Source organism: Chryseobacterium sp. FR048, assembly GCF_056844665.1.
Genome location: NZ_JBXDSE010000010.1, coordinates 1 through 115,343, shown reverse-complemented (window position 1 = coordinate 115,343; position 115,343 = coordinate 1). Strand labels below are relative to the sequence as shown.

Below are 115,343 nucleotides of genomic sequence, written 5' to 3'. Positions count from 1 at the left end.
AAAATAGCAGAGGTTGCTCGCTGTCCTTTTCCTTCAAGTTCTTTTTTGAAAGTATCAGTTAGAATATCGGGATGAAATTTTTTCTGAAATTCCCAAACCCTATCCAGCTCATTCTGAAGATCTGATCTATAAAAATCAGGAACCTGTTTTTTACCTTTTTTCAACAGATCATGTACATATTGTCCCGGGGTATAGTTTTTCTCGTACAGTTCTTTTGCTATTGTCATTCCGTCAATTGCTTTCCCTTCGTCATCATTCTGAACCTTTCTACTGCTTCTGTATCCCCTTTTTTTATTGATCAGAAAAAGAACTCTTGCCAATTCATCAAACTCAATTTTATCCTTGGCAGCTTTTGCCCTAAGGTATTGTGTCTGAAAAGTGGAGTCTGAACCTGTTTCAGCCAAAATTGTATCGCGTGTTATAATCTTATAATGAATCAGAATATCCAGCAAGTTTTTTCTTCTCAGTTTAAAACGCTGAAGATTTCTGCGGGCACTTCTTGCCAAAGTTCTCACCGCATTTGTTGTAATAGACTTTCCTTTCTCAAAATTAGTCTTCTCATCTATCGTTAAGGGATTAACTCTTACTCCTAATTTTACAATTCTATTATTTTCCGGATTCTCGGTATCCTCTTCCACCAGAGCCCATCCGATAGAAGAAACTCCTAAATCCAAACCTAAAATTCTTTTCACCATAGCAGTTTGTTATTAGTATTTCATAAATGTAAGAAGAAATAAAGAATATCATTTACGGATTCCCGTATTGTATTTCAATTTCGATTTTATATCTTTGACTTAATAAATTTTGAAAGCACTTCACAATAAGGATTATTCCGTTGTGAAAACATTCAAGGCGGGGAAACTCGCCTTTTTTCGTTTTAAAAACCCTATTTTAGCTATCCGAAAAACAAATAATGACGACCGTAGCATTTATACAGAAGCAGCTCAATATTTCTGAGAAGAGCATCAACAATACTTTACAATTATTAGCAGAAGACTGCACCATCCCTTTTATTGCCCGTTACCGAAAGGATAAAACCGGAAACCTGGATGAAACCCAGATCGAACAGATTGCGAAAATCAGCAAACAGTTTGAGGAGATTGTAAAGAGAAAGGAATCTATTTTAAAATCTATAGAGGAACAGGATGCGTTAACTCCTGAACTTCAACAAAGAATTGAAGACAGTTTTGATCTTCAGGAGCTGGAGGACCTCTACCTGCCTTTCAAAAAGCGTAAGAAAACCAAAGCGGATGCCGCTAAAGAAAAAGGACTGGAACCTTTAGCCAAGATCATCATGAGCCAGAAGAATAATGATCTTATGTTTCTGGCTTCAAAGTACCTGAACAATGAAGTGGCCTCTGAGGAAGAAGCACTTCAGGGAGCCAGAGACATCATGGCAGAATGGATCAATGAAAATATGTATGTCCGTAAAAACCTCCGTCGGATATTTCAGCGTAAGGCCGTAGTGACTTCTAAGGTTGTAAAGGCTAAAAAAGACGAGGAAGATGCCCAAAAGTTCTCTCAATACTTCGAATGGGAAGAAAACCTGAGCCGAACTCCTTCTCACAGGCTTCTGGCGATGTTGAGAGCAGAAGCTGAAGGTTTTGTGAAGACGAATGTAGGGATTGACAAAGATGAAGCGATCGATTTCATAGAAAAAGCAATCATTAAATCGAATAATGAAAGTTCTGAGCAGATAGCGATTGCCATCAAAGACAGTTATAAAAGACTTTTGGAACCTGCCATTTCTAATGAAGCATTGCAGGAAGCTAAGGAAAAAGCAGATCAGAAAGCGATTGAGATCTTTTCTGAAAACCTGGGCCAGCTGCTATTAGCCCCACCTTTGGGCGAAAAAAGAATTCTGGCCATAGATCCGGGATATAGAAGTGGTTGTAAAGTGGTGTGTTTGGATGAAAAAGGGGATCTGCTCCATAATGAAACCCTCTACCCTCACGCTCCCCAAAATGAAAGCGGAATGGCGATGAAAAAGATCCGTTCGATGGTGAATGCCTATAATATTGAAGCTATTTCTATCGGAAACGGAACGGCGAGCCGTGAAACGGAATTCTTTATTAAAAAGATCGCTTTTGATAAGCCATTGCAGGTCTTTGTAGTTTCAGAAGCGGGAGCCTCTGTTTATTCTGCAAGTAAGATTGCCAGAGATGAATTTCCAACATATGATGTAACGGTGCGTGGTGCGGTTTCAATTGGGAGAAGACTTTCTGATCCGCTGGCAGAGCTTGTAAAAATTGATCCGAAATCTATCGGAGTGGGACAATATCAACATGATGTGGACCAGACTCAACTGAAAAACGAACTGGATTCTACCGTGATGAAATGTGTAAACTCGGTAGGAATCAATTTAAATACAGGCAGTAAGTCTCTGTTGAGCTATGTTTCCGGAATCGGAGAGAAAATGGCGGAGAATATTGTGAATTACCGTGCTGAAAATGGGGCTTTTGAAGACCGAAAGCAACTGAAGAAAGTGCCAAGACTTGGCGAGAAAGCATTCCAGCAGGCAGCAGCTTTTGTAAGGATTTCAAATGCTAAAAACCCACTCGATAATTCGGCAGTACATCCCGAAGCTTACGGAATTGTAGAAAAAATGGCCAAAGATCTTGGCATTAAAACGAATGAACTGATTGCCAATAAAGAAAAAATTGCTTCGATAAAACCGGAGTCTTATATAACAGGAGAAATCGGAATTCTGGGGATCAAAGATATTCTGAAGGAGCTTGAAAAACCAGGACTGGATCCCCGAAAAGCGGCGAAAGTATTCGAGTTTGATCCGAATGTAAAAAGCATTAAGGATTTAAAAGCAGGAATGATTCTTCCGGGAATTGTCAACAATATTACCGCTTTCGGATGTTTTGTAGATCTGGGAATTAAAGAAAGCGGACTGGTTCATATTTCTCAGCTGAAAGACGGCTTTGTATCTGACGTCAACGAAGTGGTAAAGCTTCACCAGCATGTAAGGGTAAAAGTAACGGAAGTGGATGAAGCAAGAAAAAGGGTTCAGCTAAGCATGATTCTATAGTTGATTGGACTAGGAAGCCAAAAGAAGGAAGAAGGAAGCTATTTAAGTCGTAAATACCACTGTCTGGCTTTTCTATATTTTGAAAATGACAGTTTTATTCATGATCAACTGTAATAAGACGGACAGTGACTTCCAACTTCCTGCTTCCAGCCTAACTAACCAATAATATAAATATCACATTTTGAAATATAAAAACTTAATTTTCGATCTGGACGGGACATTATGGGATCCCAGAGCAACCATCATAGGGATATGGAATGACATTCTGCATCAGCATCAATTCATTGAAAGGGAATTAAAGCCTGAAGATATGGATCAGTATATGGGACTTCTGGCTAAAGATATTCTGAAAGACATTGTACCGGGCATTTCTGATCAGCAGGTGAAAGAAACCCTTTCTGAAATTATAAAAAAAGAGAATACCGTTCTCCGTACTCAGGGTGGAATTTTATATGAAAAGGTGGAAGAAACCCTGAAAGCGCTTACCCATGACCATCGTCTTTTTATTGTAAGCAATTGTCAGGATGGATATATTGAGGCATTTTTAGACTATTATAAACTCCATGATCTTTTCACCGATTTTGAATCTCACGGGCGGACCACAAAGCCTAAATCAGAGAATATTAAACTCATTATGGAAAGAAATCATTTATCAGCTGAAGACACGGTGTATATTGGCGATACTCAAACCGATTATGATTCTTCAGCATCCAATAATCTTCCTTTTATCTTCTGTAAATATGGCTTCGGGAAACTGAATACGGATCATTATGAGCCTGCAGTTTCAATTTTTTCAGATTTGGCACTGTATGTGTAAGCTTTTACTGGTTTTGATCTGAAAATAAAGAACCACTATAACCATTATGAAAATATCTGAACTTAAAGAGAAAAGGATTATCCGCAGGGCTACCCGTGAGTTTGATCGTGAAGGAAACAGAATATACAAACAGCTTGAATATGAATTTCCATGCAACCCCTGGTATAAGAACTACCAATGGGAAAGACTGTTGGCCAAAATGATCGACTTTCTCCCATTTTTAGTTATTTTCTTATATGTATTTTCTTATACAGCTTTTATGGGATTTTTATATTCCATTCCTCTTGTCATTATTTCAGGAGCTCTATGGGAAACTTACCACGGGGCAAGTCTTGGCAAAAAGCTTTTCAAAATAAGGGTTATTGATGATTTTGGAAATACGCCGGGCTTCTTAAAATCTTTACAGAGGAATGTATTGTCTCTCTTTAATTTCTGGCCTGTTTTGACAGAATATTATCCACCCATCAATGAAACCTGGGAGGATGAATCTATCGAAAAAAATTTCAGCATGAACCTCAACAATAAGATCTGCAAAACGTATATTGTCAAGGAAAAGAAAATGCCTGAAATAAGAGAACTTCTTAAGGAGAAAAGTTTAAAGATGGTTTGATACTCTTTTCAAATCAGGAAAATCAATAGCTTCTGTGGAGGCAGTTGCCTGAAAAAGAATGCCTTTATTTATTTTTCTTTTTTTAATGGGTAGGTCTTATTAAGTTTAACCAATTCTATTTTTTTATGTACATAATATCTAACTGATTATTTTGATTTTTCAATCGGCATTTCAATAACTCCATTATGAGGAGGGGAAGTAATCAAACTATGTATAAAATATTCTTTATTATTTTTTGTCAGTGTCAATAAGGGTGATAAACCTTTATTTCCTCCTACTATTATCCTTTTCGTGAAAAACTCAATTGAATCTTTATTAGTTGTCGCATAAATCCCTCCTATATATTCCTGATAATTATCATTCTTATTATACCTTTTTCCATTACTATCTGCCAGCCAACTTTTAAATATACAACTATCAGGTTTTATCATATTTAGCTCTGCATAAAAAATGGATTCTCTTCCCCAACCATCTATTATATCATCATTTTCCATACTATATAAACCTTTCCATGCTTGAAATAATTTAAGAGAAATAAATTCGTCTTCTCCTTCCAGTTCATCGCCAACATCCACTGCATTTCTATTTTCTTGCTTTATATTATTAGCTATCTTGTTTGTTAATGATACAGAATCTTTCTGGCTTTCGTTTATGGTTCTATATTTTGTACATGAAAGCATTCCTAAAATCAACAATATATACAGGTACTTTATCATTTTTTATTACTTTCTTGTTTATTTTTATTAGGTGCTATAAGCCTTACATAAAATGCAGGATTTTCTCTATTATTTAATCCCTCACCAGCAATTTTTGCATCGGTAATTTCAAAATGCAGATGCCTTGCTTTTATGCTTTGCTTAGAGGCATTTCCACTATTACCACTTTTGCCAATCACAACCCCAGCTTCTACCTCTTGTTTTTCAGCTACATTTATTTCACTAAGATGCCCATACCTTAAGAAACGTTTATCAGAATCTCCAAAACCTGATCCTTTCTCTATTTCCCCTTGGTATTGTAATTTGTAATCTATTCTTGCCTGATCAAGGTCCCTCTTATCCACTTCTATTACAACTAGTTTTCCAAATGCTCCTGCATTTTCAGAAACCAAAACGACCATACCTTTTAAACAAGCTTTTACAGGAGTTCCTTTTGGTGCAAAAATATCTAAGCCCTGATGATTTTTTGGAGTTCCATCTGGATGTGTTCTAACTAGTCCAAAAGAAGAGCCTTTGGGTTTTTCATTTCCACCGAAATTGAACAGTGCTATCTCTGGATAGTCTATGGGATCATGCCATTTGGAATATTTCTTATTTCTACTCTTATTTTGAACATCTTTTTGGCACGAAAAAACAGAGGCTTTATTGGCTTCTCCCTTTTTATACCACTTTTCAATCTCTTTTGATATTTCCCACACATAAGTCTTTCCATCTTCATTGTCAAATTCTTTATGAAAAACAGGATTTTTCGCATAACCATTTTTCCTCACCCATTTGGTGTTTTTAATGACCTCACCTTTAGAATTATAATCTAATGTTAAGTTTTTATTGAATACAATATGATTTTCTTGATTTCCTTTCCCGCAATCAATCGGCATTAAGATAGCTAGATAAAAATCAACAAGGGTATTTAATTTACCCCTAAAGGATTCCAGATAATACTCTACATAAGTCAGCTGTTCCAACTTAGTCATGTTTTTTAAATTTCCACTCTTACCTGCTTTTATATTTGTTCCCTTCCTTCTATTGATGTCATTTGCGGCATCACTGCCAATCTGAATTAACCCCGTGTATCCGGAACCATTAACCAAACTTGGGTCAAACTTACCTCCTGTCTCCAATGCCATTGCTGAAGTCAAATGATTGGGATTACATAACAATCGTTGTGAAATTTCTATAATCTTTTTACGTTCCTGACATGTAAAGTATTTTCCCCAATACAGTTTATTTTCTTCACAAACACATACTTTCTCCCTTTTCGGCTCCTTAATCATCACAGGAGAATCATTAGGATCTACTTTCACAGGTTCAGCATCCGGACTTATTGGGATCACTCTGGAAGTTACAGAAGTATTGAGATGCTCAACTTCAATGAAATATTCCTGTGAAGATCCTTCTCCCCACCCGTTCCCTTTGGTATACATTTCTTTGGTAAGAATAATCCCATTGATAAAGTTAGTGGTATCATAGGCCAACTTTACAGATCTTTCGTACAAAAGATCATTGCTGTAACGGGACAGATCTTCTTCCCAGATCCTTACCTTTACATTTTTCCCTTTCATATTTTGGGAAGTTATTTTAATGGAAACGATATTTCCGGTTTTTGCATTCTTCAAAGGTTTTCCCGTACCATTTGTAAATTCTGCGCTCAGGACCTTTCCTTCAGGGTCAACCTGTTGCCTGGCTTCAAGGGTTTGTGGAAATTTGGCTGTATTTTCTTTCGGTTTCGGCTGATCCTGTTTTGATCCGTTATTTCCGGGAGGAATATGCTTCGGTGGATTGGGTTTTTCAGATGCCGGAGGGATATAGGTAGGATTAGCTACATTTACGTTCGGACTGGTCTTTAGAATATGTTTGGAGACCATTTCGGCAGTCACATAATATTCGTGGGTTTTACCTTCGTTTTTATCTCCTTTTGCAACTCCTGCATTGGCGATCTGAACAGCCATTGTGTAAGATGACAATCTGAAAACAACCCTGGCAACCCCTTCATGATCCACCTCACCGATGACAGGAATCTGATTGATCTTATTCATCATATTCACCAACGGGTCATGCCCTTTTCCTATAGCATCATCTTCCCACAGAGTAAACGAAACTTTTTGCCCAAACATCCCTACACAATAGGCTTTAGCTATTATTGTATCCGTATAATGCAGAAGCTTTCCTTTGGGAATCCGCCTGGAATTAATATCCAGCAATTCTACACTGACTATTTTTGGGCTTTCGGCAGCCTGTGGCCTGATATACAAATCTCCCCTATCCTTTCCTCTGACAACTTCAATCTTCAGAGCCTTGTATTTGAGACTCTTATTCGTAAATGTATAGGAAACCATTTTGCCTTCCTTCAAATTTCCATTCGTTATCCGCCATCCTTTTTTATCCTGTACATGGATGTTCCAGCGTATCTTTGTCAACGGAAAAGACACAGGATTCGACAACGTAAGACTATCCGCTGCAGAAAGGGAATATATCTCTGTATTTCCGACTCTGGGCTCGGTATTCCCTGTAATAGTTAGCTTTGCCATGCCTCTTAATTTTTCAAAATTATTCATAAACCGGATCAGGATCTTCCAGCTTCTTTTGTGACTCCTTCAGGTCTAAGAATGGATTAATCATCTGATAAGTTCCCGGATCTGCCTGTGTTATATTCTGCCGGTTCATCACAGAAGTCTGGCCATGTTCCTTTATCGTGATTTTCCCACCGGTACTGCACATCAGTTCAGAAATCTCAGAAAGACAGCTCTTATCCATGACCTTGGTTTTTTCATATGCTTTTTGCCACTTTCCTGCAGGAGCAAAATTGCATGGCAGATAGCCTCCTGATGTAGGTTTTAATCTACAGGTTCCAAAACTTGGCCCGGGAGGATCAAACTGTACATCATCTTCGGTTACGGCAAGATGATCAGCTATGGCATCCTGGGTATTCCAATAGTGTTTTTGATGGGAGGTTACTCTGAAGTGGGGAAACTTATTTCCCTGATTACATTGAGCTTTGCCCTTTTGAATGACAAAGTGTTTGCCATCATGAGCTGATAAATTTTCTGACATCATCGTGTTTGTATTGGTATCAAGGTTGTTTTTCTAACTCAAAAGTCATTTTTTTCTTATAATCAGGCATCTGAAGATCAAACTCTGCTTTAATTTTGTGTATAGAAAAGTCCTTACCATCTAAAATATATTTTGCCTGATGTTTGGCCTTTACAGAATCTGAATGAGGACTGATGCTTTCATCATACCCGAAATCTGTATAAAATAATTCCTGAGCAGTACGATAATCTACGGACTTTCCGGTCTGCAAAAGTTCAACAAACTGGTGATCTGTCTGCAACAAGGTCTTATGAATCATTTCAAGTTGAATGGGAGAAGCTGGAGCAAGCCATGAAAACTCATCCCGATAAGGCCATGTGGTATCTTCTGAACGATATTCTGCCTGATAAAACCTATTGAAAACAAACTGCAGTGCCAGTATCTTCTTTAAGCCCCTATACATATTCTGTGGATCTGATATATTTTGTTTCATCTGGTCAATATGGGAAGCGGCATAAGCTCCGGCATGATAAGCTTTCAAAGCCTCTATTTCACGGATCATTTCTTTTACTTCTTTATAAGATTCTGCTGCTACAAAGTTCCCGGAGCTATCCAGGATCAAGGTTACCGGATACATTATTTTCACCAGATCTGCCGCCAGATGATTGATTTTCTCTTCCGGTTCTTCACCGTCTTTTTGGAAACTGCTCATGGAGAAATGGATATAATGTCTGTCCTGTATTGTTTTGAGATAACTGAAATGCAGCTTATAAGCATACTCATATTTTTGTATCGCATCATCACTTTCGGTCTGCCTTACAAAATAATCTCCATTGATCAGGCTAATATTCAATGGAATTTTCCCATTAGGAAGAAGATAACATAGGCTTTCTCCATTCTCCCGGATCTGTCTGTTAATCCTTAGTATTTCATCAGATACAGGAATGTGAAGCTTTTGCAGAAGTCTTAATGTTCCGTTTTCCGGAACTATATCTAAAGGGCTGCATCGTGCATTATGATATTCACGGAGATAATTAGGGTTTTCGAGATGTAAATCCCATGAAATACTTTCCAGAGTCTCTCCCGATTTCACAAAATAGACATTCAGATTCACAGGAGGACGGCTTGTACCCAGAACAGGGTCCTCCCGATTCGAGATATTTTTTTTCATAATTTGATGTGTTTTTTATTCCTATAAGGTTTTTAAAATTAAAAATCTCTATCCTACATTATTTTGCATTCACATGTATTTTTATTGCAATTTATATGAGTAAATATGTACAATAAGAAGAAGTTCAAAAGCAGATCAAAAGTTGGGAAGCAGATTATTTACGTTGATAGAAAATGATGCGAAATAAACCTAACAGGTTTTAAAAACCTGTTAGGTTTGGTTATTTGTAAAAAATTATTCCCTATTGTATAATGCAAAAAGAGACAGCTCAAAGCGAGGCTGTCTCTTATTTTTGTTTAGTCATATGTACACAAATTGTACAAATGACCAGAAAAAGAAGTATTGTATAAAAAGAAGCTGAAATGAAAACAGTTTCTTTTTACTGAAATCTATGAAACTTTATTTTATTATTTATCCAAATGTAGTGATTTATTTAAAATAGTTCATATTAAATTTTAGGTATTTTCTTCCATGCCCCATTTTCATAAACAGCTGTATAAGGAGTATAGCCAATCGTACCCTGAAGGCCGGCACCATCATCACCCGGATAGCCTGAATTGGCAAATGTGGTGATCATCCCATTCTCAGCTCCGGTCACCGCATTATACTGATATGGAGATACTGTATTCAGATTCGTAAGGAAGGTTCCTGCCAACTCGTGCCCGGAAGGATAAACAATCTGTATCCTTCCTTTTCCTTTTTTAAGTGATGAAGAAGTAATGGAGGTATAAGAAGAGCCTGCCATCAAATCGTTTTTATAATTATCCCCTGAAATGTCAACAGTATACTGTTCAAAATTAGTGGCTTCAAATTTATACGTTGAAACGTACGATCCGGCTACATATTCAAAGTAGTTATTTTTAGAATAAATATGAGCCGAAGCTACAACAGGTAAAGCATGAACGAATGAACTTGCACTCTCATTTTTTAGATAAGCATGGCAACTTATGGTAGTTGATCTGCAATCATTATTCATGAATCTGATACATGATGTTTTGTCGTTCCCATATTCTGCTTCAAAATACACCCCAAGACAAGAAACTCTTGACGAATAAAGACTAATACCCGCTTCAGTAAAGCTTTCTACACTTCCTCCATACATGGTCAGATTGGTCTCATTATATAAAACGATTCCCTTATCATTTAAAGTCGGTTTTTTATCATACCCTGCCCTGATTGACAATGATGAGGCAAAGGCATTATAACATTTATCCAGCACAAGGCATGTACGACAATGTCCGATATAAGAATTTACGAATCTGTTATAATAACCTTCCGTTATTTTTACTCCAATTTCAAAATTCTGTACTATTGATGAATCCAGGGTAAGAGTGTTGTCAGGTTTTGCACTAATATTGGTCACATTCACCCCAATTTTTCCAGGAAGCTCATTTCCATAAATGACAAGATTTTTGATACATAAACTCGCAGAAGCTTCAATACAGGAATTAATGGTATGATTGGTAAAGTCGTTAAAGACAAGTCGTGAATTTTGGTTACCTCCTACGTCATTACCATTGATATAATTCTGCCCTAAAAGCATTAAAGCTTTATCAATTATAATCTGTTCAGAGCATCTGTATTGTCCTCTTATAAGAATGGTGTCATTTCTCGTTGCTGCATTAATGGCTTTCTGAAGTTCAACATGTGTTTTTCCCATACCAAACCATTCGGGGTTCATCACTCCGTTATAAGCTCTTTCAAACACAATTCCATCTTTCTGTAAGTACATGACTCCATCTACCGTTGGTGTTCCCGATGTAACTTTTGTAAAGTTGGCAAGTTCTTTTGTTGAGCTGTCAAGTAAAGTAACTGTTGTTACCTGGTTAACATTAATATTTGATGTAGGAAAATCATTGGTTTCCAATAAATTCAGTGTATTCATAATGGTAAAAAAATTAAAGTTTAATCTGTATTATTTCTTGCAAGAATTTTATTGAAACAAATATAAAAGCGGGCAGCGACAAAACTTGACGTGTATTTTTTAAAATAAAAAAGTCGCCTTTTCGGCGACTTATAGTTGATTTATAGGAACAATATAAACTTTTATTTATAATCCTTAGAGCTTCTTCTCGGTTCTTTCAATTCAGGCCATTTCATCGTTTCGCCTTTGTCATCCTGCGGCATTACTCTTTTTTCTCTGTTTGAGAATTCAGGATCTTCAGAAGCCATATATGCTAATGCTGCGGTCAGAATAACATTATTCTTCACCTCATCAAAAACGATTTTGTCATAAGTATCTTTTGTAGTGTGCCATGTATACCCAAAATATCCCCAGTTCAGAGAACCTAATGAAATTCCCGGTACTCCGGCCGCCACAAATGAAGCATGGTCAGAACCGCCACCGCCAGGCATGCCCGGGAAGTCTGTTTTGATATGCCCTCTTACCGCTTTCGGAACTCCTTCAAGCCATCTTCCTACATAATCATAAGCTTTTACAAACCCCTGACCGCTGATATTCACCACTCGACCTGTTCCGTTATCCTGGTTGAAAGCAGCCTGTACTCCTTTTATGATCTGAGGATTATCAGCCACAAAACCTCTGGAACCGTTCAATCCCTGTTCTTCACTTCCCCAAAGTCCTATGACGATGGTTCTTTTGTTGTTTGGATAATACTTTTTCAGGATTCTCATAGCTTCAAGCATCGTAAGAGTTCCCGTTCCGTTATCTGTAGCTCCCTGAGCTCCGTCCCATGAATCAAGGTGAGCAGAAAGAATTACATATTCATCCGGTTTTTCCTTCCCTTTGATCATCCCAATGGTATTGAAACTTTTTGCTTCAGGAAGTATTTTTGACTGCGCATCGATCTTAATTTTCGGCTGTGCTCCTTTTTCGGCCATTCTGTAAAGCATCCCATAGTCTTCTACATCAATATCAATCATTGGAATTTTTGAAGTTTTTGCTCCAAATATTCTGTTAGCCCCCATGATTCCCGTCCAGTTCGAAATAGCAATCCCTGCAGCTCCGGCTTTTTCCAGGGCTTCAGGAAGGGTATTATTGTCATAACCGATATTTTTTACATAGGCCGTAAAATCTTTTGTAGCCTGTTCTTTTTCTGCTTTCAGTTTTTCATATAATTCAGGAGTAGCAAATTCTTTAATTTGCTCATCAGAACGTCCTATTTTCTGATATTGTGCCATAAGAACAATCTTTCCTTTTGCAGAAGGAAGCCAGCTCTCAAACTCTGCTTTGGAAGATACTTTAGGAAGAATGATCACTTCCGCTTCAATCGCTTTTTTAGTTGCCGGGCTCCATGCCAGCTGTGTGGCTGATAATGATTTTACCCGTGGATAGGTCATATCGACATGGGTAGTCCCTCTCTGCCACCCTTTCCACGTTCCGAATTGCTGAAGATTGGCATCTACTCCCCATGAACGAAGCTTTCCTGCACTCCATTCATTGGCAGCCAGCATTTCCGGAGTTCCCACAAGACGTGGTCCGATACCATCCAACAGTTCATAAGCCATATTCTCCAATTGAGAATTGTTATTTACTTCATCTACAAAACTTTTTACGATAGGGTTCAGCCTCTCTTTCGGGTCTACTTTTACCTGAGCCCATGAAAATTGGGCAGCCAGCATTACGGCAGGCACTGCAAAAAATCTATTTATCCTCATAATTTTATTGATTGGTTTAAAGATAAAGGAAATTAGGGAGATGATGAAGGAATGGAGGCAAAAAAGTTCCTGTACAACGATATTGTGAACGTTTTTTCTGTTTATGAGATTAATTGATAATAAATTTCAAAATGAGATGACTCTGATTTTTTTTAACCTGCTTAATCAACTACTATTCTTCAATATTTTTTAGCCACTAATATTATTCGTGCATTAGTGGCCATTAAAAAAGCTTTTAGCATTAAAGAAATTCATAAGGGATATTGGAATGAAGTGGCTCTAATCTATTGAACCCACTACCCTGCTTTAATATTATTTAGCCACTAATGCACGAATAAAAGGGAGTCATGCATTAGTGGCTATTATAAATGCTTTTATCGTTAAAGAATCAGTTTGTGAAAGGGTTATTTTCCATTCACAAACGCTTTTTCTTCTTGAGAGAGCAATGTGGTGTTTACTTTATCTTCTTTCACCGCCATGTTTTTCCAGATATTGATATTGAAATCTATCTTTGGATTAAGACCTTTCTTATCGGATGGGGTAAATGTATTGTATACAATCTCACGGCTGAACTTTCTCACATGGGACTCTTCTTTATAATAAGTGGTAAATTTATCTCCTTCCAGCCTGCTCATTGCAGGAACATAGGAACCGTTTTTTTTATAAAAATCAAAGATCAGCGAAGCATCACCCAGCTTATAGTCAAATTCTCTTCCATCCGTGGTTTTCTTTTTCAAAATTGGGTAATTTTCCTGGAAATAATGGGTTTCAAGATAGGTAATCACCTTATCTGCGGTATTATATTTAAACTCACCATTCATCTGAACTCCATTGCCAGAAGTAATTTTAAAGGTGATCAGCTGCTCGTTTCCTTCTTCAAAAATCAGTCTTCCAACACATTTGGTTGTTTTCATATTCAGATGTTGAAGCTCTCTGTATAGTTCAAAATTCATGAAAAAATTCCCCAGATATTCATGAGAAAACTCATCGGTTTTACCTTTGAAAATACTGTCTGACTGAATGTTTTTAAAATACTTTACATTGTTCAGCTGCATCTGAAGAATTTCATCATAGTCTTTGCGGAATCCCTGTTTGAAGTTATACATATTATCCCTGGTCCACCATTTCGCCTCAGCGATCACCAGGAAATGCAGTTTATTGTTATCAAAACTTTTCTCTTTGTAAACCACATCATACAGAGATGGATCATCATAATATCTTTTATGATAATTTTTGAAGACATCTTCAAAGATCTTTTTGACATCCACATTGACAATCTTGATTTCCCCAATATCTTTATAGAGAGGTTTAAGCCTGATCAGTGAACTGAAATTTGAAACTTTTGTCTTTTGATAGCCCGAAGCCGAAATTTCAAAGGCCGCCGTATTTTGACTGACAGGAGCCACGCCGTCTTCATTGGTATAAACGATCTGATCTGGAAGAAGAATTCTTGCATTAGCAATGGGACTTCCACTCTCAGCATCCACCACTTTAAGCTGCTGGCTGTGAAATAATCCAAAAAACAGGATGAAGAATAAATAAATGTGTTTCACGGTCATTGATGCATTAGTTTTAAAATTAGCTGCACAAATATATAAGCTGAAACATCAAAGAAAATACTTATTTAGCAGAATTTAATAGTATTTAACTTTTGGAATTTAATTTTAGGAAGGCGGGATGAAAACTGGGAAAATTTAACCTGTAAAACGGACGGGATGTACAGATCCGGACATAAAAAAACCGGTTCAGAATGAACCGGTTCAGGGAACGAATTATTTTTTAGCTTCTTCTACAGAAACTTTTCTAAATTCTTTGAACAGTTTGCTAAGTTCTAAAGCTGATTTACGAGCTCTTGTACCTGCTGCTTTGTTTCCTTTTTCTGCCTGTTGGTTAGCTTCAGTTGCGAACGCTTCAAATTCCGCGTTGATTTTTTCAATTAGTTCTTTCATTTATTTAAAAATTTAGGCTGCAAATATAGGTTTTATGGTGATTCCAGCCTAGCTGGAGCGAAAAAAGTTTGGATAAAATGACTAAAATCTTCACTTCCAAATCCATAAAAGAGGTTTTTTGATCAATTTAAACCCTAAAACCAGTCACACAGCCTCTTTTAAGGCTTATCATGATGTATTGTTTCCGGGATCTCAACCGATGAGATCGCACATTGATTTTCCTTCCAGATTTCTATTTTTGTAATATATCCTTTTTTACATGAACAACCTGTTTCTAAAAGTTTTGAAGGCTTTAAATAGGGGTTTCCTTTTTCATCCAGCTGATAAGAATTGTTCACAATATACTCCCGGATCTTTTGAGTGTAGGTATTTTTATAGTCTTCATAAGAGTATTTTTCAAAAAGGGCTTTATTTTTATAGACTGTCGAAATCATTTGTAAATTGTAAAGCGTAGTATATTCATACCGGTATTCATCAAATTGATTTCCCCGCTGATGGAAAGAATAGCTGAGAGTTCCGTCATTATTATATATGAAATATTCCGCTTCATAATTTCCGTCTGTTTCTTTTTCCTTATTATAAAAAAGCGGATACTTTTCTGCCCGATATGAAGCTACTTTATAGGAAACACTTTTGTCATAAGGAACCGTTCCTTTATAAAAGACTTTCGATTCATAGAACCGGAAATAAAATTTTCTGTCATCATTAATATCCTGAGCGTAATAATATTTGAATTGTTTATCGTAAGGAATTCCTTCATATACTTCATCAGCTTCATATTTTATATTTTCATTACATTTTTTCTCCACTGTATTTTTCTCAAAAAAGCCCTCAGATCTGATTTTACTAAGATCTTTAAACCTTCCGTATACCCGAACTTTATCAGCCAACTGTATTTCTGAGATCACTTCTTTGCTTCCTGCACATGTTGTCCTGAATGATTTATAATGACATCCTACAGCAGCAAGGTCTTTTTGCCCTGAAACAAAGGAGAAAAATGAAACAGCGAAAAAAACATAAAATTTCATAAAACCAAAATATAAAAAAATAAATGATCCTCTATTATTCCTGTTTTTTTATTTTAAATTTGAAAAAACGACTTATCCATGGTACAGAAATTATTCATTCTGGCTTTACTTTTACCCCTACTCGGCTATTCTCAGAATACGGTAAGGTATAAGGTATATTATGATAAAAATCTTGAGCAAAACGGATTAAAAGTTCAGGTTGATTACACCCTTAAAAAGCCATCAGATACCATTTCCTTTTATTTCGCCAATGAAGACTGGGGAGAATCGAATCTATTCAATGCTCTTTCTATTCTGAAAAAGGATAACCCTGACCTCAGTTTTGAAACCCAACCCGAACGCAACAAGATAAAAGTCGGCATGAAAAAAGGGAAAAAAGTTTCTCTTACCTATCATATCAGGCAGGATTTTAAAGATCCGAATTATCAAATATTCAACCGTCCCAGAATGAACAATACGTACTTTCATGTTTTGGGTAAGAATCTGTTTATTGTTCCCCAATTACTGACCAAGCTTCCGGACGACAAAGAAATTGATTTTTTCATTGAATGGATCGATTTTCCGGCTCAGTTCAAGCTTCACAATACCTTTATGACGCAGGTTCAGAAACAGCACATCAAAGCAACTCTCTGGAATGGGTTTTACAACTCATTATTTATTGGTGGCGATTACAGGTTTTATTCTTTTACGGTACAAAACAAACCCGTTTACTTTGCCCTTAGAGACCAATGGCTGAACGGATTTACGGATGACTTTCTATTTTCCAACCTTAAAAAAGCGGTACAGTCTCAAAGGGACTTCTGGAAAGATTATGACCAGGATTATTTCACAGTCGTTATGACACCTACTGTTTCGCAAAAAGACAGTCTTTTCAAAGGATACAGCACAACGGGCTCTGCCCTTAAAGGTGCATTTATGATGCAGGGGACCAACAATCCTTTCAACAATAAGAATGCTTATTTCAATCTTATTCATCATGAGCTGATGCATGAGTGGATTGGAAATAAGATTCAATGTAAACATGAAGAATTCAATTACTGGTTCAGTGAAGGTTTTACTGAATATTATGCTTTTAAGAACAGACTTAGAATCAAAGATATTTCTTCAGACGAATGGCTTCGGTTATTCAATAATGAGATCATCAAAAGGCACTGGAAAAACCCACAGCGAAATATCCCGAATTATAAAATCAAAGACGGTTTCTGGAAAAGCCGTGAGGTGGAAAAAATTCCCTACAGACGGGGAGCACTTTTTGCTTTCTGGCTGGACAATCAGATTCTCTTGAAGACCCATTACAAAAAATCTCTGGATGACCTGATGCGGGAACTATTGAAGACCTGTACGGAAAAGAAACTCAAATTTACGGATGAGCTCTTCCTTGATCTGGTACAGCAATATCTGGATGAAGATATTACCTACTTCTTTCAAAAACATATCTTGTCAGGGGAAGATATTGAGCTTACCAAAGAAAAATGGATAGATGGCTTTAGTTTTAAAGTCACTGATACGATTCCACAACTGGAAATGGATAAAAGTAAGCAGGTACCATATGGTCTCAACTGAAGATTATACAACTCCTGTGGAAAAGCAATATAAGTTCTGCCCTTTCTATAGGAGTTGATCCAATATAAAGTTTCAGTTCTTCTGACTTTTATGCTCCGGAAAGCAGTTTCTGAGCTTGTTCGCCAACATCTTTTATCAATGCAATACTTTCCTGCGTAATTCTTTCTGCAAAGATGATCCTGAAATAATGGCTGTATTTCTCTGAAAAAGAAAACGTCGCCCCAGGAGTAAATAAAATCTGCTGCTTTTCACAATATTGGTAAAATTTACCCATATCTACCTTTTCCGGCAGTCTTACCCAGATGCTGTAACCTCCCTCCGGTCTCTGAAAACAGGAATCTTCCGGAAAATATTTTATTAATGCTTCTGACAACTGAGCCTCCTGTCCGTTTAATTTTTTCCTGAATGAACGCAGATGTCTTTGGTAACTGCTGCTTTGCAAAAGTTTGAGAACCAACTCCTGATAAACGGGAGAAACCGATCTTCCCAAAACAAACTTTGCTCTTTCCGCCTTTGAATAAAAATTCCCGGCATACAGCCACCCTAAGCGGATACCGGGTGCCAGGGTCTTTGAAAATGAAGAATAGGTCATTACCAGCCCTTTCGTATCAAAGCTTTTGATGCAACGGGGTCTTTCTTCTCCAAAATAAAGATCAGAATACATATCATTCTCTATGATACATATCTTTCGCTCTTCTGCAATCTCCAGAAGTTCTTTTTTAGACTGCTCACTCATTACCGTCCCTGTAGGATTATGAAAATTAGGAGTGATAACCAGTGTACGGATATTGTGCTCTGCACTGGCTTTTCTGAAATACACCCCATCAAAACCTGTTTTTGGGTCTGCGGGAATTTCAATAACCTTAAGATCCAGATTGGTGATTACCTCCAATACGGAAAATACACATGGACTGTCTACTGCAACTACATCTCCTGCCTTTGTCACAGACCTTAGTGCAATGGTAAGGGCCTGCAATGCTCCATCAGTAATGATCAGTTCATCAGGATTCAGCTCACAGCCGTATGCATTCATCTGCCTGGCGATATGCTGTCTTAAAAGTTCAAGTCCGTTTGAAGGATAATAACGGAGAAGGGCAACTCCTTTTTCACGGATCACCTCCTGCATCGTTCTGAGAATTAATTTCTGAGGAATCAGCAGATCCCCCGGTACCGCTGTATTGAAAGAACTGACTTCTGATATTCTTTTGGAGGTCAGCATCATATTTTTCATAAATAGCTCATCTCTGACTACCGGTGAAGTTTTTTTTCTTTTCTCTCTACGATCTTCGTCCTTGGTATCAGCAACAAAATAACCTGATCGTGGGCTGCTTTTGATCAATCCTTTGATCATTAAATGCTCAAACCCGCTCTGAACGGAACTTGTACTCAAAGTATATTTTCGTCTGATCTCCCTCACTGACGGAAGACGGTCATTTTTCTGTAAAATACCGCTTCGGATCTGCTCTTCGATGACCGTTGTAAAAATTTCGTATTTATAGGACTTCATATTAACCCTTCAACTGTGTTAAACAAATTTACATGTATTTTTATAAGTAAAGAAAATAGATTTCAATCTGTACCGATCACATTTTCACAAACTGTATCCTTTTTCAATGCATTAATCTTCTAATTTTGAATAAAAAAAGACTCATGGAGATCATTTCAAAATTTACAGTTGGTTCTGAGGAGGGAATTTCTGATCTTATAGCCATTATCGATTCTTCCGTTTATACGCTTCACAAAGACTTCGTTTCTGAGGAAGACATCCAAAAATACCGTAACCAAATAGATCCCAGAAAAATGATTAATGATCTGAACGATCTGTCGAATCAACTGATCATGACCTATGCGGATCAACGGCCTGTAGGCTACAGCATCATCAAAAGCGGCTCTCTCTATCCGGGAATTGGGGAAGGAAAAAGAGCTACGGAAATCAGCTTTGCCATTATCTCTGAGTTCAACACTCCGGAAATCAGGCAGTCGCTCTGGAAAAAATGCAGATCTGCGGTGAGCTTTACAGACGTGATATGGATCAATATACTCGCTCATGATCCACTTCTGGAATTTTTAAAAGAATCCGGTTTTGTTGCGGTTGCAGATTCCCAATCCGGGCCTTTTCAGCTTCCTTCTCATATTTTAGCAATGGAAGTCGGGAAGAATTAATTGCATCCGAGGCAAACAACTTTTGTCAACAGCAAGGTAAAAACAGATCAGGTAAATCTGAATACAAAAGATTTACCTATCTTTGATTTTTATAATTTACATGTCATGAGTGATCAACTGGAGACCATAGCAGATTATTACAACCGCATCCGCAAAGATCAGATCAAAATATTTGATACTGAGGATTTTGAAACAGGAAAGTCTCACTTTAATATTTCTATGCGAAGATATTGCAGTTTCAAAAGTCCTTATAACCGTCGTGATTATTATAAGATCAGCTTTATTATTGGAAAAGGCACCATCCATTACGGAACACATCAGCTGTATATCGACCGGCCGGCACTATTCTTCCCCTCCCCCAGCATTCCCTATTCCTGGGAGTGTGAAAGTGATTTTCAGGAAGGCTACTTCTGTCTTTTCAATCAGGAATTTTTTAACGGAAACTCTGAGTTTAATCTGTTTAAAAAGACTTCTCTGTTCAAAGAATGGAGCAAACCTGTCGTATTTCTGACAGAAGAACAGACCCAGCTGGCAACGTTGTATTTTGAACAGATCTATAAGCTGAACCATTCTACCTATCCGTTCCGTTGCAGCAGCATCAAAAGCCATCTGGCCTCGGTACTGCATCTGGCGCTTGAACACCGTGTAGAAGATATTCATCCAAACGAACTTCCGGCCAACATCCGGCTGTATAAGCTATTTGACGAACTGCTCAACAAGCAGTTTCCGCTGGATTCTCCTGCCTATCCTCTGGCCCTAAGATCTCCTTCTGATTTTGCCAGCCATCTGAATGTACATGTCAATCATTTAAATTCATCGGTAAAATCTGTTACCAATCTTACGACCACGCAGATCATCAAAGAAAGAATGTTTGAAGAATCCAAAAACCTTTTGAAGTATACCAATTGGGATATTGCACAAATAGGCTATACACTGGGATTTGAACAGCCTTCCCATTTTAATAATTTCTTTAAAAAACATGCCCAAACTTCACCTCTGAAATTTAAGAGCAGTTTTTAAATATTTGAATTTTGTAATTTTTACTTTGTCTTTTAAAACTAACCTCAGTATTTCTTATCTTATTTTTGCATGGTAAAAAAAGAATGAATATGTTGAGAGAAGCATCTGAAAAACGAATCAGATTAATTACCATTATGGCCTTTGTGTCTATCCCGCTTTCGGGTTTTGTCACAGATATTTATCTACCCTCATTCCCTTCTATGGCAAAGGAAATGATGGTTTCTGAAAAAGATATACAGATCACATTAACGTCTTATCTGCTGAGCTATGGAATTTCCCAATTATTCGTAGGAGGAATTCTGGACAGCATCGGACGCTACCGCCCTAAGCTGATTGCCTTGTTTCTTCTGGTCCTAAGCAGTATTCTGATTACCATGACGAACAGTATTTTATTGATCTGCCTGCTCCGTGTTCTTCAGGGGATTGCGGTCTCAGTACTTGTAGTGGCCACAAGAGCTATTTTTGTAGACCTCTATGATTCTGAAAGGGTAAAGCATTACTTAAGTTATTTTACCATTACGTGGTCTTGCGGACCTATTCTGGCTCCTTTCCTGGGTGGGTATCTTGAAAAGCTTTTTAACTGGCATGCTAATTTTTATTTTTTAGCGGCCTATGCCGGATTTTTATTTCTTTTTGAATGGTTCTTCAGTGGGGAAAGTTTGCCTCAGAAAAAGAAACTTGATCTTTCGGAAAACATAAGCCTGTATACCATGATGCTGAAAAACAAGATCTTTATGCTGGGGATCTTTATTTTAGGATTAAGCTATTCTATAGTAATGCTGTTCAATATTACCGGACCTTTCATCATTGAAAATACGTTTCACTTCACTCCGGTAGTCATTGGATACTGTACCCTGATCCTGGGCTTTTCATGGATGATAGGTGGTTTTATCGGGAAGCGCAGACTTACCCTGGACTTTCAGCCAAGGATTTTACAGCCCATCATGCTGCAATTGTTCCTGATCGTCAGTCTGATTATTACCAGCTATTTTGCAGAAAGTCTTTTCATTATGATTCCTTTTGCCTTTTTTATTCATATCTGCTCCGGGATTTTATTTACCTCATTCTTTACCACAAGTATGCTGTATTTCCCTAAAAATGCAGGAACTGCGGGAGGGCTGATGGGAGGATTGGTATATGTGATCACCTCTGTTACCAGTTTTATTATTTCTGTAAGCGGAACAGTGACTGAACAAAAAGGTTTATCCTGGCGCTATCTGATCATCGCCTGTCTGCTTCTGGGGATCATCCTCATTATGCATCAGGCCGTAAAAAAAGAAAAAGCAGAGAATTGATCTCTGCTTTTTTTAATGTAGTCTATTCATTTTCAAATTTACATTTTAATAGAATAATCGTACACTGTATCTTCGTTGAGATATAAATGTAACTTCAGTTTAATCATTCCAAAAAGGTATTTCTTCAATACATAAATACGTTCAGTAGGGTGTAATCGATCTACCTGATAGGTGGAAAAAAAACCTTCTATCTCATCCATCTCTTTCCCTACCAGGTCATGTTCTGAAATACTGATGCTTTGATTTCTATCGTAGAAATAATATCCTTTGTCATCCATAGTAAAAAGTGTTTTTTTGAATCTGTTAAATTACGCAATTTGACAACATGTTTGTCTTTAATTACTCTAATTTTTCACTTATTTTTTTGTACCGGTTTATCATTATTTTTTATTCTTAATCCCTCTCGCAGTATCCCAATGAAAATCAATCACATATACGTATAACGTTTATTTTTTTCAACATAAGTGCATGATCATATTTTCATTTTCTTTCCATCAATACACAAATAAAAAAATTCGTGCATTCTAAGACATATGCAAATTATATCTTGTTAAATTGACAAAAGGTTCCTCTCTTTTTACCACGACGAAGATTCTATAGACGAGTTTACAGCATATCGCATCCGTGGCAATATTCAGCGGTATACAATTTTATCGAAGATAAAATCCTTACGTCTTCCAACACTTTGTATGTAAAAGAACTTGCGCCTTTGCGATTTCCAACCTTTCATACTTTCAGCACTTTTGCAAATGATGTAGATTTTTGGAAATCGCAAAGGCGCAAAGGATTATATACATTATGGGGTATTTTAAGGCGCAAGAAGATCTAAGATCTTCAGCAAATGTTACACTTATTTTTTTGCCACGAATCCACGAATAAAATATCTGCTGTAGAGTTTCTAATTATAACAATATAATTCGTGCATTTGTGGCCATTAAAGACTTCAAATTAAGCTGAAAATTCAAAATAAAAATACTGCTCCTCTGCATTGAAGCTATAATTCCTATTGTTCAGCTGATCAATATTTTCTGATCTGTACAGAAGATATGCCATGCATCTTTACTTTACCTCTTAGTCTTTTCAGCAGACCTGTTTCAGCATTCCGTTTGAATACAGTGGCCGTTCCGCTTACCGAATTGGTTGTAATCACAAATTTTCCGGTACTGTCAATAGCAAAAACTCTCGGATGCTTTCCTCCTGTTGGTTGGTATCCAATGGCTTTCAGTGTTCCATCATTCTGAATGGCAAATATGGCAATATTATTCTCCACGCCCCGGTTTGATGCATATAAATACCGCCCGTCAGGAGAAATATGAATGTCTGAGCTTTCAAAATCTTCTTTCAACTTCTCGGGATGGGTATCAATCCTTTGAATACTTCTTAATGTTCCGTTTTCGTATGCATAAGCACTCACAGCACCGCCCATTTCTTCAATGCAATAAGCAAATTTACCGTTAGGATGAAACGTGAGATGCCTGGGACCGCTTCCTAAAGTAGCCTGTGTTGCCGGGACTTTTGCCGGCTGTAATGGTTCATTTCTATCGCTTTCAAATTTGTAGGCCCGTATCTTATCAGCTCCAAGGTCAGGTAAAAAGACATAATCAAAATTCGGTGAAAAGACTGTTGAATGAATATGTGCTCTATCCTGTCTGCCCGGATTTACACTGCCTTCCGTAAATTGAAAGTTCTGTACTGCCGGCTCTATCCTGCCCTTCTCTGAAAGCGGATAAACAGAGGTACTGCCTTCAGTGTAGTTTCCTACGACAAGCCATTTCCCGTTTTGATGGGCTGATACATAGACCGGATTTTCGCCACCGCTTTTCTGGCTATTGATAAAGTTTAAAGTCTTTTTTTCAGGATTAAATTCAAAGCTGCTTACACTTCCACCGTTTTTTGTCTTACTTTCGGTACAGGCATAAACATATTTTCCGTTGGGAGATAAGGTCAGAAATGACGGGTTCAGAATGCCTTTGAAAGAAGTAACCTTTGAGAGCTTACCTTTGATGGTATCCAACTGATAGACGTAAATTCCTTCTGTTTCTTTATCCCGGTTGAAGGAGCCAAAAAATACATAGGTATCCTGCGCCAATAGTTTTACACCTGACAAAGTCAGAAGCACCATCATGCTTAGAGTTTTCTTCAATTTTTTATTAGTTTTAAATATTGGGGAAAAATTCAGTAATTGAAATGCAAATATAGGGAGCTGCTTTTATTTGTGGTGTTAAATATTTTATAAATTATTGATCTGGCAAGCAGTATTTTCACATACAATTAGTTTTAATTAAAACTAATTTTGCGTATATTTGTTAGAGAAGTGATGAAGTAAATTTTTCTTTGGATCTGTATTGTAAATGATCTTATTTATATTAAAAAAATATGTCTGCAGAACAACATACGATTTCGGTACTGGCTCTGGAACTTGGCCTGGCAATGAGTGAAATGAAAAGTCGTTTGCGGCAGAAGATTCAGACCACCATCAATGACTATGATCCGGATCTTTCTTTTGAACTGATTGAGATTCTGGGGTTACTCTCACGCCATGACGGAATCAACCAACAGGAAATCGGAAATAAAGTAAGTAAAGACAAATCAAGCATTACTTACCTGATCAATAATCTTGTTAAGCGTGACCTTGTAGAACGGGTCGCTTATCAGAATGACAGAAGAAACAAGCAGATCTTCCTCACCTTAAAAGGCAAACAGGTTGTAGAAACTGTTTATCCATGGGCGCTGGATCTTTATAAAAAGGCAGCCGGAGACCTTCATGAAGCAGAAATCAGCCAAATGCTTCTCTTAGTAAAAAAAATGACTGCCAATCTGGAATAATCAGGCTTTAAAATGAATACAATATGAGAACAATCCTTGTACCTATTGATTTTACATCAACCACAGAGAATGCTGTAAAAACTGCAGCAGATTGGGCAAAGCAGTATGAATATCAACATATCATTCTTCTAAAAACGGCAGGAGAATCTGAATTCGATTACCTGCACATTGCAGAAGGCCATTCATTTGCCAATGAAGAAAGTATCAATGCCCTGCTGCAAAGAACGGAATTACTGTTTGATCAGATGACTCAGATTATTGCAGAAAAAGCCCCTGATATAAAAGTTTCAACGGTACTAAGTGACTGGGCCATTACCAGAAGTATCAATGAAATTTTAAAAAATCAACCGTCCATAGAGCTCATTATCCTGGGAAGTGATGATGAAACCTCAACGCATGAAAGTTTTGTCTCAGATCATATTATCAGTATTGCAAGAACCAGCCCTGTAAAGACTTTGATCGTTCCCAACAGCTATCACTACACTCCTGTTAAAAACATATTTATCCCCTGTGATCTGAAAGGAATCAAAAGACTGGAAAGACTGTTTCATCATAAGTATCTCATTCATAAACAGGATGTACATCTTTTGTTTTTAAATATCAATACCCGTGAAAAAACGGAGATCAACGAGGATAAAAAAAGAGAACTGGAAGATTATATCCAACAGCATTTAACTGAAATTCCGAGCAGTATCTATTATTCTTATGATGAAGACATCATCAATGGAATTCTGAATTTCGCAGCCGGGCATGAAACAGATCTTATCATTGCTTTGCCGGGCAGACACAGTTTTCTGTATTATCTGGCCAGCAGAAGCATTTCTGAAGGCATTTATCAAAATACCAGCCAGCCGGTTCTGATATTGAAATAATATTATTCTGAATATTTAATAATAAATTTTAGTACTTTCCAGCCTGACGAGCTTTTGCTCCTGCATTTTTTTTACATATCGGATCACGGTTTCCACTCGAAGACCGGTTAAAGCGGCTATTTGCTGTCTTGTATAAGGAATCAGAAAAGAATAGACCTCTTCAAATCCAAAGTATTTTTTGAGATGGTCAAAAAGTTTCTGAAGTTTTATAATAGGGTCTGAAATGGCCAGAAAACTGGAGATCATATACCGGAAATGCAGTCTATCAGCGGTATATTTATTTAACGCCAGCATCAATTCAGGGTTTTCCAGCAGGATCTTCAAAAATTTATTTTTGGGGATTTTAATGATTTCACAAGGGGTGACAGCAATGGCATTAACGGCATAGTGATGCCCGGTAAATAAGTAGCTTTCACCAATACAATGCCCGTCAAACGGAAGTCCGTGTACAAATTCTTTTCCGTCTTCCAAAAGGGTATTCAGCTTTATGGTTCCAAACCTTATCTGAAAATAATATTTGGCCGCTGTTCCCTCTTCAAAAATAGAGTCTCCCACATTATATTTTTTTGCCTTAGCTCCATGGGAAAATAACAAGTCTTCGCATATAATCATCATTCCATTATTAATTGCAGTAAAAATACTTAAAGTATTATGAATATTGCAAATTACTAGATACCACAGGTAAATATACTGGATTAACTGAGGATTTATTATGTATTCTACATGAAGCCAGTTTTTTTCATAATTCACTTCTACCCCAATACATAGACAATCTGTTAAATTCAATTTCATTATTTAAATTAATTCTAAACTAAGTGAATACATAATTCCTCACATCCCTTTATTGAAAGCCTTTTCCAAAATATTGAAAAGAAACCAGAATAAAAATTACGTAGAAATACGTAATCTTATCTGCCCGGATCTGCCTAATTTCGGATAAACAAAAATTGATAACAATGGATCACTCAAAAAACAAGAAGCCATTTCTGAAAAAGGAGATCGGTTCGTTCTGCAAGGGTATCCCGGAAGATCTGAACGTTATAGACCGCTCTTTCATGATGGAGAGCCCAAGATAGATTAAACCCTCAAATTTTTACGAAATGGTTATTAACAAAATCCTCAACGTCGATGATTATTATTTCGATGTCTTTATGTCGATCTCGGAAGCGCTCACCGGCTTTTCTGTGAACGAATTGCAGGCTACCGGCCTGGCAGAAACCTATTACACTTATATTCTGGGAAATTTGCAGGCTGCTACTTTTGTAGAATTCCTGACGGTTTCCAAAAATATACTTGAAAATTCTCTTACCGGAGATCAGCTAAAGAATGGCATTATTTCCGAAATCATGGCCGATCCCGGATTGAGCTACATTTCAGATAAGGTGATTACCCTCTGGTATTTAGGAACCTGGGAAGGGGCTTATATCAATGATCTGTCGTATAAAGAAGGACTTGTCTGGAACGTAATGCATTCGCATCCACCGGGAGCCAAGCAGCCTGGTTATAAATCCTGGGGCATTAAACCTGTAAACAGCAACTCATGAGCAAAATCAACAACAAAAAAGATGTGATCATCGTAGGAACGGGGATCGCCGGATCACTGATCGCAAAGCTTCTGACTGATCACGTATTCGACAGCAAACAAGGGAAAATGATTCACCGTGCAGATGCAAAAAAATCTGACGATACTCGTGAATTGTCTGTATTAATGTTTGAAGCAGGTCTTGAAGCCGGACTAGAACTGGATTCTGTATCCTCTATGACCGCTTACAATGAGTACATCCGTACTTTTTATATGCAGGAAGCTAAAGTTCCGAACTCACCTTACCCTAATTTAAAACAGGCCCCTTCTCCTAATGTACTGGATATGGAACCAATCACACCTCCTTTTCCTGATAAAAAAGGTTACCTGGTGCAGTTTGGTCCTATGCCGTTTGCCAGTGATGCGATCAGAGTAGGAGGTGGAACAACCCTCCACTGGCTGGGAACAACTCCGAGAATGCTGCCTAATGATTTCAGACTTTCCGAAAAATACGGTATTACTATAGATCATCCTCAGTCTAAAGAAAAGACACCTATCAACTGGCCTATAGACTATGATACCTTAAGGCCGTATTATGAAATGGCAGAATTTGAAATCGGTGTTTCAGGAGATGTTTCAAAACAGGAATACCCTATTTCTGAAAGCATGGAAAAATATTACGGCGACTACGTTTTCCCAATGGAAGAAATTCCTCAGAGTTATATGGATCATAAGATCATCAAAGGGCTTAAAGGAACAAGTGTTCGGTTAAACTTTGAGGAAATCCCTTTGCTTCTTGTGCCTTCACCACAGGGAAGAAATTCTATCCCCAATCCTAAATACGGAAAAACAAAGATCATCAAAGCAGAGACCGGGCCTTCAGGCTATCAACTGGTATTGGACGGTTCAGGAAAAGAAGAATATAAAGCACTTGGCTCGGTTTGGAATCCTTATATGGGTGAACGATGCGAAGGAAACGCTTCTTGTGTTCCTATCTGCCCGGTGCAGGCAAAATATAATGCTTTGAAGACCCTGAAGAAAGCTTTGTATAAAATCAATGACAATGATAATCTTTCCCGCAATCCATATATGGAAGTTCAGGCTCAGAGCGTTGTATACCGACTAAGCGTAGATCAGAACGATAAAGATAAGATCTCAAAAGTGCATTTGAGAAGGTATATTTCAAAAGAAAAAACAGACTTTGTAGAGGAAGTTATTGATACTTCAGACTCTATTGTCATTCTGGCGGCCAATGCTTTTGAAAATCCAAAGATTTTATTGAATTCAAAATATACGGTAACAGAGAACGGGAAAAAGGTTGAAAAAACCGTTGCCAACCGCAGTGATCAGGTAGGGCGAAATCTGATGGATCATATGGTGATGCTTACCTGGGGATTGTTTCCGGAGGCTGTATATCCTTACAGAGGGCCTGGTTCTACGACCAATATCTCGTCTTTCCGTGACGGAAGTTTCAGAAGTGATTTCTCGGCATGGATTTCTCCACTCGACAACTGGGGATGGGGATGGCCGGCATTTTCTCCCGGATCTGACGTTTCGGAATTCTTAGCAGATGGGCTTTTCGGAGCTGAATTGAAGGAAGCACTTACCGACAGACTTTCAAGACAGGTTTTATTTCATTTTGAAATCGAACAGCTTCCTAATCCCAATAACCGGGTGACGATCAATGATCAATATACTGATGCATTGGGTATTCCGCGCCCTGTTATTCATTACGAACTTACCGATTATGAGAAAAAGGCAATGGAACAGGCAAAACTGGCCTCAGATCAAATGTTTGAAAGGCTGGGAATTCAGGACTTTACGTCTTATAATGCAACAGACAACAACACTTTTATCTATAACAACGTAAGGTATTCTTACAATGGTGCAGGCCACATTGTAGGAACTCACAGAATGGGTTCTTCTCCTGATGATTCTGTGACAGACAGCTATTGTAAATCCTGGGATCACCCGAATTTATACATCGTGGGAGCCGGAAATATGACCACACTGGGAACTTCGAATCCTACCCTTACTTTATCAGCATTTACCATCCGTTCGGTAGAATCTATCTTAAAAGACCTGGAAACACAATTTAAAAACTGAAAACATGAGACAAAGACTTATCAATAAATCAGCTCCACAAGAAACTTTACAGACTAAAGCAGCATCAAAAGGAGCTAAAACACTAAGCAGAAGTGCAGTGGTAGACGAAGCTCTTTCATTGCAGTCCTTATTATTTGATTCAAGCATCAGTAAAGAAGACTGGACTGAGGGATTGAAATACCACATTAAAGCACTGACGAACTATCTACTGAACGATCAGACCAAAGGTTTTAATCAATATCTGAGTGCTCAGTTGGCAACAGGAATTCCGGAATTATCAGATCAGGTCAAAAAAAGATTGAGCGCCATCGATTACCGCCCTGTTTTGCAGGACCTTTTACAAACGGCCATCCTTATTGAGCATTCTACGATTCCGCCTTATCTTACGGCATTATACTCCATTAAAGACGGGACCAACACATTGGCTTCCCAAATCATCAGAAGTGTTGCTGTAGAAGAAATGCTTCACCTGATCATGGTGTGCAATGTACTGAACGCAATCAACATCCAGCCTTCCGTCAACAAGCCTCAAAACTACCCCACCTACCCGATGAAATTACCGATGAATGTAGATTTCTATGTAGGACTTGAAACCTTCTCTACCAACAGCATTGCTACTTTCATCGCCATCGAGAGCCCAAGTAAGCCTTTGGTAAAAGCCCCGACATTCACCATCGAATCTGAACCTGTCTCTTCATTTACCCAAAGAGCTGCTATCCAGGAAAACAATTTCTGGACTCTTGAGAATATGAAAGGCTTTATCATGGAAAATGTACATACTATCGGTGAATACTATGATGTATTATTTTTCTATATCGTGGTATTTCAAATCATTGCTTACTATCAAGAACATGGAAGTCTTCCTCAGAATTTCAAAGAACTGAATATAGGAGGAATCTTTACAGGAGATCCGTCTAAACAGATCCGTCCTGAGCAATACTACGGAAGTGGCGGAAAGCTTCATTCTGTGGAATCTCTTGAAGGGGTAATTGCTGTTTTCCAGGAAATCAAAGGCCAGGGAGAGGGAGCGGACGATTCTATTTTTGATGTAGATCCTTCCCAGTTTGAAGAAGGGGTTGAACTTGCCCATTATTTCAGATTTAAAGAAGTTTTCCATGAACATTTCTATGTGGGCGGCGATTACGGTCCTTTCACGGATGAAGACGGAATGATGCCTGTAACCACCCCTCCAACCGGGAAACCTCTTCCTGTAGACTGGAATGCTGCATATCCTATGAAAGCCAATCCCAAATTAAGCGATTATACAGAAAACAGGGAGCTTTATGAACAGGGGCTTGAATTTAATAAAACCTACAGAAGATTACTGGATGCCATTCAGCATGCGGTGGAAGGAAATCAAAAGGAACTAGAAAAATCAATTATGTATATGTATGCATTGAAAGAACAGGCTGTAGGTCTAATGAAGCAGCCACTGGATTCTCAGAGCAATGCTGGACCTACTTTCGAATATACCAGCTTATAACCATAAAAACTATATATCATGCTTAAACGTAAAAAAGAAGGCCTCGAAACGGGAGGTCAGTTATTCCGCAAAAGCCCGGGAGCTGATCAGAAATCTCTGGCTCAGATAATGGATGGATATTCAAAACTGCTTATCGATGATCCGGTAAGGCCATTCAGAGAAGAAAATCTGAGTGAGATAGAAAACAATGTAGACTATGGTGTTCTGGCAGCACTGAACGGAACATGGGTGAGTTATAATGTCAATTATAATAAGAACATTACCAAACCTTCATTAGCCAGTGGCATACATACTACCATCATGCCTTCTCCCGGAGGCAATCCAGGAACGATTCCCGGAAAGTTCAGTTTCGATTGTGAAGAATACATTGAAAAGCTGACATTTGAGATTGTTCCCGGCGGTGTCCGCAACCGTGGTGGAGCAAGTGAATTGTTCTGTGGTGCTGTGAAATATGAGCAGTCCATTAAAAGCGTCAATGCGGTAAGAGGACAGGATACTTTGAAATACACTCCTATTCATGAGGAAAACGGAATGTATCTGTGGCTAAGTGATGTTTACAACCATGCTGCGACTGAAGAATCAATTAAAAGAGATCGCGGTATTCATGCTGTTTCAGAATCGGATGAAATAAAATACGGATATAAGGGAAAATACAGAGACGAGCCTCTTCTAAGGGTATCTCCGGACGGACAGGAAAAGAAGTATATTCTTCAAAGTGAATTGCAGCCGGGGCAGCCTTATTATGAGATCATCCCGGCTCAGGAATTCAAACCCGGTGCGGGGCTTGATGGTCCTTATTTTATTCCTGACTACTCTATTTCCCGAAGCGGCGTTATCCCTCACGGCAGCACCATTACTTTATTAGGAGATATTGTGCCTCAGAATACGGCTGATACTACGAATTATTTAATTCAGGGTTCTCCTAAATTCCCTTATGGTAAAGAAGCATGGGAGTCTGATCATCTTTCGATTTCCCGTACAATGGGTAACGCCGGAGTAACTCCGGATAATATTATCGATCTTGACGAGCCGGCACCAGCTTGGGTACACGAAGAACTGACCGACCAAAATGATAAAGGATCAAACAAAATTTATACGCAACGTATACTGGCTAATGATCTGTATCCTTATTCTGTACGGCCTGATCTGAGACTTCGGGATACCTTAAGAGGTCAGGAAGTCAGCAACTATGTACATATCAAAATGTCATCCAAAATGAAGACAGGAGCTCAGGGAGGAATTCTTAATGTTCCGTTTGTGAACCGTTTTGTTCCTACTGTTGAAGTGGATATGCATATGTGGATCGAAACGATTAAGGAAAATGGAAAAGAAATCCTGCAGCTGCAATATGAACAGATTGTATTTTTTGAATTTGATTTCGGTAATGACGGTGGTACGACAAGCTGGCCCCATATTCAGACCAATACGCTGCGTAAGCTGGAAGATATTCCTGAAGATCAGAGGAAAGTGATTATGGAACAGTTCTTTAACAAAACCGGAGAAACTGCCGGTACTGCAACGGGCTGTCCGTATCATCAGGGATAAAGTTACTGATTCACCAAGTATACTATTGAAGGGGCAAATTATTGCCTCTTTTTTATTTTTGCAACTTCTTATAGGTCTGTTTTACTAAAAAAGAGATTGCTCTTTTGATATATTCCCGCCCTTTAGGGGTATTGAGATCCAGCCCGCAAAAGATACTGCCGTTCATTGAGGCATACAGATTCACATAATACATCCCTGAAACCATAATGGCCATTACTGCACGAAATTCATCTAAACGTTCCCCAAAAGTATCCTTCATCAGTTTAAAAAGACGTTCTCCATTTTCCTCCCGTGCATCAGATAGTTTTTTTAATGCCTTCCGAGGCTCAGACAGGCCCCAGATCAATAGTTTCTGGGCTTCTTTATTATTGTAAACATACTCCAATTGTGAAAGCAGCATATCTTCCACAAATGATTGCCCGTCGATATTTATTTGCGGTTTATATTTTTCAGCTTCTTCAGCGGTTGCCTGCATCCAAAAATCCTGTGAACTGATATATTCGTCTATAAGGCCATCCATTCCGCCAAAATATATGTAGATCATTTTCTTATCCACCCCTGCTTTTGCTGCGATGTCATTTACCTTTAACCCTGTAAAACCTTTTGTTTTGAGAATTTTTCCAACAGCATCCAAAAAATTTTTTTTACTGCGTTCCTTGTTCCTGAGGCTGCCTGCGGCTGGTTTTCTTTCCATAATTAAACATTCAAAGTACAAGTTTATCATTTTTTTTCATACTAGACACTAACAAGTGTCTTATTTTTATATATTTGCACCAACTAAAAAACCATTCTATATATTTTCAAACACAATCCGGGTGGAAAAAAATTTCGGACACTAAGGTAAAAACACTAAAAATGAACGGCACATTAGGAAACCTAATGATGCTGTTTTTATTTTTTATCCCTTTGGTAACGGAGTATCCCGGAAATTCAAGAAGATTCTCAGGATTTAAAAACGGTGTGAAGAAACCGAGATGATTTCTTTTGTTTTTCTAAACATCCGAAGTATAATTTTATGATTTTTTTCATACTAGACACTAAATAGTGTCTTATTTTTATATATTTGCACGAACTAAAAACCATTCTATATATTTTCAAACACAATCTGAGTGGAAAAAATTTCGAACACTAAGGTAAAAACACTAAAAACGAACAGCATCATTAGGAAATCTAATGATGCTGTTTATATTTTATGCCTTTTCTGGTTCAGGAGCATTTTAAAATTTGAAAGTACTGAGAAAGACTGAGATTATCTCTGATGATTTTTAGAACCTTACAGATTTTCATAAGTTTTTCCAACTAAAAAAGAAATTGCTTTCTTTATTCTGCCCCGGCCTTCAGCAGAGTTCATGTCTAGCCCGCAAAAGATACTTCCGTTGACAGAAGAAAATATGTTCAGATAATATAATCCTGCTACCATGATCGCCATGACTGCCCGGAGATCTTCTGACCGTTCTTTAAAATATGGTTTGAAAACGTTTTCAAAAACATACTCTCCGTTCTCTTCCTGAGTATCAATCAGTTTTCTTAATGACTTACGAGGTTCAGATATACTCCAAAGCAGTAGTTTTTGTGCCTCTTTGTTATCGTATACATAATCAAACTGTGATAATAACATTTCTCTGATAAATTGTTCTCCTCCATCATTGATGGTCGGGATAATCTTATCCATTTTATCTGTAGTCACTTTGATCCAGTAATCCTGCGAACGGATATATTCGTCTATAAGACCATCTATCCCGTCAAAATACGTATAGATCATTTTTTTATCTACCCCTGCCATACCCGCAATATCATTCACCTTTAGTCCTGCATAACCTTTTGTTTTCAGAATCTTCCCCACTGCATCCAAGAATTTCTTTTTACTGCGTTCCTTGTTCCTGACACTGCCTGCTACTGATTTTCTTTCCATAACTAAACATTCGAAGTACAAGTTTATAAATTTTTTTTCAAACTAGACACCTATCAGTGTCTTATTTTTATATATTTGCACAAACTAATAACCATTCTATATATTTCAAACACAATCTGGGTGGAAAAAACTTAGAACACTGAGGTAAAAACACTAAAAACGAACAGCACCATTAGAAAATCTAACGATGCTGTTTTTATTTTGTAACAATACTGGTTTCCATACTGTTGTAGAAAGCCCAGAAATATTCTCATCAAGATATGTGAGATTATATTTGAAGATTATGACTCTGAAATCTACAGAATACTATAGATTCTCATAGGTTTGTTCTACTAAAAAAGAGATGGCATTTTTAATTCTGCCCCGCCCTTCGTCAGTATTCATATCCAATCCGCAAAATATACTTCCATTCATATTTGAAAACATATTCAGGTAATACAGCCCGGATACCATGATGGCCATAACTGCCCGGAAATCCTGTGACCGCTCTTTAAAATGAGGTTCAAAAATATTATCAAAAATATACTCTCCGTTTTCTTCCTGCGTATCAATCAGCTTTCTTAATGACTTGCGGGGTTCGGATATACTCCAGAGCAAAAGCTTCTGGGCTTCTTTGTTGTCGTATACATAATCAAACTGTGATAACAACATTTCTTTGATAAACCCTACTCCTCCGTCATTAATGTTTGGAATTATTTTATCAATTTTATCGGTTGTCACTTTGATCCAGTAGTCCTGTGAACGGATATATTCATCGATCAGACCATCCATACCTCCAAAATAGGTATAGATCATTTTCTTGTCTACTCCTGCTGTTTTTGCTATATCATTCACTTTTAATCCTGCATAACCTTTTGTTTTCAGAATTTTTCCAACCGCATCCAAAAATTTCTTTTTACTGCGTTCCTTATTTCGGATACTGCCTGCTGCTGCTTTTCTTTCCATGATTAAACATTCAATGATACAAGTTTAAGAAATTTTTTTATCATTTTAGACACTACATAGTGTCTTAATTTGTATATTTGCACAAACTAAACCATTTTATATATACAAAACACGATCAAAAATGAAAATTTAAAACTGATTCTGATTGCATTATGATAAATTTTAGGACAAACCGCATTCAGGCACAAGGAAATCAGATTCTTGTTCAAGAATAAAAAAAAGTTAGTTCGCCGGAAATATGGCCGTTTCGCCATTTTCCACTTCCGAAGGCTTTTGAATGCGAAACTAAAAAAGAATGAATCAGTCAGAATTCCAAATTTCGGGCAAGAGCACTTATATAAGGCAATTCTCCCGTAAGATGGTTCCCTCAGTTTAATGGTAAAACTGCAAGGTGATTATTTGACACTATTGATGATGAATACTTGAAACAGCAAAAAACTGTGACAAAAAACAATTTTGTATACCAATCACTAAGGTAAAAACACTAAATGCAAACAGCATCATTAGATTTCTAATGATGTTGTTTTATTTTTCCGCCATAAATTTATGGGTATATTAATAATTTGAAGGATCTTCATAAGAAAAACAAAAGGATATAATGAAGCTTCCATATGATTTGGAAACTCCCCGGAAAACTAGTTTTTGCCGCAGCCCAGCTCTATTGGGTCAAAACCATGTAAGTACAACAGAAACAAGCTTTGTCTTTTCCTTTGAAACTTTTACCCAATATTGAAATTATTTATGAAATACTTTATGCCTGAAAAATAAATTAATCCCGTATATTTGGACTCAGATATAAAATTCAGATACATAATATAAAAATTATGCACACTATTGACTTGATAATCTATCTATTTCAATGTATACATATTCTTCAATATTCTGTATTATAACAGTTGAATGATACCACATAATTAAATTATGGGAATAATCTATCAAAATGAGCTGTGATTTGATATAATTAAACCTATATTTACCAAAATTTTAAATTAATGAACTATAAGCTTGAGCTCAATACTCAGGAGCCTAATTCTAAAATTGTTTTTAACAACATCATATTCGATTCATTTAAGATCAATATCATTGAAAGGTACATTGGATCAATGAAGGCCCGTCCTGTACTATGTGAGGTTTTATTTAAGGTAAGAACTTTAGATAATGTACTGATTCAAAGAAGGGATGGTAATATGAGAGTAAAAGTAAAAGGCGACCAGTTTGATACCTATCAGGAGTTGTCTAGAAAGCTGGGTTCTTATGAATATAAAAACAAACTGATCAACAGAAAAGAAGCTGATCAGGACTATGTTCACTTTATTCTGAGTCTGGTTATTTCCAATTATGACCTTAATTAATCTGTTTTTCCCGTATTGAATTTTCAATACACCATTGTTATACCCGCTGTATTTAAGCCATCCAATGATCAGCTTCAGCAAAACGGTATTTCAGGCCTCCATTGTGTAATACATTTCTAAGATAGAACAATTGATTCTATCCGGATATTAAAGCATACCTCTTGATCTCTCATTATTAATGGGAGATCATTGTTAATAACAGAACTGACTTCTACAGTCTCTGCACTCCCTATTTTTCAAATATTAATTATTTATAAAAACCACTTTTCAGATTTGATAAAAAATTTCTGAAAGCATTGCCATTGGTAGGTATTCTCTAAAGGACAAATCCTGTAATCAAATGGTTTTTAAATAATTTTAATTATTTTCGTTGCCAAAACAATAACCAAAACTTTATACTACTATACATGAGAAGAATTTTTCTTACGGCCATTCTTATTTTCGCAGGTAAAATATTGAATGCTCAACAGGCCCCGGCTATTGAATGGGCGGTCTGCCTGGGTGGCTCAGGAACCGAATCTGCTGCCACAAATGTAAAAAATGCAGGACTGTTTGGTTTACAGGTTCTGCGTACTCCTGATGGCGGATATGTAGTTGCTGGAAGCACGAATGCAAACAGCGGGTATGTAAGCGGCGTACATGGCAATAACCCGGATATGTGGGTTGTAAAAACAGACCAAACCGGAAATTTTCAATGGCAGAAAGCATTAGGAGGAAGTGGGTTTGAGGAAGCCGCAGCTATTACACTCACCAATGACGGCGGATACCTTATGGCAGGAAGCTCTATGGTAGATAATGGTGATGTACTTGATTATTTTGGAGGTGGAAGCGACCTATGGATAGCCAAAATAGATGGTTCAGGAAATAAAATGTGGACTAAAAATATGGGGTCTACAGGCACTGAAGCGGCATATTCGGTTCAGCAGACCTCAGACGGCGGATTCATTATTGCGGGAGCTTCCAATGGCAATGATATTGATGTGACAGGTCATCATGGAATCTGGACAACCTATGATATGTGGGTCATCAAAACCAATTCAACGGGAGATATAGAATGGCAAAAAAGTTTGGGTGGAACAGGTGATGATGTGGGATATTCGATTCAACAGACCTCAGATGGCGGGTATATCGTTGCAGGCTATTCTGACTCCGCAAACGGCGATGTCACAGGTAATCATTCTTACTGGGATGCCAATGACTGGGCCTATAAGCCATCAAGAGATGCCTGGGTGGTAAAATTAAATTCAACCGGGAGCATTCAATGGCAAAAGAGTCTGGGCGGCAGTGGCGAAGATTCAGCCAGCTCTATTCAGCAGACCTCAGACGGCGGCTATATTCTTGCAGGTTATTCCAATTCTGTGGACGGCCATGTTACAGGTAATCACGGAAGTCATGATTTCTGGATTGCCAAAATGGATGCCAACGGCTCATTGACCTGGCAAAAAAGCCTTGGAGGCAGCAAAACCGATAAAGCCTACTCTATCAAACAAACTCCGGACGGAGGCTACGTAGCTGCAGGATATTCATTTTCTATTGATGGAGACGTTGTAGGCCATCATGGATATGACACCGGCACAGATTATTGGGTAGTAAGATTAAATGCTACCGGTGATTTACAATGGAATAAATCTTTAGGGGGCACTTTTGGTGAGGCTGCTTTCTCTTTAGACCTCGCATCAGATGGAGGATATGTGATCGCCGGCTATACCAATTCGAGAGACGGTGATGTAGTGGGGCTTCATCAGAATGTTGATGCTACAGATTTTTGGCTCGTGAAATTGGGATCAGGAACTTTAAGTACTCTGGAAAATAAATATTCAACTGATATTTCAATTTACCCCAACCCAACAAAGAATACTGTAACCTTCTCTGAAAACCTGAATCATATTGAGGTTTCAACATTAGAAGGAAGAGTTGTACTGACCAAGCCAAGTGGCAATCAGGTGGATCTGCATCCATTACCAGCCTCTGCTTATATCTTAAAAGGTGTAAAGAAAGACGGAAGTACTTTTACGAAAAAAATTATAAAACAATAGTTTACCTTTACAGTACTATTATAAATATCAATCTCCGGCTTTCAGCCGGAGATTGATCGATTATAGATTAAAAGATATATGTTTAATGTCCCAATTTGTCCAGAATCAACTGCATCTTTTCTTCTGTCACTATTCCAATAACTTCTTTTACTTTACCATCTTTCCCAATAATAAGGGACATTGGGAATCTCTGTACCGTTAAATATTCTTTCAGTTCTTTTCCTGCATTGGTAATCTGCTCAAAATGATAAGGATGTTTCAGGATAAATGCCTTTACTTTCTGTGTATCATCGTGGGTAATACCAATAAAATTGGAATTAGGTAAAGATTGTTGCAGTTTATTTAAAACCGGGAGCTCCTCGATGCATGAGGCACATGTGGAAAACCAAAAATTAACAAGGCTTGTTTTTCCTTCTAAATAACTGACAGGATATGGTTTCCCATTCTGATCTTTAAAATGTTCAATCGGAAAATGAGTATCAAGCTTCGATTTCATATCGGGAAATGCACTGACCATTTTTTCCTGAGCTGATAGAGAAATTGCGCTGATCATCAGAGTACATACGGCTAGTTTCCTCATAATATTCTTTATTTTATATACCATTTGCTTTTGTTGTATAGGTGGTAACTTTATTATTTATGCAATTTGTGATGATGGGCATATACTATTTCTCCTTCTGTAGTTTCAGGGGAAGGAGCCGGTCCTCCTAAATAGATAATCTTTATATCATCATGATAAGCGACACGGGTAATATCAGGAGGCGTTACATATATTCCCCATTTTATATATCCGTGCTGTCCTCCAAGCCCGTCACCGGGATACGTCCGGTAGTTAGTTTTTTCATCTACCAAAGCATAGCTCCCCTGGTTTGGCAGTTTCATATAGGTTTTCATATATCCGGTATTCGTATCGGTCCATTTTACATCAATCCTGAAATGAATCCATTGGTTGACATAAGTTCTTATATCCGGGATAATATCTATAGGAGGAACATTGTTCTCTACGGCAAACCTCAACCGCATTGCATTTCGCTGTGTTCTGACCTGAAGGGGAACTCCTGCCCCGCCAGAGACCTTTAACTGGAAAATATTGGTTTCATTAGTAGGATCTCCGGCTTTCCAAGGGGTCCAGTCTTTCAAAAGGACACTGAATTCATAACGGCGTTCATCACCCGGTAAAAACCGAGCTGCTTTGAAACGGTCTGCATCACTCTCACTTCTCCAGTTCTCATTAGAATAGTATCCCTGATCTCCGTAAACTACTTTATGGGCAACAGCATAATTTCCCGTAGCTCCGGGCTGTACCATATAAACCGCATCGGAAGCGGTCGCATTGGTAGGATTTACTCCTGTGATACCGGAGTTGAGTGTTCCATTTTCATAATTAATATTCAGCAGCACATCTCCCGGAGATTGGGCATAGACATTGGCAGACAGAACCGTTAAAAAAAGCAGTCGTATACATTTGCTTTTGATCGGTAAAAATTGGAATTGAATTATTGTTTTGAACATTATTATTAGTTTAAAATATGAAGTAAAAAGGTGTTTTAATCATCGGTTTATTTTTATCAAATTTAATCTAATTTATGCTTAATAGGAAAATTTTCATTTTAGGACATCAATAAAAATCATACGCCTCACATCTCTAAAATATTCATTTTCACTACTGATACAGAGTCGTAGTTTTACTACAATTTTAAAAATATATCTACATTTCTATAAGGTGTATGATATATTTGTCTAATTTTAGTGAAATAACACAAAACGCAAAGCAACATGAAGAGAATTATTTCGAATTCTGAAAGAATATCGGAGAATGACATCGCAGGGATCAACCGGGTTGTCAGGCTGGATATTGTTGCTGATGGTAAAACAATCAGTAGATTTAAACATTTTCGTTTACAGCAGAGCGCAAGAAAGCATCATAGCTTTGAATTGATATTAGCTCATGATTCTTTGGAAGAAATCCAGGATCATAACCTTGAGAGCGCACAACAGTTTCTGGGAAAACGGCTCACCGTAACTTTCAGATATAAAGATCCTGAACACGAAAGCCCTGAGAGAACTTTTGTAGGGGTCATAACGAAAGTAGCCTTCAGTCAGGAAAAAATGAGTTTGGGAAATATTGTACTTAAGGGATACAGTCCTACTATTCTGATGGATTCAGCACCCCATACTCAAAGCTTCGGAGGCAGCCAATCCGTCAATACCCACATTATTGCAGATAGAATTTTCAAAGAAACTCTGGAATCAAGTCAATTTGATTTCCGGGTAGATACACAGAATAAAAGCTACATCAATTACAGTACACAGTATTGTGAGACGCATTACAATTATCTTGCGAGACTGGCAGCAGCTTATGGAGAACAGTTTTATTATGATGGCTACATCTTGCACTTCGGAAAGCTTCCTCCCAATGAAAAACCTATCAATCTTACATACGGAAGTAATGTTACAGATGTACAGGTAGAGTTAAAAGCCACTCACATAAAACCTGAATATTTTGGCTATAACAGCAGCAATCATGCTAAAATGCAAGGCTCGGATCATACTATAAAACATCTTGGAGACCTGTCAGCCAAAGCCTATCAACTGAATGCGGATATTTTCAGGACACGATCACTGACTCCCACCCCTATCAATGCCAATATGTTTATGGATGTGGATGATTCTCAGAAAAGTGCAAGGGGAAGTAAAGCGGTAGAAGTTTTTACGGTATCGGGGAATACATCACTTCCTTTTCTCTATATTGGCTGTGTTGCAAACCTCGATATGAGGAAACAAAACAACAATGAAACCTCACATTTTACCACGCTGATGATTACAGAGGCCAACCATGAAGTGGATGCCAGAGGATACTATACAGGAAGTTTTGAAGCCATCGCTGAAGGTACAGGATTCATGCCTAAGCCTGAATTTATTATTCCTAAAGCCGAACCTCAGATAGCCACCGTAATCTCCAATATCGACCCTCTGAATCAGGGAAGAATACAGGTACAATTCGATTGGCAGCTGAATGACACCACCCATTTTATCAGAATGATGAGTCCTGATGCCGGAGGAACAGACATTGTAAGTCAAAACAGAGGATTTGTTGCCATTCCTGAAATCGGAGACCAGGTGATGGTAGGATTCGAATACCATAATCCTGATTTTCCTTTCGCAATGGGCGGAATGTTTCATGGAGGCGTTGGATTGGGAGGTGGCATGGACAACCGTGTGAAATCTCTTCAGACAAGAAGCGGGCACCGTCTGGTATTTACAGAAGATGAAAGTATTTTGCTGACGGATAAAAGCGGCAATGTCCTTCAATTTGATACTGAAGGGAGCAATATCAATATTACGGCTCCTGAAACCATCACTATAAAATCAAAGAATCTGAAATTTGATATTGAAGAAAACATTGAGACCAGAGCTGGCAAAAACATGGAAACGAGTATCGGGCAGAACATCAAAATCATCGCAAAAGAAGAAATAAGCCAGGATAGTGGCAAAAAGACCATTATTTCAGCCGGAACCAATACTGAAATATCCGCCAAAGCGCATCTGGACCTATATGGAAAAGAAAAGTTCATCGGTTATACGGATGGACAAACTGAATTTGGCGCAAGAGACAGAATGCATGTGTATGGAGCCAATTCGTTATTGACCGCTAAAGATAAAATTGAGTATAAAGCTCCACAAATGAATAAGCTTCCTGCCAACGGAGAATTTGATTATACCAAAGAAAAACAGATTGTAAGCGCGAAATGGATGGATGCAGAGATGGAAAACAATATTGACAGCGCCTATTATGGCAGTAAAGTAAGTTTATTGGTACAAACCAGAAATTATGAAGAAGGAGAAGCCGTTGAAGTTATTGTTGAAAAAAATATAGATGGGAAACAAGAAGAGGTATCTTTTGCCGGAAATGTCAATAAAGAAGGATTTGCCGAATTAAAAGAAAAAATAGAGGTTAGTAAAAACATTTAATCAATCAATTTATGGCAGATAATAATACATATACCGTTAAAGACCCTTCCGGATCTCTTCTCAAAGAGGTTTTAACGGTCGAAGAATGTCCTTGTAATACTTGGGAAACAATAGCAGCTGTAATCCCTGCAGAAAAATTTGTAGGCTATACAACTGATTGTCATACTGCAACCAATAAGCAATTATCCAATGCAGGATACAGAGAAAGTGGCAAAAGACATTTAATAGCAACGGCAACTTATCCGAAGAAAAAGGAAGAAGCTTATACATTCAACTACCATAAAGCAGAATTTAATGCAGGAGTAGAATATATAAAAAAAGCATTGAAGAGTGGACACCCTGTAACGGTAGGAATCGATGATGTAGATGACAGAATAAAAAAGGCGAGAAAAGAATATATCAATCCTGATGGGATTACGGACCATTTTGTGGTGATTGTGGGAATGGGTTCAGACAGCAAAGGAAACTACTTCCACTTTTATGACAATGCAGTGGGAACCGCAAAAGCCGTATTAGAGGTTGGAACCTCTGCACACAATAAGCTTTACTGCCTATGTAATAAACCTGCACTCATTGGGCAGACGGATGTGCGAAGTTCCTATGGCAACGGACTTACCTATGTAGTATCCACCATAAGAGAGAGTGCGGCAATACCTAAAGCAATAAAACAGAAAAAATGATGACAAAAAAGATCATATTATTTTTATACCTTCTATTCCCTCTCGTGTTATTTTCTCAGAAAAGTGACAGCATTACCCTACTAAACAACAAGATTGTTCATCTATCCCCTCTCAATGAAGAAATACATGATAAAATAACCCGTGTAAAAGTATCAAAGGTCAGATTCAAAGGTAAAGTGGAGGGCTATGGCAGAGCTAATGCTATAAGAATTGTTGGATTAAATGATTTCTTGCGAAAAAACAAGTACAAGCCAATAGGGAAAATCTCATGCAGCAATTATGTAAAACAGGGAGATAATACCCAATATATAAGGGCTTATACCTGCTATAATGGGAAAAAAGAATCTGTGTTCAATGGGTGGCTATATGAGATCACAACAGAACAGACAAAATATACATTCATCATTATGAATTGAAAAAACAGCTATTCTGATGGAAGATAATTATTTGAAGATCAAAAAGATCAATGGAAATGAAAAATTCCAACACGTTGTTATAGATATATTAACGGAAGGAATATTTATGAATGACGGGGTTGCACTGTTGCCTTTGATGAATTCAAAGTATTACTTTGTTAAATTAGAAAAAGCAGAAAGCGGATTCAACACGGTAGAACCCGATTACGTAAAATTCTTTTATAAAATACGAAAAGCCAATAGAGCATCAAAAAAAGGGAATGAAAAAGGAAAATGGATCAATGCCAATTTCTTTTCTGATCGTGCCCCAGGCCAAATTGGTTTAATAGAAAGAATATTTATTGGTGGAAAAATATTTCCCAAAATGATGTTGGCTTATAACAACGGATTTGTTGGATTTTCCCGGGAATCTGCGGATACCGGTAAAATATCCATAAAAAAAATAAATCTTAATACGGCAACAGGAAAATTGGTCTCCGGCTCAGTACATTACGATGAATTCGACAGTCGTTTCATCAGTATTGATAACGAGAAAATATCCATCATACTTCCTAAGATCACTGCTTTAGGAATCGATTATGTAGCTTTGATGTATGATTTTCTCACCAATGGAAGCAAAACAATGGTAGCAGCATCTCATGGAGAGTTTCCCAGCCTGGAAATGTATGAGCTGGCTACAGATAGAAAACAGTTACAAAAAGGATGCTGGCTGACAAAGGATAGAAAAGAAGGCAAAGTTGGAAATCTCACCTTCCAGTTCGCCTGTAATTATATCATTGAAAATAAACTGCAGGGAGTGATTGCTCCTTTTGCCCAAATTCATACATTTTATGAATTTGTAGATCAGGCAATCCCTAAATTTAAACACAAATGCAGATGGACAAAAGGGGCAAAAAAGCTGGTCGGAAAACTGGCACAAAACCTGGAAGGCGGTTCTATGCTGATAAGCAATGATGTTGAAACCATATTGGCAGAACTCAATCTTGGCATATGCGATTATGCCATTACTCAGTTTTACGAGCTATTTAACGGGAAATATGCCACAGAGCCTTTAGACACCTATGAGAAAGCCTATCAGTTTGACAAACAATTCATCAACCATGAACAGGGAACGGTAGCTGTTCCTATCTATGAGAAAACTTCTGCAGCAACCATAGCCAAATTTCAGGCGATGGCAGACAAAAATATTTCTGACGGATACTATGGCCTTGGTGGTAAAACGAGCAGCGTTACCCCCCAGTTTGACGAACCATGGAAAGCTTCAGTGAAAGATGCAGGTTTTCGGATAGACCTACCACTACTGATGTTGTGGCTAGACAGGCATCAGCCTACCTCAAATGCTTTTAAAGGAAAGACCTATACCAGTGACACCTATGAAGTCATTAAAAGGAAATATAAACAGGGAAACAAAATCATTGAAAAACAGGAAAAGGAATTCAGACCCAAAGGAACTTTAAAAGAAGAATACCGTAAAATAATAAGAGCTTATGACCCACTCAAAAACTAACAAAATCTGGATCTTTATTTTAATATGGCTGGTACATATTATAGTCTATTACTTTATTTTTGGAAATATCGACAACCTGATTAACAATTATTATTCTGACTGGGATTTCTTTTTCGAAGAATCTATATCCCGATCTTTATCCTCTCCTATTACAGGCCTGTTTGGATGGTATGACGGTCTTCCTTTTTTTGTAATGATTCCTATTGGAGTTATGCTGATCCTGGTTTTGACAATGATGAGAAAGAACTGGTTTATAGCATACACTATATCATGCGTCAGCAGCTATCTGGGAATGTATCTTTATACGATTCTCATTGATAAAAGCTCTAATTTGTACCAATCGGGAATAAATGGTCTGGAAGATCTCACCTTACAGCATATTTTCCTGATCATACCTTCTCTTATCATTTCCATTTTAATTAATAAGTTGATTTTTAAGAATAAGTACAGAATTATAAAATCTGAATAAAACTATGCCCAATCACATCACCGACACCACCCAATTACAATGTGATAAAGGGACAATCCCATCACTGATCACTGTTACAAGCCAGACTTTTATGACCATTGAAGGTAAACTTCAGGCCACAGAAGAAGACAAACAGCCCAATACCAATATTAAACCCTTCGGGCAATGCAAACTGAAACCTTCTTCAGGAGGATTTTTACCCTGTATTCCTGCTCCTGTACAATGGCAGGATACTTCCGTTTTTGAGATTGATGGAAAAAAAGAGCTTTTAGACCACTCCACCTGCCCCTGTTCTGTGGGTGGTAAAATATCGGTTGTAAAATCAGCCCAGAGTTTTGTAAAGGAATAAAATGGATCAGCTTATATTGAATTTTACATAAGAAAGCCTCAATGAAGAGGCTTTTTTAATTTGTCTACAATTTCTTCAAAACGATCGGCAAAATATGGGATTGTTAATGGGAAATATTGAGGAACCGCATCGAAATAAAAACTTTGAGTTGGAAATCCATTTCAACAACTTTTCCAGAAAAAAGTAAAATGTTTAATTAAAATCTTTATTGATTTTTTACCAGCATCCATAGTTGAGGCCCATCAAGTATAATTAATCGCTTATATAAACGAAAAAAGCCCCTTAAAAAGGAGCTTTTGTGACCGCAGAAGGATTCGAACCCTCACTGTCGGAGCCGAAATCCGAAGTTCTATCCATTAAACTATGCAGCCGTATTCATGAGTAATGAGTAAATGATAAAATGAATGTCATATTACTCATTACTTATTGCCTATTACGTATGATTTAGAAAGTGATCTTCACCCCACCCAGAATCTGTGCACCTAAGACTTTATAACCTTTGTACGTCTGGTATTTTGAGCTTAGAAGATTATTTCCGAGTGCGAAAATACTGAAATTTTTGTGAATTTTATACTCTGCGGAAAGATTTAAATCAGCATACCCCCCAACTTTATCATTTGTGTTCTCTGTAGACTGGAAAATCATGCCCGGATTCGCTACACCTTCGATGGTATAAGAGTTTGTTGTTCTGTCACTTGCAAAGATTCCTTTGAACCCTAACAATAATTTCTTGTCCAGCATTGTATATTTTGCTCCAATGCTTGCATTTAGTAAAGGAACGTTATAAATATTCTCGTAATTCTTCAAATTGTACTTGGTAAACCTCAATTCTCCGTCGATGATCAGGTTTTCAAGAGGGAAATATTGTACACTTCCTTTGATGTCACTTACGTTTCCGTCATCATATACTGCAGAGAATGTATTGGCAAAATTGTAAGCAGAACGGTTCAGTGTATACACATCATCAAACAGGCTGTTTGCTTTAAAGAACATAATGTCTCTCATTTTTCCGAAACCTGCAGAGAAGTCGTATTTCAGCGTTTCATCAATATCTCCTCTCAATCCTACATAAAAATGATATTTGGTCTCTGTTGGCTTTAAATACTGGTCAGAAAGCACAAATGGATTAGCCTGTAAAAGGTCTCCGTAAGTGTTCAGCTTAAGACCGCCGTCTACCCCACCATAGAATTTGAATTCTTTAGCAGCAGCAAACTGGAACTCAGCTTGTGGAAACCAATACGTTTTGTTGTTCTTCAGCTGTTCTGCCATCATATCGTTAGAGTTCTTGGCATTCAGGAATGAGAATGAAGAACCTAGCATCAAATAAGAATCTCCTTTTCTGAACGTTACTTTAGGAGCAAGACTTGTATTGAAGAAGTTTGCCGTATTTTTGTCTCTGATTGCAAAATCTGTTTTTACAGCTTCCAATCCAACACCTAGATCAGCATTCAGGTTGATTCCTGATTTTCCTAATTCCACAGCATGTTTGGAGAAATTAGCCAGGATGGAAACCTGATTTTCCTGAGCATCGAAATGATCTTTAAGGAATGATGATTTCACCCTTACATCATTTAAAATTTCATTGGAATAAAAATCATAATATCCGTTTACTTTAAACTGATTTACCTTTTGTTTCAGATCCACATCAGCTGAAGGGGTCATCGCATAGATCCCATAGTAATTATAATTATTCAGCCCATATTCAGCATTAAGGTTGAATTTTCCTTTTTCTCCATAAGAATTAAGGAATGCTGCGAATGTAGCTGAGGTTTGCTTTGAGTTCCAGTCGTAGTCTTTTTTAAGCCCGTTTGTAGAAAGAACGTGTACATCACCTCCTACTTCAAGCTTATTTTCAAGGGTCTTGGAAATGTTTCCGTCAAGCAGGATCTTTCCATAGTTCCCCATTCCGAACTGAACGTAATTGTTTTGTGCCGTTCCATCAAATTTCGGTGCCACATCTTCTCCCTGAATGGTAGATGTTTTGAAGTCTGAAACCGCAGGTACATCTGTGATGGTATATTTCACAGGGTTCTGGGATTTCTCTTCCGGCGGGTAATTTTTAATAGTCTCCACTGAGGTTTTCTTCTTCTCAATCTTCTTCACCTCCGGCTCTCTTTTCTTATTAAGAACCAGTTTCTCCTCCTTGATCTGAGCAAACGCCACCGACGAAATTCCCAGAAATAATATAGATAATATTTGAATTTTCTTGTTCATACTCTTTAATTTTAATCACAAAGGATTTAAAAATCTATTGAATATTATTGTTTATTTTTTGTATTAACCCTCCTCCTAAAAAATCATGGAAGATGCCACTACTTTGATTCCGTTTGTATAAATATTCGTAAAAAGTACCTTCTGACTTCTTACCGTTACTTAAATAATACCCTATAAAATGATTAGGATTAAATCTAAAATCATTAATCACCATATAGGAAGTATAAAAATTAACCCCTGACCTGTTTAATGGGCCATAGAAATTACCTGCCCAACTGCCTCCGAATATTCTAAGAAGACTTTCTCCCACATAAGCTGTCAGAAATTCCTCTAAAATATTCAGTTCCTGATATTCAATTTTTGAATATTTTTCTAAAACCTTATCAATTTCAGTCTCCAGGCTTTTCAGTGAAAAATCCAGTGTATATCCTTTCTTACCCATTATATCTGCGAAATGCTCTGCACAAGATTTCGGATCTGCTGGTTCAGTAGCTGGATATTCGTGAATATTTTCTCCTAAAAAGATCATTTCTTGATTAATTTCTTCACTTCTTTAGCTTCAGCAACAATTTCAGGGAAATCCTTGTAATTGGTAATGATCTGATCACAAGTATAACTTGCCTGATAATTATCCTTCAGGCCGATATAGTTCTTCGCCATCAATACCAAAGCTTTTGCTCCCCAGAATTCTTCTGATGCATAATTATTCGCAAGCTTAAAGATCGTCTCATTGGAAGATTTGAAAGCTTTTCCTTTATTCTGATAATACGCTTTTGCATACAATGCTTCTGCAGCTACTGAGGTATTCGATGATTTTTCAAGAGAAGTGTAAGCCGCCTGAGCATCTTTATCCTTTCCTGAATTCATCAGACTTCTCGCCTTGATCACTTTTGCCGTTTCAATCACAGCAGCAGAATTCTTGGAATTGGCAATTACTGCATTCGCTAATTTTTCAGCTTCAGAGAAATTCTTTTCTTCTGCATACACTTTCATCAGCTCAACATTGGCGTAGTTCTTAATGCCGATATTTGAAGAGTTTTTAATGTCTTCCAAATACTTTTTAGCTTCAGAAGTATTCCCTTGTGCAATGAAGATTTGAGCTAAACGAGTTTTTGCATCATCCTGGTAATCATTCTGAATTCCAGCAACTTCCTGAAGCACAAGTAAAGCTTTTGTTGAATTATTAGTTTGATAATAACTTTCCCCTAATTCATACTTCGCCTGGTACAATCCTTCCCCTGTAGGATTCTGTGTCAGATACTTTTCATAATAAGAAATAGCGTTCTTATAATCTTTCTTCGCAAAATATTGTTTACCGGTAGACAGGTTGATTTCATCAATTTCTGAAGCCGCTACATTCACCCCGATATTTCTTGCAAAGTTTTCATATCCTGAAACATCTCCGTTTTTCGTAAAGAGAGGTTTTGCAGCCTGAACGATCTTTTGAGCATAGGCTGTATTTTTGTACTGCTCACCCAAAGATTTAAGCTCAGAAAGAGCTTTATCATTTTGGTTCTGATCAATATAATTCTGCGCTCTATAGATTGAAGCATTGGCAATCAGATCTCTGTCTGAAGAGGTCTTGATCACCTTTCCAAAATAATCGTTAGAGTTGGCAAAATCATCCTGAGCCGCATAAGCAGTTCCTATTTCATATTGTGCATCATCATAATATTCGGAATCCGGATATTTTGATAGTAAGTTTTTAAGATTGGTAATCTTGGCCTGGGTATCTCCCTTGAACCCTAAAGCCATTGCTTTTTGGTAAAGCGTATAATCCGTTGCATCCTGGTTTTTGTCGTAGATCGCAATCGCTTCGTTCAGATCATTATTTGCATAATGGATGTCTGCCAAACGTAGTTCTGCATCATTTTTAAACTCAGGTTTCGGATTGGCCAGATATTGTTTGAAGTAGGTAGCTGCCTGATCAAATTTTTTGGATTTGAAATAAGCATATCCTAAATCATATGGCAACTGTTGTTTCTCCGGGAAATTCTCGTTAAGAAGTTTTTCATAACGAACGATCGCAGATGGATAATTTCCTTTCTGGTAGTACACCTGTGCCAGCCAGTATAAAGCTCTGCTGTTAAATTCTTTATTGATGTTGAATCCAAGACTTCTTAAGAAATATTTCTCAGCTTCGTCATAATTTCCTTTGTTGAATTCCTCTGTTCCCAATAAATAAGAAACTTCCTGATCCACTTTATTGATGTCCGGAGTAGAACTCTGCAGTCTGTCGATGGCGTTCAGTGTTTCTTTGTAATTTCCTGAATACAGATATGATTTTACCAATAATGATCTCATTTCTGAAGCGTTGGTCGCATTCTGATTATCATTGATATAACTTTGAATTACTGCAGACGGGCTTTCAAATGGGTTTCCTATATCGTAACTTAACTTAGCGTACTGTTCGTGAGCCAGCTTTTTCACTTTCGCATCGTAATCCATCTGATAAGAGGAACGGAATGCAGAAAGTGCTTCCTGCTTTTTATCTACTGCCAGATACGCGTTTCCTAACTGGTAGTATGCATTCTGAGCCAGAGCAGAATTGCTGTTCAAAAGCTGGTTGTAATAAGAAACCGCTTCGTCGTATTTTTTCAGCTGAGCGGCAACAAATCCCATTTCATAAAGGTCATTTTCAGACGGGTTCTGCTGTACGTTCAGATAATCTTTCAAATGGGGATAGGCAGAAGTATAATCATTTTTCATGAAATAACTCTCCCCGATGATCTTATGAACCTCTGCTTTATAAGAATCAGAAATATTTTCATTCAGCAAAGCATTTCCTTCGGAGATTGCCTTGTCGTAATTCTTATCATTGTAGTACATCTGTACATAATAAGGACGAACTAATTTTGAAAATTTACCCTGATCTTTTATCGAATCAAAATATTGGAATGCTTTATCATTCTGCCTGTTGCTGTAGTACAGATGCCCCAGCATATAAGCAATATCTCCTTTCTGAGACTGATCTGCTGTTTTGTATGCCTCTTCCAGAGCATCAGTAGCTCCTTTAGAATCACCGGTCATGAATTTGGCATATCCCAATTTCAGAATATACTGTGTATTCTCTTCTTTTGAAAGTTGATATTGGTTAACCTTTTTCAGAGTTTCCAATGCTTTGTCAAAATCTTTCTTCGCCAGGTAATAATCCGCTAACGGTAGGTTGGCCTGAGCAAAATAAGCAGAGTTCGGATATTCTTTCATGAAAGCGGTAAGTCCTTCTTCTGCATGATTCTTCTGAAGGATAACACCAATCACATTATCAAAAAACTGCGCCGCCTCCTTTTTCGAACGGGACAAATTCTGGTTGTAGAAATATTGTCTTGCGTATTCGTATTGGGAGGCGTTGTATATCTTGGTCTGGTAAAGATTTTCAGCTAGATTGAATCTGTAATTTTCTTTCTGGGTAAAATATTGGGACTGTTGAGCCTCGGAGATTCCGAAATAGATCACTGCAGCCGCTAAAAGTATTTTTTTTGATTTCATTCTTCTCGATATAAGAAAATTAGTCTAAATAAGTTAACGAAAATATTAAAAACTTATTGTTTAAGCAAGTTTTAACAGATTTAATACCCTAAAATTATAAATCATGCAACAATGAAAACATTTCACCCTCACATGATAAAATTTCTTAATTTAGTCTGATAAAATGCAAACAATTTTTGTAAACAGTTATCAAAAATATATTTTGAACTGACACTTCTTCAACAGCAGCGAAAAACATACCATAAATCCAGTATTACATGAAATTTAAGATACTTTTAGCATTAATTTTTGTAAACCTGATGCAGGCTCAAAAGTTTTATTTACCGAAAACCGCTGTAACTGACTCTCTTATTTTAGAAAAACAGATGCCGGTTATCGCTTCACAGGTGATCCCCTATCTTCAATCGAAGAAATACAGACCCAAGGATGATATGCTCTATACAGATGCTCTTTTCCGGTTACAGATCCTTTCCAAAGATTATAAAAAATCATTTTTAACATTGGCTGATAACCGTAAACAGTTTGCAGATCACAATATGGCTGATTACCGGTTCCTGGGTTATGAATTGTACAGCATGGCTAAACAGGCTGAAACGGAAAATAAGATTTCTTTTTCGAATGCCCTTCAGACTTCATTTAACAAAAAGTATGAAAGCCTTCCTGAAAACCTGGTTCCCAGAATTGAACTTGCTGTAAACGGAAATGTCAACGAAGCCCGAAAGCTTTTGAAAAAAACATTGGATAAGCAGAAAGATAAAGACAGCATAGATTATAGTTCTGCATTGGCTTTATGCAGAAATTATCTGAACTATAAAGTGTATTCCGGCATTAAGCCTCAGGTGATGCAACTGCTAGCCACAAAAGATCAGCAAAGGTTCATCATTGAAACAAAAGATCTCAAAACAAAGAACGGCAATACCCTCACCATTACCATTGTCAGAAAAAGAGAGAACAAATCCCCGCTTCCCGTTATTCTTTCCAGTAATATTTATGCAGGGCCAGTTGATGCGTTCTTTGGAAAAAGAGCTGCTGCTTACAACTATGTGGGAGCAGTAGTTAATACCCGGGGCAAAAGGAACAGCAATGATGAGAACAATCCTTTCGAACATGAATCTAACGACATCTATGAGGTGATCGACTGGGTAAGCGAACAACCATGGAGTAATGGCAAAGTGGGAATGATTGGTGGCAGTTATTTAGGCTTCAGTCAATGGGCAGCAGTAAAAAAACTGCATCCGGCATTAAAAACCATCGTACCCCAGGTTGCCGTAGGAATCGGAATTGATTATCCTGCCCGGAATAATATTTTCATGAGCTATATGCTTCAGTGGATTCAATATGTCACTAATAATAAACTTACAGATGAAGTTGATTTTGCTAATGCTGCAAAATGGGATTCCATTAATACAAAATGGTATAAAAGCGGGAAATCCTTCAGATCTTTGGATACGATAAGTGGCAAACCCAGCAAAATATTCCAACGGTGGCTGGATCATCCGGGATACGATCAGTACTGGCAAAAGATGGTTCCTTACAAAGACGAATTTGCCAACATCAATATTCCAATTTTAACAACGACCGGATATTATGATGATGATCAGATCGGAGCGCTGTATTATTTCAAGAAACATCATCAATACAATAAAAATGCAAACCATTATCTGGTGATAGGTCCTTATAATCACGGCGGAGCACAAAGCTTCGGGTTTACGTACGTGAACGGCAATCCTATTGATCCTGTAGCCAGAATCAGTATTGATGATCTTGCTTTTTCATGGTTTGACTATATTCTGAAGAATGGGAAAAAACCGGAGCTTTTAAAGGATAAAATTAATTTTCAGGTCATGAATACCAATACCTGGAAGCATGTTTCTGATCTTGATAAAATGCATACTTCAACTTTTAAATTCTATCTCCAGGACCACAAAAATGCCGCATCAGTGTTTAATAAACCCGACACCCAGAATTTTACAAAGCAAACCATCGATTTTAAGGACAGGGAACAGAAGGATACCTACTATAAGATCAGCAAAAATGACAGTATAAAAATGACTCATTCAATTGCTTTTGAAAGCGAGGTTCTGGATAAGGATATGATCATCAGTGGAAATCTGTCTGGAATCTTTAACATTTCCATCAACAAAAAAGATTTTGATACTGATACTTCACTCTATCAGATCCAGCCGGATGGGAAATCATTTTTGTTATCCACTCATATGGTAAGAGCCAGCTATGTAAAAAACAATGAAATACGCCAGCTACTTGAGCCTGGCAAAATGGAACAGATACCGATTAACAATTCATATTTCATGAGTAAGAAAATAGAAAAGGGAAGTAAACTTCTGTTATTGGTAGGCGTTAATAAAAATCCTAACTGGCAGATCAACTATGGAACCGGAAAAGATGTAAGCAATGAAACGATAGAAGATTCCGGAGAACCTCTCGAAATAAAATGGTATAACGACAGCTATGTGGAAATACCTGTTTATAAAGACTAAAGTGCTTTGATTATGCATTTTTACTTAAATGTTCTTAACGACTGTTAACATCAAAATAAAAAATCATTACATTTGCTTTTTTTCAAATCAAATATAGTTATTGAATGAGTCAACTTTTTAGAAGAAAAATCTATTCAGATACAGATACTTCAACGGGACTTTTGAGAGTCTTAGGTGTATGGGACATCGTATTTTTTGGTATTGCGGCCATTATTGGAGCTGGGAGTTTCAGCAGTTTGGGAGAAGCCGTTTTCAGAGGTGGCCCCGGTGTTATCCTTCTATATTTGATTTGCGGTTTTGCCTGTGGTTTTACCGCCTTATGCTACGCTGAGTTTGCCAGCAGAATTCCTACGGCAGGTTCCGCATATACTTATGCCTATGCCAGTTTTGGGGAACTTATCGCCTGGGTAATAGGTTGGGCACTTATTATGGAATATTCCTTTGGAAATATCTATGTCGCTTTCTCATGGTCTGATTATTTCACCAGTTTCCTGGGACGTCTGGGAATGCATATTCCTGATTATCTGACCTGCAGCTACACAGAAGCCAGAAAAGCGTTTCAATATGGCTCAGAAAATAAAGAATTATTAAATGCCTGGAATACGGCTCCACTGATCGGAAACTTAAAATTCATTGTAGACGTACCGGCTTTGGTAATCAATGGTTTGATTACATGGCTTTGTTATGTAGGGGTAAAAGAAAGTAAAAACTTCAACAACTCTCTGGTTATCCTAAAATTGGGAGTGATCGTACTGGTAATCCTTGTTGGAGCGTCTTATGTTACTATAGATAACTGGACCCCTGTAAGTCCTACAACAGGAGCACCGTCCTTTATGCCTAACGGTTTTGCCGGGGTAATGAGTGCTGTTTCAGGGGTATTTTTTGCTTACATCGGTTTTGATGCGCTAAGTGTACTTTCTGAAGAAACAAAAGATCCGCAGAAAACACTACCGAAAGGGATGATCATCTCTCTTGTATTGTGTACTGTGATTTATATTGCACTAACGCTTGTATTGACAGGAATGGTAGATTACAAGAAATTTGACGGTGTAGGAGACCCTCTTTCATTCATCTTTGAAAAAACTAATGCCAATGTAGCCTGGATGGAACTTATCGTTTCTTTTGTAGCGATTGTAGCCATTACAACAGTGCTATTGGTATTCCAGATGGGACAACCAAGAATCTGGTATGCAATGAGCCGTGACGGGCTGATGCCTGCAAGGTTCCAGAAGGTACACCCTAAATACAAAACGCCTTCTTACGCTACGATCGTTACCGGAGTTGTGGTAGGAATTCCTATCTTATTTACAGATAAAACATTTATCCTTGACTTTACGAGTATCGGAACTATTTTCGCATTCGTTCTGGTATGTGCAGGAGTGCTTATGCTTCCAGCGAAAGAAAAGATAAAAGGCAGATTTCACCTTCCTTATGTGAATGGTAAAATTATTTTCCCTGTTATTTTCATTGGCGGTTTACTGGCTTTCTACAAATGGCAGCCAGAGTTTTTTGACAGCCTTATGAACTGGTCAGATCCTAAAGAAGGAGAATTCAGAGCTTCTATTTTCTTCTTTATTATCATCAATCTGATCCTGTGTGTGGTAGCATTTATCAAAAACCTTTCATTAATTCCACTGATCGGCTTAAGTTCATGTTTATACCTTCTTACAGGAATGAGCCATGAGAACTGGTTCTGGTTCGGAATGTGGTTCCTGGTTGGAATGGTGATCTACTTCTGCTACGGATACAAGAACAGTAAACTTGGAAAGGAACTGAGAAATAATTAAATAAAATAGCTACTCAGTAGCGAAGCTGCGAAAAGGCAAAATGGCAAAAAAGCTGATCTGTAAAGAGGCTGATTTGTGATTTTGCCTTTTCGCTTTTTTATGGGTCTATAAAATCGGCAGAATTATTGCTGTAACTACAATAATATCAATAAACTAAACTACCATGTCTGAGAGAATAAAAACATATGGTGAATTTTACAGGTTTTACCTTACAGAGCATAGTAAAACAGGAACCCGGATCTTCCACTTCATCGGAACTCTGCTTGTTTTTGTCGTTATAGGATACGTCATCAGTTCAGGAAAAGAACGGTTTTTATGGTATATTCCTATCGTAGGTTATGGATTTGCCTGGTTCAGCCATGCTGTGATTGAAAGGAATAAGCCGGCTACTTTTAAATATCCTTTATGGTCTTTGATTTCAGATTTCAGGCTGTTTTTTGAGCTGTTGATCGGTAAGCAGAAATTTAGGGAAACAATCCCTCAGAATCAGTCTGTGGAAGAATAAGGTGAGTTGAAAACCGCGAAGGTTTTGCTGATATTTTTGCAACGAATGCACGAATTATATGGTTTTTAGTAGAGACTCTACAGCAGATATTTTATTCGTGGATTCGTGGTAATTGTATTTTTATGACAGTTCAGGTGAATGGTGCTGATGTTTGTGAAAAATCTCTTTTATCAACTTAGTGCTGTTTTTGAGAATGCATCTTCAGTCCTATTACATATCCTAAAGAAGGGAGAACAAAAGAAAGCAATACTGGAAGTATCAATGAAAAACCACTTCTTTCCAATTCTACAATCAGTGGAAATAAGTACCCATTATATACAATCAATGCTAAGGTGAATATAAAACTGTTTCCGTTACCTGTCGAAAAAAGGTTAAAGTTATTTCCAAACTGATCGAAAAGTCCGGACATTCCAAATAGCAAAAGGTTTACAAAGAACATCCAGAGCACAGACCTGTACGTCATTCTTTTCTTTGCATTCAGGTATCCTGCACCTATCAGGAAAAGAGCAAGAACTCCTGACAATATATATTCTCCATTAGAAAAATGCACTTCACTCCCACTTTTACAAAAAAAGTAAACGCCATATATAAAGAGGTTCAGCAGATAGACAAGCGTAACATAATTCATTGTTTTATCTTTCTAATATTGTTTTTCAAGAACATCATAATGGATCATATTCAGTACCTTTTCAAGCTTTGGATCAGTATCTTTAACCGGCACCGGAATATAGCTTGAAAAAGTCATGGTATTGTCTTTCCTGTTCAAAGTCACCATTACTTCTTCAATAATGGTGTCTTTTCCTATATAAAACTGAATCCTGTTATCTACTATTTTCCAGAAGCTAAGTCTCGGTTCAGAAGGCAAACAGTTCCCTGTACTCCCCTCAATATAGTTATAGATTGCAAATCCATCGTCTCTCAATGTATAGTTTCTCATTAAAAGACAGTTATCAAAATCTTTTTTAACTCTTATTTTGTTTTCATAAGATCCGGATTCTTTAAGTTTCCAAAATCCGGTAACATCTTCTTTCGTCAGTTTTTGCGCACTCACAAGGGAGGTGAAAATCAAAAGAGAAGTAGCGGAAAGTATTGTTTTCATCATTATTTTTTCTTTTTTTTCTTCCGTATCGGGGGGGGCGTTTGGGCCGCCGATACGGAAGATTTCACACTTCAAATCTTAAATCTGGAACTTAAACTCTATTTAAATTTCTTTTTAAAACTGAATTTAAGCATATTCATTAGTCCAGGTTCTATAATATCAATCCCCAGCCCGAAATTACTGTCAGCCACTGTATGATGATCCGTTCTGAACTGTTCAAACTCAGCCTGCGGAATATCAACATTCACCAGTGGGTTGAATTCAATAAAGGCAGAAGCCCCATTTTTCGTAACCTTTTTTCGGCTCTTATAATCAAAGTAAGGATTTTTAATCGTACTTTCCTGAACGGTATATTTTTCTTCCGTATCTATTTTCTGATCGGTATACAGGTTGATTTCATACTTCTGACTGTCGAAATTATGCCAGAAAGGTAAATCCTTATGCATAAAATCTCTTACATTCTCCTTTACCAGATTCCGGTCAAAATACATCAGAAAACGGGTTCCCTGTGGATCTGTGTAATAAGGTTTTTCAATGGTTGCTGTATATTGAATTTTTATTTCATTCTGTCTTTTATCATCGCTTACAATATCGATAGCAGCATCTTTAAATATCGTCCTTACATCGGTTCCATTCCGGTCATTAGCGTAATTAAGGCTATAAAAAAGAAAACTGTTCCAGCTGTCTATGATCTCTCTTTTATTGGTCGTTTTAAAATACCTTCTCATCGCATTGGCCCGGTTACTTTTGTAAGTTGTGGTTAGTTTCAGTTTTCCGGTGGTACCCTGTACATTGAAGTCTATTTTTTCGTCAATACAGAAATAAGGATACTGATGAGCCTTTCTCAACTGCAGTTCCTGATCCCGTTTTATTTCCAGATAATGCATAAAATAGATAAAGCTTCTGTTTTCTATCAGCCCGAATTCATCACGAACCGTAGCATCGATGAAATATTCCTTTCCTTTATGATTTACTTTTACCACAACATGATTGAAACTTAACAGGGATGGTAGATAATGTTTAATATAATAATCGGAACTAAAATTCACCAATACCACCGATGCATCTACTCCGATATAATCAAGGATTACTTTCAGCAGAACGGATTTTGCTTTACAGTCTCCCTGCTTATTTTCATAAGTAACGGATGGTTCCTGTGGCTTGTGCCCGTTCATTTCATCTGCATTGAAAACGTAGTAAATATGATTCTGAACATATTCTATCGCAAACTGAAGTTTTTCATCCAGATCAGTGATAGCGTCCAGTTTTTCGATAAGATTTGGGGCGAAATCCTGTAGAGAAGATTTATTGAAAACCTCTTCATACAGTGGAACAACATAATTGGAAAGATCCTTCCAGTCTGCATCTGTGGCAAAATCTATATAAGGAAAAATCTCACGTCCCGAATCTACGGGATTAATATAATTCTGTTTTTCAATAACAAAGCGCTCCCCTTTCTTTAGGTAATTAATTTCCGGCTCAAGAATATTTCCCTGTTCATCTCTGAAAAATGTCTTTTTATACGCAACTGTCTGTTCCCTTTCATTAATAAAAGAGAAGGCAAAACTGCCATAAGCCCAGTAATTATCGGGACTCACCCAAACATATTTTGAAAACTCTTTTCTGAGGAAATCGCGGTCTGTAAAAACTTTGACTCTGGAATCTTCGAGAATCAGCACATCATATAATCTGAGATCTTTGATCGTAATATTGATCTTCTTATTGCTGCTCAAAACCCCACCGCTGCTTTGAGTCTCACTGTCTAATACTTTAATTTTCGTATCCGGAATCTTATCGATCAGCTTTCCGTCCCTCCATACACTGATTCTGTGGATCTGATACACTTCATTTTCTTCCACAACAACATCAGAAGCAGAAGCCCTTTCAAGGTTCCCTGGCTCATTCAAAGTATAAGCCATACAGGTATATTCGCTGTTTTCGGTATTGCTGGTATAATATTTTTTATCTAGAAAGTAGCAGTAGTCTCTGCCTTCATCGGTTTGTTTTCTGGCAAATTCGGAATCCACGATCTTATCCAAAATATCCTGATCTCCAATAGTACCCGCCCACATTTCAGGCTTTTGAATCCTGTAATTTTCCATTTGAATCTGATTTTCCATATTGATATAAGAATTTTGTGTTTTTGGTTATGAATTTAAGAATCTCAAAATAAGTGATTAAAAAACTAAAATGCAATAGCAGAAGTACGACAAATGCATGAAAAAAAATTTCGGCATGGTAATTGCGAGGTATGGGGCAAAATCAAGTTTATGAAAATTATAGCAACAATTCTAAAAGGGACAGCTCCCGCATTAGCATTATTCGCAATGACACAATGTACAACTACTGCCGGAGCATCCGCTGCTGATGAAAAAACATTCATCGTAGGGCCACAAACAGCAGACTGTACAGGAGTAGCTCCTATGAAATGTCTGCAGGTAAAAGAAACGGCTTCAGGAGACTGGACGAATTTCTATACCAATATTGAAGGCTTCACCTATGAACCCGGGTATGAATATGTTTTGAAGGTAAAGACTGAAAAAATTGCCAATCCGCCAGCTGACGGTTCTTCTATAAAATACACATTGGTAAAGCAGGTTTCCAAAACAAAGAAAGAAACAGCAGCAGCCAATGAGAAAACATTAATTATCGGAGCACAGACGGTAGACTGTTCTGCAGGAGCCGGACGTATGAAGTGCATGCAGGTAAAAGAAAAAGCTACTGAGAACTGGAGTAATTTCTACAGCCAAATTGAAGGATTTACGTATGAGCCCGGATATGAATATGTTTTGAAAGTAAAAACAGAAAAAATCGCCAATCCACCGGCAGATGCTTCTTCCATAAAATACACCCTGATCGAACAGGTTTCTAAAACGAAGAAATAAAACAAAAAAGCTTCAGGAAAAATCCTGAAGCTTTTTTTATTGTCTGAAAGTCTGAAAACAGTTCCTCATTTCTACTTTACGATACAACACCTTCCCTCTTCCAGCTTCCAGCTTCCTTTCTTACTTAATAACCTGTTGCTTTTTCAGGTGGATCCGGATATTTTCCCTTAGTTGCCTCTCCTACTGTATTGGCCGTAGTCATTGCTACTACCAGATCATTCAGCATATTGCTTGCCGCAGTTGGTGAATTGGGAAGAAGTACAAGATTACTTCTATTGCTCGCTCCTACAGAGTGCAGGGTATCGTAATGCTGTGTCACAACAATCAATGCAGAAGCCTCATGTGAATTGATGTCAACATTATTCAGCATTCTTACAGATTCTTCAAGTCCTTTTGCGATTTCTCTTCTTTGATCGGCGATCCCTTGCCCTTGCAGCTTTTTAGATTCAGCTTCAGCTTTTGCTACAGCAACAATTCTGATTCTCTGTGCTTCAGATTCATATTCGGCCGCCGTTTTCTCTCTTTCAGCAGCATTGATCCTGTTCATGGCGTGTTTTACCTGTTCATCAGGATCAATATCAGTAACAAGTGCCTTAATAATGTCATATCCATAACTGTTCATGGCTTCCTGTAGTTCACTTTTTACCGCGACTGCAATATCGTCTTTTCTTACAAAAACATCATCCAGTTTCAGTTTCGGAACTTCTGCACGTACCACATCAAATACAAAAGAAGTGATTTGGTTTTCAGGATTTTCCAGGCGATAGTAAGCATCTCCTACCTGATTTCTGATTACCTGATACTGTACAGAGATTTTCATTTTGATGAATACGTTATCCAGTGTTTTCGTATCGATCATTACATCCAGCTGCTGGATTCTGAGATTAAGTCTTTTTGCGATCTGATCAATAACCGGAAGTTTAAGATGAAGTCCGGAATGTTTTACAGCCTGAAATTTCCCAAAGCGTTCAATAATGGCTGCCGTCTCCTGCTTTACCACAAAAAACGAAGCGAATAAAATGATAAGCCCGAAGAAAATAACAGGCGCCAGATAAATACCCATAGTTTAGTTTTTAATATTGATTCTTATAAAGATAGAAATAATATTTAAACCTGGGAAAATTTATAAGAAAGGAAGTTTGAGGCTGGAAGCTGGGAATTATTGAAATATGGAAAAACAACTTCCAGCTTCCAGCCTTAATTATACTGTCATTCCAATATCGATTCCTTTAATTTTCCTGTAAAGGTCTGTAGCGTAATTATCAGTCATTCCTGAAACGAAATCAATAATTCCGAGGACTTTCTGATAATCTGTTCCGTGGTCATATACAAACTGTCTCGGAAGCAGTTTCAGTGCTTTTTTGTCGTACGATTTTCTTTCGTCCTCAGGTTTAAGAATAGAAGGAATAAAATGATCCAACAATTCATACATTACATTATAACCTGCATTTTCGATTTCTACTACCGCCTTATGATTGTAAATTTTTTCAATAGAGAAAGATTCTATATCCTGCAAAGCATTGTTTTCAGACTTATAGATGTCCAGAAGTCCTTTATCCAGGTTTCCTGCGAGAATGGTTTCAAAATTCTGCTTATAAATTTCAAGTGATTTATTGATCAGAGCATTGATGGCTTTTGCTCTCAGGTAAGAGATCTTTTCATTTTCATTGGAAATGGATGCCAGTTTATTTTTCACCCGGTCCATATCATTGTTCTCGGATCTCACCAGTTCAAAGAAAAGGTTTTCGCAATCGGAGGTGGATACAATACCCAATCTGTGGGCATCCTCCATATCAATAATATTATAGCAGATGTCATCAGCAGCTTCTACCAGCCATACGAACGGATGTCTTTTGAAAATATACGGTTCTTCACATTCTGCAATCAGCTGAGTTCCTTTTGCAATTTCAAGGAAAATATCTTTTTCATTCTGAAAAAAACCGAATTTCTTTCTGTGAATGATTCCTTTTTTCTTGGCAACCGCCTCACAAGGATATTTGGCAATACTTGCCAACGTTGAAAAAGTAAGCTGAATACCTCCAGCATCTTTCCCCTGCTGCTGCTGAGCCAATACTCTGATCGCATTGGCGTTTCCTTCAAAGTTAACCAGATCTGCCCATTCTTTTTCGTTGAATTTTGATTTCAGATCTTTTTCATTCCGTTCAAAATAGCTTGCAATGGCATCTTCCCCGGAATGTCCGAAAGCCGGATTTCCCACATCATGGCAAAGACACGCTGCAGCAATTACATTTCCTAAATTATAGAGATAAAAATTCTTTGAATCTTCAGTAAGTTCGTTTTTAAAATCCTCAGCAATAAATTCACCAATAATACTTCCTAAACTCCTCCCTACCGATGACACTTCTAAAGAGTGTGTGAGCCTGTTGTGCACAAAAACACTTCCCGGAAGAGGAAAAACCTGCGTTTTGTTCTGCAGTCTCCTGAATGCGGAAGAGAAGATAATTCTGTCGAAATCTCTCTGAAAATCAGTTCTTGAAGCTTTGGTATGTGGATTATTTCCTGTACGTTGATTGGTGAAAATCTGGTTTAAATTCATCATTTTTCAAAATTACTCCAAATTTTAATTGTATGGAATAGTATTTAGATTTTTATTGGTGAAGAATTGAGGGATTGAGGAAAGGAAGCTGGAAGGGTTTGAAGTCAAAAAGTACCCATGAATCTCCTCCTCAATGCTTTTTACCGCTAAATCATCATAGACACCCGAATGAACGGTAATTCACAATTTATCTCTTATTCAAAAAATCTATCATTATGAATGGTTTTTCAGCATCGTAAGAAAGAGAAAAATAGTTTACATTTGACTCTGATCAACCGGATAAGAAATAACAGAAAATGACAAACAATACATGGCTCAACAGGTGGGATGAAAGATATGATAATGAACAATTTGCCTACGGTACGGAACCGAATATTTATCTGAAACAACAACTGGATGCAATCCCTCCCGGCTCAATCCTCTTTCCTGCTGAAGGCGAAGGACGGAATGCTGTTTTTGCCGCTACAAAAGACTGGAATGTATCCGCTTTTGACATCAGCAGGAATGGTCAGAAGAAAGCCATACAGCTTGCGGAACAAAATCAGGTCTCCATTGATTATCAGGTGGGCGAATTATCTGCTTTGAATTATCAGAAAGAACAGTTTGATGCCATTGCTCTTATTTATGCTCATTTTCCGGCTGACATCAAATCTTCAATGCATCAAATGCTTCATCAATATCTGCGTAAAGGTGGTCTGATCATTTTTGAAGCTTTCAGTAAAAAACACCTTGAGTATATTGCCAAAAACGAAAAGGTAGGCGGCCCTAAAGACATTGAATCTCTGTTCTCCATAGAAGAAATCAAAGCTGATTTTCCGGACTATGATATTATAGAGCTTACGGAAACAGAGATTGAACTTAATGAAGGACTGTTTCACAATGGAACAGGCTCTGTGATTCGGTTTGTAGGGCGAAAGCAATAGATAAAACCCTATATTGGTTTATTCTGTAGGAATCCAGTCCTGTGACATTATATTGGAATACTCCAGAATGCCAGATGGAATGACCAGATGTGTATTTAAAGTTTTGGCTAAAGCCGGATGATTTTTTGATTTTTATTTTTTGAGTGGGCTAAAGCCCGCCCCTATTGATGAAGCCAAGCAAATATTGAAATATAACAGACTACATTATACATTATACATTATACATTATACATTATACATTATACATTATACATTATACATCATACGTCACTTATCACAAACTAATCTGCGCCCAAAAGTCCGCCGGCGTATTTTGTAAAGAATTCTGATCTGTAGACCTCTCCCAGGGGAATCTCAGCGTCTTCGATATAAATATTATGATTATCAAATGAGTCGATATAATCTACATTCACTACATATGACTTGCTAACTCTTATAAAGGAGTCTCCGGAAATTTTCTGATGAATGGTTTTCAGATTCATTGCTGTGATCAGTTTTTGCTGCCGGGTATGAATAACGACATAATCTTTAAGCCCTTCAATAAATTTAATATCTGCAAAACTGATTTTATAAAACCTGCGGTCTGCTTTGATGAAGAGAAAGTCTGCGGAATTGGATTCTACCGTATTTTTCACGGTATCTTTAGACAAAAGTCCGGTATACAGCACTGCTTTATCAATGGCTTTCTCCAATCTTTGAGGATCAATGGGCTTCAGCAAATAGTCTACTGCTTCCAGTTCATAGCTCTTCAAAGCATATTGAGAGTAAGCCGTAGTAAAGATGATCAGAGATCTTTTGGGAAGCATTTCTGCAAATTCAAGACCTGTCACCATGGGCATTTCTATATCAAGAAATATAAGATCTACCTCATTATCTTTCAGAAATTCAAGAGCAGATAATGCATTGGAGAACTCACCAAGTACGTCAATTTTTGCTGTTTCATCGATCAGGGATCTCATTTCACCTCTTGCCAGGGGTTCATCATCTACTATAATACAATTCATCACACGGGAATTTTTAAGTTTACAATATATTCTTTATCTCCTGATTCTATATTCAGTTCAAAGGTATCATGATACAGCAGCTCCAGTCTTCTGGTAATATTGGCAAGTCCCAGTCCGCTGTTTTTCTTATCCGGAATAGAATAGCCTGCACTTCTGGAATTGGTGCATATAAAATGAAGCTGTTTATGGTTTATATCAATTTCTATTTTCACATATGATTCTTTAGCGCTTATATCAATACTGTGTTTTACCGCATTTTCAACAAAAGTGGTAAACAAGTTTGGCGGAATAAAAGTACTATTCAGGATTCTTTTATCCAACCCGGTATGAATATCAAATGTAAACTGATCACGTCTTATTTTTTCAAGGTTTAAAAAATTGGAGAGGAAATCAATCTCGGAAGTCAGTAAGGTTTTCTCTTCGCTGTTTTCATAAAGCTGGTACCTGAGAAACTCGGAGAGTTTAACGATCACCATGGAAGCTTTCGCCGGGTCTGTTCTGATCAATGCTTTTACATTATTCAGCATATTGAACAGGAAATGGGGATTGATCTGATTTCTGAGTTCATTCAGCTCCATATTCAGGGTAAGGTTGCTCAGTTCGTTTATTCTTTTATTATCGTTGATCCATTTCTGCAGAAGTTTTACGGTCGTTGTGGTCAGGATAATAGGAATGCACATCAGGATTCCTTCATAGATCCCTCCTTTTTCATTTTCTTTATGAATAGCTCCTATTCTAAATTCAGTAAAAAAAAGTTTAAAACCATATCCAATGATATTAAGACCTACCACTCCCATTAAAACCAGCAGAACCAGATAGGTTACATATTTTGTTTTGAAGAAAAAAACGGGTACCAATACATAAATATTAATGTATACCATGGCAATCAGTATGGAGTATACAAAGAACAAAACGTAGTACTGATACATTCCTGAATATTCATGCCAGAACCTGTCACTGTAGAGCAAAAAGAAAAAGAACACCAGAAACAGCAGATGCCTGAGAGGTTTGAATTTTCCTTCCACAAGAAAATCCATTACCAGTATTTCTTCAAATTTCCACGGACTGTATTTCATCTGATCAGGCTGATTAATTCATGACAAAAATAGGCAATAACGCAAATTTCAGCTATTTTATTATACAAAACCCATATTTTATTATACCAATGATGACATCTTCTGTTTTCGTATAAAATACCGGGGGTTTTGTATAAAAACAAATGTATGCAGTCTTATTCAGGCTTACTTTGTATTGTTCAATTAATGCATATGGAATTAGCAGCCTTTGAGGAATTAACCAAAGAAATAACCACAGAATGTTTTTTTATGACAGCATCACAACAGGAGGAAAAAGTAATACAGCTTATCGATCTTCATCATTTTATAGAATGTTTTGATCCGGAAATAAAAGTCCTGAGCTATCTCCGGCATCCTATCAGTATTATAGAACACGAAGGAATAAAAAAAGGAATTGTATTTTATGATCTGAAAAATACTTCGTTTCCGGATTGCAATGATTCTGAGGAATTCAAAAGACAAAACGGGCTTTCGGAACTGTGGTTTACCTTTGTGGAAGAAACTTTCGTTACCGACACTACCCTTCATACCGACTGCATTATTGAAAACAGTCTGGATATTTTCTATGACCGGATTTTCTTATTCAATTTCTTTCAGTCATTAATCTATTCATTAAAATAAAAGATACACAGATTCATTTTCAGATACATCGTCATTGACATTTGACAAAATTAAATAAATGTTTAATTTTTTTTGATTAGCTATTTAACCATCCCGGTAAAATACTATCAAAATACTGAAGCCACTTTTAGAAAATAATATAACAACAAGCCTTTAATCTGATTAAAAGCCTGTTTAAAAATATTGATAATAAAAGCATATGGCCATACCCAAACAAATATTTCAAACTTTTAAAACAAAAAAACTTCCTCTCATTACCCGATACCATGTCTGGAATATGAAAAGAAAGAACCCTGAATATCTCTATTTTTTCTACGATGACAAGGATATTGAGAAGTTTATTACCGAAGAGTTTCCTTCCCGATACATCGAAAATTACAATAAACTCACCATAGGTGCTGCCAAAGCTGATTTTTTCAGATATGCAGTCCTGTATAAAAAAGGAGGAGTATATCTGGATATTGACAGCACAATAACCAAACCTTTGAGAAAGCTTATACAAGAGAACGATCAGGCTGTCATCAGCAGAGAAAGGCATGACAATTTATACGTACAATGGGGGCTTATCTTTGATAAAAACCATCCATTTTTAAAGAAAGTGTTAGAACTGATGCTTGACAATATAGAAAACCACCGTTATCCGAACAATATACACGCCACCACAGGCCCTACCGTATTCAGTGAAGGAATCAGGCAGGTACTACAGGAAGATCCTGATATTTCCTATACTCTTTTTGACGGCATTGAGTTTCGTGGATATTTACAATTTAAATATAAACTGGGGAAATTCTTTTTATACAGAAACAGATCTCAACACTGGAAGAACCTCCAGACTACCCAGGATATTATTGCTTAGTGGGTGCCCATCTTTGAAAAGACATTGATGATAATCACCCCGATTACAATCAGCGCTATTCCGATAATGGCCGGAAGATCCGGAACCTGCTTGAAAGCAACCACTCCTATTATGGTGATGAAAATAATCCCTACCCCTGACCAGATCGCATAGGTAATCCCCACCGGAATCTGACGAAGGGTCAGGCTCAGAAAATAAAACGCACAGGCATATCCTATTACCGTAACCACAGAAGGCCACAGCTTTGAAAACTCTTCAGATTTCTTCAGAAAAGTTGTGGCTATAATCTCAAATACAATTGCCAGGGCAAGGAAAATATAACTGCGTCCCATACATTCATTCTTTATGCAAAAGTAATAAAACCGTTCCGGTACTCCTAAAAAGGAATATAGAAGTTCCCATGAAGTATCGGAATTTCATCCCCGACTAAAAACGTCATAAAAAATCTGGCTCTATGACATGCTAGCTGTATTTTATTCTTTTACAGTTAAATATATCAATCTATCCCACTTTTATAATTAATTTCTTCCATCATATTCAGACATCAAATGTTCAATATGGCACAATTCACTCTATTTTGACATAAAATTATCGGCCAGCGGATGTCACAAAATCAGACAGACCCTATGAACTTAAATTGAAAAATCACAGGGAAGAATAAGTTTTCTTAACATAAAAAAGTCTGTTCACGATTCAATCTCGCATTATAAAATTGCATTTAATAAAGGTATTATGCAACACATTATTTATTTTTTGTTTTATCAACTCCAATATAGAAGCAGGAAAACCCTTAGCGTTTTCACATATTTTTACAGACAGAACAATAAATATATTAATAAATTCACAATAATACATTAACTTATTGTAAACAAAAAATCACATTAAATTTAAATAAAACACACATAACACACTGATATACATCATAGTGTTTTACTTTGGCACGTGATTTGAAAGTAGTAATATTGCAATTGAAAAATTGATAAAAAAAAGTCAAATAATTAAAAATACAACAAAATGGTAACTTACATCGGAATTGCAACATGTGTAATCGTATTCGCTTCATATTTTACAACAGCAAGAAGAGAAAGAAACTAATTCTTCAAAATAAGACAAGCCTATAGCAAAACTATACTAATTATATTGTTTTATGTTTTTACTCTGAGAAATCAGACGCTCTTTTACTCATTGGGTAAAAGGGCCCAAAAACATAGCAAAAAGATCTTAGTTTCATAACAAATTTTAATATCCAAATGAGTCAAGCCGGGCAATAGTCCGGCTTTTCTTTTTTTATCAATACTTTGTTTTTCTATAGACTATAGATTAGAATCAACAGTTATGGAAATAGGCTTTCAATACAAAGTTTTTATTTTGACACTGCAATATTTCAAGAGAGCCAAGAGAGCATCAACAAGTTGATTCTTACGAAGCGTACACATAGCCACAGCGCTTCATCAGTAGCGAAGCTGCCATATCTTAGCCCCCTAAAATAAAGCATTTGAATCATTATAACTTTGCGTCTATGAAATTCAGAACGACCAACCTGTATCCAATTACTAACCCACCTTTTGAAGCCGCCCACTCTTTACTCTTTACTCTTTACTCTTTACTCTTTACTCATATTCCTGGCCTACCCGTTTATTATCATTCAGGATGTTATACCTCATACAATAAAGCTTTATCTTTGTAAGATTCAAAATATGTAATTGTCAATATGAATCTGTACAACCTTATTATTCAGGATAAAGATCCGGTAAATCTTAATGAAGTATTTCTCGACGCCAACAACAGGGATCAACTTGTACAGCTTATCAAGGAACATACCTATATTAAAGAACTTCAGGAGTACGGCCTTCCGGTCAACAACAAAATTCTGCTTCAGGGAAGTTCAGGCTGCGGAAAGACAATGACGGCAAAAGCCGTTGCAAATGCTTTAGGAAAAAACATTATTATTCTGAATCTAAGCAATATTGTTTCCTCCAGAATCGGAGAAACCTCTCAGAATATTAAAATGATATTTGATAAAGCGGCTAGAGAGAGATCTGTCCTTTTTCTTGATGAACTTGATCAGATTGGAAAAGCAAGAGGCAGTGATGATAAAGATGTAGGCGAAATGAGAAGACTGGTGAACACCCTGATCCAGCTCATCGATTATTATCCGGAAAATGCACTTTTAATTTGTGCTACCAATCATCCTGAAATTATCGACACCGCCCTATTAAGAAGATTCCAGCTCAAGATCAATTACGAAATGCCTTCTGCTGAATTTTTGGATACGTTCTATGATCAGCTGCTAAGTCAGTTTCCTGAGAACATGAGGACTATTGAACGGAGGTATTCCATTTCTTTTGCCGAAGCTAAAGATTATGCTTTAACTTCTGTAAAAGCTGCTTTAATCAAAAAACTGGAAGCTAAAGAAACCACCCGATCATGAAAGAAGACCTTCTTCACAACCTGGAAATCATCAATACCCGAATTCAAAACGCCTGTGAAAAAGCAGGAAGAAGCACTCATGAGGTAAAACTCCTGCTGGCCACCAAAACGGTTTCTACAGAACGCATCAGGATAGCTCTGGAAAACGGACATAGGCTTATTGCGGAGAATAAAGTTCAGGAGCTGAAAGAAAAATATCAGGATTTAAAAGATCTACCTCATGAAAATCATTTTATCGGGCACCTTCAGACTAATAAAATTAAGGAGATTCTCAGGTATGAAGTAACCTGTATTCAGTCTTTGGACCGTCTGGACCTGGCAGAAAAGCTTCATCAAAGACTTTTAGCCGAAAACAAGACCATGGAGGTTCTGATTCAGGTCAATACCTCGAATGAAGAAAGTAAATTCGGAGTTGCCCCTGAGCAGGCGGTTGAGCTCACTAAAAAAATAGCTGAATTTTCTACTTTGAAAATTAAGGGTTTGATGACCATCGGCCTTTTCAGTGCTGAAACAGAAAAAGTAAGACCTTGTTTTAAGATTTTAAAAAGCCTTCAGCAGGAAATCATCCGGGAAAATATTCCCCATGTGGAAATGAAAGAGCTTTCGATGGGAATGAGCAGCGATCTGGAAACCGCTATTGAAGAAGGATCTACCATTGTACGGGTAGGAACAGCTGTCTTTGGAGCAAGGATCTATCCGGACACGTATTACTGGAATGAAGGAGATCCAAAATAAACGACTCACTACTTTCATATAGTCTACAAAATCGGTACACTTTTTGATCATAAAACTTTAATAACCAAACAAATGCATTTTATGACTAAAAAATTACTATCGGTATGTCTATTTATGACATTATTATTCTTTTTTTCATGTGAAAAAGAAAACACACAGATGAAAAGTGGAATTTCCATTGAAACGATTTCAATAATAACCGTGGTTACCATGGGTGTAGCCATTCTGGTTGCCTATAGCTTCAAAAGAAGATAACGGAAGATAAAAGAAAATAAAAACCACTTCAAAGATTTTTGAGGTGGTTTTTTATTCATTTTTTGAATCTTAAACAATAACCTTTGGATCTAGATTTTAATTATAAACAGTAATCAGTGCTTTATCTTTGGAATTCAGATAATTTCATCCATTGTTCTACTACTGATCCTTTATAAAAAATTTAAATTCATAAAAATAACTTTTACTGTAAATTACATTTTTCCCACACATTTTTTTATCTTTACTATTCAAACCTTCAATCAAGTTTAAAAACTACAAATGGAACAAAAGATACATCAGGGAAGAAATGTAAAAAGATTCAGAGAAATGCTTGGCATCAAACAGGAAGTTCTGGCATTGGATTTAGGTGATGACTGGAATCAAAAGAAAGGCTCTTTATTGGAACAGAAAGAAACTATTGAAGACCCTCTTCTTCAAAAAATCTCTGAAGTCTTGAAAATCCCTGTGGAAGCATTCCGGAATTTTGATGAAGAACAGGCTATAAATATCATTTCAAGCAACTTTCATGATAATGCAACAGGTGTAATTGTAAATAATTACAATCCTATTGATAAAATCATCCAGCTTCACGAAGAGAAAATTGCGCTTTACGAAAGAATGTTGAAAGAAAAAGATGATATGATGACTAGACTTGAAGAGCTTATCAAAGGAAAATAAATATAAATTCTATTCTGAGCACGAGCTAGAAGCTCGCGCTAGCTAAAATTGTATACAAAAAAAAGACATGACTGAATTTACAAGTCATGTCTTTTTTTAAAACGGTACGAGCTTTTTTATTTTAAGTATTCAACTACAATCTGGAATTAAATTTAATCTGTCCGGCAATGTCTCTTGAAAAATGATTCATATCACCAGGACCATTGAGGTAATTATAGATAATACCTTTATCATAATACCCGTCAGCCGAACGATATTGATAATTTCCATTATAACCGTTATTATTAATCGTTGTAGATTTTACGCCTGTAGGCCATGAGTCTTTTTCATAAATTACATAATTGAATGCATCTCCCTGCCATCCTCCAACATTCCCCGGTCCCGGATCCCAAGACCCTGCATAGCCACACACGACATACGATGCGGTATTAGGAATCATATAGTTCATAAACTTCTTGATAAATACATCTCCATTGGGATTATTAGTCCACATAATACGAGATAACGAGGGATTGCAAGGATTTACACTATTGGGAGTATTCCATCCGGTATACGTTTTAGTCCATATATCACTTTTTCCTCCAAAGAATGATTCTTTTTTATCTCTGATGGTCATATATTCAAAGTATGGCCAATAATGAATCCCATCCGAACATCGGTCATCCGGTGGTCCTGAAGGTCCTTTTTGAGCTTTTGGAATAGAGGTCTTCGGTAGTATCGATAAATCGATAGTATCCACAAAAGTCTCATTCAGTGAGAAGACCCATACTTCCTGGCTATTGATAACATCTTCAGTAACCATTTTTACAAATTCCCATTTTCCTGATGCGTTGAGCTGGTAAGCCTTTGCAGACATCTGAGTTTCATCACCACTGTAGAAAACTGCTAAAATCGGATTGGTAGTTCCTATTCTTCCCGAAGATTTTAAATTTCTGTAATTAGAAATAAAGATCTGTGGAAAATATTTATTTCCTTCCAAATCATTAAAAGCAGCAAGACTGTTTTTAAATTCATCACTATTATTCAATGTCGGAATATCTTTATAAAAAATATCAATCAAAGCATTATCATCATCATCTATATTTTTCTCCAATTCCGAGTATATTGTATTCCTTGACTCAGGAATCTTTTGAGCTTCTAAAACAATATACTTAGCACAGTCCATTAAAATAGATTCCAGGAAGACCCTTTTATCATCTACAGACATGTTAGACAGATCATTCTTCATCATTGTTAAATGTTCTTTTTGATCAGCTGAAGGAGGATCAGAATCATTATTACAGGATGAAACAACAAAGCCGAAAGCGACTAATGATACGATAATTTTTTTCATGGCTTTAGGATTAAATAATTAATTCAACAAATGTGGAATTTAGTTTCAAAAAAACAAATCCCAATTTAGTAAGTGTAGAAGATTATTAAGCAAGTGTAACTTTTCAAAAGCAACGTGTATTCTCGTGAATGATCATTATAATAAAAAGGCCTCGATGTATTTCAAACGAGGCCTTTCCTTTATTTCCCTTCGCTAGCGTGAGCTTCTAGCTCGTGCTAATCAAACGTATTTTTATAAATTTCCATGCTCCGCAAAGTCTCCCGACTTTGCGGAATCAAAATAAACCACAATGTAAATCCTTCATATTTTATAAGATTTTATTAAGTACATTTGATAAAAACCAAATATGAAAGAAGGATACATCATCCGAGATCAGGAAAAACCTCATTTTCTAACATGTACAATTGTTGATTGGATAGATATTTTTTCCAGAAAAACATATCGTGATGTTATTATAGAATGTTTAGAATTTTGTATTAAAAATAAAGGAATGGTTCTTTATGGTTATGTGATCATGAGCAACCATTTACATTTTATTGTACAATCAAAAGATGGAAAACTTTCTGATCTGATCAGGGATTTCAAAAAATTTACAGCCAAACAAATATTAGAAAAACTACAAACAGAACCGGAAAGTCGGAAAGGCTGGATTTTAGAACGTTTTGCCAAAGCTACTGAAACCCATTCAAGAAATAAAAACTTTCAAGTTTGGCAGTATGGAAACCATGCTGAAGAAATCTTCGGCCTAAAATTTTTATGGGATAAATTAAATTATATACATCTAAATCCAGTTCGTGCAGGAATTGTAAGTAAAGCTACTCAATACATTTATTCTTCAGCAACTAATTATTCTGATGAAAAAGGAATAATTAACTCCATTGAAATTGCAGAAAATCCTGTTGTAAATGTACACAAAAGCACTGAGTTTTGGAAATTCAATAATTATGATGAAGAATAGTTTGCTCAAAGTCAGGAGACTTTGCGCAGCTATACCACCTAATATTAAAGGAAAATCGAAATACATTTGAAGACCTTACTCCTCGATGAATGAAATACCTTTGCAGACAATCTATAAAAAATAAGTAATCAAAAAAAACTGCATTAAAAAAGCTCTTTTCCTCACCTACAGTGTCGATAAAATACAAAAATCCCTCTCATTACTGAAAGGGATTTGTTATATCTGGAAAAAATTCTGATTACATATAAGCTTCAATCGGCTCACAAGTACATACTAAATTTCTGTCTCCGTAAGCTTCATCTACTCTTGATACAGAAGCGAAGAATTTGTGGTCTCTTACCCACTCTAGCGGATAAGCTGCCTTTTCTCTGCTGTATGGTTTATCCCAAGAATCAGAGATCACCAATTGCTCTGTGTGAGGAGCATTTTTCAATACGTTGTTTGCCTGGTCAGCCTGTCCGTTTGCAATCTCGTCAATTTCCTGTTTAATAGAAATCAGAGCTTCTGCAAAACGGTCGATTTCAGACTTACTTTCAGATTCTGTAGGCTCAATCATTAATGTACCTGCAACCGGGAAGGAAACGGTAGGAGCATGGAACCCATAATCCATCAATCTCTTCGCCACATCAGCCACTTCAATTCCTAAAGACTTGAACTGACGGAAATCTACGATACACTCGTGAGCTACTCTTCCGTTTTCGTTTGAATATAAAATCGGGAAATGCTCTGCTAAAATTTCTTTCAGGTAGTTAGCATTCATGATCGCGTGACCTGTAGCTTTTTTCAATCCTTCTGTTCCTAACATCTTGATGTAAGCATAAGAAATGTTTAGGATCAATCCTGAACCGTAAGGTGCAGCAGAGATACCGTCGATCGCTTCTTTAGCTCCGATTCTGATGTTGGCGTTAGAAGGAAGGAATGGTACTAAGTGCTTCGCAACACAGATTGGACCTACTCCAGGACCTCCACCTCCGTGAGGAATTGCAAAAGTCTTGTGAAGATTCAGGTGACAAACGTCTGCTCCGATGTTTCCTGGACTTGTAAATCCTACCTGAGCGTTCATGTTGGCACCATCCATATATACCTGTCCGCCGTGCTCGTGGATCAAGTTTGTAATTTCCTTGATGTTAGCATCAAAGAATCCGTAAGTAGATGGATAAGTGATCATTACAGCTGACAAGTTCGCTGAATGAAGTTCTGTTTTTGCTTTAAGATCTTCGAAGTCGATTTCCCCGTTTTCAAGGTTTTTCACAACAACGATTTTCATTCCTGCCATTGCAGCAGAAGCCGGGTTGGTTCCGTGTGCAGACTGAGGAATCAATACTACGTTTCTGTGGTGGTCACCTCTTGAAATGTGGTATTCTCTGATTACCATTAATCCTGCATATTCTCCCTGAGCTCCAGAGTTTGGCTGTAAAGAAGTTCCTGCAAAACCAGTGATTTCTGCAAGGTCTTTTTCAAGCTCTGCAATCATCTGTTGATAACCTCCAGCCTGATCTACCGGTACAAATGGGTGTACACTACCCCAATCTGCCCATGAAAGCGGAAGCATCTGAGTAGCAGCGTTCAGTTTCATCGTACAAGATCCTAAAGAGATCATTGAATGCGTCAATGATAAATCTTTTCTCTCAAGACGCTTGATGTAACGCATCAATTCTGTTTCCGTATGGTATTTGTTGAATACTGATTCTGTAAGAATTTCATCCTTTCTAAGGTTTTCTTCCGGAATACTGTATCCTTCTTTGATTTCTAATTTGAAAGTCTGCTTGTCTTTGAACTGCGCAAAAGAAGCCATCAGATAGTTTAATTTCTCTAATGTTGTACTTTCATTGATCGCAATACTTACCACACCTTCTGTGAAATAGTTAAGGTTAAGTCTGTGATCCTGCATCATTCTCATCAGTCTTCCTTTCTCTTCTTCAGGCATAGTGATTTTTACGGTATCGAAGATTGGCTCTTCTACGACCTGATAACCTAATGCCGCAAGACCTCCTTTCAGAGCATTTGCTTTAAAGTGGATCTGATCAGCGATATAGTTCAATCCTTTAGGACCGTGATAAACAGCATACATTCCTGCCATTACTGCCAAAAGAACCTGAGCTGTACAGATATTGGAAGTAGCTCTCTCTCTTTTGATGTGCTGTTCTCTTGTCTGTAAAGCCATTCTCAGTGCACGTTTTCCGTACATATCCTGAGAAACCCCGATGATTCTTCCCGGAATATCTCTCTTATAATCTTCTCTACAAGCAAAGAATGCCGCGTGAGGTCCTCCGTATCCTAATGGAATACCGAATCTCTGAGAAGTACCTACTGCACAGTCAGCACCCATTTCAGCCGGTGACTTTAACTTCACCAATGCCATTGGGTCACAGGCAACTGCTACCTGAAGGTCTAGTTTTTTATAGTCTACGATGTTCTCCGTATAATCAAGAACAATCCCGTTTTTCCCTGGGTATTGTAATAAAACTCCGTAGTAAGAAGCGTCGAATGCATGAGTCTTGTGATCTCCGATTACAATTTCAATTCCTAATCCTTCTGCTTTGGTTTTCAATACAGAAATAGTCTGAGGCAATACAAGGTCAGAGATAAAGAATTTGTTGGCATCTGCTTTTTTCTGATCTTTAGTTCTGTTGTTGAAGAACATGTGCATTGCTTCTGCTGCTGCTGTAGACTCATCCAATAGAGATGCGTTGGCTAAAGCAAAACCTGTAAGGTCACATACTACAGTCTGGAAATTAAGAAGAGCTTCAAGTCTTCCCTGTGCAATTTCTGCCTGATATGGTGTATACGCCGTATACCAGCTAGGGTTTTCAAAAATATTTCTTTGGATTGCTGAAGGCAAAAGGGTGTTGTGGTATCCGAAACCGATATAACTTGTATAATCTGTATTCTTAGATGCCAGCTCTTTTGAATGGTTCAACATTTCGTATTCAGAAAGTGGTTCTGAGATCTCAAGATCTTTTTCTAAACGGATAGAAGAAGGAATCGTCTGAGAAATTAACTCTTCAATACTAGAAACGCCAAGTTTTTCCAACATCGCCTGTTTATCGGCTTCATTAAGGGAAATGTGACGGCTCACAAACTGTTCTGTATTCATTTTTATTTATTAGATTTTGTTTGTAAAAAGATGGGTAAAATTACAATTTTTTGAACGATTGTACAAGAGTATAAAATTGACAATAATTCACTAAACTATCGATCAGCATTTATAGGATTCTCTTTTGACAAGCTTCTCAACGGTTTATTCTGTTTTAAACAACCATTACAAAGATTCGCTGTATAATATTCATTAATAAAAACAATTTAACAGCAATACTAAAATCACACTTTCATTGAAAATGATGTATTATTTCCGAATAAGCTGGCAACTTTGATTAAATTCAGAATAAATAAATTTTCATTTTCCCTTTTAATTCTTAATTTGAAAATAAAAATTCAGGGCCTGATTATGGACAATTTAGTAACCAATTCTCTCTGAATTTCACGACAATTTACACCCTCAAAAGTCGGTATATATTGCTATTCATCAGGTTTTAAGAATTTTATGAAAATTTATTAATTATATTTATTCTAAATTAATATATTTGCATCATGAATATGATTGTCCCATTTAAAGTTCCGCCATTGGCTCCTGTGTATGCATTCAACAATGAAGAGATGTTCTGTGAAAAGAAATCCTGCTGCAAAAAATTCAAGAAAGGGAAAAGATGTAAAAAATGTCCCGGAAGAAAGAAAATGGCTTAGGCTAATTAAAGGATTTTACGAGGAAATATAAAGCAGCCGCCAATATAATAATTCCCCAAAACAACAGCATAATTTTAGGCATTCCATATCTGTTTGCAACTGTTCTGGGCTGCGGTTTAAACATTTCTTCCACCGTATTTTTGAATTTCTCGGTATCATTTTCAAAAACTTCAGTGATTGTAATTCCCTGTACTACGGTTTTATGCAAAAGTGAGTTGGTTGCATGAAGCAGAAGCTGGAATTTACCGTCTTTAAACTCTGTGATCTTAAAGATCCTTTCTCCGTAAGGCTTTTCTAACCCGAAAGGCAATACTTTTACCACATCGGCATTACTTGTCTGCCAGTTGATAATAATCTCCTCTCCTTTTTTCGCATGGATCTTATTTGCTGTAAACGTCTTTATAGCCGGTGGAATATTATACCTGAAGCTTCTCTGGTGACTTTCCAGGTTCTGGTCATAGCTGCGTCTTCTTACCGGATCACTCAATGTTTCGTAAGCCTCCTGAATCTCACGGAAACGGTCGGCAAAAAAATCATCATTTTCATTTTTATCCGGATGGTATTTTAAGGACAGCTTACGATAAGCTTTTTTGATGTCTTCTTCCGAAGCATCCTGGGATATACCGAGAAAATAGTAGTAGTCTTTCATTGAGCAATACAAAAATAAGGATTTATTTTTCTTTACGCCTGAACTTCAAAGGTAAAATTTGGTTTTTAAGGCGAATGATTCATCCCCCTATTCCCCACCTTATTTACCTGCCCTAAGGCTCCATTCAAAATAAAGTTTTGTTTTTTTGCACAAATATTCCCTGAAAGCCCTTTCACATCTGGCTTCTGACCTGTATTTTCCCTACTTTTGTATAAATTTCAAATTATGTCACAATCTATCCGCCTCGCCGATCCTAACGATTATCCGAAGATTATGGAAATCTGGGTATCTGCTGTAAAAGCCACTCATGATTTTCTTGCTGAAGAGGATTTTAATTATTTTAAAGAAGCTATCCCAAGAGACTATCTTCCTAATCTCGAAGTTTATTTAATCACGGAAAACGATGAGGCTAAAGGATTTGCCTCTGTAGCAGAAGGCAACCTTGAAATGCTATTCATTCACAACGACAGCCGTGGAAAGGGCTATGGAAAAAAACTCTATGAGTTTATGAAAGAAACAACAGGTCTTACCAAAGTAGACGTTAATGAGCAGAACCCACAAGCGATCGGGTTTTATGAAAAAATGGGATTCAAAAAAACCGGAAGATCAGAAAAAGACGGTTCAGGAAAAGATTATCCAATTATTCATATGAGCCTTTAAATGGAGCCGTTTACATTTACCAAAACAGCCAAAGATTCGGAGATTCCTTATGAATTATTGCTGTTAGCAGATGAAACCACCGAAGCTATTGATCAGTATATTTTCAATTCTGACATTTACCTTTTACATGACGGAACTGAAAATATTGCTGTCATGGCGTTGTACAAAACCAGTGATACCGAGCTGGAGATCAAGAATATTGCTGTTGTTGAAGCCTACAGAAGCAAAGGGATCGGAAGTATTCTGATCAATAAAGCAAAAGAAATTGCTAAAGAGAGTCATTACCCAATCCTGACCGTAGGAACTTCCGATACGGGATTTCAGCAGATCAGGTTTTATGAAAGAAACGGGTTCAGAAAAACAGGAATCCGTAAAGATTTTTTTATAGAAAATTATCCATCCCCGATCTATGAAAACGGCTTGCAGATGCGGGATATGGTTATTTTAGAATTTCATGTATCCTAAGTTTACCGGTCTGTTTTTTGAATTGCATAGATCAAGCCTTTATGCCCGTCAAAATCAAATTCCTTATCAAAAGTCAGCCCAAGCTTCTGCAATACCGCTATAGAAGCTCTATTTTCAGACATGGCCCGCCCAACAATCCTGTTAAGATTCAACTGTTCAAATCCATATTTTAAACAGGCAGCCGCGCTTTCCGTGGCCAACCCTTTGTTCCAATGTTCTTCAAAGAATCTGAAACCTATATCTGTTTCATCCTTAGAGCGGTCATATTTTAAACCGCACCAGCCTAAGAATTCACGGTCTGATTGGTCAATGACGGCCCATCTTCCATACCCATTGACTTCATAATCTTTGTAGTTTTCCAAAAAAGTATAGGCCTCTTCAATATCTTTAAAGGGTGAATCTCCGGTATATCTTGTGACATTAGGATTTTCATTCAGTTTATAAAAACTAACAGCATCTTCAACAGTTAATTCTCTTAACAAAAGGCGATCTGTTTCTAAAATTTTCTTCATTCTAAACCGGGTTTAGCTTTTCCCCATCATCTTGCGGAATAATCCTTTAATGTGTTCTATTTCTGTCTGATAACTGGTCTTTTTTCTGCATCCGAAATATAAGGTATTCTCCAGTTTTTTCTTTCCTTCCCAGATGAGTTTTATTTCTCCGCTTTCGATTTCATTTTTGCATAAGAAATCAGGAACGACGGCCAGTCCCGTTCCTCCTTTCAGACAACGGATAATTGAGTTTAAGTTTGGAACGATATAATTCGGACGGAAATTCGGTTTGTGCCCGAAGTTTAAAGTCCAGTACTGGAAAAGATGTTCCATATCTCCGGTGGTTCCGTACCATTTTTCATTCTTCAGCCAGGCTTCAATCTGTTCTGCATCTTTTGTTTTTAAAACCTTTTTGAACGCTTCTGTATCTACATCTTTCCCGCCTACCAATATAATTTGTTCAGAAGAAAATGCTTCGTGTTCTATATTGGGAGAAGATCCTTTTTTCGGGGTAATGATAAGATCCAGAATTCCTTTATCCAACTGATCCAGCATTTCAGGATATTCTCCAAAGCTGATGATCAGGTTAAACGGAAGTGAAGAAACATACTGTTCCAATGTGGTCTGGAAAGTTTCAAAACACATTCCGACACTGATGGTTGGGGTATGCTTCTCTGTAGATTTCTGAAAGTTTTTCTCTACATCTTCCAGTTTGGTAATAGGTTCTGCTACGGCATTGAACAGTACCTTTCCCCTCTCTGTAGGAATCATTTTTCTACCGGTTCTGTCGAATAACTTATATCCAACATATGCTTCCAGTGAACTTAAATGTAAGCTCACCCCGGGCTGCGAAATGAATAGGGCATCAGCTGCGCCTGTCAATGTCCCGGTTTTATAGATCGCCTTAAACGTACGATACCATTCTAAATTGACCATGACTTATTTATTAATATTCTGATACAAAATTACAAAATAATTATAATATTAATACATTTTCATTTCTTAAAAAGCGGGCATAATAATCAGGAATTCCACTTTCTTCTATCTGGCGGGCCGTTTCTTCAAGTGGATAGCTCAGCTGTACAATTTCAGGAATAATCTTTTCATCATCCAACGTCAGGATTACATAGGATGCCAATCTGTTGGCTTCCTTAGATCGGCCTACTGAACCACAGTTGACAGCCCATTTCTTGTTTTCAAACTGTTTTGTAAAGGATAAATGAGTATGCCCCATCACAATCAGATCAGCTTTCGCATCTTCCAGCATATTTGTAAAGACCTCATCATTTTCTGATTCATATAAATAGGTATCATTGCTTTCAAGGCTTGAATGGACCAGCTGAATATTCCAATGTTTATTCCCAGTTTTATAGTTTAATTTTAAATAAAAAGGAAGTTCGGAAAGATACTTTTTGTTTTCTTCTGTAATATTTTTCTTAGAATGATCGATTGCTACAAATCTTGCCTTTGTTTCTTCTTCGGAATGTTTTGATAAAGGAAAAACAGGTAAATTGAAAGCGATTCTTTCATCATGATTTCCCAGGATACAAGGGATGTTTAAGCTTTTAATCTTTTCTATCACTTCATTTCCCCAAGGCGCAAAGTCTACAAGATCGCCCAGACAGAATTTCTGATGAATTCCCCTCTGCTCAATGTCCTTCAACACTACTTCCAATGCCGGAAGATTACCATGTACATCACTGAAAACGGCTATCTGTATCATTATCTGTCAATTTGTTAATCAAATTTACAAGACGAAAAGGAATTTCAGAGGAAAGATAACATGACATTTTACCATGAAAAGATGAATTTTTGCTTCACAAAGTCAATCGTCCATTTTAATTTGCAAGTGAATCAGTGTAAGTTATAAAAATTGACAAACGAAGCGAATTCCCCATTCATAATACCCCCAAATCAATAATATAAATATTCTGATACATTACTATAATTTATATTATTTTTATTATACGAAACTCCATAGTAACTTTGCAGAGTAAAATTTAAACAATCATAAAAAAATGAAAAAAGTATTAATCATCAACGGAGGACAGAACTTTGGACATTCCGGAGGAAAATATAATCAGACTATCGCAGAAAATACATTGGCCGTTCTTAAAGAATTTGACAATGTAGAAGTAAAGGTTACAAATGTAAGTGAAAATTATGACAAACATGAAGAAGTACAGAAATTCGTTTGGGCAGATTATATCATTTACCATACTCCTATCTGGTGGTTCCAGCTTCCTAACGGACTGAAAAAATATATTGATGAAGTTTTCACAGCGGGCCATGCCAAAGGTATTTATATGAGTGATGGAAGAAATGCCGCAAACCCAGAGATCAACTATGGAACAGGAGGCATGCTTGGCGGAAGAAAATATATGCTGACAACGAGCTGGAATGCGCCTGCCACAGCCTTTACGCTTCCCGGAGAGTTTTTTGATGAGAAAAGTGTAGATGAAGGACCTTTATTTGGATTCCACAGAATGAACGCTTTTGTATCTCTGGAAAAAATGGACAGCTTCCACTTCCATGACGTAGAAAAGAATGCTAATGTAGAACGAGACATGAAACTTTACAGAGAGCATGTGAAAAATGTATTTGAAAAAGAATTAAAACCAGAATTAGTATAATGAAAATTCACCTTACCGCAGTTATTAAAGCCAAAGAAGAATACCGTTCAGAAGTATTGGAAGTTCTTCAGAATATGGTAAAAGAGACCAGAAAAGAAGAAGCTTGCGAATTGTACAATCTTCACCAGGGCATTGAAGACAAAAATCATTTTGTATTCTACGAAATCTGGAAAAGTGAAGAAGGATTGGCACAGCATAATGAACAGCCTTACATTAAGGCCTTTGGAGCTTTGATTGAGGAAAAACTTCAGGAAATACCACAACTTTATATTACCAGCCTTATTTAAAGAATGAAAAAACTAACGCTTTTATTTCTCAGCCTTTTCGCAATAGGCCTGATCCAAGCCCAACACCAAAAATCTAAAGATATGAAAAAGAAAATTTTATTCGTTGTAACCAGCCATGACAAGAAAGGCAGTACAGGAGAAGACACAGGATATTATCTGGGCGAAGTTTCCCATCCCTGGGAAGTTCTTCACCATGCAGGATATGAAATTGACTTTGTAAGCCCGAAAGGCGGAACTCCACCGGTTGACGGATTTGATTTGAAAGATCCTGTCAACAAAGAATTCTGGGAAAACAAGGAATACAAAAGTAAGATTGACCACTCTTTGACACCAGCACAGGTTAATCCTAAAGAGTATTCAACCATCTTTTATGCTGGCGGACATGGAGCGATGTGGGACTTTGCAGACAATAAAGAACTGGCAAAAATTGCTTCAACAATCTATGAAAACGGAGGGATTGTAGCAGGGGTATGTCATGGTCCGGCAGGTCTGGTGAATATTAAGCTTAATAACGGAAAATATCTGGTAGACGGAAAGAAGATCAATGCTTTCACGAATGAAGAGGAGGCTGCCGTAAAATTAACCGACGTTGTTCCTTTCTTATTGGAAAACAAATTAAAAGAGAGAGGGGCAAAATTTGAAAAATCCGGACTTTGGCAGAATCATGTGGTAACCGATCAAAGGGTGATCACCGGACAAAATCCACAATCTGCAAAATCCGTGGGAGAAGCAATTTTAAAAGAATTAAATAACAGATAAATTTTAACCAAAAAGTCACAAAAATTTTTAAACACTTAAGTAAAAATAAGTGATGATGCAGGCTGTTGAGAAGAACACTTAAGTTTTGAAAATCTCCGATTTTTACTAACATTTCAATCGAAGGACTGAAAATTCCCCTCCTCTGGAGGGGTGGCGAAAATTCAAAGAATTTTTGACGGGGTGGTTTACCAAGTGCCTACAACACCTTTTATGACTTTCATAGTACAACACACAATAACAAATTTTAAAAACAAGAAAAAATGGAATATAGAACATTAGGAAACACAGATTTAGAATTATCAACCATCACTCACGGAGCTTTTGCTATCGGTGGTAATATGTGGGGTGGTAATGAAAAACAGGATTCTATTAACTCTATTCATGCCTCATTGGATCATGGAGTAACTTCTATCGATACAGCCCCTTTCTATGGGTTCGGATTAAGTGAAGAAATGATTGGTGAAGCGATTAAAGGAAAAGACCGTTCAAAAATTCAGCTTTTAACTAAATTCGGTTTGGTATGGGACGGAAGCAACAACGGAAAAGGAGAATTTTTCTTTGATGCTGAAGATGAAGGAAAGGTAATACCTGTCTATAAATTCGCTTCTAAAGAAAACATCATCAAAGAGGTTGAAGAAAGTTTAAAAAGACTGGGTACTGATTATATCGATCTTTTACAACTTCACTGGCCGGACAATACAACAGCGATCAGTGAAACAATGGAAGCGATGGAGTTACTAATCCAACAAGGAAAGATCCGTACTGCCGGCGTAAGTAATTATAGTGTTTCCCAAATGGAAGAGGCCAACAGAACGTTGAAATTAGCAAGCAACCAGGTTTCTTACAGCATGCTGAACCGTGCTATTGAGAGTGATCTTGTTCCTTATTCTTTAGAGAACAATTCAGGGATCATTGTGTATAGCCCAATGGAAAGAGGTCTTTTAACCGGTAAATATTTCAAGGATAATAAATTAAAAGACAATGACCACAGAAACGGCTATTTCTCACAGTTTGATCTTAATAAAGTAAAAACCTTCCTGGAAAAAATTGAACCTATTGCTCAGGAAAAAGGAGCCAGCCTTTCTCAATTGGTATTAAGATGGACTACTTTACAACCCGCCATTACAGTAGTATTAGCAGGAGCCAGAAATGCAGAGCAAGCTATTGATAATGCAAAAGCAATGGACATCACCCTTTCTCAGGAAGAATTGAGCTTCATTAACACTGCTTTAAGCGAGATTTAATGTAAAAGCTGGGAGATGGAAGCTGGAGGATTGGAAGTACTATCAGGTTATCAGGCACTTTCAATCTTTTGATTCAAATGATTATAAGGCTGTAAGGTGGAAATATGAAGTTGAAAACACTAACGTGTGTATGATAAACTTACAGCCTGTTCAATCTGACACAATCTAATCCATACAATATCAGTTGTTGAAAGACTTCAAGAACTTCCAACTCCCATCTCCCCGCTTCCCTTCTTTTATCCAAGCAAAACCGGAAGCCTCATTTTCAAGAAACGAAACGCCAGTTGTTAAACGACATCAACAACTTCCCTCTTCCAGCTTCCAACTTCCTTCCTTTTTACCCAGGGAAAGCAAAACCGGAAGCATTATTTCAATAAACGGAACGCCAGTTGTTAAACGACATCAACACCTCCCCTCTTCCAGCTTCCAACTTCCTTTCTTTTTACCCAGGGAAAGCAAAACCGGAAGCATTATTTCAAAAAACGGAATGCCAGTTGTTAAACGACATCAACAACTTCCCTCTTCCAGCTTCCAACTTCCTTCCTTTTTAACTATACATCATAAAAAAATGAAAAAGAATCTGATCAAAATATTCGGGTTAGTCACCCTATTGACCATAAACAGCATTGCATTAAACGCACAAACCCTTGTTAATCCTGAAGATAAATCATGGTATCCGTCCGCTTACGGAGCACAGGATGAAATCGGAGCCGCTAATTTATTAACTCCTGAAGTGGTAAAACAGGCACTTGGATTGGTAAAACAAGGTAAAACATTGGCTCTTGCAGTTCCTATTGATAAAAACTTACCTGCTTTCAGACACAGAAGTTTCAATCTATACAACATCCAACCGGGAGAACAAGGTGGAAAAAGTATTGGTCCTAATAAGTTTACCTTCAACGATGAATTGGTGAACGGATGGACAGGGGTAGGAACTCAGCTTAACGGCATCGGACACATCGGTATTGATAATGTTTACTATAACGGAAATAAAGCAACTGATTTTGTAACTGTAGAAGGGGTAAAAAAATTAGGGGTCGAAAAAGTACCTCCTTTCGTTACCCGAGGGGTAGTTCTTGATATGGTGGCTCATTATGGAAAAGCTATTGTACCGGGCGGAACAGAATTTACCGTTGAAGATATTAAAGCTGTTTTAAAGAAACAGGGACTTACCTTAAGAAAAGGAGATGTGATCCTTTTCAATACAGGATGGCTTGAATTGATCGGTAAAGACAACAAACAATTCTTGGAAACTGAACCGGGAATCGGAATGGATGCCGCAAAATGGCTGGCTGATCAGGGAATTGTTGCTTTCGGTGGTGACACCTGGGCTTCTGAGGTTTATCCCAATCCAAAAAGTAAAGAAGAGTTTCCGATCAACCAATATATGCTGGCAAAAAAGGGAATCTACAATTTAGAATTAATTGATACCCGCCCATTAGTAAAACAAAAAGTATGGGAATTCCTATTCGTATTGGGACAGCCTCTATATGTAGGTTCTACTCAAGTGAATGTGAATCCGGTAGCTATTTATTAAATATAATTTTGAATAACAAAGCAGTGAAGTATTTCTCATACACGAACTTAATCACCAACCATTAAGATTTATTTTAGAATTAATACCTAGGGAAGCTTCCCTCTTTATCATTCATCATCATAAAAAAGAGCTCTTCATTATTGAAAAGCTCTTTTTTGTATGGTAAACCGCGGTTATTACACCGTCTTCATTAACTCCCAGCCTCCATCTTCCATCTTCCCTACCTCATCCCTATTTTGCAATAGGCAAATGTGTACTTATTGCAATTCTGTTCCATGCATTGATGGTGATAATCGCCATAATGATCTGAGCAATCTGAGCTTCATCAAAGAATGATTTGGCTTTCTGATATGTTTCATCCGTTAATCCTTTGTGGCTGATTAAAGTGATTTCCTCAGTCATCGCCAAAAGCACCTGCTCTTCTTCTGTAAAAAATTCTTTAGCTTCCGTCCAGCCATCCAGAATAAAGATTCTTTGAGGGGTTTCTCCATATTTAAGGGCATCTTTTGTATGCATATCAAGACAGAAAGCACATTTATTGATCTGTGAAGCCCTGATTTTAATTAATTCCTTTTGAATATGGGTTAAAGAAATATTTTGTAAATATCCTTCTAATCCCAACATTGCTTTATAAGCGGCAGCATCTGTAGTTGCCATGTTAAATCTTGCACTCATTATATTTATTTTTTGGTTAAATGATCGATACTAAAAGAATATTGTTGCTGAACAGCCAATAGAAGAGCCGCCGCACTTCCCACCCAAACCGAATAATTGAGGGGAGCTTTAGAACCCAATGCGATAGTCATTGAAACAGCAAAAATCAATAGTAAAATACTGCTTCCATAGGCTGCAATTCTCGTTTTAAAGCCTGTTATAAGCATCAATGGAAAAAGAATTTCGAAAAAGGTGGCTGCATAGACTGAAAAAGTACTCAAAGTTTCAGGAAGAAAAAAAGTCAGTGATCTTGTATATTCTTCAAAACTCTTCATATTTCCCCATGAAGAATTTTCGTCACTCCACCATCCGAACCGATCAGCCACAGCTGAAAGCATGGTTACAGAAAGAGCCAGTCTTAAAAATAGCTGTGGGAATTGATTTCGTTGATCTGTCATTACATTAGCTTTTAATTACATGACAAATTTCCGGTTTATAATCTGTAAAAAACTTAAACTGGTTTAAGAACGTAATTTTGCTTTAATTTCACTTAAATATTCCGGAGTAAAACCCAGAAATGAAGCAACAAGATATTGAGGCATCCTCTGAATAAACCAAGGATACAGCGTACTGAAATGAACATATAACTCTTCCCGTGAATATTCTGACAGGTATCGGATTTTTCTTTCAGAAGCCGCATAAGCCCTTTGATAAATAATTCTGAAATATTTTTCCATCACAGGATGTTTCTCAAGTAATAACTCCTGACTTTTAAAATCAATGACAAGAATGGTAGATTTTTCTACAGACTGAATATTAAAATCTGTCTGCAGCTGTCTTTCATAAGCAAAGGTATCGGTAATCCACCAGTTTTCTATGGCAAACTGAGTGGTATGCTCTACTCCTTTTTCATTAATAAAATATTTTCTCAGACAGCCTTCCACTACAAAATACATATTTCTGCAAATTTCGCCATCCAGCATCAGACTCTGTTTCTTCTTCACCTTCAATACCTCGAAGAATGAAAAAATTGAAATGTATTCTTCATCCGTTACGGTAATGAATTTATTTAAATGTGCCTTGAAATTGTCCATTTTTAGAATTGAATACCCAAACTTAACTTTATTTTTTTAGTTTTACAATGACAAAAAATATTAAATCATGGAAGTCATTGCCAAAATTCTGATCGCCGTTGTTGCTCTGGAACATCTATACATTCTTTGGATGGAAATGTTCGCCTGGGAAACCAAAGGAAAGGAAGTATTCAAAGCTGCCCTGCCGGCAGAAATGTTCAAGCCAACAAAAGGATTGGCTGCGAACCAGGGATTGTATAACGGGTTTCTGGCAGCTGGCCTGATCTGGTCTTTTCTGATTAAAGATCCGCAATGGCAGAATAATATCGCTTTATTCTTTCTGGGCTGTGTAGCTGTAGCAGGAATCTATGGAGCCATTTCTGCCACAAAGAAAATATTTTTCGTTCAGGCCCTTCCTGCCCTACTGGCAATTGCTGCCGTTTTACTGAAATAGTAGGTTGAAAATTCGACGTATTTTTATAAGATATGCCATTTTCGAAATATAAAGATTTTAGCTCCGTCTGCAAATGATAAGGACGCCTCATCAGCGCCCTTATCACTTTACTTCAAGCAAGGTAAACTACCAGTCTATTTACGATAGACCCAATTCTTAGCAGGAACAATCCAGTCTTTCAGAGCTTTGAATAAAAAGCCGTGATGCAAACCTGTATTAAGTTCCAATTCTTTAAAATCTTTAATATCCGATCTGATAAAACGCTGTTCCTGAGATAACAGCACATGCCCATCGTCTGATTTCTCCGTAATGGAAAGAATTCTTCCATACAATTTGAAATTGCTCTCTTTTTCCAAAGAATCATCTTTAAAACTGGCCCCAATGAAGACAAATTTCAATTGCGGATTCTTCTTATAATAGGATACATATTGTGCAATATATCCTCCCTGAGAAGTTCCCACCACCGCGATCCTTCCCGCCGGGATTCCTTTTTTCATCAGGCTGTCGATTTGCTGTACCACCTTTCGGGCATACACCGCCGGATCAGTATTCGGTTTTCGCTTTTCAGAAATGATGACGGTATTCTTTTCTTTTAATTGATTAAGAATCGCTCCATATTCTGCCACTCCATATTTGGGATGGGCTTCCTCAAATGTATGATCTTCTAAAAATTTATTATGCAGAAAGAAGATATAATGCTTTTGTTTAGAGTTCTGACCATACATAATGATCGAGAGAAATGACAATACTGTGATAAAAATAGTTCTGAAATTCATAAGATTAATAAAGAATCACAAATTTACTGTTTAAATACTTTGGTTGGCTTATGAATAAAAAAAATTCCGGCTCGGGAAGCGAAGCTTCCCCGAGCCGGAATTAAACAATTTCAATTTAGTCTTTTACTTCCTATGCTTCGCAGGTATTATCTTTTCTGCAACATCTTGAATGGAATTCTTTTTTGAATTTTCCTTTCAGTTCCTGATACTCCTCCTCATTCATTTCTCTGATCTTATCTGCCAACCCGAAAGGGGACTTTTCTTTGATTCCATATTCATCAAAAATACCTTTGATAAATCTTTTTCTTTGTATAGCTTTTTTAGCGATTAAGGCTACACCCACAACGGCTAATGCTCCAAGAGCACCTTTTAATGCTGAATTTTTCATTTTTTCAAAATTTTAAATTTTACTACTTCTTGTTTTTTATAGAGACGAATGAATTTTAATTTTACTTTACTACTTCTTTAAAATTTTTAAATTATTCGTTATTTCTGTTGAAGAATCCTCCGGAGCATTTATTTCTCCATACTTCTTTAAATTTTTCTCTTTCTTCGGGAGACCAGCCCGCCATTTTTTCTCTCATTTTTCTTTCTTTGAGGTCTTTCATTCCTTTACCGAAATGGAAGCCTCCAAAAAGAATTTTACTCAGGATCAGAATTCCCATCGCCTGCCAGAATGTAATGGACTTTACGCCTAATATTTCCGGAAGCAGGCAGTTCCAAAGCAGCATGACAATCCATGTAACAGCGGCTAAGATCAATGGTGGACATAACAATAAAAAAATCCAACCCTTTTTGTGTTTATAATTCATAATTTCTTTTTCTAACTTTTTAAATCTTCGTATAATCTTCTCAGTCTGTTTCTTAAATGCTTCACAGCATAGTTTTTTCTACTGATAATGGTCTTGATGTTTTCTCCCTGTTCATCGGCGATCTCCTGGAGGGTTTTGTCGTTCAGTTCGTTTTCTACGTAGACCAGCCTTTGTTTTTCGGGAAGTTCATCAAGTGCTTCAAACAATTTTTTCCAGATTTCATCCTGAAACATCTTTACCTCAGGACCAGCGCTTTCGTCCATCAGCAGGATGTCCTTGATAGAGAAACTACCATCTTCATCCTCATAGACAAAGTCTTCAAGATTTTCTGTTTTCTTTTTACGGTAACGGTCCGTAATTTTATTCGCCGTCACCCTGTACAGCCAGCCTCCCACATTCACTATCTCGGAAAGATTAGTAAGACTACTGAACTGATACCACACTTCCTGCAGAATATCTTCCGCATCTTCTGTGTTTTTCACTTTGGGACGAATATAGGACATCAGCTTCCCTCCGTAGTTGGAAACGGTCTGTGAGATGATGCTTTCTTTCTCCTTTTGTGGCATTGTTATTTTTTCGACAACCTCCATATTGCTATGACGGTTATCCTTTTGGTTTTACTTTAATAAATTTAATTTTTTTTTGATTTCTCCTTGGGCAGGGTTGAAAACCCTGCCCAAGGAGAAATCAAAAAATGGTCGGAAAGATTTCCGACCATCAATATCTGATTCATTTCTCTTTTTACATTAAGCCAAATAAATTCCGAAATACCATGTCCATGCAATCAGAATAATCTGCATTGGGATTCTCTGATAATAAAGATATTTCATGCCCGGCCCCGTATAATCCGCTTTAAAGATATTGATCTTCTTTCTGGAAGAATTGATATTGGCAATAAAGACCAATATATAAAAAACGATTAATAAAATAGCAGTAAGCTCACGAATCGAGGGAATCATCAGCCCAATTCCGGCAGCAATTTCTATCAATCCTGTACAATATACCCAAAACATTTTGGCAGGAATAAAATCCGGGATCATCATCGCCATTCCTTTTTGGAATTTAAAATGAGAAAATCCTGTAAATATGATGAAAACTGCCATTCCGAGATTTCCAGAAAATACAAGATCCGGCTTTCCCTGAAATACCATAGTACCCAGCAAGGCCAGTATAAAAGTCGCAAAAAGGATGGTAAGTAATTTCATATTTTACTGTAAATTTAGAATATTCTTAATCCCTTTATACAGAACTAAGATTTACACCTTCTGCCAGGCTTTTCACCACGATCAGCCCTTTGGTAAAACCTGTATTCATATGATCCTGCCATTCCTTCTCCACCTGAACCTCAGCATGAAGCTTGGTTTTTCCGCCAAAATCTATTAAAAAATACTTTTCAAAACATCCGCTCCATTCCATCACTTCCTTGCTGTGAATATCTTCATTGCCATCCTTATCAATCATTCCCAGATGTTTAAAGATGATTTGATTCGGTTCATCCAGACTGTCAATGGTAGAAACCATTCCTTCTCCCTGAGCATTCAGAAAATACGTTTTTCCGCCTACTTTCCAATCAGATTTCATGATAGATCCTGCTCCAAAATACTGCGTCCATTCGCTATATGTTTTCGGATCCCAGAGAATTTCCCAAACCTTCTGTAAGGGAGCATCGATTATTGTTTCATAAGATAAGGTTTCCATAAATAAAATTTTAGTGATTGATTTGAATCTTATATTATGTACAGCTTCGGGTGAGTTCTCATTCAGAGCTGATTTTCTGAAAGATGTTTAATGATCGTCATTGCTTTCGGAAATTTTTCTTCAAAAAAATCTTTAAACTCTTCAGGGGTCTGAATTTTTATTTTCAATAAGGTACCTTCTTCATTTTCCTCAAGAAAATAAGCCTCCGTCGCTTCGCCCCAATCCTTAGGGACTTCAATACCCTCATAGATTTCACCAAGATGCAGAAATTTTATTTCCTCATTAGGAATCACTTTTTCAACACGGCTGTACATCCCGTTATGCTTGGGATCAAAAAATTTAATGATATTCTTCTCTTCCAGAACACCTTCATAAAAAGAGCCTTCTGTAAAAGCTGTTGTCCATTGTCTGTAGGTAATACCTCCCCACAGGACACTCCATACCTTTTCCGGCTCTGCATTGATCTCAATTTCGTATGATAATTGTTGCATATTGTTGTTTATTTTTAAAGCATTTAGATTTCAGGTAATAGATAACAGGATAGAGAGTTTCAGCGTACCTTAGTAAAAGAGCTGTCTGAATACAACTTCTATACTTCTGATAAAGCCGCTTCCCCCAATCCTCTTCTATATTACATCAAACAATACGCCGAAAATAAATTATGAATGGTAAGCGTCTTCCAAATCCTGAATAATAATTTTCTGCATTTTCATCATCGCCTGTACGACTTTATAGGCTTTTTCCTGATCAGAATCATTCATCAGCTGGATCAGTCTTTTAGGAACAATCTGCCAGCTAAAGCCAAATTTATCTTTCAGCCAGCCGCACATACTTTCCTGCCCTCCGTCTGAAGTAAGTACATTCCAGTAATGATCGGTCTGCTGCTGATCGTCAGTCATGACAACCATTGAAATTCCTTCATTAAAATCAAATTGATGATCATAAGAATTGTCCATACAAAATAGACTGTAATTGTTGATCACAAAATGGGCATGCTGAACATTCTCCGCCGGTTCCTGAATATCATGACCTTCTCCTCCTGCTCCATAAGTCAGTATATTTCCTATGTGTGAATTTTGAAAAGTCTGGGTATAAAGTTCCATAGCTTCTTTAGCTTTCCCGTTATTCTGATGAATAAACATCAGGGTCGGCACTATTTTCTGGTCACTGGCATTTTCTCCCAAGAACAACTGCCATGTAACCCCATACTGATCCTGCACCCAGCCATATTTTTTACTCCAGGAATAAGATCCTAGCTCCATTAAAGCCATTCCTCCTTCAACTAATTGATTCCAATACTTCTGAACCTCATCTTCAGTGTCACACATCACCATAAAAGAAACTGACGGATTTTTTTTAAAATGCGGACCACCGTTCAGCAGCATCAGTCTTTGTCCAAAAAGATCAATATTCATTACTACAGGAGTATCTGCGGTAATTTCACCATCAAAAACTTTACAGTAGAATTCTGCAGACTGTTTGGCATCTCCATCATACCAAAGGCATGGAAAAATATCGTTATTCATAAGTTTAAATTTTAATATTGATTATCTATAGTTTTATTATTTTTCTTACTGAACGAACAGATCAATCTACTTATCTGTATGATCTGTATAAGCATTTTTGTTTTCCGGATTGTATGTTACGTATTGCTTGATTTGTAATAATAATGCTTTATAATAAAGAAAATATAAAGCAAAAAGAAACCTATGCCTTTACATTCAGAAGATGTTTATTTCGTTCTGACTGCAATGGCACTATAAATTTTTTCTCACTTTATATGTATTTATGCTTCCTTAAAAAACACCTGATGCTCCTTCATATAATCTTTCAGTTTCATCATTGCATTTTTTCCGAAACCATGAAGCTGTAGAATTTCTTTTTCAGAATATCCGGACAGCTTTTCCAAAGAATCTATTTTTTCCTTTTCCAGAGCTCTTCTTGCCGGGATCGCAAGCACTCCATGAAGAAACCCTTCTGCAGGATCATAATTCACTGCATAAATAAAATTTAAACTCTTTGACATGATAACTAAATTGATCATGGCTACAAAAAATATTTTTAATGATTCTCAACATACTTGTGGAAATTGTTGAGAATAGCATACCAGCCGTCTCTCTGCATTTCCACAGAATTTTGTTTCTCCGGATCAAAAATTTCGGTAACTTTTGTCGTATTTTCATCTACTTTATCAAAAATCACTTCTACTTTCCTTCCATCTTCCATATGATATTTTATATTTTCATGGGGAACCACTTCGTCATATACCCCTTCAAAATCAAAGGCAAAACTTTTATCCTTAGCTTCCATTTTGTTTTTGAATTTACCTCCTACCTTCAGGTCATTTTCAGAACTAGGACAATGCCAGCTTTCATGGGCAAAGTTCCATTTTGTAATGTGCTTCGGCTCGTTGAAGTAATTCCAGACCTTTTCTACTGGTGCTAAAATCGTAATGTCTATTTTAATTGGATCCATAGTTCTGTTTTTTAATGGTGGAACAAAAGAGCTGCCCAAAACGGGCACCTCTTTTAATAAATTGAGTTAAATATAAGATTATTTTGCGTATTCCTCATTATAATTTACCATCCAATGAACCCCATATTTATCCTGGAAACTTCCAAAGTAATCGCCCCAAAACTGGTCTTCAATCGGCATTTCTACGTTTCCACCCTCAGAAAGACCTTTGAAAAGCCTGTCTGCTTCTTCTCTGGAATCCGGGAAAATAGAAACATAATTATTGTTTCCTACATTCAGCTTCTGTCCAAAGCTGGGAACAATATCAGAAGCCATTAAAAGGTCACCACCAATCGGCAATGCGATATGCATCACTCTGTTTTTTTCTTCATCTGAAAGATTTTCTGTACCGGGAGCATTTCCCATTTTATGAACTTCTCCCACGAAGTCTCCTCCAAAAACAGATCTGTAAAAATTGAACGCTTCCTCAGCAGTTCCATCGAAATTTAAATACGGATTTAATTTAGCCATGATTTTTAATTTTAAATGTTATTATTTTGAATATTAATTGTTTAAAAATGTCTCTACTTCTTTAACAGTAAAGTTGATTAAATTTTCATTGATGCTGCCATCAAAGTCAGCCATCATATAAACCCCATGTGTACCGGGAAGGATCATCATCCGGGCATCTTTCACAAGCCTCCACATCGCTACTGTATGCTCCGGTTTCATAACGTCTCTATCACCACTGATAAATAGAGTCGGAGATTCTATGGATGTGAGCACCTTGTCATCCCAGTCTTCAAAAGTCTGCATCCTTTTACAGTCTTTATCGAAAAGGTTTTCCAGTTTTGAAAAATCGGGATTAAGGTTCAAAAAATTGATTTTAAGGGGTTCAGGCATCGATTCAAAAGTAGCTTCCATCATGCCTTCGAAAAAACCATCGATCATTCCTTCCCGTTTATAAAATGCTGAAGCAACAATGAGTTTTTCTACGATTCCCGGATAGTGGTGAGCAATCTGCATCACCGTATTTCCTCCATTACTGAATCCCCAGAAAGAAGCTTTCTCAATATGGATTTCTTTTAAAAGTGCAGCAACGTCGTGAGCATCCTGCTCGAAGGTTTCAGGAATATCACGGTGCTCACTTCGCCCATGATTCTGCAGATCAATCCCAATCAGCTGAAATTGGTTATGCAGCCTTGCAATGACTTCTTTAAAATCATACAAAATAGATGAACCTCCACCATGAATAAGTACCAATGGTTTTCCAGAGCCATAGATTTCATAGTACAGCTGGATTCCATTAACCTTTTTGTAGCCTTTTTCTACGGGATCCATAGATTAGTATTTAAGGTTTTCATCTACATCATATTTCATACCCGGATAATTCAGAATTCTGCGCATCAGGCCTATCTGACCGCTGAGATAATCTTCCCTGCCGATGCACATTCCTACAAAATTGAGTTTAGTCTCTTTGATGAAAGGAATATTCATCCCGATTTCAAAAATCTCTTCCAGCTCTTCATCTGAAACCTCCCATAATCTTTGGTAAACTTTGGCAGAGATGTCATGAAAGTTTTTCTTCAGATCAGCTAACGTTGGGTATTGAATACTTTCATCCAGTGCTTTCCCCTGGAAGAAAAGATCATTATTAGGATCCTGCTCCTGTAATCCAAGCACCCAGCCCAGTCCATAGCGCATGTTGACGAAGTTTCCCGCCATCCACACAATATGATTGGTTTTATTTTCTATTCTTTTTAATGCATCTTCTTCGGAAATACCTTCCAGAACATTCATAAAGCTTTGGCTGTGCATTCTGTATGCCGGAATGACAAGCTCCATTTTTTTTGATTTTGGCGTGTCCATTGTTTTGTTTTTTTGATATTGAAAATTAAAGAGAGTTGGAAAACGCAAAGGCGCAAAATGATCGATAAACCGTATATTTTAGGCGCAAAGATTTTATCTGCGATAAAATTGAATCCTGCACATTGAAATTGTCACTGCGAATACATTAATAAAACAATTCGTGTGTTTGCAGCAATAAAAGCTGTATCGTAAACCTTTGATTTCACTGTAATCTATGATTGAGAATATTTTACAGTTTTCCAGCCACCGGAAATTTTCTGTTGATTTATTTAATTCCTCCGGGTTTTCCCAGAAGTCTGCGTATATATCCAAGCTGCCCGCTATGATAATTTTCGTGAAAACAAAGTGTTGCAATATCTGCAATCTGCTCAGCACTGAAATGTTCAAGAGTATTCAGCTTTGTGTCTAATTTATCCTGAGACTGCTTTAAATAAGACTTGAATTCTTCAAAATTGACAAATTCCTCTTTTCTCTCCAAAGCAATTGCTCCTCTGTTATATCCTGAGAATAACTCTTTGTCCCATATCGGTTCTTCGCCCAGAATATTCAGCAAACCGTTTCGAATGTAGATCAAATGTCCCAGAACCCAATTCATGCAATTGGCTTCTCCATTGGGAAAAATCATCGATTCTTCATGAGTGATCCCTTCTGTGTTGATAGAAACTACTTTGTAGGTAATATCGATCTGGTTTTTCACTAATGCTATTTCGTTTGATAGTGTTTCCATATTGATGATATGATGTTGGTGGCTACATTGATTCTGCAGTAAATTGAGAAGCATCTGCAAACATCAATTCCCACTGATGCCCGTCTATATCAGCAAAAGCACTCTGATACATCCATCCGTGGTCCATAGGCTCACTATATTTGGAACCTCCGTTCTCAATGGCTGTTTTTACGATCCAGTCTACTTTTTCACGGCTGTCTACACTGATGGCAAGAAGTACCTGTGTGGTGTCTCCTTTCGCAGAAGGTCTGTTGGTAAAGGTTTGAAAAAAATCTTCTTTCAAAAACATGCCGTAGATCTGCTCTTCTTTCATTACTACAGAGACTGCTTTGTCATTTGAAAACTGTTCATTGATTGCAAAACCCAGCGTTGTCCAAAAGTCTCTGGTTTTCTGTACGTCTTTTACGGGTAAGTTGACATAAATCTGATTGATATTCATATTATAATTTTTTTGGTGTTAAACTTTGAATCAAAGTTATGAAGAGGAGTTAACAATCTACTTGTCATACGGCAAGATTAATATTCTCCATAGTGTTGATTATTGTGCCGGCATTTGGGAAAGATCTGCAAATGTGATATTCCAGCCATGTCCATCGGGATCCCAAAAAGAATTCTGATACATCCATCCGTAATCTTCAGGTTCTTCATGTTGATAAGCACCATTCTCCAGAGCAGTATTCACCACACGATCTACTTCTTCCCTGCTGCTGAGTCCTATAGAAACCAAAACCTGCGTAGTATTGGCAGGAGCAACAGGTCTGTCGATAAAAGTCCGAAAATATTCTTCCACAAGAAACATGATATAGATGCTGCCTTCATTGATCATAACGCAAGCAGCTTTATCATCCGAAAATTGCTCGTTAATAGAAAAACCCAGCTTTGTCCAGAATTCTCTTGTCTTCTGAACATCTTTCACCGGAAAGTTCACGTAAATTTGATTCGCTTTCATTCTCGTAATTTTTGGTGTTAAACTTTTAACCAAAATTACCAAGGCAGAATGAAAATCAACTTGTCATAAGGCAAGATTTAATTTTTTCTGGAATGGGAAACCAGTTCTTTACGGATACGGCTCAGCGAAGTGTCTGTAACTCCCAGATAAGAAGCAATCTGTTTAAGGGGAGCAAACTGTATGACTTTGGATTTCTGCTCCAGAAGGTTCAGGTATCTTTTCGTTGCAGAAAGCGTAAACATTTCTACGGATCTTTGTTTATAGGCGAAAAGCTCTTTCGACATCCATGCTCTTCCCCATTCTCTAAGGTTGGGAATTTTATGGAACAGCTCCTGAAAGGTATCATAATCAAGCTTCCAGCATTCACAGTCTGTAATGCAGACAATATTTTCCTGAGACGGCACCCTTTGGAACATGGATAAAACCTCAATAATCACCTCATTCTCTACAAAAAAGTGAGTCGTCACTTCGTTTCCGTTAAAATCATTAACGAATGAACGAGCCAGCCCGCTGTCCAGAATATAGTATTCATTGGCTGTTTTCCCTTCTTCCAGGATAAAATCACCTTTTTGGAATGATCTTTTCTCATGGGCTTTAAATATTTCATCAAGCTCTTCCTGCATAAAAAATGGAAAATCATAGCATACTTCCAGGGATTTATTGGTCATCAGGTCTATTTTTTTAAGTTATTAAAATTAATTTTTTTAATTGAATTAACGGTAATAATTATTAAACAAAATGCCAAAAATATCACATACCACACTGTAATTAAAGTATTTTAGCTAGAATAAAAATTAAACGGGATAGTATGCAGGACCACCCCGTCAAAAATTCTTTGAATTTTTGGCACCCCTCCATTGGAAGGGAATGGTTATACGGGAATTTGTCGTTGTTATAAGGAATGTTAAGATTTGAAATGGATTCATGGAGGATGAATTTACACCTCGGAACATCATTAAAATAAAGACAGCTGAATCGCTTTTGGAGGAGTTGGTTTCTGAGCATCTCCCATCACCGTTTTCCCTCCGAAACGCCAGGAGTTCTCTCTTTCTTCTCTGATAACTTCCTGAATATCAAAATCCGGAGTGAAATCTTTTTCTGTTGCTGCAACAATCTGATGAAGTTTATTTAAAGAGTTCAGTTTATCTGTATTTCCCAATTTGGATTTTTCAATTCCTTTTCTGAGAATACTGATGCTTTCATCATATGTATGGGTAGGAACGGGAAAAGGATGTCCGTCTTTCCCTCCGTGAGCAAAAGAAAACCTTGCCGGATCAGCAAATCTTGAAGGCGCTCCGTGGATGATCTCACTTACCAAAGCCAAAGACTGCAATGTTCTTGGCCCTACTCCTTCAAGCATCAGCAGATCTTCAAAATTCTGAGGCTGCTGTTCCCGGGTCACATACAAAAGTGCGCCCAGACGCTTCAGATCTACATCAGATGCCCGAACATCATGATGCCCGGGAAGGACCAGTCTTGAAAAGTCTTTCATTACTTCTGCAGAGTCTGTGTGGGAAATATCCAAAATACCTTTTCTGTTCCCTGCTGCTTCTGCATCGGTAAGGTTCATAATATTACCTCTCGAAACCCCATTGATTCCGGTATGGGGTTCTTCAATGAATGATTTTATATTTTCAGAATGCCAATGGTAGCGTCTCGCTGTACCGTCAGATTCATGCATTCCCTGCTGAATAACGCTCCAGTTTCCGTTGTCTGAAAGAATAAAATTGTGCAGGTACAGCTGGTAGCCATCCTGAATCGCTGTATTATCTACTTTAGCAGAAAGTTTACTGGCTTTTACCAGCTCTGTTCCATTCAATCCCGTTTTATCGGCAATCCGGATCAATTCTGCCGGAGTTTCTCTCGAAAATTTACCTTTTCCGCCACAAATATAGAGACCCAATGATTGCGAATTAGGATTAATAGAGCGCTTCAAAGCTCCCATAACTGAAGTGGTAATCCCTGAAGAATGCCAGTCCATTCCCATCACCGCACCAAAGCTTTGAAACCAGAACGGATCTGCAAGGCGGCGAAGCACCTCATCTTTACCATAATCCATCAGGATCACTTCTATGATAGACAGCCCAAGAACGGACATACGCTCATACAGCCACGGCGGTACTTTGCCGTAGTGTAATGGTAAATCTGCTGTTCCTGAACGTTTCATTATATTATTTTTAAAATGTAAAGGTACGCTTTATTCATCTTAATCTTTAATGATCAGAATCATTTGATCAGTATCCTGAAGTACTTGAAACTTCTGATTTCTTGTGTAGGCTTGATTACTCATACGAATACAGTTCCAGGTCTTTGTGTTTTACTTCATCGTATGGCTCTTCGAATGTAATTTTATTCCCGAAAGGATCAATAACGGTAAAGGAGACTGCTCCATAGAATGTTTTTTCAAGCCCTGGGCGGTTGTATTTATATTTTTTGTCGATAAGTTCTTTATGGTATTGCGGAACGCCTTCTCCCCAGATTGCAACTCTGGTTCCGGGTGTCCCGTCTCCATGATGCTCACTTAGATGGAAAATGATGTTTTCTCTTTTCACTTCCATATACACGGGAGTATTTTCATCAAAATAATGTTCCCAGACGATCTCAAATCCCAGCCAGTCTACATAGAATTCTTTGGTTTTCTGATAGTCGAAGATTCTGAGAATAGGAATAATACGGTTTGCTTTCATAATAAGTCAGTTTTACAAATGGGTAAGTATATTGATCAGCTTTCCAAACGGGTCTTCAACAAAGAACCTTCGGACTCCCCAGTCTTCATGGGTCAGCTCGTACTTTATTGCAAAACCTGCGTTCTTCATTTTATCATAGATTTCTTCTACATTATCCACTTCAATGGAAAGATCAGGAACTTCGGTTTCATTTCCGCCCTGCTCAGCAAAACTGATCTGAACTTTTGCTTCTTCATCATTTCCCAGGGTTTTAATCCAGCCGTGATCCATCAAAACCTCCAGCTCCAGGATCTCCTGATAAAAAAGATCTGCCTTCGACAGATTATTCGTTCTGATATTGGCTACAATTCTTTTTACCATGTTGAGTCTATTTAAAAAGCCTTGTGAAATTACGTAAAATTCCCCAAGGCTTTATAAGTGACTGATAAGTATTTTAAATTTTATAATGAAGAAGCTGCTTCTAAAATAAGCTGTGTAACTTCTTCAGGGTGTGATGCTAATGAAGCATGTCCTGCATCTAAAGAAATTATCTTTTTCGGCTGAAGGCGTTCTGCCATTTCTTTTTCTGTTTCTGCAGGAATCATACGGTCCTGCAATGAGATCTGATACCAACTTGGACGTATTTTCCAGGCAGGTTCACCCGCTACATCACCAAAACACTGACCGTGGATAGGTTTTTGTGATAATGCCATTACCAATGCTTTTTCATCATCAAGATCCTGGCAGAATGCAGACTGAAATTCATCATATCTGATCCATAAAAACCCTTTGCTGTCAGGATAGATACTTGCCCCACCCGGAGATTCTCTTCTTCCTAAAAGAGATCCCAGACTGTCTCCTGCATCCGGTGCAAAGGCTGCAATATATACCAGTCCGGCTACCTTATCATGGTTTCCAGCTCCGGAAATCACGGCCCCACCATAGGAATGCCCTACTAAAAGAACTTTCCCATCCTGAGCATCAATGAGATCTTTTGTTTTATCAATATCGTTCTGCAAGGAAGTCAGTGGATTCTGAACACTTCTTACTTTATACCCCGCTTGTACGAGAGACGGAATGATGTATTGCCAGTGAGAACCATCTCCCCAGGCTCCGTGCACCAAAATAATAGTTAAATCTTTTTGTTCCATAATGATTAAAATTTGATAATAGTAAAGCTACTATCTAAAATCTGATCGGGCGTTAACTTAAGTTAATTTACGATTCGCCCTCTTATACGACTGAGAGATTGTTCAGTAATTCCTAGGTAACTGGCAATATGTTTCTGGGCAATTTTCTGGAAAAGGAGTGGTTCTTTTCTCAGGAGGTTGAGGTATCTGTTTTCGGGTGAAAGGCATATTAAATCATCAATCCTTTTTTTGGCATCCAGATAAATTTTTTCACTCATCACCCGTCCGAATTTTTGCCAATAGGCTTCTTTTTGATATAATGCCTGCAAATGATCTTTGCTCAGCAACAATATCTCACAGTTTTCCAGGGCCTGAATATTCATATTGGAAACGGTATCGCAAAGTATACTTTCATAATCCGTAAAAAATTCATTTTCAAAATAGAATCCGAAGTTGATCTCACGCCCCTGATCATTGATATAGAAACATCTGATCGTTCCTTTTTTTATAAAGCCTAAATACTTGCATTTATCGCCCTGTTTCAGAAAAAAGTCTGATTTTAAAAGCTTTGTATCCTGAAGTAAAGCGTAGAATTCATCAAAGTGATCTGAGTCTACCTGAAAAAGTTCCCCATATTTTTCATAATGATTAGACGTCATTTGGTGTTATTTTTAAAGTTTTATATTCAAAAAAAGCCCTGCAAAAAAATTTCACAAGGCTTTTTACAAAGATTATTTCTACTATTGGTTTAGTGCTGCCAATGCTGCATCATAGTTTGGCTCGTCAGCAATTTCAGAAACCTGTTCTGTATATACCACTTTGTTGTTTTCGTCTGTTACGATTACCGCACGGCTCAACAATCCTTTCAATGGTGAATCTGCAATAGTCACTTCATAATCGTCACCAAAGCTGCTTCTGAAGTCTGAAAGAGTCTCTACATTATTCAATCCTTCAGCGGCACAGAATCTTCCTAATGCAAACGGAAGATCTTTTGAAACGTTGATGATTACTGTATTGTCTAATTTTGAAGCTTCTTCATTAAATTTTCTTGAAGAGGCTGCGCAAGTAGGGGTATCAATACTTGGGAAAATATTGAATACTTTCTTTTTACCTTCAAAGGTCTCAAGAGTCTTTACATTCAGACCTGAATCTACCAGTGCAAAATCTTTTACAGTTGCTCCTACAGATGGTAAAGTTCCTATTGTGTGTACTTCGTTTCCTTTTAAAGTGATTGTCGTTGACATAATATTTATTTTTTTAGTTTTTCAAATTTAATCAAAAAAGAAAATTTTTCCCGTCTTATTATGGTTAAATTAATCTTAAAGTAAAAATAAAAACCACCCATCTGATAATCAGACTTAAAATATAATTCCTTATAAGTCTGTAACCTTAAAAAAAATAATGATGCAACCGGAAGTGATGCAATTACACGGATCTGAAGTTAAAGATTCAAAAGCCTCTATTTTTTATGGAAATATCTTAAATAAAACAATGATATTTACTAAATTTGTGGGACTTTAATTTTCAAATAAAAAATAACAGTATAATGTCAGAAAAATCAAAAATCTATTACACACTTACTGATGAAGCTCCAATGTTGGCTACACACTCGTTTTTACCTATTGTAAAAGCTTTCACTAAATCAGCAGACATTGAGATCGCAGTTCCGGATATTTCTTTGGCAGGAAGAATTTTAGCTAACTTTCCTGAGTTTTTAAAAGATGACCAAAAGATTGGTGATGCTTTAGCAGAATTGGGCGAATTAGCGACTAAACCTGAGGCTAATATCATCAAATTACCTAATATTTCAGCTTCTGTTCCTCAGTTGGATGCAGCTATCGCTGAATTACAAGGAAAAGGTTTCGCCGTTCCAAATTATCCTGCTGAGCCTAAAAATGATGAAGAAAAAGCCATCAAAGCTAAATATGCTAAAGTTTTAGGTAGTGCTGTAAACCCTGTATTAAGAGAAGGAAACTCTGACAGACGTGCTCCAAAAGCTGTTAAGAACTATGCGAAAGCAAACCCTCACAGAATGGGTAACTGGGCATCTGACAGCCAAACTGACGTAGCACACATGAACAATGGTGATTTCTATGGAACAGAAACTTCTACAACATTAGAAAATGCTACAAAATACAGAATCGTATTCAAAGGAAATGACGGTTCTGAATCTGTATTGAAAGATTTTGCCGGTCTTCAGGCTGGTGAGGTGATCGATTCTTCTGTAATGAACCTTAATGCTTTGAAAGTATTCGTTCAGGAAGCTATTGAAGAAGCTAAGAAAAGAAATGTACTTCTTTCTGCTCACCTTAAAGCTACGATGATGAAAATCTCTGACCCTATTATTTTCGGGGCTATCGTAGAGACTTTCTTCAAAGAAGTATTTACAAAATATGCTGAGACTTTCAAATCTTTAGACATCAACCCAAATAATGGTCTTGCTGATCTTTTCGAAAAAATCAAAGGAAATGCTCAGGAAGCTGACATCAAAGCTGATATTGAAAAAGCTCTTGCTGACGGGCCAAGAGTAGCAATGGTAAATTCTGATAAAGGAATTACCAACTTCCACGTTCCTTCAGACATCATCGTTGATGCATCTATGGCTGCTCTTGTAAGAGGCGGAGGTAAAATGTGGAACAAAGACGGAAATGAAGAAGATACTGTTTGTATCATTCCAGACCGTTCTTATGCAGGTTTCTATCAGTCTGTAATTGATGATATGAAAGCACACGGAAAGCTGGACCCTACCACAATGGGATCTGTTCCAAACGTAGGTTTAATGGCTCAGAAAGCTGAGGAATATGGTTCTCACGACAAAACTTTCCAATTGTCTGCTGACGGAACTGTAGAAGTTCAGGATGAAGCTGGAAATGTTCTTCTTTCTCAAAAGGTAGAAAAAGACGATATTTTCAGAATGTGTCAGACTAAAGATGCTCCTATCCAGGACTGGGTAAAATTAGCGGTGAACAGATCAAGATTATCTGATACTCCTGCTATTTTCTGGTTAGATAAAGGAAGAGCTCACGACAGAGAAATCATCAAAAAAGTAGAAAAATATCTTGCTGATTACGATACTACAGGTCTTGACATCAGAATTCTTGATGTAAAAGATGCTATGACTGAAACGCTTAAGAGAGCAAGAGAAGGAAAAGATACTATTTCTGTTTCAGGAAACGTATTGAGAGATTACTTAACAGACCTTTTCCCAATTCTTGAGCTTGGAACTTCTGCAAAAATGCTTTCTATTGTTCCATTGATGAATGGTGGTGGTCTATTCGAAACCGGAGCTGGAGGTTCTGCGCCGAAACACGTTGAGCAATTCTTAGAAGAAGGATATTTAAGATGGGATTCTCTAGGTGAATTCCTTGCACTACAGGCTTCTTTAGAGCATTTAGCACAAACTCAGGGGAACACAAAATCTCAGGTTTTAGCGGATGCATTAGATGAAGCAAATGCTAAATTCTTAGCTACAGATAAATCTCCTGCAAGAAAAGTAGGTCAGATTGACAACAGAGGTTCTCACTTCTATTTAGCCATGTATTGGGCTGAAGCTTTGGCTAACCAGACAGCTGATGCTGAACTAGCGGCTCAGTTTGCTCCGGTTGCACAGGCAATGCAGGAAAACGAAGAGGTAATCAACGCTGAATTAATCGGTGCTCAGGGTAAACCTCAAAACATTGAAGGGTACTACAAAACGGATACGTATAAAACATACGCAGCGATGAGACCAAGCACTGTTTTAAATGAAATTATTGACGGAATCTAATTTTTCAGGATTCTCAATTGATAATACAAAAACCTCGCAAATTGCGGGGTTTTTGATTTTGGTAACCTATTCTTGAAACAGCACAAGCCTTTTTGTGCTTCCTATATATTCACAAAAACTAAATTTATTATCATGAAAAACTCACTGCTTCTTTTATTCGCAGCCCTATCAGCTCTATCCTATATATAAAGGTAAAAAATCAGAAACCAGCTCTGATACGGAAAATAGTATCAATTTCGATGGATTGATCGGAAAACGGAATCTATTTATTAAAACTTCGGTAGCCCCCCTATTGAATTCAAGAAAGCCGAATAATCCACATATAAGTTCCCTATTAAGGGACTTTCTTATTGAAATCTTCTCCCAATGTAATCAAAAAATAAAAATCGACAACAAAAGAGAAGAAAAATAAAGAAAAGAACAAAAATTTAAACAATAACCGACATACATATATAAAAACATTGTTTTTTTATGATAAAAAAACATATTTTTACATATCAAAAAAAACAAACATGAAATTAAAATATATTTTCGGAGTAGGGCTTACTATAGCCTCACTATATCTTAATGCCCAGCAGCATTCTAAACAGAAAGAAAATTCAGATTCGAAAGTAAACAAAAAATACCTGAAACACATTCAGGATATTACCACAGCTTACCAGAAAAATGTAAAGTTCGCCAAAGAACATCATCAGAAACCTCCTGATGAATATTATCTGCAGGATTTTATTGCTACAATGGATCCGGAAACAGGAACGATAAATAACCAGAGCTATGTGGATCTTGAAAAAAAAGTAGAAAGCGGAAAATTTCAGCCTAAAACAGAGTTGAAAATCTTCAACGGAGCCAAAGGAAAAGGAAATACCGCTAGTAAAAACATCACTAATCTTTGGGTAGAAAGAGGTCCTTATTCTGTAGGCGGAAGAGTAAGAGGCATTATGTTTGACCCTAATGATACCACTGGCAAAAAAGTATGGGCAGGTGGAGTTTCCGGCGGACTATGGTACAACAACGACATCTCTGATGCAAATTCTGAATGGACATTGGTAGATGCTTTCTGGTCTAACACAACGGTATCATGTATTACTTCAGACCCTAACAATCCACAGATCTTTTATGTAGGAACCGGTGAAGTAGAAACCGGCGATTTCAGTGGATTAGGAATCTGGAAAACAACCAATGGAGGAGCTACATGGCAGCAGGTTTTCAATTTAGAAAATGGATATACGTCCGGAGTAAAAAGAGGAATGTATAATGTTCCTTCTATAAAAGTAGTCAACAACAATGGGGCTTCAGAAGTATATGCCGGAGTTTCCGGAACTTACTTTGGGGATACAGCAACATTTGCCGGCTTATATGAAGCAGGTTTGTATAAATCTACTGATGGTACCAACTTTACACTATTAAACAGTTTGCTTTCCACGGCTACCCGGGGATATGACATACAAGATATAGAAGTAGGTGCAGACAATTCTATCTGGGTAGCGACAAGACAGAGCCGATTCAGTGGATCTGCTTCCGGAGGAAGAATTTTCAAATCCACAGATCATGGTGCTACCTTTACGAATGTCTATAATGTAGGAAACAACAGTTCAAGGGTTATGGTAGAGGTTTCCAACACCAATCCTTTAAAAGCTTATGCCCTCATGCAGGGAGCATCAAATGCAGAGCCTGTCAGAATTGCAAAAACTACAGACGGTGGTACGACCTGGATCTCTACCAATGTAGCAGGATCAGGAATAACATTACCTAACCCCATAGATACGGGACAACCTGACAATGATTTTACCAGAGGGCAAGCATTCTATGATCTTGTTATTGAAACAGATCCTGACAATGATGAACACGTGTATGTAGGAGGGGTAGATTCTTATAAAAGCACCGATGGAGGTGCTACATGGACCCAGTATACCAAATGGTCAAATAACAACGTTATGGGAACTACCAATATATCCCTGGTACATGCCGACCAACATGCACTGGTTTTCAACCCAAGAAATCCCAACCAATTTGTAATAGGGAATGACGGTGGAATCTTCTTTGCTTCGGATAAAAACAATCTGGCTACCACTACTGCTCTTGGAATGAGAAATAAAAGGTTTAATGTGACCCAGTTCTATCATGGTACGCTAAACCCCGCCTCTACATTTGCTAACGAGCAGATGATCATGGGAGCACAGGATAATGGAACTCAGCAGCTAGCAGGTGCCGCACAACCCAATAATTTCTATACCAGCTCCGTAGTATATGGCGGTGATGGAGCTTATACCGGCTTTGATGATCTGAATAAGTATTTAATCGCTTCATATGTTTATAATAATCACTTTGTTTTCAATTCACAGGGAGGGTATTATCTGATCGACAGTGCTCTAAGAAATGCAGGACAATTCATCAATCCTCTTGCCATCGACAGAAATCTGGATATTGCCTATACCAACGCCAACGCATCAAACTCCACTTCAATTGTATTGAACAGGGTAAGTGGTCTTCAGACTCCTACGAGCCTGGTAAGAAGCCAGATTACGATTGCAACAGTAGCTTCGGGAGAATTTATTACAGATATTCTTGCCTCTACTTATACTACAGCAAGTACTACTCTTTTCATTGGCCTTTCCTCCGGAAAACTATATAAGGTGACCAATGCAGATACTACACCCGTTACTTCATTGATCAATTATAATTTTGGAGGTTATATTTCGGATGTTAAACTTGGATCTTCTGAAAGTGAGATCATGGTCACTGTTTCCAATTTTAATAAGACCAGCGTATTTTACACTACCGACGGCGGAACCAACTGGGCATCCAAAGAAGGTAATCTTCCGGATATTCCTGTAAAAGCCATATTTATGAATCCTCAAGATAATAATGAAGTGATTCTTGGAACGTATTATGGGGTATGGGGAACTTCTAATTTCCAGGCAGCCTCTCCTACATGGGCATTATATTCTGACGGCTTAGGCAAATTTAAAGTCAATCATTTTGATTACCGCCCATCAGACAAGACGATTCTTGCGGTAACTTACGGAAGAGGAGCATTTACGACCAGAATAGATAACACCAGCCTGTCTGCATCAGACGCTCCTCATAATCTTCTCAGCAACAAGGTATATCCTAATCCCACCAGAGGTCCCCTTCGTGTCAAGCTTGAAAACGGGAAGTCTATGGATATAGAGATCTATGATGCTTCCGGCAGATTGGTGATGACTAAAAAGAATATAAAATCTGATGAAGAATTTAATATTGAAGGTTTAAGTAAAGGAGATTACATACTGAAAGCTTTACAAAACGGAACAATGCAATACACTTCTGTAATCATTAAAAAATAACAATAAAAATTTTACAATAAAAAAACAGAAAGGAAAGATGATCTTTCCTTTCTGTTTTCTAATATTTAACGACAAGGTTAATGAAAAAAAACTACATAATTGCTCTTTCATTATCAATGATAGGTTTCGCCCATGCACAAGAGAATGAAAAAAATATTGACGAAATTGAAATTCACGCAAGAACAAAAGTAATAAAAGAGCGGGAAGAATTCAAAAGACATGCACAGTCTGCAGAAATCATTTCCGATTATGAACTCAATCGTAGCAACCCCTCATTTATAGAACAAAGTCTTGGTACAATGGCTGGAGTACAGGTTGAAAAAAGAACACAGCTTGGTGGACAGAGAATTATTGTGAGAGGATATGGTAATGATCAGAAATTCAACAATTGGGGCATTAAAATGTATCTTAATAATATTCCGCTTACGGGAGCAGATGGGGTAACCGTCTTAGATGATGTTAATTTTGGATTAGTCAACCGTGTTGAAGTCATCAAAGGACCCGCTGCTACATTATATGGTGGTGGCTCCGGTGGTGTCGTAAGATTTTACATACAACCTGAAAACAAAAAAGGAACTTCTGTTTCGGAACAATTCAATACAGGTTCTTTTAAGCTGTTTCAAAGTTCAACTTCCGTTACCAATGTTGGTGACAACTACTCTATTACTGCAAACTATGGACATATTGGGAGTGACGGCTACCGTCCTCATGGGAAAAGTATTAAAAACTTTTATAACATCAATGGAGAGTTTAAACTGAATCAAAATCAGAAACTTACCCTACTCGCTTCACATGGCAACTCACTGGAACAGGTTGCCGGCCAGATTTCTTACGATGACTATTATAATGGGATTGACAACGGAAACTTTGCTTATATCAGAAGAGGAGCCAAAACAAAATTCATCACTTCAAGAGTCGGAATCGGGCATATCTGGCAGATTACCCCTAATTTTAAAAACCATACTACACTATTTTATACAGGGACTACTGGTGACAGAATTGCTGCCGGCGCCTATGAAACGTCTTCATTTTCTAATTATGGGCTCAGATCTGTATTTAATTTTGATAAAGATTGGGGACATTTCAAAAGCCAGACAGAATTTGGACTTGAAATACAGCAGTCTCAGTCTACCATTACCAACTATCGTTACAAAAGTGTAACAAGTACAGAGTCTCCGGTTTTGAGACCTCTTTCAGACGGTTCTTATTTTAAGAATTTAAATAACCAATCCAATTATTTTGCCGTTGAGAAGATTACTTATAAGCCATGGGACTTGATGTTCCTTGCCGGGGTTAGTATCAATCAGATCAATTACAGCAGAAAAGATTTGCTGGCAATTCCTGGTTTATTTGTAGTCAATAATGAAAACCTTTATAAAAAAGATCTGTCTTTTGACAAACAGTTCAAAGCGGTAGCAACCCCTCATTTTGCGTTACAGAAAATATGGAAAAACCAGATATTCAATCTCAGCTATAGTGAAGGATATAATGCTCCTACTTCGGCCAATGCTTTTATCTCCGGGCTCAATGCAACCAATGATAACCTTCTTCCGGAAAGAGCAAAAATGTGGGACTTCAGTATTCAGGGACTTATAGAGGATACATCTATTGATTATCAGTTTTCTTTATTCAATATCCATATTAAAGATAAACTTACCCAGCTAGGAGCTAGAATGTCTAATCCTGAGAAAACACCTTATACCTACTGGGCCAATACGGGAGATCAAAAAAATAAAGGGTTGGAAATGAGTATAGGCTACTCCTACCAGCCTGTCGGTTCATTGATTTCAAAAATACAGCCCTTTGTCAACTATACCTATAACGACTTTAAATATTCTAATTTCAGCACTTATTTAAAAGAAAGCGGCAAGCCTGCTGATGTCTACAATTATGATCATAAAAACGTAGTTGGAGTTCCCAAAACGAAACTATCTGTAGGCCTGGATTTTGACACCCGGTTCGGATTATATTTGCAGAATACCTACAGCTTTATGGGAGGTGTATACACTGATTTTGCCAACACCAATAAGGTAAAAAGTTTTGGCCTTTTAAACTCAAAAATAGGCTATAAACATAGTTTCAACAAATGGGATGTGGATGTTTTTGTCATTGGAAACAACCTGACCAATCAGATCAATTACACCTTTCTGTTTTATGGAAACAGTATTAATGATTCGGATGCAGACAATCAGTACAACTCTTCTGTTTACACCGATGTCAGCCCCGGTCCCAGTAAAGCTTACTTCTTTACAGGATTTAATGTGAAATATAATTTTTAATATTGAAAGCTCTTTTTTAGACTGCCCCCTTAAAAGTTAGACATTTTTAAGGGGCATTTTTATTAATGATTAATGAAAGGACAATTGTCAGTTCTTAAACTCTGCAGCCTATTATTTATCTTAATTCATAAAACTTTCAGCGATCCATTCATAGGCAGGCAGTGTTTTCTTTGTAAATCCCAGCCCTGGCCATGGCAAATGAGAAGCTAATGCTCTGGTTTTGGTATCTGCTAATTGCTGCAGTAATTTCTTTCTCGAAGCGGTTGCAATATCCAGATCTGTATCGCCGGAAAAGCCCCAGTCAGGATGGGGGAAAAGTATAACATCTGAGTGAATAAGATCTGCAATATACAACAGCTTTTCATTCCCTGAGGATATTGTAGTGACAGTTAATCCGGGAGTATGTCCGGGAGCCAGCTGAAAATTGAAATGATCATACAATGCGTTGTTCAGGTCATAGAATTTCAATTGTGGCTGAATCGCTTTCAATATGTTCTGAAGTGCCGGAATAATCTGATTGAGCTTTTCCGGCTGCGCTTTCAGAGCACTGTTATGAAAATCTTTGATGGAAGCATTCATCCAAAAATCATGCTCAATCTTCGATATAAAAACGGCAGCGTTTGGAAAAACTGGATTATTCTGCTTATCCACTATCCCACCGATATGATCAGGGTGGGCATGAGAAATAAAAACATCGGTAACATCTTTCGCAGAGAAACCAGCTTTCTGAAGGCTTTTTAATAAGAACCCGGTTCTTTTATCAGCAAATATTCCCATACCTGTATCCATCAGAATCAGTTTTTCTTTTGTTCTGACAAGCAGGATATTGACTGCCAGATCAATATAATGTTCAGAACGGAAATGATCTCTGAGGATCTTTTTCATCTCGGATGCATTTCCTCTGGGAGCAAATGTTTCAAGGTTATCTTCACGGATATATCCATCAGTAAGAATAAACAGATCCAGGTCTCCTAATTTTATTTTTTTGAAACCTGAGAGGTCATCCTCTGTTTTTTCGGGAAATTCCGGAGTTTTTGCCAACACGCCTGAAAAAGGAATCATGCTTAATGTTCCCGCCAACAAACCATTCTTTAATAATTCTCTTCTGTTCATAATTCAGTTTTTTTTCCTTTTCATTATTCGTACATTCTTCCATTGAAAGTATAGCAACAAAAAACTGAGCTCCTGATTTTATACGGGAACTCAGTTCGTTATATTGATGTTAGTTATTAACCAGTTTCATTGAACCTTCACTGTATCTTTCTCCTACATTCGGGTATTTTTTCAGAATGGCATTGATGGTATCCAGATCTGACTGAGAAAGGTCAATATTGACTGCTGCAATATTTTCTTCCAGATATTTGATCCGTTTGGTACCCGGAATCGGGATAATATCGTCTCCCTGATTCAGAACCCAGGCTAAAGCAAGCTGAGTTCCTTTTACTCCTTTGGAAGCAGCAAAATCATTGATCTCGTTAGCCAGTTTTGTATTATTTTCAAGATATTCCTGCTGGTAGCGTGGCAGTGTTTTTCTGAAATCATCGTCTCCAAAATTCTGCACTTCACTGATATTGGCAAAAAGCCCTCTTGCCAACGGTGAATAAGGCACTAAAGATATTCCCAGCTCTCTGATAGTTGGCAGAATTTCATTTTCAATGTCCTTAGTAAGGATCGAATATTCTGACTGTAAAGCAGTAATCGGGTGAATTTTATTAGCTTTTCGGATCGATTCTGCAGAGGCTTCAGATAAACCGATGTATTTTACCTTACCTGCTTTTACCAACTCTGCCATAGCTCCTACAGTCTCTTCTACGGGAACATTCGGATCTATTCTGTGGGCATAGTACAGGTCGATTGTATCTATTTTTAATCTTTGAAGACTCAAATCTACAGCCTGTCTGATCCATTCCGGTGAGCCATCAAAATACGTTCCCGGAGCACCACTGTGACTGGCTTTTCCTCCCTCAAATCTAAACCCGAACTTCGTGGCAATAAAGATTTTATCTCGGTTCGGAACCAAAACTTTAGAAATCAGCTTCTCATTTTCTCCATTGGCATACATATCTGCTGTATCCCAAAAATTGACTCCTAAATCCAATGCTCTGTGTAGGGTATTGATACTCTCCTGCTCATCTGCAGGACCGTAAGCAAAGCTCATTCCCATACATCCTAATCCAATGGCAGACAGCTGCTCTCCTGTGTTTCCTAATTTTCTAAATTTCATGACGGTATTGATTTTAATTGATGAGACAAAATTAGAATACCTGTGGATCACCTTTGGTATAGAATTCAAACTAAGAATTATAAAATTCAAACAAGGTTCGCCCGAAGTGCATTGGGAGTTGTTCCGGTTTGCTTTTTAAAGTAATTGGTAAAGTAAGAAGGTTCTTCAAAGCCCAGGCCATAAGCAATTTCAGCAATATTCCAGTCTGTATGTTTCAGGAGTGCATTCGCTTCCTGGATAATCCGGCCTGTAATCTGCTGGCTCGTGGTTTTTCCTGTAATTTCCTTTACGGAACGGTTCAGTGAATTCACATGAATGGAAAGATTCCGGGCATAGTCATTCGGTGTTTTCAATTGTAAGGATGCATCAGGGCTATCTATCGGGAATTGTCTTTCCAAAAGTTCCATAAATAATGATGCAACCCTTTGTGAGGCATTCTGATAAGGCTCGAAACTTTCTGCAGGCTGCATTTTCATTGTCTCATGAATCATCAGGTGAAGATAAGCTCTGAGCATATCGTATTTGTGGATGTAATCGGACTGAATCTCAGTGATCATCTTGGTATAAATATCTGAAAGTGTACTCTGCTGGGCTTCATCTACAAAGAATACCGGAGTTCCCCCAATTTTGAAAAGCGGAGAATCCTGAAGGTTTCCCAGACGGCTTCCGTTTTGTAAGAACTGTTCTGTAAAGAGGCAAAACCAACCTTTCTGATCTTCATCATCAGCTTCCCAGGAATATGGAATGATAGGATTTGAAAACATCAATGCAGGCCGGTCTACCCGGATCCATTTGTCTGCATAATGGATCTTCCCCTTTCCTATGATCAGTGAAATTTTATAATAATCTCTTCTGCTGTAAGGCGCTAATGGTGAACAATATTCCCGTGAAAATACATTGAAGTGCCCCATTCCGTGAGGGGCAAGGCATTGTGGTCCCAGATTGGAAGCATTTCTTTCATAAAAGCCTTTCAGTGATTCGTTGGATTCCATATCTCAAAGTTATAAAATTCAAACAAATTAATAAAGAAAAAATAATTTAGAAATCAAAAGAGGAAACTAGAAGTAAGGCAGAAAGACAACAATTCTCTGCAAACTGCTTATTTTATATTTGAATATCTCCTGAAAGCAAAGTCAATCATTAGGTAATATCATTTATAAAAAAAGTGACCGACAAGATTGCCAGCCACTTAAAAGTGAATATATAGTTGAATGTTTTAATCCCAATCATCATGGCCATGACCATGACGATGTTTATTTTGTTTTTTGTAGTATTTTGCTCTTTCTTTATAATACTTCTCCTCCTGTTTACGGTATTTTTTATAATCGTTTTTATTTCTACCGTATATAATCACAGGATTTTGCCCTCTGTAATATCTCTTTTTGAACAGAATATATTTTTCTCTACCGAGAATCCTTTCCAGTTCAGTATACCGATCTCCTCTCCATCTTCCCGGATCTACTACATACACTCTATTCCATGAATTATAATCACGGTATCTGTCATTTAATGCATACACCTGATTAGCCTGTGTAGTAGACAATAAAAGATCAGCCACTACAGTCTGCCAGTTTACATCTGATATACTCCTTCTGTAGTCGTTATAATAGTCTGATTGGGCATAGCTCATACTGAACGTCCCAACCATCAATACAGTTAACAATAACTTTTTCATTTCATTCCTCTTTTAATTAAACATATTGATTTAGTCAATTAAAGTGCCAAATCTTAAACACAAATGCTAATATTTGTTAAGAAAAACCATAAACAACTGATTATCTTTGAAATATTTTCCAGGTTTTTGGAAAAAGTTTAGATGATATTTATTTTAAATTCAGGGAGAGGGGGTATTGATTTGTTAAACAGCAGTTGTCTGATCAGTACGATTATATTGGTATGGGAAATTTGATGTGAAGATTTTAAAAGCGTGTTGTTATAAGTTTTGGCTAAAGCCGTTGCATTGGATATTTATTGTATGGAGGCTGTCTCAAAAGTGAGGCAGTCTTTTTTTTGAGCATAAAAAAAGGAAAGCTTTTGCTTTCCTAATATTTGCAAATTGATTAATTTGCTGTGTGTTAAGTAATTCAAAGGTAGTCTTTAAAGAT

Annotated in this window: 111 protein-coding genes and 1 tRNA gene (1 of these 112 running past the window's edge); 45 read left to right on the top strand and 67 right to left on the bottom strand. The window is 37.3% G+C overall.

The window, feature by feature from the left end; genetic code table 11:
• A protein-coding gene (gene cas9, locus AC106K_RS23790) for a type II CRISPR RNA-guided endonuclease Cas9 (RefSeq protein WP_482448111.1) crosses the window boundary here: on the bottom strand, positions 1-692 show its 5' end (the start). Its footprint begins 3,517 nt before the window's first position; 692 of the gene's 4,209 nt are visible here — the first part of the coding sequence; it begins with the start codon at positions 690-692; its stop codon lies off the left edge, out of view.
• Between the two features lie 221 nt (positions 693-913).
• On the opposite strand from cas9, the gene AC106K_RS23785 reads away from it, so the two are divergent.
• From AC106K_RS23785 to AC106K_RS23775, 3 genes are all read left to right on the top strand, one after another.
• Positions 914-3,037 (top strand): Tex family protein, encoded by a 2,124-nt coding sequence (locus AC106K_RS23785; RefSeq protein ID WP_482448025.1) that lies wholly within the window; start codon positions 914-916, stop codon positions 3,035-3,037.
• A 181-nt stretch (positions 3,038-3,218) separates the two neighbouring features.
• Positions 3,219-3,854 carry an HAD family hydrolase gene (locus AC106K_RS23780; RefSeq protein WP_482448023.1) on the top strand — a complete coding sequence of 212 codons (636 nt, stop codon included), beginning with the start codon at positions 3,219-3,221 and terminating at the stop codon, positions 3,852-3,854.
• Positions 3,855-3,900: 46 nt separating this feature from the next.
• On the top strand, positions 3,901-4,464 hold the full coding sequence (locus AC106K_RS23775; RefSeq protein WP_482448022.1) for an RDD family protein: 564 nt from the start codon (positions 3,901-3,903) through the stop codon (positions 4,462-4,464).
• A 146-nt stretch (positions 4,465-4,610) separates the two neighbouring features.
• Here AC106K_RS23775 and AC106K_RS23770 read toward each other — a convergent pair whose 3' ends face one another.
• The 9 genes from AC106K_RS23770 to AC106K_RS23730 form a co-directional block, all read right to left on the bottom strand.
• Positions 4,611-5,180: a hypothetical protein gene (locus tag AC106K_RS23770; protein ID WP_482448020.1), complete on the bottom strand. Its 570-nt coding sequence runs from the start codon at positions 5,178-5,180 to the stop codon at positions 4,611-4,613.
• Positions 5,177-7,708 (bottom strand): M23 family metallopeptidase, encoded by a 2,532-nt coding sequence (locus AC106K_RS23765; protein ID WP_482448019.1) that lies wholly within the window; start codon positions 7,706-7,708, stop codon positions 5,177-5,179. Before AC106K_RS23765 ends, AC106K_RS23770 begins: the two co-directional genes overlap by 4 nt.
• A gap of 19 nt (positions 7,709-7,727) precedes the next feature.
• Complete coding sequence (locus tag AC106K_RS23760) at positions 7,728-8,234, bottom strand: DUF4280 domain-containing protein (protein WP_482448018.1); 507 nt, start codon at positions 8,232-8,234, stop codon at positions 7,728-7,730.
• A 16-nt stretch (positions 8,235-8,250) separates the two neighbouring features.
• On the bottom strand, positions 8,251-9,381 hold the full coding sequence (locus tag AC106K_RS23755) for a hypothetical protein (RefSeq protein WP_482448016.1): 1,131 nt from the start codon (positions 9,379-9,381) through the stop codon (positions 8,251-8,253).
• 448 nt (positions 9,382-9,829) lie between these two features.
• On the bottom strand, positions 9,830-11,266 hold the full coding sequence (locus tag AC106K_RS23750; protein ID WP_482448014.1) for a right-handed parallel beta-helix repeat-containing protein: 1,437 nt from the start codon (positions 11,264-11,266) through the stop codon (positions 9,830-9,832).
• Positions 11,267-11,427: 161 nt separating this feature from the next.
• Positions 11,428-12,999: a M20/M25/M40 family metallo-hydrolase gene (locus tag AC106K_RS23745; protein WP_482448013.1), complete on the bottom strand. Its 1,572-nt coding sequence runs from the start codon at positions 12,997-12,999 to the stop codon at positions 11,428-11,430.
• A 404-nt stretch (positions 13,000-13,403) separates the two neighbouring features.
• The gene (locus AC106K_RS23740; protein ID WP_482448012.1) at positions 13,404-14,558 is read right to left on the bottom strand and encodes a hypothetical protein; all 1,155 of its coding nucleotides are present in this window, start codon (positions 14,556-14,558) and stop codon (positions 13,404-13,406) included.
• Between the two features lie 213 nt (positions 14,559-14,771).
• Positions 14,772-14,948 (bottom strand): histone H1, encoded by a 177-nt coding sequence (locus tag AC106K_RS23735; protein WP_040994607.1) that lies wholly within the window; start codon positions 14,946-14,948, stop codon positions 14,772-14,774.
• A 158-nt stretch (positions 14,949-15,106) separates the two neighbouring features.
• Complete coding sequence (locus AC106K_RS23730) at positions 15,107-15,976, bottom strand: hypothetical protein (protein ID WP_482448011.1); 870 nt, start codon at positions 15,974-15,976, stop codon at positions 15,107-15,109.
• Between the two features lie 78 nt (positions 15,977-16,054).
• On the opposite strand from AC106K_RS23730, the gene AC106K_RS23725 reads away from it, so the two are divergent.
• A complete protein-coding gene (locus AC106K_RS23725) occupies positions 16,055-17,539 on the top strand; it encodes a M1 family aminopeptidase (RefSeq protein ID WP_482448010.1) in 1,485 nt (494 codons plus the stop codon).
• 88 nt (positions 17,540-17,627) lie between these two features.
• Here the strand turns inward: AC106K_RS23725 and AC106K_RS23720 are convergent, their stop codons facing one another.
• Positions 17,628-19,046, bottom strand: a complete 1,419-nt coding sequence (locus tag AC106K_RS23720; RefSeq protein WP_482448008.1) for an aminotransferase-like domain-containing protein — start codon at positions 19,044-19,046, stop codon at positions 17,628-17,630.
• Between the two features lie 143 nt (positions 19,047-19,189).
• Here AC106K_RS23720 and AC106K_RS23715 point away from each other — a divergent pair, with 143 nt between their 5' ends.
• The 3 genes from AC106K_RS23715 to AC106K_RS23705 all read left to right on the top strand — a co-directional run bounded on the left by AC106K_RS23715 (position 19,190) and on the right by AC106K_RS23705 (position 22,017).
• Positions 19,190-19,702, top strand: coding sequence for a hypothetical protein (locus AC106K_RS23715; protein ID WP_482448007.1), 513 nt, complete (start codon positions 19,190-19,192; stop codon positions 19,700-19,702).
• A 105-nt stretch (positions 19,703-19,807) separates the two neighbouring features.
• The gene (locus AC106K_RS23710) at positions 19,808-20,722 is read left to right on the top strand and encodes a helix-turn-helix domain-containing protein (protein WP_482448006.1); all 915 of its coding nucleotides are present in this window, start codon (positions 19,808-19,810) and stop codon (positions 20,720-20,722) included.
• A gap of 89 nt (positions 20,723-20,811) precedes the next feature.
• Positions 20,812-22,017, top strand: coding sequence for an MFS transporter (locus AC106K_RS23705; protein WP_482448005.1), 1,206 nt, complete (start codon positions 20,812-20,814; stop codon positions 22,015-22,017).
• 38 nt (positions 22,018-22,055) lie between these two features.
• On the opposite strand, the gene AC106K_RS23700 is transcribed toward AC106K_RS23705, so the two are convergent.
• A complete protein-coding gene (locus tag AC106K_RS23700; protein ID WP_482448004.1) occupies positions 22,056-22,295 on the bottom strand; it encodes a hypothetical protein in 240 nt (79 codons plus the stop codon).
• Between the two features lie 740 nt (positions 22,296-23,035).
• The gene (locus AC106K_RS23695; RefSeq protein ID WP_482448003.1) at positions 23,036-24,160 is read right to left on the bottom strand and encodes a lactonase family protein; all 1,125 of its coding nucleotides are present in this window, start codon (positions 24,158-24,160) and stop codon (positions 23,036-23,038) included.
• Positions 24,161-24,393: 233 nt separating this feature from the next.
• Between AC106K_RS23695 and AC106K_RS23690 the strand changes: the two genes are divergently transcribed.
• Both AC106K_RS23690 and AC106K_RS23685 read left to right on the top strand, forming a co-directional pair.
• Positions 24,394-24,843: a MarR family winged helix-turn-helix transcriptional regulator gene (locus AC106K_RS23690; RefSeq protein ID WP_482448002.1), complete on the top strand. Its 450-nt coding sequence runs from the start codon at positions 24,394-24,396 to the stop codon at positions 24,841-24,843.
• A 23-nt stretch (positions 24,844-24,866) separates the two neighbouring features.
• Positions 24,867-25,715, top strand: a complete 849-nt coding sequence (locus tag AC106K_RS23685; RefSeq protein ID WP_482448001.1) for a universal stress protein — start codon at positions 24,867-24,869, stop codon at positions 25,713-25,715.
• Positions 25,716-25,730: 15 nt separating this feature from the next.
• Here AC106K_RS23685 and AC106K_RS23680 read toward each other — a convergent pair whose 3' ends face one another.
• The gene (locus AC106K_RS23680) at positions 25,731-26,330 is read right to left on the bottom strand and encodes a Crp/Fnr family transcriptional regulator (RefSeq protein ID WP_482448000.1); all 600 of its coding nucleotides are present in this window, start codon (positions 26,328-26,330) and stop codon (positions 25,731-25,733) included.
• A 485-nt stretch (positions 26,331-26,815) separates the two neighbouring features.
• On the opposite strand from AC106K_RS23680, the gene AC106K_RS23675 reads away from it, so the two are divergent.
• The 4 genes from AC106K_RS23675 to AC106K_RS23660 are packed head-to-tail and all read left to right on the top strand — an operon-like array spanning position 26,816 to position 32,371.
• Positions 26,816-27,259 (top strand): hypothetical protein, encoded by a 444-nt coding sequence (locus AC106K_RS23675; RefSeq protein ID WP_185289656.1) that lies wholly within the window; start codon positions 26,816-26,818, stop codon positions 27,257-27,259.
• A complete protein-coding gene (locus tag AC106K_RS23670) occupies positions 27,256-29,343 on the top strand; it encodes a GMC oxidoreductase (protein WP_482447998.1) in 2,088 nt (695 codons plus the stop codon). The genes AC106K_RS23675 and AC106K_RS23670 overlap by 4 nt, the downstream gene beginning before the upstream one ends.
• Positions 29,344-29,347: 4 nt before the next feature.
• Positions 29,348-30,826 (top strand): ferritin-like domain-containing protein, encoded by a 1,479-nt coding sequence (locus AC106K_RS23665; RefSeq protein WP_482447996.1) that lies wholly within the window; start codon positions 29,348-29,350, stop codon positions 30,824-30,826.
• A gap of 18 nt (positions 30,827-30,844) precedes the next feature.
• Positions 30,845-32,371, top strand: a complete 1,527-nt coding sequence (locus AC106K_RS23660; protein WP_482447994.1) for a peroxidase, FMP-type — start codon at positions 30,845-30,847, stop codon at positions 32,369-32,371.
• Positions 32,372-32,423: 52 nt separating this feature from the next.
• Here AC106K_RS23660 and AC106K_RS23655 read toward each other — a convergent pair whose 3' ends face one another.
• Positions 32,424-33,065 carry a TetR/AcrR family transcriptional regulator gene (locus tag AC106K_RS23655; protein ID WP_482447991.1) on the bottom strand — a complete coding sequence of 214 codons (642 nt, stop codon included), beginning with the start codon at positions 33,063-33,065 and terminating at the stop codon, positions 32,424-32,426.
• Between the two features lie 161 nt (positions 33,066-33,226).
• Between AC106K_RS23655 and AC106K_RS23650 the strand changes: the two genes are divergently transcribed.
• On the top strand, positions 33,227-33,349 hold the full coding sequence (locus AC106K_RS23650; RefSeq protein ID WP_482447990.1) for a hypothetical protein: 123 nt from the start codon (positions 33,227-33,229) through the stop codon (positions 33,347-33,349).
• Positions 33,350-33,644: 295 nt separating this feature from the next.
• Here AC106K_RS23650 and AC106K_RS23645 read toward each other — a convergent pair whose 3' ends face one another.
• Complete coding sequence (locus tag AC106K_RS23645; protein WP_482447988.1) at positions 33,645-34,283, bottom strand: TetR/AcrR family transcriptional regulator; 639 nt, start codon at positions 34,281-34,283, stop codon at positions 33,645-33,647.
• Positions 34,284-34,589: 306 nt separating this feature from the next.
• Positions 34,590-35,228, bottom strand: a complete 639-nt coding sequence (locus AC106K_RS23640) for a TetR/AcrR family transcriptional regulator (RefSeq protein WP_482447986.1) — start codon at positions 35,226-35,228, stop codon at positions 34,590-34,592.
• A 992-nt stretch (positions 35,229-36,220) separates the two neighbouring features.
• Between AC106K_RS23640 and AC106K_RS23635 the strand changes: the two genes are divergently transcribed.
• Together AC106K_RS23635 and AC106K_RS23630 are read left to right on the top strand one after the other, a co-directional pair.
• Positions 36,221-36,580, top strand: coding sequence for a hypothetical protein (locus AC106K_RS23635; protein ID WP_047097615.1), 360 nt, complete (start codon positions 36,221-36,223; stop codon positions 36,578-36,580).
• Between the two features lie 407 nt (positions 36,581-36,987).
• The gene (locus AC106K_RS23630) at positions 36,988-38,616 is read left to right on the top strand and encodes a T9SS type A sorting domain-containing protein (protein ID WP_482447984.1); all 1,629 of its coding nucleotides are present in this window, start codon (positions 36,988-36,990) and stop codon (positions 38,614-38,616) included.
• Between the two features lie 82 nt (positions 38,617-38,698).
• On the opposite strand, the gene AC106K_RS23625 is transcribed toward AC106K_RS23630, so the two are convergent.
• Positions 38,699-39,196 (bottom strand): TlpA family protein disulfide reductase, encoded by a 498-nt coding sequence (locus AC106K_RS23625; RefSeq protein WP_482447982.1) that lies wholly within the window; start codon positions 39,194-39,196, stop codon positions 38,699-38,701.
• 53 nt (positions 39,197-39,249) lie between these two features.
• Positions 39,250-40,128 (bottom strand): heparin lyase I family protein, encoded by an 879-nt coding sequence (locus tag AC106K_RS23620; RefSeq protein ID WP_482447980.1) that lies wholly within the window; start codon positions 40,126-40,128, stop codon positions 39,250-39,252.
• Between the two features lie 264 nt (positions 40,129-40,392).
• Here AC106K_RS23620 and AC106K_RS23615 point away from each other — a divergent pair, with 264 nt between their 5' ends.
• Genes AC106K_RS23615 through AC106K_RS23590 form a run of 6 tightly spaced genes read left to right on the top strand, consistent with a single transcriptional unit; the run spans position 40,393 to position 46,009 of the window.
• Positions 40,393-42,588 carry a type VI secretion system Vgr family protein gene (locus AC106K_RS23615; protein WP_482447979.1) on the top strand — a complete coding sequence of 732 codons (2,196 nt, stop codon included), beginning with the start codon at positions 40,393-40,395 and terminating at the stop codon, positions 42,586-42,588.
• 11 nt (positions 42,589-42,599) lie between these two features.
• Positions 42,600-43,268: a hypothetical protein gene (locus AC106K_RS23610; RefSeq protein ID WP_482447977.1), complete on the top strand. Its 669-nt coding sequence runs from the start codon at positions 42,600-42,602 to the stop codon at positions 43,266-43,268.
• Positions 43,265-43,684, top strand: coding sequence for a hypothetical protein (locus AC106K_RS23605; protein WP_482447975.1), 420 nt, complete (start codon positions 43,265-43,267; stop codon positions 43,682-43,684). The genes AC106K_RS23610 and AC106K_RS23605 overlap by 4 nt, the downstream gene beginning before the upstream one ends.
• Positions 43,685-43,700: 16 nt before the next feature.
• On the top strand, positions 43,701-45,191 hold the full coding sequence (locus AC106K_RS23600) for a hypothetical protein (protein ID WP_482447974.1): 1,491 nt from the start codon (positions 43,701-43,703) through the stop codon (positions 45,189-45,191).
• The gene (locus tag AC106K_RS23595; RefSeq protein ID WP_482447972.1) at positions 45,172-45,660 is read left to right on the top strand and encodes a hypothetical protein; all 489 of its coding nucleotides are present in this window, start codon (positions 45,172-45,174) and stop codon (positions 45,658-45,660) included. Before AC106K_RS23600 ends, AC106K_RS23595 begins: the two co-directional genes overlap by 20 nt.
• Positions 45,661-45,664: 4 nt before the next feature.
• Positions 45,665-46,009, top strand: a complete 345-nt coding sequence (locus tag AC106K_RS23590) for a DUF4280 domain-containing protein (protein ID WP_482447971.1) — start codon at positions 45,665-45,667, stop codon at positions 46,007-46,009.
• 299 nt (positions 46,010-46,308) lie between these two features.
• Here the strand turns inward: AC106K_RS23590 and AC106K_RS23585 are convergent.
• The 4 genes from AC106K_RS23585 to AC106K_RS23570 form a co-directional block, all read right to left on the bottom strand.
• Positions 46,309-46,380: transfer RNA gene (locus AC106K_RS23585), tRNA-Arg, on the bottom strand.
• A 73-nt stretch (positions 46,381-46,453) separates the two neighbouring features.
• Positions 46,454-48,223 (bottom strand): TonB-dependent receptor, encoded by a 1,770-nt coding sequence (locus tag AC106K_RS23580; RefSeq protein WP_482447969.1) that lies wholly within the window; start codon positions 48,221-48,223, stop codon positions 46,454-46,456.
• A 34-nt stretch (positions 48,224-48,257) separates the two neighbouring features.
• Positions 48,258-48,752 carry a hypothetical protein gene (locus AC106K_RS23575; protein WP_482447967.1) on the bottom strand — a complete coding sequence of 165 codons (495 nt, stop codon included), beginning with the start codon at positions 48,750-48,752 and terminating at the stop codon, positions 48,258-48,260.
• A complete protein-coding gene (locus tag AC106K_RS23570) occupies positions 48,749-51,712 on the bottom strand; it encodes a tetratricopeptide repeat protein (RefSeq protein WP_482447965.1) in 2,964 nt (987 codons plus the stop codon). Before AC106K_RS23570 ends, AC106K_RS23575 begins: the two co-directional genes overlap by 4 nt.
• A gap of 257 nt (positions 51,713-51,969) precedes the next feature.
• Here AC106K_RS23570 and AC106K_RS23565 point away from each other — a divergent pair, with 257 nt between their 5' ends.
• The 3 genes from AC106K_RS23565 to AC106K_RS23555 all read left to right on the top strand — a co-directional run bounded on the left by AC106K_RS23565 (position 51,970) and on the right by AC106K_RS23555 (position 56,502).
• Entirely contained in the window at positions 51,970-54,210 is a 2,241-nt protein-coding gene (locus AC106K_RS23565; protein ID WP_482447964.1) for a CocE/NonD family hydrolase, read from the top strand.
• A 104-nt stretch (positions 54,211-54,314) separates the two neighbouring features.
• On the top strand, positions 54,315-55,997 hold the full coding sequence (locus AC106K_RS23560) for an APC family permease (protein ID WP_482447963.1): 1,683 nt from the start codon (positions 54,315-54,317) through the stop codon (positions 55,995-55,997).
• Between the two features lie 163 nt (positions 55,998-56,160).
• On the top strand, positions 56,161-56,502 hold the full coding sequence (locus AC106K_RS23555; protein WP_482447962.1) for an Mpo1-like protein: 342 nt from the start codon (positions 56,161-56,163) through the stop codon (positions 56,500-56,502).
• Between the two features lie 175 nt (positions 56,503-56,677).
• On the opposite strand, the gene AC106K_RS23550 is transcribed toward AC106K_RS23555, so the two are convergent.
• The 3 genes from AC106K_RS23550 to AC106K_RS23540 form a co-directional block, all read right to left on the bottom strand.
• Complete coding sequence (locus AC106K_RS23550; RefSeq protein ID WP_482447961.1) at positions 56,678-57,130, bottom strand: hypothetical protein; 453 nt, start codon at positions 57,128-57,130, stop codon at positions 56,678-56,680.
• A 12-nt stretch (positions 57,131-57,142) separates the two neighbouring features.
• Positions 57,143-57,604, bottom strand: coding sequence for a lipocalin-like domain-containing protein (locus AC106K_RS23545; RefSeq protein ID WP_482447960.1), 462 nt, complete (start codon positions 57,602-57,604; stop codon positions 57,143-57,145).
• A 95-nt stretch (positions 57,605-57,699) separates the two neighbouring features.
• Positions 57,700-59,721 (bottom strand): hypothetical protein, encoded by a 2,022-nt coding sequence (locus AC106K_RS23540; RefSeq protein WP_482447959.1) that lies wholly within the window; start codon positions 59,719-59,721, stop codon positions 57,700-57,702.
• A 150-nt stretch (positions 59,722-59,871) separates the two neighbouring features.
• Here AC106K_RS23540 and AC106K_RS23535 point away from each other — a divergent pair, with 150 nt between their 5' ends.
• Positions 59,872-60,486 carry a DUF4377 domain-containing protein gene (locus tag AC106K_RS23535; protein WP_482447957.1) on the top strand — a complete coding sequence of 205 codons (615 nt, stop codon included), beginning with the start codon at positions 59,872-59,874 and terminating at the stop codon, positions 60,484-60,486.
• Between the two features lie 124 nt (positions 60,487-60,610).
• On the opposite strand, the gene AC106K_RS23530 is transcribed toward AC106K_RS23535, so the two are convergent.
• Entirely contained in the window at positions 60,611-61,549 is a 939-nt protein-coding gene (locus AC106K_RS23530; protein WP_482447955.1) for an SPFH domain-containing protein, read from the bottom strand.
• A gap of 138 nt (positions 61,550-61,687) precedes the next feature.
• Positions 61,688-63,043 carry a deoxyguanosinetriphosphate triphosphohydrolase gene (locus AC106K_RS23525; RefSeq protein WP_482448110.1) on the bottom strand — a complete coding sequence of 452 codons (1,356 nt, stop codon included), beginning with the start codon at positions 63,041-63,043 and terminating at the stop codon, positions 61,688-61,690.
• Positions 63,044-63,339: 296 nt separating this feature from the next.
• Here AC106K_RS23525 and AC106K_RS23520 point away from each other — a divergent pair, with 296 nt between their 5' ends.
• Positions 63,340-63,966: a class I SAM-dependent methyltransferase gene (locus tag AC106K_RS23520; protein ID WP_482447954.1), complete on the top strand. Its 627-nt coding sequence runs from the start codon at positions 63,340-63,342 to the stop codon at positions 63,964-63,966.
• Between the two features lie 281 nt (positions 63,967-64,247).
• On the opposite strand, the gene AC106K_RS23515 is transcribed toward AC106K_RS23520, so the two are convergent.
• Both AC106K_RS23515 and AC106K_RS23510 read right to left on the bottom strand, forming a co-directional pair.
• Positions 64,248-64,970 carry a LytR/AlgR family response regulator transcription factor gene (locus tag AC106K_RS23515; protein WP_482447953.1) on the bottom strand — a complete coding sequence of 241 codons (723 nt, stop codon included), beginning with the start codon at positions 64,968-64,970 and terminating at the stop codon, positions 64,248-64,250.
• On the bottom strand, positions 64,970-66,046 hold the full coding sequence (locus AC106K_RS23510) for a sensor histidine kinase (protein WP_482447952.1): 1,077 nt from the start codon (positions 66,044-66,046) through the stop codon (positions 64,970-64,972). The genes AC106K_RS23515 and AC106K_RS23510 overlap by 1 nt, the downstream gene beginning before the upstream one ends.
• A 192-nt stretch (positions 66,047-66,238) precedes the next feature.
• Between AC106K_RS23510 and AC106K_RS23505 the strand changes: the two genes are divergently transcribed.
• Both AC106K_RS23505 and AC106K_RS23500 read left to right on the top strand, forming a co-directional pair.
• Positions 66,239-66,667: a hypothetical protein gene (locus AC106K_RS23505; protein ID WP_482447951.1), complete on the top strand. Its 429-nt coding sequence runs from the start codon at positions 66,239-66,241 to the stop codon at positions 66,665-66,667.
• A 199-nt stretch (positions 66,668-66,866) separates the two neighbouring features.
• Positions 66,867-67,523 carry a glycosyltransferase family 32 protein gene (locus AC106K_RS23500; RefSeq protein ID WP_482447949.1) on the top strand — a complete coding sequence of 219 codons (657 nt, stop codon included), beginning with the start codon at positions 66,867-66,869 and terminating at the stop codon, positions 67,521-67,523.
• Here AC106K_RS23500 and AC106K_RS23495 read toward each other — a convergent pair.
• A complete protein-coding gene (locus AC106K_RS23495) occupies positions 67,520-67,855 on the bottom strand; it encodes a DMT family transporter (protein WP_482447948.1) in 336 nt (111 codons plus the stop codon). The two genes, AC106K_RS23500 and AC106K_RS23495, sit on opposite strands and share 4 nt — an antisense overlap.
• 1,379 nt (positions 67,856-69,234) lie before the next feature.
• On the opposite strand from AC106K_RS23495, the gene AC106K_RS23490 reads away from it, so the two are divergent.
• The 3 genes from AC106K_RS23490 to AC106K_RS23480 all read left to right on the top strand — a co-directional run bounded on the left by AC106K_RS23490 (position 69,235) and on the right by AC106K_RS23480 (position 71,621).
• Positions 69,235-69,954, top strand: coding sequence for an AAA family ATPase (locus tag AC106K_RS23490; protein ID WP_482447946.1), 720 nt, complete (start codon positions 69,235-69,237; stop codon positions 69,952-69,954).
• Positions 69,951-70,688, top strand: a complete 738-nt coding sequence (locus AC106K_RS23485) for a YggS family pyridoxal phosphate-dependent enzyme (protein WP_482447945.1) — start codon at positions 69,951-69,953, stop codon at positions 70,686-70,688. The genes AC106K_RS23490 and AC106K_RS23485 overlap by 4 nt, the downstream gene beginning before the upstream one ends.
• Positions 70,689-71,222: 534 nt before the next feature.
• Positions 71,223-71,621 carry an XRE family transcriptional regulator gene (locus AC106K_RS23480; protein ID WP_482447943.1) on the top strand — a complete coding sequence of 133 codons (399 nt, stop codon included), beginning with the start codon at positions 71,223-71,225 and terminating at the stop codon, positions 71,619-71,621.
• A 133-nt stretch (positions 71,622-71,754) separates the two neighbouring features.
• Here the strand turns inward: AC106K_RS23480 and AC106K_RS23475 are convergent, their stop codons facing one another.
• A complete protein-coding gene (locus AC106K_RS23475; protein WP_482447942.1) occupies positions 71,755-72,954 on the bottom strand; it encodes a hypothetical protein in 1,200 nt (399 codons plus the stop codon).
• Positions 72,955-73,300: 346 nt separating this feature from the next.
• Here AC106K_RS23475 and AC106K_RS23470 point away from each other — a divergent pair, with 346 nt between their 5' ends.
• Positions 73,301-73,912 (top strand): REP-associated tyrosine transposase, encoded by a 612-nt coding sequence (locus AC106K_RS23470; protein ID WP_482447940.1) that lies wholly within the window; start codon positions 73,301-73,303, stop codon positions 73,910-73,912.
• A gap of 238 nt (positions 73,913-74,150) precedes the next feature.
• On the opposite strand, the gene gcvP is transcribed toward AC106K_RS23470, so the two are convergent.
• Positions 74,151-77,009 (bottom strand): aminomethyl-transferring glycine dehydrogenase, encoded by a 2,859-nt coding sequence (gene gcvP / locus AC106K_RS23465; protein WP_482447938.1) that lies wholly within the window; start codon positions 77,007-77,009, stop codon positions 74,151-74,153.
• A gap of 494 nt (positions 77,010-77,503) precedes the next feature.
• Here gcvP and AC106K_RS23460 point away from each other — a divergent pair, with 494 nt between their 5' ends.
• Complete coding sequence (locus AC106K_RS23460; protein ID WP_164465368.1) at positions 77,504-77,656, top strand: hypothetical protein; 153 nt, start codon at positions 77,504-77,506, stop codon at positions 77,654-77,656.
• 1 nt (position 77,657) lies between these two features.
• Here the strand turns inward: AC106K_RS23460 and AC106K_RS23455 are convergent, their stop codons facing one another.
• Complete coding sequence (locus AC106K_RS23455) at positions 77,658-78,305, bottom strand: J domain-containing protein (protein ID WP_482447936.1); 648 nt, start codon at positions 78,303-78,305, stop codon at positions 77,658-77,660.
• A gap of 225 nt (positions 78,306-78,530) precedes the next feature.
• Between AC106K_RS23455 and AC106K_RS23450 the strand changes: the two genes are divergently transcribed.
• Together AC106K_RS23450 and AC106K_RS23445 are read left to right on the top strand one after the other, a co-directional pair.
• Positions 78,531-78,965: a GNAT family N-acetyltransferase gene (locus AC106K_RS23450; protein ID WP_482447934.1), complete on the top strand. Its 435-nt coding sequence runs from the start codon at positions 78,531-78,533 to the stop codon at positions 78,963-78,965.
• Positions 78,966-79,430 (top strand): GNAT family N-acetyltransferase, encoded by a 465-nt coding sequence (locus AC106K_RS23445; RefSeq protein WP_482447932.1) that lies wholly within the window; start codon positions 78,966-78,968, stop codon positions 79,428-79,430.
• A gap of 2 nt (positions 79,431-79,432) precedes the next feature.
• On the opposite strand, the gene AC106K_RS23440 is transcribed toward AC106K_RS23445, so the two are convergent.
• The 3 genes from AC106K_RS23440 to AC106K_RS23430 are packed head-to-tail and all read right to left on the bottom strand — an operon-like array spanning position 79,433 to position 81,644.
• Positions 79,433-79,942: a GNAT family N-acetyltransferase gene (locus AC106K_RS23440; RefSeq protein WP_482447930.1), complete on the bottom strand. Its 510-nt coding sequence runs from the start codon at positions 79,940-79,942 to the stop codon at positions 79,433-79,435.
• Positions 79,943-79,954: 12 nt separating this feature from the next.
• On the bottom strand, positions 79,955-80,857 hold the full coding sequence (locus tag AC106K_RS23435; protein ID WP_482447929.1) for a LysR family transcriptional regulator: 903 nt from the start codon (positions 80,855-80,857) through the stop codon (positions 79,955-79,957).
• Between the two features lie 40 nt (positions 80,858-80,897).
• Entirely contained in the window at positions 80,898-81,644 is a 747-nt protein-coding gene (locus AC106K_RS23430) for a metallophosphoesterase family protein (RefSeq protein WP_482447927.1), read from the bottom strand.
• A gap of 295 nt (positions 81,645-81,939) precedes the next feature.
• Here AC106K_RS23430 and AC106K_RS23425 point away from each other — a divergent pair, with 295 nt between their 5' ends.
• The 5 genes from AC106K_RS23425 (at position 81,940) to AC106K_RS23405 (ending at position 86,381) form a co-directional block, all read left to right on the top strand.
• Positions 81,940-82,554, top strand: a complete 615-nt coding sequence (locus AC106K_RS23425; protein WP_066699309.1) for an NAD(P)H-dependent oxidoreductase — start codon at positions 81,940-81,942, stop codon at positions 82,552-82,554.
• On the top strand, positions 82,554-82,841 hold the full coding sequence (locus AC106K_RS23420) for a putative quinol monooxygenase (RefSeq protein WP_482447925.1): 288 nt from the start codon (positions 82,554-82,556) through the stop codon (positions 82,839-82,841). The genes AC106K_RS23425 and AC106K_RS23420 overlap by 1 nt, the downstream gene beginning before the upstream one ends.
• An 81-nt stretch (positions 82,842-82,922) precedes the next feature.
• Positions 82,923-83,600, top strand: a complete 678-nt coding sequence (locus AC106K_RS23415; RefSeq protein WP_482447923.1) for a type 1 glutamine amidotransferase domain-containing protein — start codon at positions 82,923-82,925, stop codon at positions 83,598-83,600.
• A gap of 260 nt (positions 83,601-83,860) precedes the next feature.
• Positions 83,861-84,844, top strand: coding sequence for an aldo/keto reductase (locus AC106K_RS23410; protein ID WP_482447922.1), 984 nt, complete (start codon positions 83,861-83,863; stop codon positions 84,842-84,844).
• Between the two features lie 568 nt (positions 84,845-85,412).
• Entirely contained in the window at positions 85,413-86,381 is a 969-nt protein-coding gene (locus AC106K_RS23405) for a cyclase family protein (protein WP_482447921.1), read from the top strand.
• A gap of 231 nt (positions 86,382-86,612) precedes the next feature.
• Here the strand turns inward: AC106K_RS23405 and AC106K_RS23400 are convergent, their stop codons facing one another.
• The 3 genes from AC106K_RS23400 to AC106K_RS23390 all read right to left on the bottom strand — a co-directional run bounded on the left by AC106K_RS23400 (position 86,613) and on the right by AC106K_RS23390 (position 88,129).
• Positions 86,613-87,056, bottom strand: a complete 444-nt coding sequence (locus AC106K_RS23400; RefSeq protein ID WP_482447920.1) for a carboxymuconolactone decarboxylase family protein — start codon at positions 87,054-87,056, stop codon at positions 86,613-86,615.
• Between the two features lie 5 nt (positions 87,057-87,061).
• Positions 87,062-87,493: a DoxX family protein gene (locus AC106K_RS23395; RefSeq protein WP_482447918.1), complete on the bottom strand. Its 432-nt coding sequence runs from the start codon at positions 87,491-87,493 to the stop codon at positions 87,062-87,064.
• 63 nt (positions 87,494-87,556) lie between these two features.
• Positions 87,557-88,129 carry a Crp/Fnr family transcriptional regulator gene (locus AC106K_RS23390; protein WP_047095196.1) on the bottom strand — a complete coding sequence of 191 codons (573 nt, stop codon included), beginning with the start codon at positions 88,127-88,129 and terminating at the stop codon, positions 87,557-87,559.
• A gap of 67 nt (positions 88,130-88,196) precedes the next feature.
• On the opposite strand from AC106K_RS23390, the gene AC106K_RS23385 reads away from it, so the two are divergent.
• A complete protein-coding gene (locus tag AC106K_RS23385) occupies positions 88,197-88,562 on the top strand; it encodes a DUF1304 domain-containing protein (RefSeq protein ID WP_047095195.1) in 366 nt (121 codons plus the stop codon).
• Positions 88,563-88,696: 134 nt separating this feature from the next.
• Here AC106K_RS23385 and AC106K_RS23380 read toward each other — a convergent pair whose 3' ends face one another.
• The 23 genes from AC106K_RS23380 to tpx form a co-directional block, all read right to left on the bottom strand.
• Complete coding sequence (locus AC106K_RS23380) at positions 88,697-89,338, bottom strand: alpha/beta hydrolase (protein ID WP_482447916.1); 642 nt, start codon at positions 89,336-89,338, stop codon at positions 88,697-88,699.
• A gap of 130 nt (positions 89,339-89,468) precedes the next feature.
• Positions 89,469-89,726, bottom strand: coding sequence for a hypothetical protein (locus AC106K_RS23375; protein ID WP_482447915.1), 258 nt, complete (start codon positions 89,724-89,726; stop codon positions 89,469-89,471).
• Positions 89,727-89,817: 91 nt separating this feature from the next.
• A complete protein-coding gene (locus AC106K_RS23370; RefSeq protein WP_047095192.1) occupies positions 89,818-90,150 on the bottom strand; it encodes a hypothetical protein in 333 nt (110 codons plus the stop codon).
• 11 nt (positions 90,151-90,161) lie between these two features.
• Positions 90,162-90,740, bottom strand: a complete 579-nt coding sequence (locus tag AC106K_RS23365) for an RNA polymerase sigma factor (RefSeq protein WP_065393150.1) — start codon at positions 90,738-90,740, stop codon at positions 90,162-90,164.
• Positions 90,741-90,896: 156 nt separating this feature from the next.
• Entirely contained in the window at positions 90,897-91,355 is a 459-nt protein-coding gene (locus AC106K_RS23360) for a DoxX family protein (RefSeq protein WP_482447913.1), read from the bottom strand.
• Positions 91,356-91,389: 34 nt separating this feature from the next.
• Positions 91,390-91,848 carry an SRPBCC family protein gene (locus AC106K_RS23355; protein WP_482447911.1) on the bottom strand — a complete coding sequence of 153 codons (459 nt, stop codon included), beginning with the start codon at positions 91,846-91,848 and terminating at the stop codon, positions 91,390-91,392.
• Positions 91,849-91,910: 62 nt separating this feature from the next.
• Positions 91,911-92,339: an SRPBCC family protein gene (locus tag AC106K_RS23350; protein ID WP_047095188.1), complete on the bottom strand. Its 429-nt coding sequence runs from the start codon at positions 92,337-92,339 to the stop codon at positions 91,911-91,913.
• Positions 92,340-92,507: 168 nt separating this feature from the next.
• Positions 92,508-93,374 carry a VOC family protein gene (locus AC106K_RS23345; RefSeq protein ID WP_482447910.1) on the bottom strand — a complete coding sequence of 289 codons (867 nt, stop codon included), beginning with the start codon at positions 93,372-93,374 and terminating at the stop codon, positions 92,508-92,510.
• A 260-nt stretch (positions 93,375-93,634) separates the two neighbouring features.
• Entirely contained in the window at positions 93,635-93,874 is a 240-nt protein-coding gene (locus AC106K_RS23340; protein ID WP_047095185.1) for a helix-hairpin-helix domain-containing protein, read from the bottom strand.
• Between the two features lie 35 nt (positions 93,875-93,909).
• On the bottom strand, positions 93,910-94,323 hold the full coding sequence (locus AC106K_RS23335; RefSeq protein WP_185289914.1) for an SRPBCC family protein: 414 nt from the start codon (positions 94,321-94,323) through the stop codon (positions 93,910-93,912).
• 78 nt (positions 94,324-94,401) lie between these two features.
• The gene (locus tag AC106K_RS23330) at positions 94,402-94,833 is read right to left on the bottom strand and encodes a VOC family protein (RefSeq protein WP_482447909.1); all 432 of its coding nucleotides are present in this window, start codon (positions 94,831-94,833) and stop codon (positions 94,402-94,404) included.
• Positions 94,834-94,866: 33 nt separating this feature from the next.
• Entirely contained in the window at positions 94,867-95,643 is a 777-nt protein-coding gene (locus AC106K_RS23325; protein ID WP_482447908.1) for an alpha/beta fold hydrolase, read from the bottom strand.
• 3 nt (positions 95,644-95,646) lie between these two features.
• Positions 95,647-96,171, bottom strand: a complete 525-nt coding sequence (locus AC106K_RS23320) for a DinB family protein (RefSeq protein ID WP_482447907.1) — start codon at positions 96,169-96,171, stop codon at positions 95,647-95,649.
• A gap of 265 nt (positions 96,172-96,436) precedes the next feature.
• On the bottom strand, positions 96,437-96,898 hold the full coding sequence (locus AC106K_RS23315) for a hypothetical protein (RefSeq protein WP_482447906.1): 462 nt from the start codon (positions 96,896-96,898) through the stop codon (positions 96,437-96,439).
• Between the two features lie 22 nt (positions 96,899-96,920).
• The gene (locus tag AC106K_RS23310) at positions 96,921-97,337 is read right to left on the bottom strand and encodes a VOC family protein (RefSeq protein WP_482447904.1); all 417 of its coding nucleotides are present in this window, start codon (positions 97,335-97,337) and stop codon (positions 96,921-96,923) included.
• A gap of 99 nt (positions 97,338-97,436) precedes the next feature.
• Positions 97,437-97,847, bottom strand: a complete 411-nt coding sequence (locus AC106K_RS23305; protein WP_482447903.1) for a VOC family protein — start codon at positions 97,845-97,847, stop codon at positions 97,437-97,439.
• A gap of 77 nt (positions 97,848-97,924) precedes the next feature.
• Complete coding sequence (locus AC106K_RS23300) at positions 97,925-98,515, bottom strand: Crp/Fnr family transcriptional regulator (RefSeq protein ID WP_482447902.1); 591 nt, start codon at positions 98,513-98,515, stop codon at positions 97,925-97,927.
• Positions 98,516-98,802: 287 nt separating this feature from the next.
• Positions 98,803-100,014, bottom strand: a complete 1,212-nt coding sequence (locus AC106K_RS23295; RefSeq protein WP_482447901.1) for a DUF763 domain-containing protein — start codon at positions 100,012-100,014, stop codon at positions 98,803-98,805.
• 115 nt (positions 100,015-100,129) lie between these two features.
• The gene (locus AC106K_RS23290) at positions 100,130-100,534 is read right to left on the bottom strand and encodes a glyoxalase superfamily protein (protein WP_482447899.1); all 405 of its coding nucleotides are present in this window, start codon (positions 100,532-100,534) and stop codon (positions 100,130-100,132) included.
• 12 nt (positions 100,535-100,546) lie between these two features.
• Positions 100,547-100,894: a VOC family protein gene (locus AC106K_RS23285; protein ID WP_482447898.1), complete on the bottom strand. Its 348-nt coding sequence runs from the start codon at positions 100,892-100,894 to the stop codon at positions 100,547-100,549.
• An 80-nt stretch (positions 100,895-100,974) separates the two neighbouring features.
• Entirely contained in the window at positions 100,975-101,664 is a 690-nt protein-coding gene (locus AC106K_RS23280; RefSeq protein ID WP_482447896.1) for an alpha/beta hydrolase, read from the bottom strand.
• A gap of 62 nt (positions 101,665-101,726) precedes the next feature.
• The gene (locus tag AC106K_RS23275; RefSeq protein ID WP_482447895.1) at positions 101,727-102,302 is read right to left on the bottom strand and encodes a Crp/Fnr family transcriptional regulator; all 576 of its coding nucleotides are present in this window, start codon (positions 102,300-102,302) and stop codon (positions 101,727-101,729) included.
• A gap of 81 nt (positions 102,303-102,383) precedes the next feature.
• Positions 102,384-102,887 (bottom strand): thiol peroxidase, encoded by a 504-nt coding sequence (gene tpx, locus AC106K_RS23270; protein WP_047095171.1) that lies wholly within the window; start codon positions 102,885-102,887, stop codon positions 102,384-102,386.
• A gap of 302 nt (positions 102,888-103,189) precedes the next feature.
• Here tpx and AC106K_RS23265 point away from each other — a divergent pair, with 302 nt between their 5' ends.
• The 3 genes from AC106K_RS23265 to AC106K_RS23255 all read left to right on the top strand — a co-directional run bounded on the left by AC106K_RS23265 (position 103,190) and on the right by AC106K_RS23255 (position 111,014).
• Positions 103,190-105,409, top strand: coding sequence for an NADP-dependent isocitrate dehydrogenase (locus AC106K_RS23265; protein ID WP_482447894.1), 2,220 nt, complete (start codon positions 103,190-103,192; stop codon positions 105,407-105,409).
• A gap of 512 nt (positions 105,410-105,921) precedes the next feature.
• Entirely contained in the window at positions 105,922-108,735 is a 2,814-nt protein-coding gene (locus AC106K_RS23260; RefSeq protein ID WP_482447893.1) for a T9SS type A sorting domain-containing protein, read from the top strand.
• Positions 108,736-108,815: 80 nt separating this feature from the next.
• A complete protein-coding gene (locus AC106K_RS23255; protein WP_482447891.1) occupies positions 108,816-111,014 on the top strand; it encodes a TonB-dependent receptor in 2,199 nt (732 codons plus the stop codon).
• A gap of 120 nt (positions 111,015-111,134) precedes the next feature.
• On the opposite strand, the gene AC106K_RS23250 is transcribed toward AC106K_RS23255, so the two are convergent.
• The 4 genes from AC106K_RS23250 to AC106K_RS23235 form a co-directional block, all read right to left on the bottom strand.
• Positions 111,135-112,127, bottom strand: coding sequence for an MBL fold metallo-hydrolase (locus AC106K_RS23250; RefSeq protein ID WP_482447889.1), 993 nt, complete (start codon positions 112,125-112,127; stop codon positions 111,135-111,137).
• Between the two features lie 109 nt (positions 112,128-112,236).
• Positions 112,237-113,238 (bottom strand): aldo/keto reductase, encoded by a 1,002-nt coding sequence (locus AC106K_RS23245; RefSeq protein WP_482447888.1) that lies wholly within the window; start codon positions 113,236-113,238, stop codon positions 112,237-112,239.
• 86 nt (positions 113,239-113,324) lie between these two features.
• Positions 113,325-114,230, bottom strand: a complete 906-nt coding sequence (locus AC106K_RS23240; RefSeq protein WP_482447887.1) for a helix-turn-helix domain-containing protein — start codon at positions 114,228-114,230, stop codon at positions 113,325-113,327.
• 224 nt (positions 114,231-114,454) lie between these two features.
• Positions 114,455-114,913: a hypothetical protein gene (locus AC106K_RS23235; RefSeq protein WP_047095165.1), complete on the bottom strand. Its 459-nt coding sequence runs from the start codon at positions 114,911-114,913 to the stop codon at positions 114,455-114,457.
• Positions 114,914-115,343 lie beyond the last annotated feature (430 nt).

Excerpts from the sequence above, each read along its gene's own strand:
- AC106K_RS23755 (WP_482448016.1), bottom strand. The coding sequence starts at position 9,381 with ATGAAAAAAAATATCTCGAATCGGGAGGACCCTGTTCTGGGTACAAGC.
- AC106K_RS23540 (WP_482447959.1), bottom strand. The coding sequence starts at position 59,721 with ATGGAAAATCAGATTCAAATGGAAAATTACAGGATTCAAAAGCCTGAA.
- AC106K_RS23320 (WP_482447907.1), bottom strand. The coding sequence starts at position 96,171 with ATGGACACGCCAAAATCAAAAAAAATGGAGCTTGTCATTCCGGCATAC.
- AC106K_RS23385 (WP_047095195.1), top strand. The coding sequence starts at position 88,197 with ATGGAAGTCATTGCCAAAATTCTGATCGCCGTTGTTGCTCTGGAACAT.
- AC106K_RS23645 (WP_482447988.1), bottom strand. The coding sequence starts at position 34,283 with ATGGAAAGAAAATCAGTAGCAGGCAGTGTCAGGAACAAGGAACGCAGT.
- AC106K_RS23390 (WP_047095196.1), bottom strand. The coding sequence starts at position 88,129 with ATGGACAATTTCAAGGCACATTTAAATAAATTCATTACCGTAACGGAT.
- AC106K_RS23615 (WP_482447979.1), top strand. The coding sequence starts at position 40,393 with ATGAAGAGAATTATTTCGAATTCTGAAAGAATATCGGAGAATGACATC.
- AC106K_RS23525 (WP_482448110.1), bottom strand. The coding sequence starts at position 63,043 with ATGAATTTAAACCAGATTTTCACCAATCAACGTACAGGAAATAATCCA.
- AC106K_RS23310 (WP_482447904.1), bottom strand. The coding sequence starts at position 97,337 with ATGAATATCAATCAGATTTATGTCAACTTACCCGTAAAAGACGTACAG.
- AC106K_RS23455 (WP_482447936.1), bottom strand. The coding sequence starts at position 78,305 with ATGAAAGACTACTACTATTTTCTCGGTATATCCCAGGATGCTTCGGAA.
- tpx (WP_047095171.1), bottom strand. The coding sequence starts at position 102,887 with ATGTCAACGACAATCACTTTAAAAGGAAACGAAGTACACACAATAGGA.
- AC106K_RS23600 (WP_482447974.1), top strand. The coding sequence starts at position 43,701 with ATGGAAGATAATTATTTGAAGATCAAAAAGATCAATGGAAATGAAAAA.
- AC106K_RS23605 (WP_482447975.1), top strand. The coding sequence starts at position 43,265 with ATGATGACAAAAAAGATCATATTATTTTTATACCTTCTATTCCCTCTC.
- AC106K_RS23500 (WP_482447949.1), top strand. The coding sequence starts at position 66,867 with ATGGCCATACCCAAACAAATATTTCAAACTTTTAAAACAAAAAAACTT.
- AC106K_RS23675 (WP_185289656.1), top strand. The coding sequence starts at position 26,816 with ATGGTTATTAACAAAATCCTCAACGTCGATGATTATTATTTCGATGTC.
- AC106K_RS23490 (WP_482447946.1), top strand. The coding sequence starts at position 69,235 with ATGAATCTGTACAACCTTATTATTCAGGATAAAGATCCGGTAAATCTT.
- AC106K_RS23450 (WP_482447934.1), top strand. The coding sequence starts at position 78,531 with ATGTCACAATCTATCCGCCTCGCCGATCCTAACGATTATCCGAAGATT.
- AC106K_RS23535 (WP_482447957.1), top strand. The coding sequence starts at position 59,872 with ATGAAAATTATAGCAACAATTCTAAAAGGGACAGCTCCCGCATTAGCA.
- AC106K_RS23290 (WP_482447899.1), bottom strand. The coding sequence starts at position 100,534 with ATGAAAGCAAACCGTATTATTCCTATTCTCAGAATCTTCGACTATCAG.
- AC106K_RS23590 (WP_482447971.1), top strand. The coding sequence starts at position 45,665 with ATGCCCAATCACATCACCGACACCACCCAATTACAATGTGATAAAGGG.
- AC106K_RS23360 (WP_482447913.1), bottom strand. The coding sequence starts at position 91,355 with ATGAAATTACTTACCATCCTTTTTGCGACTTTTATACTGGCCTTGCTG.
- AC106K_RS23355 (WP_482447911.1), bottom strand. The coding sequence starts at position 91,848 with ATGGAAACCTTATCTTATGAAACAATAATCGATGCTCCCTTACAGAAG.
- AC106K_RS23760 (WP_482448018.1), bottom strand. The coding sequence starts at position 8,234 with ATGATGTCAGAAAATTTATCAGCTCATGATGGCAAACACTTTGTCATT.
- AC106K_RS23545 (WP_482447960.1), bottom strand. The coding sequence starts at position 57,604 with ATGATGAAAACAATACTTTCCGCTACTTCTCTTTTGATTTTCACCTCC.
- AC106K_RS23235 (WP_047095165.1), bottom strand. The coding sequence starts at position 114,913 with ATGAAAAAGTTATTGTTAACTGTATTGATGGTTGGGACGTTCAGTATG.
- AC106K_RS23650 (WP_482447990.1), top strand. The coding sequence starts at position 33,227 with ATGAACGGCACATTAGGAAACCTAATGATGCTGTTTTTATTTTTTATC.
- AC106K_RS23365 (WP_065393150.1), bottom strand. The coding sequence starts at position 90,740 with ATGGAGGTTGTCGAAAAAATAACAATGCCACAAAAGGAGAAAGAAAGC.
- AC106K_RS23580 (WP_482447969.1), bottom strand. The coding sequence starts at position 48,223 with ATGAACAAGAAAATTCAAATATTATCTATATTATTTCTGGGAATTTCG.
- AC106K_RS23510 (WP_482447952.1), bottom strand. The coding sequence starts at position 66,046 with ATGAAATACAGTCCGTGGAAATTTGAAGAAATACTGGTAATGGATTTT.
- AC106K_RS23340 (WP_047095185.1), bottom strand. The coding sequence starts at position 93,874 with ATGTCAAAGAGTTTAAATTTTATTTATGCAGTGAATTATGATCCTGCA.
- AC106K_RS23720 (WP_482448008.1), bottom strand. The coding sequence starts at position 19,046 with ATGAAGTCCTATAAATACGAAATTTTTACAACGGTCATCGAAGAGCAG.
- AC106K_RS23625 (WP_482447982.1), bottom strand. The coding sequence starts at position 39,196 with ATGAGGAAACTAGCCGTATGTACTCTGATGATCAGCGCAATTTCTCTA.
- AC106K_RS23240 (WP_482447887.1), bottom strand. The coding sequence starts at position 114,230 with ATGGAATCCAACGAATCACTGAAAGGCTTTTATGAAAGAAATGCTTCC.
- AC106K_RS23350 (WP_047095188.1), bottom strand. The coding sequence starts at position 92,339 with ATGCAACAATTATCATACGAAATTGAGATCAATGCAGAGCCGGAAAAG.
- AC106K_RS23400 (WP_482447920.1), bottom strand. The coding sequence starts at position 87,056 with ATGAGTGCAAGATTTAACATGGCAACTACAGATGCTGCCGCTTATAAA.
- AC106K_RS23630 (WP_482447984.1), top strand. The coding sequence starts at position 36,988 with ATGAGAAGAATTTTTCTTACGGCCATTCTTATTTTCGCAGGTAAAATA.
- AC106K_RS23330 (WP_482447909.1), bottom strand. The coding sequence starts at position 94,833 with ATGGCTAAATTAAATCCGTATTTAAATTTCGATGGAACTGCTGAGGAA.
- AC106K_RS23745 (WP_482448013.1), bottom strand. The coding sequence starts at position 12,999 with ATGAGGATAAATAGATTTTTTGCAGTGCCTGCCGTAATGCTGGCTGCC.
- AC106K_RS23660 (WP_482447994.1), top strand. The coding sequence starts at position 30,845 with ATGCTTAAACGTAAAAAAGAAGGCCTCGAAACGGGAGGTCAGTTATTC.
- gcvP (WP_482447938.1), bottom strand. The coding sequence starts at position 77,009 with ATGAATACAGAACAGTTTGTGAGCCGTCACATTTCCCTTAATGAAGCC.
- AC106K_RS23495 (WP_482447948.1), bottom strand. The coding sequence starts at position 67,855 with ATGGGACGCAGTTATATTTTCCTTGCCCTGGCAATTGTATTTGAGATT.
- AC106K_RS23315 (WP_482447906.1), bottom strand. The coding sequence starts at position 96,898 with ATGGAAACACTATCAAACGAAATAGCATTAGTGAAAAACCAGATCGAT.
- AC106K_RS23785 (WP_482448025.1), top strand. The coding sequence starts at position 914 with ATGACGACCGTAGCATTTATACAGAAGCAGCTCAATATTTCTGAGAAG.
- AC106K_RS23375 (WP_482447915.1), bottom strand. The coding sequence starts at position 89,726 with ATGAAAAATTCAGCATTAAAAGGTGCTCTTGGAGCATTAGCCGTTGTG.
- AC106K_RS23420 (WP_482447925.1), top strand. The coding sequence starts at position 82,554 with ATGAAAATTCACCTTACCGCAGTTATTAAAGCCAAAGAAGAATACCGT.
- AC106K_RS23255 (WP_482447891.1), top strand. The coding sequence starts at position 108,816 with ATGAAAAAAAACTACATAATTGCTCTTTCATTATCAATGATAGGTTTC.
- AC106K_RS23550 (WP_482447961.1), bottom strand. The coding sequence starts at position 57,130 with ATGAATTATGTTACGCTTGTCTATCTGCTGAACCTCTTTATATATGGC.
- AC106K_RS23685 (WP_482448001.1), top strand. The coding sequence starts at position 24,867 with ATGAGAACAATCCTTGTACCTATTGATTTTACATCAACCACAGAGAAT.
- AC106K_RS23670 (WP_482447998.1), top strand. The coding sequence starts at position 27,256 with ATGAGCAAAATCAACAACAAAAAAGATGTGATCATCGTAGGAACGGGG.
- AC106K_RS23575 (WP_482447967.1), bottom strand. The coding sequence starts at position 48,752 with ATGATCTTTTTAGGAGAAAATATTCACGAATATCCAGCTACTGAACCA.
- AC106K_RS23295 (WP_482447901.1), bottom strand. The coding sequence starts at position 100,014 with ATGAAACGTTCAGGAACAGCAGATTTACCATTACACTACGGCAAAGTA.
- AC106K_RS23345 (WP_482447910.1), bottom strand. The coding sequence starts at position 93,374 with ATGAATAACGATATTTTTCCATGCCTTTGGTATGATGGAGATGCCAAA.
- AC106K_RS23405 (WP_482447921.1), top strand. The coding sequence starts at position 85,413 with ATGAAAAAGAATCTGATCAAAATATTCGGGTTAGTCACCCTATTGACC.
- AC106K_RS23445 (WP_482447932.1), top strand. The coding sequence starts at position 78,966 with ATGGAGCCGTTTACATTTACCAAAACAGCCAAAGATTCGGAGATTCCT.
- AC106K_RS23245 (WP_482447888.1), bottom strand. The coding sequence starts at position 113,238 with ATGAAATTTAGAAAATTAGGAAACACAGGAGAGCAGCTGTCTGCCATT.
- AC106K_RS23765 (WP_482448019.1), bottom strand. The coding sequence starts at position 7,708 with ATGGCAAAGCTAACTATTACAGGGAATACCGAGCCCAGAGTCGGAAAT.
- AC106K_RS23440 (WP_482447930.1), bottom strand. The coding sequence starts at position 79,942 with ATGAAGAAAATTTTAGAAACAGATCGCCTTTTGTTAAGAGAATTAACT.
- AC106K_RS23505 (WP_482447951.1), top strand. The coding sequence starts at position 66,239 with ATGGAATTAGCAGCCTTTGAGGAATTAACCAAAGAAATAACCACAGAA.
- AC106K_RS23705 (WP_482448005.1), top strand. The coding sequence starts at position 20,812 with ATGTTGAGAGAAGCATCTGAAAAACGAATCAGATTAATTACCATTATG.
- AC106K_RS23475 (WP_482447942.1), bottom strand. The coding sequence starts at position 72,954 with ATGAAAAAAATTATCGTATCATTAGTCGCTTTCGGCTTTGTTGTTTCA.
- AC106K_RS23710 (WP_482448006.1), top strand. The coding sequence starts at position 19,808 with ATGAGTGATCAACTGGAGACCATAGCAGATTATTACAACCGCATCCGC.
- AC106K_RS23610 (WP_482447977.1), top strand. The coding sequence starts at position 42,600 with ATGGCAGATAATAATACATATACCGTTAAAGACCCTTCCGGATCTCTT.
- AC106K_RS23305 (WP_482447903.1), bottom strand. The coding sequence starts at position 97,847 with ATGAAAGCGAATCAAATTTACGTGAACTTTCCGGTGAAAGATGTTCAG.
- AC106K_RS23425 (WP_066699309.1), top strand. The coding sequence starts at position 81,940 with ATGAAAAAAGTATTAATCATCAACGGAGGACAGAACTTTGGACATTCC.
- AC106K_RS23275 (WP_482447895.1), bottom strand. The coding sequence starts at position 102,302 with ATGACGTCTAATCATTATGAAAAATATGGGGAACTTTTTCAGGTAGAC.
- AC106K_RS23370 (WP_047095192.1), bottom strand. The coding sequence starts at position 90,150 with ATGAATTATAAACACAAAAAGGGTTGGATTTTTTTATTGTTATGTCCA.
- AC106K_RS23730 (WP_482448011.1), bottom strand. The coding sequence starts at position 15,976 with ATGAAATTTTATGTTTTTTTCGCTGTTTCATTTTTCTCCTTTGTTTCA.
- AC106K_RS23735 (WP_040994607.1), bottom strand. The coding sequence starts at position 14,948 with ATGAAAGAACTAATTGAAAAAATCAACGCGGAATTTGAAGCGTTCGCA.
- AC106K_RS23640 (WP_482447986.1), bottom strand. The coding sequence starts at position 35,228 with ATGGAAAGAAAAGCAGCAGCAGGCAGTATCCGAAATAAGGAACGCAGT.
- AC106K_RS23570 (WP_482447965.1), bottom strand. The coding sequence starts at position 51,712 with ATGAAATCAAAAAAAATACTTTTAGCGGCTGCAGTGATCTATTTCGGA.
- AC106K_RS23380 (WP_482447916.1), bottom strand. The coding sequence starts at position 89,338 with ATGAATTTCAGAACTATTTTTATCACAGTATTGTCATTTCTCTCGATC.
- AC106K_RS23260 (WP_482447893.1), top strand. The coding sequence starts at position 105,922 with ATGAAATTAAAATATATTTTCGGAGTAGGGCTTACTATAGCCTCACTA.
- AC106K_RS23485 (WP_482447945.1), top strand. The coding sequence starts at position 69,951 with ATGAAAGAAGACCTTCTTCACAACCTGGAAATCATCAATACCCGAATT.
- AC106K_RS23460 (WP_164465368.1), top strand. The coding sequence starts at position 77,504 with ATGAATATGATTGTCCCATTTAAAGTTCCGCCATTGGCTCCTGTGTAT.
- AC106K_RS23560 (WP_482447963.1), top strand. The coding sequence starts at position 54,315 with ATGAGTCAACTTTTTAGAAGAAAAATCTATTCAGATACAGATACTTCA.
- AC106K_RS23725 (WP_482448010.1), top strand. The coding sequence starts at position 16,055 with ATGGTACAGAAATTATTCATTCTGGCTTTACTTTTACCCCTACTCGGC.
- AC106K_RS23280 (WP_482447896.1), bottom strand. The coding sequence starts at position 101,664 with ATGGAACAAAAAGATTTAACTATTATTTTGGTGCACGGAGCCTGGGGA.
- AC106K_RS23690 (WP_482448002.1), top strand. The coding sequence starts at position 24,394 with ATGTCTGCAGAACAACATACGATTTCGGTACTGGCTCTGGAACTTGGC.
- AC106K_RS23770 (WP_482448020.1), bottom strand. The coding sequence starts at position 5,180 with ATGATAAAGTACCTGTATATATTGTTGATTTTAGGAATGCTTTCATGT.
- AC106K_RS23325 (WP_482447908.1), bottom strand. The coding sequence starts at position 95,643 with ATGGATCCCGTAGAAAAAGGCTACAAAAAGGTTAATGGAATCCAGCTG.
- AC106K_RS23700 (WP_482448004.1), bottom strand. The coding sequence starts at position 22,295 with ATGGATGACAAAGGATATTATTTCTACGATAGAAATCAAAGCATCAGT.
- AC106K_RS23565 (WP_482447964.1), top strand. The coding sequence starts at position 51,970 with ATGAAATTTAAGATACTTTTAGCATTAATTTTTGTAAACCTGATGCAG.
- AC106K_RS23775 (WP_482448022.1), top strand. The coding sequence starts at position 3,901 with ATGAAAATATCTGAACTTAAAGAGAAAAGGATTATCCGCAGGGCTACC.
- AC106K_RS23410 (WP_482447922.1), top strand. The coding sequence starts at position 83,861 with ATGGAATATAGAACATTAGGAAACACAGATTTAGAATTATCAACCATC.
- AC106K_RS23740 (WP_482448012.1), bottom strand. The coding sequence starts at position 14,558 with ATGACCGTGAAACACATTTATTTATTCTTCATCCTGTTTTTTGGATTA.
- AC106K_RS23470 (WP_482447940.1), top strand. The coding sequence starts at position 73,301 with ATGAAAGAAGGATACATCATCCGAGATCAGGAAAAACCTCATTTTCTA.
- AC106K_RS23655 (WP_482447991.1), bottom strand. The coding sequence starts at position 33,065 with ATGGAAAGAAAACCAGCCGCAGGCAGCCTCAGGAACAAGGAACGCAGT.
- AC106K_RS23300 (WP_482447902.1), bottom strand. The coding sequence starts at position 98,515 with ATGACCAATAAATCCCTGGAAGTATGCTATGATTTTCCATTTTTTATG.
- AC106K_RS23285 (WP_482447898.1), bottom strand. The coding sequence starts at position 100,894 with ATGGTAAAAAGAATTGTAGCCAATATCAGAACGAATAATCTGTCGAAG.
- AC106K_RS23430 (WP_482447927.1), bottom strand. The coding sequence starts at position 81,644 with ATGATACAGATAGCCGTTTTCAGTGATGTACATGGTAATCTTCCGGCA.
- AC106K_RS23480 (WP_482447943.1), top strand. The coding sequence starts at position 71,223 with ATGGAACAAAAGATACATCAGGGAAGAAATGTAAAAAGATTCAGAGAA.
- AC106K_RS23265 (WP_482447894.1), top strand. The coding sequence starts at position 103,190 with ATGTCAGAAAAATCAAAAATCTATTACACACTTACTGATGAAGCTCCA.
- AC106K_RS23415 (WP_482447923.1), top strand. The coding sequence starts at position 82,923 with ATGAAAAAGAAAATTTTATTCGTTGTAACCAGCCATGACAAGAAAGGC.
- AC106K_RS23530 (WP_482447955.1), bottom strand. The coding sequence starts at position 61,549 with ATGGGTATTTATCTGGCGCCTGTTATTTTCTTCGGGCTTATCATTTTA.
- AC106K_RS23335 (WP_185289914.1), bottom strand. The coding sequence starts at position 94,323 with ATGGATCCAATTAAAATAGACATTACGATTTTAGCACCAGTAGAAAAG.
- AC106K_RS23595 (WP_482447972.1), top strand. The coding sequence starts at position 45,172 with ATGACCCACTCAAAAACTAACAAAATCTGGATCTTTATTTTAATATGG.
- AC106K_RS23680 (WP_482448000.1), bottom strand. The coding sequence starts at position 26,330 with ATGATGATTATATGCGAAGACTTGTTATTTTCCCATGGAGCTAAGGCA.
- AC106K_RS23715 (WP_482448007.1), top strand. The coding sequence starts at position 19,190 with ATGGAGATCATTTCAAAATTTACAGTTGGTTCTGAGGAGGGAATTTCT.
- AC106K_RS23250 (WP_482447889.1), bottom strand. The coding sequence starts at position 112,127 with ATGAACAGAAGAGAATTATTAAAGAATGGTTTGTTGGCGGGAACATTA.
- AC106K_RS23520 (WP_482447954.1), top strand. The coding sequence starts at position 63,340 with ATGACAAACAATACATGGCTCAACAGGTGGGATGAAAGATATGATAAT.
- AC106K_RS23620 (WP_482447980.1), bottom strand. The coding sequence starts at position 40,128 with ATGTTCAAAACAATAATTCAATTCCAATTTTTACCGATCAAAAGCAAA.
- AC106K_RS23435 (WP_482447929.1), bottom strand. The coding sequence starts at position 80,857 with ATGGTCAATTTAGAATGGTATCGTACGTTTAAGGCGATCTATAAAACC.
- AC106K_RS23395 (WP_482447918.1), bottom strand. The coding sequence starts at position 87,493 with ATGACAGATCAACGAAATCAATTCCCACAGCTATTTTTAAGACTGGCT.
- AC106K_RS23635 (WP_047097615.1), top strand. The coding sequence starts at position 36,221 with ATGAACTATAAGCTTGAGCTCAATACTCAGGAGCCTAATTCTAAAATT.
- AC106K_RS23750 (WP_482448014.1), bottom strand. The coding sequence starts at position 11,266 with ATGAATACACTGAATTTATTGGAAACCAATGATTTTCCTACATCAAAT.
- AC106K_RS23515 (WP_482447953.1), bottom strand. The coding sequence starts at position 64,970 with ATGAATTGTATTATAGTAGATGATGAACCCCTGGCAAGAGGTGAAATG.
- AC106K_RS23665 (WP_482447996.1), top strand. The coding sequence starts at position 29,348 with ATGAGACAAAGACTTATCAATAAATCAGCTCCACAAGAAACTTTACAG.
- AC106K_RS23555 (WP_482447962.1), top strand. The coding sequence starts at position 56,161 with ATGTCTGAGAGAATAAAAACATATGGTGAATTTTACAGGTTTTACCTT.